Origin of the sequence: Microbacterium sp. WCS2018Hpa-23 (genome assembly GCF_031843845.1) — a bacterium.
Classification (GTDB): Bacteria; Actinomycetota; Actinomycetes; order Actinomycetales; family Microbacteriaceae; genus Microbacterium.
The window spans coordinates 1-113990 of sequence record NZ_JAVTIZ010000003.1 but is presented as its reverse complement, the minus strand read 5'-3'; the positions used below and the strand labels follow the sequence as shown (position 1 = coordinate 113990).

Sequence of the window (113990 nt, the reverse complement as noted above, 5' to 3'; positions counted from 1 at the left end):
CGCTCGAGCAGAACCGGGAACTCGAAGCACTCCGGCGTCTGGAGTCGCTGGCGAGGGACAGCGCCGAGGGCGAGTCGGCCAAGCTGACGAAGCTCGTCGCGTACCTCAAGCAGATCGGAATCGCGCGCGGTTCGGCCGAACGTGTAGTCATCTTCTCGGAGCGAGTCGCGACCCTCCACTGGCTGCGATCCCGCCTCCGTGAAGAGCTCAAGCTCAAGGACGACCAGGTCGAGATCCTGCACGGTGGCCTCTCCGACGTCGAGCAGCAGGCCGTGGTCGAATCGTTCAAGCAATCGTCGTCACCGATCCGTGTGCTGATCACCGGCGACATCGCGTCGGAGGGTGTGAACCTGCATTCGCAATGCCACGAGTTGATCCACTTCGACATCCCGTGGAGCCTCATCCGCATCGAGCAGCGCAACGGCCGCATCGACCGCTACGGCCAGCAGCACCCTCCCCAGATCACCACGATGCTGCTGAGCCCGTCGAACCAGCGATTCTCCGGCGACATGCGCGTGCTGCAGCGTCTCGTCGAGCGCGAGAACGAGGCACACGGCGCGCTCGGCGATGCGGCGGTACTCATGGGGGCGTATAGCGTCGCCGCCGAGGAGAAGGCGATCGAGCAGGCGCTGATGAAGGGCGACCCGATCGACGAAGTCGTCCCGGGAGTCACCGACCTCACGGGCGACTCCGACGACCCGTGGCGAGCGTTCCTGCAGGGATACTCCGAGTCGACCCCCACCGCGGTCTCCACCGCCGTCGACGACGGCGGCACCACCGACCTCTTCGAGTCGGATGCCGACTACCTGCAGTCCGCCTTGCATGAGGTGTTCGAGACACCGGCCGAGAACCTCGGTGCAGGCGGCGTGGACTGGAAGGTCCACTCCGGATACGGCATGGTCGAGCTCAGCCCCACCGACGACCTGAAACAACGACTGACCGTCCTGCCGCAGAGCTACCTGCAGGAGCGTAAAGTGCTCGGCGATATGAAGCTCGCGACCACCGAGACCCGGGCCAAGGCCTCCCTCAAGGACGCCCGTGACGACACTTCGGAGCGACAGAGCCTGTGGCCCGACACGCACTATCTCGGGCCACTGCATCCCGTACTCGACTGGGCGGGAGATCGCGTCCTCGCGAAGCTGGGCCGCAACGAGGTCTTCGTCGTGCGCGGTGACGTGTCGGTGCCGACCGTGCTGCTGCTCGGCACACTCAGCAATGCCCGAGGTCAGGTAATCGCGACGAGCTTCGTGACGGTCGCTGGCGGGATGATCCACCCCTATGCGAGTGCGGGAGAGGCGCTCGCCGACCTCGGCATCACCTCGGCGCACACGAACCCGGGTGCTGTCGAGAGCGTCGAGGCACTGCAGGATCTCATCCCGCGGGCTGTCGACCGGGCCGTGGCACATCTCGACGTGACGACCGAGGCCGCGGCGGCGGACGCTCGCCGACGCGTCGACGAATGGTCCCAGCGGGTGGAGTCGTGGATCGAGACGTCGGGTGACCTCGTCCAGCGTGCGGATCTCAAAGGTCGCCGCTCCGCCGTGAAGGACGAGGAACGCACAGCGCGTTCGATGCTTCCCTCGCGACACCTCGCCCGCCCGCTGCTCGTCGTCGTCCCTGAGGAGGCCTGAGATGCCATCGGATGCGTTCATCGTCGGTGAGGACTGGATCAGCGAGCACTACTTCAACAACGAGTCCGCGAAGCAGTCGTTCCAGGGCCGAGTCATCGCCCGCCGCAAGGACTGGGACGAGCGCGAGAGCGCTGGAGAGAAGACGCCGCGGTCGCGTTTAGCGGCGGCAGGAGCTGCACTCACGTCGCTGCTCTCCACCATCGACACGGGTGCTGACGGCGATGCAGTGATCGAGGTCGATGCGGACCGCCATCGAAGCGAGGTCCTGGCTCCCCTCGCCGCCGCCCTCGGTTACGAGGATGCTCGTTGGCGGCGCGAGACGAACGGGCCGATCACGCTGCTCGCTCCGAAGGACGCCACCGAGGTCTCAGCTGCCCTGGTCTTCGCTCGCCCTGTCGCCGACGTGGTCGATCTCCTGTCGAAGAACAGGCCGGCACTGCTCGAGCCGTTCCTGCCGGAGGACGAGACCGACGCGGCCGTGTCGGTGGCGCGAGCTCTCTCGTGGTTGTTCACGAGTGACGACGCCCCGGCGTTCGCGGTGGTGCTCAGCGGAGCGAAGGCACTCGTCGTCGAACGCGAGCGCTGGGCCGAAGGTCGCTACCTCGCCGTCGATCTGCAGCTCGTGCTCGACCGCAACGAGGTGAAGAAGCGGGGTGGCGAGTTCGATCGTGCCGTCGCTGCGCTCGCCGCGGAGTCGGTCTCACCCGACGTCGACGGCACCACGTGGTGGACCGAGACGCTTGACGACTCGGTCAAGCACACCGTCGGTGTATCGAAGGATCTCCGTGACGGCGTGCGGGAATCGATCGAGATCATCGCCAACGAGGTCGTGCGCCGCCGTGCCGCGCAGGGACTCGACCCGTTGCCCTCGAGCGAGGCGAACACACTGGCCCGGCAGTCGCTGAGATATCTCTACCGCGTGCTGTTCCTGCTGTTCGCCGAAGCATCGCCCGAGCTGCGTGTGCTTCCCGTCGGTGCACCGGAGTACGCCCTGGGGTACGGCCTCGACCGGCTGCGCGAGCTCGTGCTCGTCGAGCTCGGCGAGGAATCCCGCCACCGCACTCACCTGCACGAGTCGCTCGACACCCTGTTCCGCCTCGTCGACGCCGGCCATGAGAAGTCGACCGCTACCGACGCAGATCTCCCCGAAGGACTCGAGTTCCATCCGCTGAGCGCCGATCTGTTCCGACGAGAGTCCGTCGCGCTGATCGATGCGGCGAAACTCGGCGACGGAGCTTTGCAGCGCGTGCTCTCGCTGCTGCTGCTCACTCGCGAGGAGCGGACCAAGAAGGGCGGGGACCGAGGCTTCATCTCCTACGCTGACCTCGGCATCAATCAGCTCGGCGCCGTGTACGAGGGCCTGATGTCGTACAGCGGCTTCTTCGCCGAGACCGATCTGTTCGAGGTGGCGAAGGACGGCGACTCGTCGAAGGGCTCGTGGGTCGTGCCCGTCGAGCGCGCGCACGACATCGCGAAGCAGCACTTCGTGATGACCGAGGATCCGATCACCCACGAGCGGGTGCAGCGGCGGTATCGAGGAGGCGAGTTCGTCTTCCGGCTCTCCGGCCGTGAACGCCAGACTTCGGCCTCGTATTACTCTCCCGAAGTCCTGACGAAGTTCGTCGTCGGCCAGGCACTTGAGGAACTGCTCGATCAGGAGGGTCACACCACATCGGCCGAAGAGATCCTCAGCCTGAGCGTGTGTGAGCCCGCACTCGGCTCGGGTGCGTTCGCCATCGAGGCGGTACGCCAACTCGCCGATGAGTACCTCAGCCGACGCGAGCGGGAGGTCGGCGAACGCATCGACCCCGACGAGCGTCCGCGCGAGCTGCAGAGGGCCAAAGCCGCGATCGCCCTGCATCAGGTGTACGGGGTCGACCTGAACGCGACCGCCGTGGAACTCGCCGAGATCTCGCTGTGGCTCGACACCATGGTCGACGGTCTGCAGGCGCCCTGGTTCGGCCTGCGCCTGCGGCGGGGTAACTCGCTGATCGGTGCCCGGCGAGCGGTGTACTCGTCGCAGCAGGTCAGTGACAAAGCGTGGCTCAAGGACGTGCCTACGGATGTACCAATGGCCTCACTCGTCGACGACATGCGGGAGGGCCGGATCGGCTCGGCGACGAGCGGGCGGGTCCATCACTTCCTCTTGCCCGCCGAAGGCTGGGGTGCAGCCGTCGACGCGAAGGAGGGTAAGGAGCTCGCTCCCGAAACACACGCGAAGCTCCGCGTCTGGCGCAACGAGATGCGCAGGAAGCCGTCGAAGAAGCAGCTCGATCGTCTGCTCGGTCTGAGCCATCGCGTCGAGGTGCTGTGGCAGTTCACCCTGCGTCGTCTGGAGATCGCCGAGTCGCAGGTGCGACGTGAGGTGACGCTGTGGAACGACCCGCGTGATGCTCATGAGCCCGCAGCTGCAATCACGCGCGACGACATCGAACGTTTCCTGAAGGATCCGAACGGCGCATACCAGCGCCTTCGTCGCGTGATGGACGCCTGGTGCGCAATGTGGTTCTGGCCGCTCACCGACTCCCTGACGGATGGCGCAGCGCCGCCGACGTTCGATGAGTGGCTCGACGGCCTCGCTTCGCTCCTCGGTGTGCACGCCGAGGTGAAAGCTCCGAAGCGTGCGTCGGAAGGCGCACAGACTCTGGGCCTTCCGACGAACTGGCATGACCTCGATGCAGCGGAAGAGGTGGAGCTCGGCTTCGCGCAGGTGGAGAATGTCGACGCCGCCCTGGCGAGTCATGGGTGGCTGCGGGCCTCAGAGAACATAGCTCGCGCGAACGGCTTCTTCCACTGGGAGCTCGACTACGCTGGCGTTTTCGCGCACGGCGGCTTCGATCTTCAAGTTGGAAACCCGCCGTGGGTACGGCCCGATTTCGATGCAACTGCATCTCTCGCCGAGCACGACGTGTGGTTTGCGCTAGCGACTAAACCTACGACAACCGATTTCAAAGCTCATCGCGAGGGAGTTTTGTCCGGTGACGAAGCATCGAGGCTGCATGTCGATGATTCAACAAATGCCGTCGCCGTTCGCACCTACCTGAGCGCGATTACGAACTTTCCCACCCTTTCCGGACTACGGCCTGACCTGTACCGCTGCTTTATGGAGTTGACCTGGAACCACCTGAGCCCGCGCGGCGCGGTCGGACTGATCCATCCCGAGTCTCATTTCACAGACGAAAATGCCGGTCTACTTCGCGAGCTTACCTACGCACGACTTCGCCGACACTGGCAGTTCGTTAACGAATTGTCGCTGTTCGAGATTCATCACGACACAGCCTTCGGAGTTCATGTCTACGGGAAACCGAGTGCCACCGACTTTATGACGGCTGCCAGCCTCTACCATCCGGAAACGGTACTAGGCTCACTTCGGCACGACGGAGGTGGCCTTGAACCCGGTATCAAGGATGCCGAGGGGCGTTGGGACGTGCGGGCACATCGCGGGCGCATTACTCATGTGGATGATGACACCCTTCGAACATGGCACCGTCTCCTGGAGGAGCCGACGACCCGCGTACATCGCACACGCATGATTAGCGCCGTGAATTCGGCCACCGCATCGGTGCTTGCGAAGCTTGCAGGTGCCCCCCGATTGGGAGCTCTCGGACTAAGTTTTTCGCAGGGGTGGAACGAAACCACCGATTTTAACCACGGCTTCTTCACGAAGTCGTGGGGTGAAGTTGATTCCTGGAGTCAAGCCATCCTACAGGGGCCGCATTTGTTCGTCGCAAACCCTTACTATAAGTCGCCGAATCGCGAGATGCGGCACAATCTCGATTGGTCGCCTGTTGATTTGGAGTCACTCTCACCCAGCGCCATGCCCGTCACCTCGTACAAACCCTCGAAGCCACGCGCCGAGTACGATTCCTCGTATACGCACTGGGGTGCTGAACGCCAAGCCGCCCGTGATTACTATCGAATCGCTTGGCGTAACATGGCGAATAACAAAAACGAACGCACCCTGATTGCGGCTGTGATACCGCCTGGGGCAGCTCACATCCATGGAGTGTCTTCGGCCGGAGGCGTGAGATCGATGGCTGCCGTGATGGACGCCGCCACCATCATGACAACTCTCGTCGCCGACATGAGTGTTCGGACCTCTCCGAAGAGCGGTATCCGCGTAAGTACGGTGCAGCGGCTGCCCCACCACATTCACCCTGCACTGCTCACTGATGCTCGCACGAGAATGGTTCGACTCGTTTGCCTCACGTCCGCGTACAGCGAACTCTTCAGCGGCGTAGGTCTCGGCAAGCCACCGAGGGAGGTGGGATGGATCGGCGGCATTTCATATCCTGAGCGACCAGAGCTCGGAGACCTTCCAGCGGAATGGACGCCGGACGTCCCCCTCCGCCGAGCATCTGACCGACGCCAGGCGCAGGTCGAGATTGACGCCATCGTCGCACTCTCCCTCGGCATCACCGCCGATGAACTCTGCACGATCTACCGCACCCAGTTCGCCGTTCTCTACGGCTACGACCGCAACACCTACTTCTACGACGCCAACGGGCGACTCGTCCCGAACGAGGTGCTGAAGGTGTGGCGGCAGAGGGGCGAAGCGATCTCGCAGGAGGAGCGAACCGCGACGAACGCGTCAGGAAACACCTACGAGTACGACCTGCCGTTCGTCACGCTCGACCGTGAGGCCGACATGCGTCAGGCCTACGCCCACTTCGAGAAGATCCTGCAGGAGCGCTCATGAGCGAACTGCTGCCCTCGCGTGAGGCGGTGCAGGTCCGCGAGGCTTTGACCGACTACCTCACCACGACCTTCGCGCTGTCGGATGTCGACGCTCAGCGCTCGCTCACCGAGTTCCTCACCGATCCCGGGGCCGGCATCTTCCGCGGTCCATTCGTCCGGGCGCGCATCCCGTTCCGTGCGGCAGAAGAAGGATGGCGGGAGACACTCGACTGGTACGAGGGCCACACCCCATACGGCCACCAGGCCGATGCGTTCCGTCGTCTCAGCAGCTCGAACCTGGGAGAGCAGCCCGACGGATCGGTGAAGGAGCATCCCCTTCCGACCCTCGTCGTCACCGGTACCGGGTCGGGAAAGACCGAGGCGTTCCTATATCCGATCCTCGACCACGTGCTGCGCGCGAAAGCGGCGGGCGCAGATGGCGTGAAGGCCCTCATCCTCTATCCGATGAACGCACTGGCGAACGACCAGGCGCGACGCATCGCCGAGATGATCCGCGGACATGACGCGCTCAAGGGCGTGCGCGCGGCGCTCTACACCGGTGAACAGGCGGGTGCGAAGCGCACACGAGTCACCGACGACGGCCTCATCAATCACCGCGAGACGATTCGCGACGATCCGCCCGACATCCTGCTCACCAACTACAAGATGCTCGATCAGGTGCTGCTGCGCCCGGCCGACCGCGCCCTCGTCGAGGCGATGAGCCAGGGCCTGCAGTACCTGGTACTCGACGAGTTCCACACCTACGACGGCGCGCAGGGCACCGACGTCGCGATGTTGCTGCGGCGACTCGGGCTCGCGTTGCGTCGCTCACGCGGTGACGCGCGACCTCTCGACGCCGAGTTCGAGGCCTTCCCCCTCGGCGACGTGACACCGATCGCGACCAGCGCGACTCTCGGTGACGACGGCGACCCGTCGGGCATGCTCGCGTTCGCCGAGACCGTGTTCGGCCGACCATTCGACACCGAGAGCGTCCTCACCGAGACCCGGCAGTCGGCGCGCCTGTGGATCCAGAACGCCCGCGCCGCCGGCCGGATTCCGACGACCCCGGCGGCCGGCATCAACAATGCTCTCGCCACGGCTGTCGCCGAGGCCGATATCGCGGAGGATGCATCCTCGTCGGAGATCGCCGCAACAGTGCTCGACCGTCTGTACCCGGCATCCACCGATCCTGACGTGGCGTACACACCCGTCGAATGGGCGGATCTACCGGACGAGGACCTCCTGGCGAGCGTCGCTTCCCACCCCCTGATCCACTCCATCGCTCAGGCCGCTGACAAGTCGATCTCGATCGACGACCTCGCCGATCAACTGCTGCCACGCGGCCTCGGGACCGACGAGACGTTCGAGTCACGGCGCGATGTGCGACGCACCTTCCTCACCCGCGTCTTCGCGATGCTCAGCCATGTGCGCGCGCGAGTCGGCCGGGCTGCATTGTCGATCGACCTCAATCTCTGGGTTCGCGAACTGACCCGCATCGACCGGGCCGCCTCGCCCATCGTGCGTTTCTCGTGGTCGGATGACGGGCCGAGCGATGCCTTGCTCGACGACGGTGAGTTCGCCGTCTTCCCGGCGATCTACTGCCGTCATTGCGGCCGCAGCGGCTGGGGCGTCGAGCTCGCACCGACCGGCAACGAACTTTCGGCCGATGACGAGAGCATCCGTCGCAACCACGCCTCACGCGAGACGCGCAGTCGCTTCCGGGCACTGCTGCACGCTCCAGGCGAAGCCGAGTCCTTCGAGGCCGGTACCCCCGTCGCGGGCTTGGCCTGGTTCGATCCCGAGTTGCGTCGCGTCTCGGCGACGCTCCCCGAGGATGACGACGGCACAGCGGTCTACCTGCCGGTCCTGACTCTGACCGGTGATGACGCGAGCGACGACTCGCGCGACGACGTGTGTCCGGCCTGTCAGCGCCGTGACGGCATCCGCTTCCTCGGGTCGGCCATGGCGACGATGCTCAGCGTGATCGTGACCACGCTCTTCGGCGACGCGCAGCTCGACCGTGCGGAGAAGAAGGCCCTCATCTTCACCGACAACGTGCAGGATGCCGCGCATCGGGCCGGATTCGTGCAGAGCCGCGCGCACGTGTTCGCGCTGCGCAACGCCATTCGGCAGGCGGTGGGCGATCAGCCTGCTCCGCTCGACGAGATCGTCACCCGCATGGTGCAGCAGGCAGGCGACGACCCTGACGCCAGGTATCGCCTCGTGGCTCCCGAGCTCGTGGAGCGCGAGGACTTCGCGCCGTTCTGGTCAAGCGACACTCTTCGCCAGGTGCCGACCCAGGTGCGCACTCGGATCAACCGACGCCTGCTTTTCGACGTGGCGATGGAGTTCGGACTGCACTCCCGCGTCGGACGCACGCTCGAACTCACCGGCAGCCTGGCGGCAGGCGTCGACGCGTCCGACGCCAAGCTCGAGGCACTCGGCCGGAAGGTGTTGGTGGACGGAGGCTCGGAGACCCTCGAAGGACTGTCGGCTGCCGACGCGGAGCCGGCAATCGTGCTGCGCTGGGTGCGCGGCGTGCTGGAGCGCATGCGCGAACGCGGTGCCATCGAGCACGAGTGGTTCGCGAAGTACATCGCCGAAGACGGTCGTCGCTGGAACGTGTCGGGCGGACGCCCCCGCGGGACAGGCATGCCTGCGTTCCCACCCGGGCGAGAGGCGCCTGCCTTCCCGCGCGTCGGACCCCATGCGCCGACGGGCACGGACGGGCACCGCACGCATCTCGACGTGGTGTCGTCGTCGCAGAGCTGGTTCGCCACGTGGGCGCGCAAGACGCTCTCGGTCACCGCGTCCGAGGGGTCGACACTCACTGCCGCGCTGCTGGCCTCTCTGACGAAGGACGGGCTGCTACACGCAGTGAACATCGCGACCGGATCCGCCACCGTCTACGCCATCCCCCCGGCATCCGTGATCGTGGCGCCGGTGACCGACGCTGAGCTCTTCTATGGACGAACCCGACTCGTCTGCGACGTCTGCCAGAACCCGGTCACGGGCCTTCCCTCCGCTGTGGCGGCTCTGCGCGACGGGCCGTGCATGTCGGCGCGGTGCCCCGGCAGGCTGCGCACGGCGCAGACAGGTCAGAACTACTACCGCGGCCTGTACGACGAGGGGCAGATGCGACGTGTCGTCGCCCGCGAGCACACCGGTCTTCTCGACGACGATCTGCGGCTGCAGTACGAGAACGCCTTCAAGTCCTCGGACGAAGACCCGTCCGCACCGAACGTGCTGGTGGCCACCCCGACACTCGAGATGGGCATCGACATCGGCGACCTGTCGACCGTGATGCTCGCAGGTCTGCCGCGAACCGTGGCCTCATACCTGCAGCGGGTCGGCCGCGCCGGACGCCTCACGGGCAACGCTCTCTCGATCGCCACGGTCACCGGTCGCGGCGACCAGCTGCCCCGCATGGGTGATCCGCTGTCGGTCATCAACGGCGCAGTCCGCCCGCCGGCCACCTATCTCGACGCCCAAGAGATAGTCCAGCGGCAGTACATCGCGTCTCTGCTCGACCGACGCACCGGGGCCGGGCTCTTGACACAGACCGACACGCACGACGTGTTGGCGTCGAGCGAACGCGGCACCCTCCTCGGTGATCTGGTCGACGACGCGGACGGCCATCACGAGCAGTACCTCGAAGAGTTCCTCGCGACCCTGCCCGGGATCGCGCCCACGACAGCCGAGCGGCTGCGTGCGTTCGCGGCACCCGTCAGCGGTGGCGGAACATCGCCACTCGTCGACACGGTGCGCGATGCGGTACAGCGCTGGAACAAGCAGATCGACGTTCTGACCTTCCGCCGCAAGGAGATCGCCGACGCGATCCCTGATCTGGAAGCCGCCAAGGATCTCGGCCTCGAGCCGGACGCCGAGGAGAATCTTCGCACCGCGAGGATCACCCACCGTATGCTGGGCCGCCAGCTGAACGAGCTGCACACCGACCATTGGGTCGCTTCGCTCGAGCGATTCGGCCTTCTGCCGAACTACACCCTGCTCGACGACTCGGTGACGCTCGACGCCGCGATCTCGTGGGTCGACCCCGAGACCGGGAGCTGGCAGGAGGATCCGGTGAGCTATCAGCGCGGCGCCTCGGTCGCGATCCAGGAGCTCGCGCCCGGCGCCTACTTCTACGCTCAGGGCTTGGAGATCGAGATCGACGCCGTCGATCTCGGTCCCGGGGGCGAAGCCGTGCAGGAGTGGGCGTTCTGCGCACGATGCGGCCATGGGCGCAACCTCGTGGCAGGAGACGGGCTGAACATCTGTCCACGGTGCGGGGCGAAAGGACTGAACGACGTCGCCCAGCGACTTCGCGTGGTCGAACTCGACACGGTGTCGGCCATCGCGCGCCGCGACGAGGCGTCGATCAGCGACCGCAGCGACGAGCGCCGCCGCACGCGCTTCACCGTTCAGGTCGCTGCAGATCTCGACCCGGCCGGCGTGGCCAGGCGCTGGTTCGACGACGAGACGCATTTCGGTGTCACCTACGCGCGCGACCTGACGATCCGATGGCTCAACCTCGGACGACAGAGCGCTGGCGGCGAGGCACGGCTCATCGCCGGTCGGGAACATCACGCTCCGCTGTTCCGTGTGTGTGACACGTGCGGCAAGCAGGACTCGCAATCGGGTGGAAATCGCCCGAGCGATCACCGTTCGTGGTGCGTTCGGCGCCGGGAGACCCGGGAGCACACGATCGCGCTCGCGCTCAGCCGCACGCTCGTCACGCAGGGAACGTTCCTGCGTCTCCCCATCGGGATCACGCTCGGCGACTCGCTCGCCGTGCCGAGCCTGGCGGCCGCGCTGATGCGTGGGCTACGCGAGGTCATGGGTGGCGACCCCGATCATCTTCGCGTCATTTCGACGATCGAGCCCGTCGGTGACGACACGACCGCGGAATCCCTGCTCGTGCATGACGCGGTGCCGGGTGGCACGGGCTACCTCGCCGAACTCGCCGATCCGGATCGAATGTTCGAGTTGCTGTCGACGGCGTGGAGGATCGTCCGCGACTGCGAATGCCGTAGCGAGCAGCGCGCCGCCTGCCATCGGTGCCTGTTGCCGTATGCGAGCGGGAACACGAGCGTCGTCTCGCGGGCGAGCGCCGAACAGGCGCTCGCGAAACTGCTGCGCGTGGGTACCGATGGTGAGCCCCACGCATTCGTGCCCGTCGAGCAGGACCCGGGAGTCGTGCTCGACGAGTCCACGATCGAGCAACTGTTCAGGATGCGCTTCATCGAGCGAGCACAGAAGCTCGGCGGAACCGTGAAGGAGAAGCCCGGGGACTGGGGCAACAAGGTCCAGGTGAGCTTCCCGGGGGACGCGCGCCTCTGGAAGCTGAGCCCGCAGGTGTCGCTCGGATTCACGAAGCCTGACTTCGTCCTCGAACAGCACGGCGGCGGAGCCGAACCCATCGCGATCTACACCGACGGGAAGGCATTCCACGCCAGCATCCTGCACAATAAGCTCGCCGAAGATGCCGGGAAGCGGGCGCTCGCACGCAACGGCGGACACCGGGTGCTCGCGGTGACGTGGGCCGATCTGCAGGACGACGACGCGCTGCCCCACGACTGGATCGACCCCGGCTTCGCCGAGCGGATCGCTCCGATGTATCAGCTTCCGCTGGTGCAGCTCGACCGACTCCACGCCGATCCGTTGACGACGCTCATGGAGTGGATGCAGGACCCGGTCGGGGAGGCGAAGCGCCGCGACAAGATCGCTCGTGCTCTCCCCATGATGACGAGGAGCGCCGGTGGTCCGGCGCCCGCCGTCACGCCCGTGAATGCGGCATCCGCGGTGATGCGGGGGGCTGCCGATCCGGCTTCGGACGACTCGATGATCTGGGTCGTGGATCGCGGTGCTCTCGTCCACGCGACTCGGATGGGCGATCAGGGCGCATCGGAGTTCGCCCTGATCATCGACGACCGAGACGCTGCTGTCGGCGCCGAGGGTTTCACGGACGCATGGCGACTCTGGTTGCATCTGTCGAACGTGATCGGTTGGCGACACGATCTCAGCGCTGTCGAGATCCTCGCGCTGTCACAGGTCGTCGACGCGGGCGCTGACGCTGGCTCGACGGGCGTGCTCGGGCAAGTCGACTTCCCGCTCGCGAACGTCAGCATCGAATGGAAGACACTCGCCGAGGGCGCCACCTCCGCGGAGAAGATCCTGATCGCCGCGTTCGCCGCCGCCCCCGGCATCCCGATCCCGAAGATGGGACTCGAGTTGGGCGACGGCATCCCGTTCTCCTTCGTCTGGGAGGATGAGCGCGTCGCGACTGCCTGGGGGCTCGATGATGACGATCGAGAGTCCCTCGCGTCACTCGGATGGACCGCAGTGGAACCCGAGGCGGATGCGGTCATGAATGCCCTCGCATCTTCAGGAAGGAACTGACCATGCCCACGATCGTCTGGGGGGCCGCGAAGGACCCGAAGCATGACCAGGCTGTGAAGGCCAAGATCTACACCTTCCTGGGGAAGCTCAGCGACGACGACACCGTGCCGGGACTCCACATCGAGCCGATGCAGAAGCCGCGCGATGCGCGTGCGCGCACGGGCCGGGTCGACATCCACTGGCGCGCCGTGCTCTTCAAGCTCGAGCCCGCCGGAGACGAGCCCGTATACGTGTACGCCGGGACATGGCACCATGACGAGGCCATCAAGCGGGCCCGCACCACGACGCTGAGCATGAATCCGGTCAACGGTCTGGCCGTCCTACGGCAGGAGCTCGACACCGCCGATGAGATCGAGGCGCAGGCCCCTGCGGCGGCCGCGCCCATCGTCGAGGAGTCGCCCGCCCAGACGACGGAACTCCTCGCCGATCTCGGGTTCTTCGTCACCGACCTGACCGAGGAGTTCGGATTCGACCAGGAGACGGCGGAGGCGGCCTTCCGCGTTCTGGACGAGGAAGCCCTTCTCGACTTCGCGACCGGTCTCGACACCGCCTGGCAGGCGGACGTTCTCGTCGCGATGGGCGCAGGAACCGCGCTCCACCTCATCAAGGAAGAGCTCAAGCTCGACCAGCCTGTCATCATCGACCCGGGCGCGGACGATGACACGAAGCTCGTCGAAGCGCTGCGGCATCCCGCCGCTCAGATGCAGTTCACGTTCATCGACGACACCGAAGAGCTGCGGCGTGTCATCGAGGGCGGCGACTTCGGCGCATGGCGTGTGTTCCTGCACCCGGAACAGCGGGAATACGCCGAGCGACCCCGCAACGGCTCGTTCCGCCTCACCGGAGGGGCCGGCACCGGGAAGACCGTGGTGCTGTTGCACCGCGGTCGGCACCTGGCCCGGAAGGACCCTCACGCACGGATCGTGCTGACGACGTTCACGCGAGCCCTGGCCGAGAATCTGCGTCGCGACCTGGAGCGCCTCGATCCCGACCTCCCGTTCGCGGCGAAGCTGGGAGAACCGGGCATTCTCGTCCGCGGAGTCGATCAGATCGCGTCCGACGTGCGCGCAGCCGCCGGAGGTGCGGCCTTCGGCGATGCGTCACTGGCGGTCATCGGGTCGTCCCGCGACAGCATGGCGAGCGCCGCAGAGATCGACTGGAAGTCGGCGATCCATGAGGCCGGCGGCGACCTGCCGATCGCACTGAGGTCCGAAGCATTCCTCGACGGCGAATACACCCAGGTAGTGCTTCCGCACCGCATCCACGAGCTCGACGACTACCTGCTGGTGCGCCGGCCAGGGCGCGGCGTCGCGCTCGACCGCGGACGACGCGCAGCGGTCTGGGCAGTCATCGAACAGGCGCGCAAGAACCACCGGATCGCCGGTGCGCTCTCGTTCGCCGAGGTGGCTGCCATCTCGGCAGAGTGGCTGAAGTCGAACGGACAGACCCTCGCTGATCACGTGCTGATCGACGAAGCCCAGGACCTCGTTCCGTCGAAGTGGCAGTTGCTGCGTGCTCTCGTGGCCGAAGGCCCTGACGACCTCTTCATCGCAGACGACACGCATCAGCGGATCTACGGGCAGCCCACGGTGCTGAAGCGCTACGGCATCGCCGTGCAGGGCAGATCCCGCCGCCTCACACTGAACTACCGCACGACTCTCGAGAACCTGAGATACGCGATGGAGATCCTGTCCGGCGTGGAGTACTCCGATGCCGAAGCAGAAGACGTGACGACCGCGGGCTATCGCTCGTCACGCAGCGGACCGAAGCCGGTCACCCGCCCATCGAAGTCGGATTCCGCGCAATTCGACGCGATCGCGGACGACGTGAAGCGATGGATCGCCGAAGGCGTGAAGCCCGAGACCATCGCCATCCTGTCGACCTCGAACACCTCATCGAAGAAGGTGCAGCAGGGGCTCGGACAGCGTGACGTGCCGGTGGCACTTCTGAACTCACCTCGCATCACAGGCGGACAGCCGGTCGCGATGACGATGCACAACGCGAAGGGCATGGAGTTCTCACGCGTGGTGTTGTTCGACGTTTCGGACGGCGCCTTCCCCCCGGCGATCGCGTACAAGGGTGTGCCGGACGAGGAGAAGCCCGACCTCGACAAGCGCTTCCGCTCGCTGCTGTACGTGGCTGCCAGCCGCGCTCGTGATGAGCTGGTGGTCACTTGGAAGGGAGCGCCGAGCGCTTTGTTGCTCGGTGAGTGAGGGGACTGCGATCGCTCGACCGTGCGGCTGACTCGTTCAGCCGCACGGTCAGAATGTGATCTCAGTCTTGATCTCGATGTTGCGGATGGCTTTGGCCATCATGGAGAACTTCGCTCCGATCTCCAGCGCCTTGACGGGACCGGCATTCGCGATCTGCAGCGCACTCGTGAGATTGGAGGTGGATTCGCGAGTCCCGCTCAGTGTGAAGTCATAGCGGGTCAGGAGGTTGCCGCCCGTCCGCATGTTCACCAGCGCCCTGAGCTGAGGATCATGTGCGAGATGCGAGCGCTTGAGGAGGTCGTCGGCCGCGGCCGGATCAGGTGCCCCGCCGTCGAATGTCAGGTGCGCGCTCAGACGATCCTCTAGCTTCTTCGTGACCTCACGAGCAGCCTCGACGTCCCCACCACCTGCCGGAAGCATGGCAGCGATCTTCGCCTGCAGACTCGAGTTCTCAAGTTCGACCTTCGCCTCGAGAAAGCGAACCTCTGTAGCTCCGAGTACCCGAGCCACGTTCGCGAAGGCGTGATACTTCGTGATGGAGAAGGTTCCGATCGCCTCATCGGCTGATTCGTAACTCTCGGCCTGATACGGGTTCTTGATCAGAAGCGACTTCGGGGCGAGCTGCCCGCTGTCCTGAAGAAGCGTCCGCACAGACTCGATTGCGCGGGCGTTCAGAGCAGGCTCGACAGAGTAGGGGACGATCATGGCGTCGGAGTCTGCAAGCAGGCGGACGTCGTCCGAATCGTGTGCGATCCGGAGATAGAGATCGTCGTCGGCGACCAGGATCGATCTGGGACGGATCAGGTGAGCGTCGGAGGACAAAGTTCTTCTCCCATCAGAGGCGCAAGGCCGTAGCAAGATCGTCAGCATCGACGATGCTTCGTACGAGGAGGGCGACGCCGACAGCGGCCAGGACGGCGACGATGCCGGCGAGAACACGACGTCGCTTCGTCGCAGTGCGTTGCAGATTCATCCCGAAGATGAGGCCCGCCTCGAGGTCGGCAAGCACGACCTGCCTTCCTAGGGCTGCGATCGTCTCGCGCGCACCTTGCAACGCTGCGTCGCTCGAAGAGGCAAGGCCGTAACGATCGACGACGATCACGACGGGCGACCTGTCTGCGCCGTCAGGCTCGGATCCCCTGAGTTCGATGCGGAGCAATCCTGCCGCAAACTTGACGGTTGCATCCCCGACACGTTGACCCACACTGGCCGTGTTCAGAGACGCGGATTTCGCGCGTATACGGGAAAACCCTGTCTCCTCGGAGGACACGACCAGGCCATCCGCCGCGGCGTCCACCCCTTGGCGAGATTCGGATTGTGCGTAGCCGATGATCATCAGAGGCTTCTGGTCAATCTGTCGCGCAGTTTTTCGGCGTAGTCGTCGGCGGACAGGCTGCCGGTCACGAGCTTGGCTTTGAGCTGTGTGGTGGCGAGCTTGATCACGTCGACAGAAGCGACTCGCTCGGCGATCTCTTCGAACTCCTTCACCCCGGGAGGGTGGTCGACGTGGGTAGCGATCAGCACGACCTTCGGCACCTTGATGGTGAGGCTGCTGAGCCAGATGTGAAGCAGACCGAGGTGTGTCCGAAGAAGGTTCGTGGCCTCAACATCATCCCGCGCGACGAGGTCGGCCCGAAACAGATACCAGACGTAGTCGGCACCCTCGGCCGCCTCGCGCCAGTCCGGAAAGCCGAGACCTTGGTTTCCCGGGAGGTCACGTGGCACGTCGAACGTGACGGCGGCGCCGCCTATGTCCAGGTCGAATCTCCCACCGAGATCGGCGTCGACCGTCGGGACGCTGGGCAGCGTCGGGAGGTTGCCAGTCTCGAGATACCGGAGCAACGTGGTCTTGCCGACTCGCTGAGCACCGAGGATCGCGACGTTCTTACCGTGCAGCTTCTTCGGAAGGTTCGTGCTGATCGCCTTGACAGCGGCGATGACGGCCGTGGTGACCACGGGAACAGCCATAACAGCGATGGGAATCAACAACGGAATCGGCACAGCAACAGCCCCCTGGAATACGAACACGGCCGCGTGGCGGGTGTTTGTCCCGGCCCTGCCTTGCGTGCGGATCACGCTCAGCCTAATGGGATGCGGGAAGAACTTTCCCGTTACCTATTGAATGTGTTGTGATATCTATTACTTAGCTATAGCATTTCTTAAGGTCGCCCACAGTCAAGGAGAGTCACATGACCACCACCGACATCACCGTTCCCGTCCCGCAGGACCGCGTGCCCGAGTTCTATCGCTGGTTCGCCGACTGGGTCGATGGGCCGAACCTCCACGACGCTTCGTCGATCGTCCCCCAAAACGATGTCTCGAATGTCGAAGACGCTGCGATTCGATGGTGGGAATCACTCGGCGCGCGCGAGCGACAGATCTTCAGCCTCTGGATCGACGCATCGCCCAAGATGCTCACCGCCGAAGAGATCATCGAGGCGATGAATCTGAAAGGAGCACGAGACATCCCGGGCATCCTCTCTTGGCCCACCCGAAAGGGCGCGAAGGTCGGCTTCCGCGCCACCTGGCGCTTCCGCCGCGATCCACTCACCGACAGCCCCCTGTACGGCATCGAGGATGTCACCTACGCCGATCTGTTGCGGCGTGCTCGTTCAGCCGCGGAAGGAGCATGATCGTGGTCGACTTCGCACACCCGGAGGACCTGCGCCGGCCCTCGACTCCCGACCACCGCGACCTGCTCGGTTGGAGCTTTCGCGATGAATGGGACGGTGACGACACGACGACCGTCCTCCTTTGGGCGGACCCTCATGCCGGAATCTTCCACGAACGGCACTGCAGCCACATCTCCCCCGCAGTGCCGACCGCGAAGTGTCTCATGCAGGAAGTTCGCGAGGTTTGGGAGGTCGAGAGACTGAAGGGAACCGATCGCTACTTCGGCTTCTGCGGCCGCTGCCTCACGAGGCGGATCAAGGACTTCGGTTGGGCGCCTTCAGAACGCGACACCGCGCAGATCGACACCGTGAAGTTGCTCCTCAACGACCTTCGCATCCTGAACGGCCACCCCATCACGGAGCACGAGCTGCTCACGAAGATGGGACGGTACTCGAGCGGCGCGCCCACTCTCCGAGGGCTGCGGCGCCAGCTCGCCTACATCCGAGACAACCGAGGAGACGAGGAAGTCGATCTGGTCAGATTCGTCGTCGCCTCCCGCTGACCATCGGGCCTCTCGCTTCAAGAAGTGTTCCAATCACATCAGGCGTACACTGGCCCATAAGTAGACGCACCGTTGCGAAATTCCAGCCTCAAGGAGCTCAACCATGGCCCTCACCGCACACTCCACCATCGGCGACTGGCTGAACGACCCGACCGGCGGGCCACTCATCCGCGCACTCTTCGAGCAGACGGGCGCCGACCCCGAGCTCCTCACCCCCGTGCTCGGACTGCCGCTGCAGCAGCTCGTCGCGATGAGCCAGGGTCAGCTGCCGCAGTCCGTCGTCGACGACCTCGTGCGAGCGGCCAACGGCGGCGAGACCCCCGAGGCCGATGAGTCCGAGGGTTGGATCGAGAAGCCCACCACCGGACGTTTCGCAGGCAAGACCGTGATCGTCACGGGTGCGGCATCCGGAATCGGCAAGGCCACGGCATCCCGCATCGCCCGCGAAGGCGGACGCGTCATCGCCTCCGACATCGCCGCCGACAAGCTCGACGCCCTGAAGACCGAGCTGCCGGATGCCGACATCACCATCGTCGCCGGCGACCTCACCAAGCAGGACGCGATCGACGCGGTCATCGCCGCCGCAGGCGACCGCATCGACGCGCTTGCGAACGTCGCCGGCATCAACGACGACTTCTCCCCCGCGGGCGAGACGACGGATGCCGTCTGGGACCGCGTCATCGCCATCAACCTCACCGCCCCGTTCAAGCTCATGCGCGCGGTGCTGCCGATCATGGAGAAGGCCGGCCGCGGCTCGATCCTCAACGTCTCCAGCGAAGCGGGTCTGCGCGGCAACGCCTCGGGCAACGCCTACACGGCCAGCAAGCACGGCATCATCGGCGTCACGAAGTCCGCGGCGTTCATGTACGGGCCGAAGGGCATCCGCGTGAACTCCGTCGCTCCGGGCGGCGTCGCGACCGGCATCCCGATGCCCCCGAACATGTCGGAGTACGGCTCCGGCCGCCTGGCCCCGTTCCAGCAGGCGATCCCGACGGTCGCGACCGCCGAGCACCTTGCCGCATCGATCACGTTCCTGCTGTCGGACGACGCCGTGAACATCAACGGTGCCGTGCTCGCATCCGATGGGGGATGGTCGGTGCAGTAAGCACCCCGAAGACCACGCCCCTGCCGACCCGAACGGCAGGGGCGTTCTCCCCCGTTCTCAGCGTGTACGCTCTCATGCTTTGATGAGCGGATGAGGAGTTTCATCCATACAGAACTTGAGTTGCTCAGTAATCCCGTCGGCGACTGGGCAACCTGGCTCAGTGTGGGGTTTTCAGTCACCGCGGCGATAGTCGCAGGGCTTGCATTTCTTTCATTGAGGAAGCGAGAGCGACGGCAGGCCCTAACCGAGCTTCACGTCTCCCTGACATCGGGAGAGACCGCCGCAGCCCGGAACGCGGTTGGAACACTCCTGTATTCGCCCAACGCGGTTAACCAGCCGTCTCGCCTCGACGGCATAAGTGCTTACTTCGCACTCATCTGGTCTCTACAGCGGGCGAGAAATGTCTTTCGAACTCAGTTCTTACCGTCGCAGCAGTTAGATGCCCCAATGTCTCGCTGGCAGAAGGTCGTACCTCGTCGACGACTACGCGAATCCACCGAGGCCCTGACGTGGAATCTCACCGAGATCGCCGATAACATCGTCCGCTTCCACGACGAGTATGGAGCTGCCTGGGAAGTCGAGGATGAGGACGCGTGGGCTGAGATCAGCGAGTACGTGAACGCTGATCGGATTCGAGAGCGGCTTCGCTCGCGAAACAGTTCGATTCACCCTTCGCAATTAGAGGTTTCAGCTCACGGTCAAGACGCAGGAACCTGACCGCTTCAACGGACCCAGCTCCCGGCAACTCCTCCCTGGTCGCGATCTTAAAGAGCCCCCGAGCATCCTCGAGGCCACACTCGACCGGCCGAATCACCCCGCCAACGTGAGTCGCTCGGACTCTTCGGTGGACGGCGAGTCATATCGGGCATCGGTGATCGCCTGAGCGAGGCGCTGGACACCGGGCTAAGCACGGGTGGGCTCCAGCGACGTTCCGGGGGATCGATCGCCGAAGCGAATTGACGAGACGGTGGTCGCGCCCGTCCGGGATAGCCGCAGCACGAATGACCGGTTCAGTAAGCGTCAGTCTTGGAGGCCGGCACGGCGACCGTGCCGGCCTTCGAACTCGCCGATCGCTCGCCGCGCCTTGCGTAGTTCCAAGATCCCGATGATCACTCCGGCGCCGAAGACGGCAGGGCCGATCCATCGGTAAAGCGCGCTCGGATCGAGCACAAGCGTGACGACCCATCCTGCAACCATGATCGCGGAGAACACGATCGAGTAGACCGCGAAGTTCTTGCGGCGCTGCAATGCCATGCGCTGCTGGATCAGGGAAGGCTCGGCGTTGGGCTCGCTCATGTGGCGAGCCTAGACCGCGGCACCCTGCCGGACTCGAGCCACGATCTTTCGGCGGATGAAAGACTGACCCCATGCCCGAGCGTCCCGAGATCGTCTGCATCTGCGGTTCCATGCGGTTCGTCGATGACATGCGAGCCGTGAGCCAGTCCTTGACGCTCGCTGGCGCCATCGTCCTCATGCCTGCCGAGATCGACGGCCCGATCACCGAGGAACAAAAGGCAGCTCTCGGCGAGCTGCACCTACGCAGGATCGACCTGGCCGATCGCGTCGAAGTCGTGAACCGGGGCGAGCACTACGGCGAATCGACGCTTCGCGAGATCGCCTACGCAAAAGCCGCGGGCAAGCCCGTGACCTTCGTCGGCCCCGCCTGGGGCTCGTCGTAGTCCTCACATCTCGCCTCGGTACCCTGGCTCGCATGAAGAAGCTCCCCGCGCTCGCGACGCTGGCCGTCGGCATCCTGCTGCTTTCTGGATGCTCGCAGGCGTCGACCCTCGCAGCCTGCGGCCAGGTCGCAGCTCAAGCCGTGCAGGTGACCGGTGTGATCGAGAGCGTCAGCTCGCCGACCCCCGAGGCCGCGCAGGCGGCTCTCGATGAGGTCAAGAAGGTCGCCGAGAACATTCGCGGTGTCGACGGACCCGACGAGTTCGTCACGCTCCGCGACTCGTGGACGACCAGCATCGACGCATTCGTCGCCGAGGGCGAGAAGGCCATCACCGGCGACGTCACGGGCCTGGATGCAGCATCGACCCAGATGCGCGCGGCGACCGACGCCATGGTCGCCTACTGCACCCCGTGACCGGCGCCGGTCACTCGTCGCGCGGAACGCTCATCGCGATCTCGAAGCTGTCACCGATCACGCGACCTCCGTCGAATACCGGCTCTTCGTCGAGCGTCTCGAGGACGCGAGCGTCCTGCGTGGCAGCAGCAGTCCCACGGTCGCGAGCCTCGCGCGACGGCCACGTGATCATCGAGACCACGACGGACTCCGCTGCGCTCGCTCCCGCAAGGCCGGCAATGCTCTTGAGCTCGCCCGGTTCGTACGACGCCCCGTCTGCGTGAAAGTCGGCCTGGTCGGCTGGATCACTCGACTGCCAGTAGTCGACGACGCTGATCGCACCGTGGTCGCGGTACACGTCCGCCATCCGTTTCGAGAAGACCAGGTATGCGGCTTTGCGTTCGGTCGACACCGGAACGACGGTGATGTCAGCAATGACCATGCTCGGCTCCAGTCCTCGGCTTCACGTGTTGATCGCGCGGATATCCGCCGCCGATCCCCTCCACCGATCCCCTCCAGCTTTGCCGGGCGGGCCCTACCGCGCAATGCCTCGCAGCAGGCGCGTCACTGTCTCCTCGACGCGCTCCGCGCTCAACGGTTGACCGATGAGCGCCGCGTAAGACGCCATGGCGATGAGCTGGTCGGCGATGGCGGCAGCATCCACGTCTTCGCGGATCTCGCCCGCAGCCTGACCGCGCGCGATCCATTCGGCGACCCACGAGCGGATCGGCGCCGCGAGCCGCTCGTTGAGCGCCAGACCGAGCTCGTGGTCGGTCGCCGTCACCGCGATCAGAGCCCGGGCGAGCGCGACGCCCTCGGGCCTCTCCATGCCGGCGGACATCGCGGAGAACCACGCGTGCAGGTCAGCTCGGATGTCGTCGCTCATCGCAACGGTCGCATCCGCGAGGGGCACCTCTCCCTCGAGCAGCGCCTCGCCGAGGATCGCCGCCTTCGACGGCCACCAGCGGTAGATCGTCTGCTTGGAGACTGCCGCAGACTCCGCGAGTCCCTCGATCGTCACTGCCTCATACTCACCGGCCACGACGGCGGCGCGCATCGCCTCGAGCACGGACTGGCGCGCGGCTTCACTTCGGGGACGGGGCACTAGAACAGGCTACTCAGGTGTGGGTGGTGCGTTTCGTCTCGGGCCGCTTCGCGGGCCTCGCTCAACGACCGAGGGGGGGGAGCAACCGCGGGCCTCGCTCAAAGACCGGTGTGGCTGCGCGGTCTTGGATAGAGTCGCGAGATGAGGGAGACACGAGGGCCGTTGAGCATGGGCATGTTGACTCTCGCACTCACGGTGTTCGGACTCGTGTTCTTCGTCGTGACGATGCTGATCATCCACGGCGCGCCCTACCTCGCCGACTCGCTCGGTTCCGCGAACGACCGCCAATGGACCAATTGGTACTGGCTGGCCATGCTCATCGTGGCGCCGACTGTCATCACCGGCGCCGTATCCGGACTGACCTCAGCCTTCGGCGCGTACATCGCCAAGCGCGTCTCGGCGACCCCCGATGGCGCGCCAGCGGATCGGATGAAGATCAGCGTCGGCGCCGGTGTCGGTGGCGCCCTGGGCAGCGCCTTGTTCCTGATCTATATGAGCTGGCTCTATCAGAACGGGCTGGGCCTGTGGATCCTGGTGCTCGGGTCCGCGGTGGTATTCGGCGCCTACGCGGGCTTCACCGCGCTGTGGATCGGACGCAGATCGGGGAGGCCTCAGGCGCCCGCACCTCCGGTCACCGCCGCGGACGGTATGTGACGGCCACGGCTCCAGAACCGAACTCCCGACGATCCACGACGTCGAGCTCGAGCGGCTCGTTCAGGCCGTCGAGCAGCCGGGGACCGTGCCCGGCGACGAGCGGATGCACGACGAACGTGTACTCGTCGATCAATCCCAGATCGGCGAGCGCGAGCGGCAGCGTCACGCCGCCGACGGACAACCCCTCACCGGGCTGATCCTTCAGTCGACGGACTGCGTCGCTCAGGCTCCCCGTCACCAGCTCGGCGTTCCAGTCGACGGACTCGAGCGTGTTCGAGACGACGTGCTTCGGCATACGGTCGAGAGCCTCGGCGAACGGGATCTCCCACTCGTCCATCCAGTCTGGCCACTGTCCGGATGCTGGGCGGCGCCATGCGCCCTGCATCATCTCGTAGGTCGTTCGGCCGTAGAGCACGGCATCCGCTCGCTGCATCTCCGCCGTCCAGAAGCCCATCAGCTCCTCATCCGGAGCGACCCCCGCTTCATGATGGACGCAGCCGTCGAGCGTGACGTTGATCGCGTAGCGCAGTGGTCTCATCTCGCCGATCTCCTTCGATGCGGGCGGTGGGTGGTGCGGGGTGGAACTCAGGGTACGTCCGATCGGCAGCGGTCGTCACCCTGCAGACGAGTGACCGCAGCCACCGAATATGGTTGGCGGATGACCCCCAGCCGGCCTCGTGTCATCTCCATTCGAGGTGGTCGCGTGCGCCCGAGCGGATCCTGGCTGTACCTGTGGATCGACATCACCAGCGGTGAGATCGTCCATGTCGGTGGAACCGGATTCGATCCTGCGCTGCGATCTCACTTGCATATGACGAGCGATGACCCCGATCTCGGACGCATCCGGGCAACTGTCATTCGATACGACGAGCGGGACTTCGACGTGCTTGCCTTCGAGCTGGCTGAAGGGATCGACCGTCGACTCGCGAGAGCGGCGTTGATCGCGCGTCTGCAGGAGGACAGGGACGATGCCGGAGACATGCAGCCAGCTGACGCGCTGCGAGACATCGTCGATCAGATCGTCCGGGCAGTTTCGGAGTACCGCGCGATGCTGTCGGGTGCGACGGAGTAGTCAGCGCGAGGAGTGGCTGTGGAGCGACTTCGGTTGGATCGAGCATCCGGGGTCCGACCAGCCCCTGGCCGGGTGCCGCGCACAGACCTAGGCTGACCGGCATGTTGAAGATCGTGTCGATCGTGATCCGCGTGAACGACCTGCCGGCGCAGTCCCGGTTCTGGCAGGCGGCCCTCGACTACGTCGAGCGGGACCCGGCGGACGACGACTGGGTCGTGCTGAAACCGCGCGACGCGGATGCTCCCTGCATCGCCCTCGACGCGCATCACTCCGATCGGGTGCTGCCTCCACGCATCCACCTCGACATCTATGCCGAGGATCAGGCAGCCGAAGTCCGCCGCCTTGCCGAGCTCGGTGCGCGCGAGGTGCACTGGGACAACCTGCCGGACGACGCGGACTACGTGATCATGGAAGACCCCGAGGGCAATCGCTTCTGCGTTGTGGATCGTCCGGATTGGGTGGGGTGGGAAGGGCCTCGGGGCGCGTGAAGTATCCCGCCGCGTGATGGCGTCGAGCACGGCATCATCACGTTTCAGATTCGACGGTTGTCGGGCGCGCCGCCGTACCGATATACAGGCAGTGGCGCTCTGGGGGCGCCGGCGATTCGTCGCCTCACAGTCGAGGGGAACTCTTCATGTCTCAGCCGCCTGCCGCCTGGCATCCCGATCCTGAGAATCCGAATCAGCTGCGCTGGTGGGATGGCGTGCGGTGGACCGGCGCGACAGCTCCGTCACCGGCCGCGGCCGTGACGACGCAGTTCGCACAGCCCGCAGCGCCCCAAGCATCCGCACCGGCGAAGCGTCGCACCGGATGGCGCACGGCCGGAATCATCGTCGGCGCGCTCGTCGTCGGCGGGCTGCTCGCGCGGCTGTCGCCGATCGCGATCGTCCTCGTCGCGACCGCCGTGGTCGCAGTGGGACTGATCGTCCTGCTCGCACGCCCGCTGCCGGCGCTCGGACTCCGATCGCGGCCGTCCGGCCTAGTGGCCCTCGGCCTGGCCGCGCTGCTCGTCACAGGCGGCGGCATCGCGAGCGCGAGCACGGGTGGCGTCGAGGCCCCGACCGCCTCCAACCCACAGCCGTTCGCGAGCGTGCCGACCGCGACTCCGAAGCCGAGCCCGACTCCCACGCCGACCCCGACGACCTTCGACACCGTGTCGGAAGAGGTCGTCGTCCCATTCGTGCAGACGACGGCGGACGACCCGCTGAGCATGCAGGGCTCGAGCGCAGTGACCACAATAGGGGTGAACGGCGTCACGGTGATCACCTACCGCGTGACACTCATCGACGGCATCGAGGTCTCTCGTGAGGTCGTCAGCGAGGTCGTCAAAACCGCCCCGGTGAACGAGGTGACCTCGATCGGCAGCAAGGTTCCCGCTCCCGTGGCAGCGCCGGTTCCGCTCGTGCAGCAGGGTGGCGGTGGATGCGACCCGAACTACACCGGCGCATGCGTTCCGATCTCGAGCGACGTGGACTGTGCAGGCGGCAGCGGGAACGGACCTTCGTACACACAGGGCCCGGTCACGATCGTCGGCAGCGACATCTACGACCTCGACAACGACGGAGACGGGATCGCCTGCGACAAGTGAGCGGATGCGGGCACTGCTAGTCCGCTTCCAACGCCCGGTAGAAGTAGAACGCTCGCTCGCCCGAGTCCGGGTCGGTGCCGCTGAAACCGTGCCGCTCGTAGAAGCGCATCGCCTCGGCATCCGACTCGTCGACGTTGATCTCAATCGCTGCGGCTCCGAGGTCGCGGCAGATTTCGACCATCTGCAGAAGGATCGCACTGCCGATGCCGCTGCCCCGCTGCTCGGGCGCGACGTACATCTCGTCGAGCAGCGCAACCGGACCGTCTGACCACACGTTCGGGCGGAGCGTCACCAGCGCGAGACCGCCCGCCGGGTCTCCGCCGAGAACGGCGAACGTCGAGGGTTCTGCGAGCAGTGTGCGCAGACGTTTCGCGAGCACTTCGACACCGGGTGTCTCGGTGTCGAACTCGGTGTTGAAAGCGTGGAGCAGCTCGGCGATGGTGGCGGCATCCGATACCTCCGCCCGGCGGACGGGCGTTTCGTCTCGCTCCGCTCGCTCAACGAACGGACTGGGGTCAGGCACTGTCGGAATCCGCCTTCCGCGAGCCCGCTTCCAACACGTCTCCGGCAGGCAGCTCCTGATGCCCGCCGAACTGCAGGCGCATCGCCGACAGCACCTGGTTAGCGAAGTGGTCTTCATCGCGCGAGGCGAAGCGCTCGAACAGCGATGCGGCGAGCACCGGCACGGGCACTCCCACGTCGACGGCGGCCTTGACCGTCCAGCGTCCCTCACCCGAGTCGGACACGCGGCCGGCGAGACCGTCGAGCTTGGGGTTCTCAGCGAGCGCGGCGGCGGTCAGGTCGAGCAGCCACGATGAGATGACCGATCCGCGGCGCCACAGCTCAGCGACCTTCGAGGTGTCGATGGGGAACTGGTAGAACTCCGGCTCCTCCAGCGGGGCGATCTCGGCAGAGTGCTCGGCCTCGCGCACCCCGGCATCCGCGTTGTGCAGCAGGTTGAGCCCCTCGGCGATCGACGCCATGATGCCGTACTCGATGCCGTTGTGCACCATCTTCACGAAGTGCCCCGCACCCGTCGGACCGCAGTGCAGATACCCCTGCTCTTCGGCAGTTAGGTCTCCGGTACGGCCGGGCGTGCGCTCGATCTCGCCGACACCCGGAGCGATCGTCTTCAGCACCGGCTCGATGCGCTCCACGGCCTCATCCGGTCCGCCGACCATGAGGCAGTATCCGCGGTCGAGCCCGAAAACGCCACCACTCGTGCCGACGTCGACGTAGTGGATGCCGCGCTCGCGGAACGCCTTCGCACGCCTGACGTCGTCGCGATAGTTCGAGTTGCCGCCGTCGATCAGGATGTCGCCCTCGTCGAGCACCTCCGCGACCTGATCGGCCACAGCGCCCGTGAGCGAGGCCGGCACCATCATCCACACGGCCCGGGGCGCCTCGAGCTTCGACGCCAGGTCGACCATGCTGTCGGCACCTGTGGCTCCCTCGGCGACCAGCGCCTGCACGGCATCCGCGTTCACGTCGTAGACCACGCACTCGTGCCCCGCCCGCATGAGGCGGCGCACGATGTTTGCGCCCATTCGGCCGAGTCCGATCATCGCCAGCTGCATGAGAATCCCCTTCGTCCCCGCCCCCGGTGAGCCGAGTCGGGGCAATCCTGGCACGGTCGGGGAGGGCGCTCAATGGTGTGGCGGGGCTTGTGCTCTCGTGCGGGGTCAGTTGTGCACCCGCGACGTCGGTTTCCGATGCGGAAGTGGCCCCGCACGCGTGGGGCAAGCGGGCACGACTTCGGAGCCGACGCCCGACACGCCGGTGGACGCCATCGCACTCGCGGCGCGTCTCGCCCGACATCCGAAGCTGTGCACGGGCCAAGGGCATCTCACCGGTGGAAGGATTGAAGAATGACTTCCGGCACGTTCGACCAGATCACGCAAGACGACCTGCGCCACGCGGGCAGCATGAAATGGACGACGTTCCCCGACATGATCGGCGCTTTCGTCGCCGAGATGGACTTCGGACTCTCCCCCGCCGTCAACGCCGCGGTGAAGGATGCCCTCGACCTGGGCGTCACCGGTTACCTGCCCGCGAAGCTCGCGAAGGATCTCTCCGAAGCGACGGCGCGCTGGTACTCCGATTCGTACGGATGGGAGATCTCCGCCGACCGGGTGCACCACGTGCCCGATGTGATCGCCGCGTTCGAGCTGGCGATCGACAACTTCACCACTCCGGGCTCGGCCATCATCGTGCCGACTCCCGCGTACATGCCATTCCTGCTGGTGCCGCCGATGCGTGGCCGCCGGGTCATCGAGGTGCCGAGCATCGAGGGCGACGGACGCTGGGTCATGGACCTGGATGCCGTCGCGCAGGCGTTCCGCGACGGCGGCGAGATGCTGGTGCTCTGCAACCCGCACAACCCCCTCGGCACGGTCGCGACCCGGGATGAGCTGCTCGCCATCGAGTCGGTCGTGACGGCCGCGGGCGGGCGCGTGTTCGCCGACGAGATCCACGCGCCGATCATCTACGCCCCTGCCCGGCACATCCCCTACGCCTCGGTGTCGGATGCCGCCGCCGCCCACACGTTCACCGCGACCTCCGCCTCGAAGGCGTGGAACCTCGCGGGCCTCAAGTGCGCGCAGGTGATCCTCTCGAACGACGCGGATGCCGAGCTCTGGGAGCGCCTCGGATTCTGGCCCGGACACGGCACCTCCACGCTCGGAGTCATCGCGAACACCGCGGCCTACACGTCAGGCGGAGAGTGGCTGAGCGAGGTCGTCGACTATCTCGACGGCAACCGGCGGATGCTTGCGCAGCTCGTCGACGAGAAGCTCCCCGGTGTGCGGATGATCGTGCCCGAGGGCAGCTACATCGCTCTGCTCGACTTCCGCGAGACCGGGCTGACGGGGGACCTCGGCGAATGGTTCCGCGAGAACGCGGGCGTCGCGATGACGGATGGCGCCGCGTGTGGTGAGGCCGCCATCGGGTACACGCGGTTCGTATTCGCGCTGCCGCGTCCGGTGATGGTCGAGGCCGTCGAGCGGATCGCCGCTGCGCTCGCCGCGCGGGCTTCGGTCTCCGCCTGAGTCTCGCGGGTGAGCCCGGCGTCTCCGCGTAACCTCGCTCCGCGCCGGAGCGCCGGTTCTCGCGCTCCGCTTCCTGCGGGGTCAGTTTCGCACCTCAATCGGCCTCCCCGGATGCGAAATCGACCCCGCATCCAAAGGTGGCAACCGCGTACGTCGCGATGTCGGAGGCCGCGCGCATGATGGCAGCACGCTCGACGACCTCATCATCTACTACTTCTACTAGTTCGAGCGTAGAATCGGAGAATGGCCACGGTGACGAAGACCGAACTGAACCAGCAGACCGCGAAGGTCCTGGCTCGTGTCGCCGCGGGTGAGCGCCTCACCATCACTGATCGAGGCCGCCCGATCGCCGAGCTGACACCCCCGACGCAGAACCCCTGGGAGCGGCTGGTGTCGTCAGGTCGCGTCTCTCTGCCGACCAAGACCGGCGCACTCGAAATGCCCCTGACGACCAGCGACCGCACGACCCGCGAGATCCTCGACGATCTCCGGAGCGATCGCCTGTGATCTACCTCGACACCTCGGCAGCAGCCAAAGCACTCATCGAGGAGGACGGGAGCACTGCGGTGCGTCAGGCTTTCGCCGACGGAGTGCCGTTCGTCTCATCGCGCCTGCTGGCGGTGGAACTGCACGCCGTGGCCGACCGCCGCTCGGTCAGTTCCGAAGCCGCGCAGGAACTCCTCGACCGCGTCGCACTGGTGTCGCTCGCCGACGACACCCTCACGCGAGCCGTCGACCTGCACAGCGGGCTGCGCACACTCGATGCGCTGCACCTCGCGACGGCGGTCGAGATCGGGGACGCGCTCACCAGCATCCTCACTTTCGATGTCGAGTTCGCCGCGGCGGCGACTCGACTCGGCATCCCGGCATCTTCCCGGATCTGAGCTCGAGCGACACCGCGTCTCTCGGCGAGCCGGATGCAGATCAGCGGTCGCGAACCGCATCCCCCATCGCGGCGAACGCCTCGCGCAGGATCGGCCGCGGAGTCGCGAACACGACTCGGACGAAGTTCTCGTACCCGTGTCCGAGCAGCGCGCCTTCGGTCAGGACGACGCCCGCGTGCTCGCGGAAGAACGCGGCGGGCGGGCCGTCGATCGCGAGGCCGCGAGTGTCGATCCAGCCGATGTAGGTCGCCTCCGGCGCGCGATACACCGCACCGGGCAGATGTTCGGCGACCAGAGAGCCGATGAGCTCACGCGAATCGTCGAGGTAGTCGAGCACCCCGTCGAGCCACGGCTTGCCCTCGCGATAGGCGGCCGTCGAGGCCACCACGCCGAGGGTTGCGGCGCCGTGCTGCACCGAGAATCCGAAGCGGCGATAGAGCTCTTGGTCGGCGTCGTTCGAGGTGATCAGCTGTGCGGTCTTGAGCCCGGGGATGTTCCAGGCCTTCGACGCACTCGTGCCTGTGACGGTGTGCGCGGCGGTCGCCTCCGACAGCGATGCATAGGGGATGAAAGGGCGGCCGTCGAAACGCAGCGGCGCGTGGATCTCGTCTGCGAACACCCGACCGCCGTGCCGTTCGACGATCTCGGAGAGCGCTTCGAGTTCCGACCGCTCGACGACGGTTCCGGTCGGGTTGTGCGGGTTGCAGAGCACGAGGGTGCGGGCACCCGCGGCGAACGCCTCGTCGATGCGCTGCAGGTCGTGGTGCCACCGGCCATCGACCTCGACTCCGGGAACCTCGATCACTGGATGCCCGATCGCGGGCAGATATGTCAGGAACGACATATACGCGGGAGTCGGCACGATGACGGGCGAACCGGCGGGCGCATACTCCTCGACAGCGACGCGCAGAGCGGCCATGACATCCGACACGGGGTGCACGCGCTCCGGGTCGACGTCCCAGCCGTACTCGCCGCGCATCCAGTCCGCCGTCGCCTCACCCAACTGGGCAGCGAGCGGCGGCGACAGGTACCCGAGGTTCTCCTCGTCGATCGCGCGGTGCATGGCCTCGGCGATCACCGGCGCCACGCCGAAGTCCATCTCCGCGACCCAGGCACCGATGCGCCCGGGGTACAGGCTCCACTTGCGACTCTCCGGCCGATCGAGGTCGAACCTCGTGCGGGAGTCGAACGGATGCGGGTCGGTGCGCGCGCGGTCGTCGGTCATGGCGTGGACCCTCAGCCGGCGATCCGACATCGAACGGCTGCTCCGACGGTCGCCCCGTGGCGAGCGCCCGCGCGCAGTGACGCGAGTGTCGCCCACGAGGTGGTGGTCTGGGTTTCGGACACGGCTGCTCCTTCACGACATCTTTCACCGCGGCTTTCACCGCGGCTTTCACTGCAACTTTCACTGCAGCGACCACGGCGGCCTTCATTGCGGACGCCTCCAGCCTAAAGATGCCTGCCGTGGTCCCACGACTCTCGTGTCGGTGGGTGACGGGCGAGGCGTGGTCGCGCCTCCCGCTCTGTCGATCGTCGTCGCGCTGCCCGCTCTGTCGAGCGAAGTCGAGCGTAAGCCGAGCGTGAGCCGAGCGCGAACCGAGCGCGAACCGAGCGTGAACCGAGCGAAACCCGAGCGCGGATGGGGGGCGGCACGCGGTCTCCGCCCGCACCCGACGCCCCTCAATAGACGGTCGTGAACCCGGATGCTGCGCGCACCAGCGCCGCGTTGTCAGGCGCGCTTCGCCCGTCGGGCAGCGTGAGCGTGTCTTCGAGCCCGATGCGAGTGTCGAGCCGCAGCTCGGCTGCCAGAGTGAGAGCCGGCCAGGCCGATCGCTCTTCGCCATGAAGCAGGATCGGCATGCTCGGCTCATCGAGCCTGACGTGCGCGATCAATCCCTCGGCGTGACGCCTCACCACCTCGGCGGCCTCATCGGGCAGCTCGATCAACACCCGCGTGCACTCGGCGCGTGACGGCGAGCTGCTCCACGCCTCGAGACCTGTCGAGTCCCAGATGCCGGCCTCGACCCCGACGCCTCGGCTCAGCAGCAACGCGGCCACACGATCGGCGCCGGTTTCGTGCCAGTTCACCGATGCGTAGTCGGGGAGCTCGGTCCATTCGGCCATGGATGCCAGGCGCCTCTCGACGTCAGGCTCGATCCACGCTCCGGTGGTGACCCCGATCGGCACACCGGGGCAGGCCGATCGCAACGCCCGAAGCCAGGTCGCGACGTCATCGGCATCCAGGGTGTCTCGGCCCTCGGCATCCTTCGGGTGCACGTGGATCTCCTGCGCTCCGGCTGCCACCGCTCTCGCCGCATCGGCGGCAGCGAGTGTCGCGTCTGCGCTCAACCCGGGATGCTCGGTCACATCGCGCGCTCCGTTGAGGCACGCCTGCACCAGCATCCGTCGTTCTGGCTCTGCGGGCACCGCGCCCATCAGTTCATGAGATCGCGTGGATGCCAGTCGTAGAGGTTGCCCCTGTCGGATGGGCCCTCTTCGGTGCGCACAGCATGCTCGACCTGACGTGCGGCGGCTGCTCCGCGCCCGACCCGGACAGCTTCGTCTTCGGTCTCGAAGCTCGACCCCAATGTGCGAGATTCGCCCTCGATGCGGTTGAACCAGATCCCGTCACGTTGGAACGTCTCGATGTCACCTGCGGCCATGCCTGAAATCCTTTCGATCTTCTTCATTCATACCTGGGGGTTCGGACACCGGAAGAGGCCCTTGACAGTTCTCGACGTCATCACTCGGTTGCCTCAGCGAGGCGTGGCCGGCTGCATCCCGCGGCGCGCAGTGCCAGTGCGCGCCGGATCGCCGAGTTCGCGTACGCGGCACCGATCGCCAGCAGGATGACCGCACCGAGGTTGCCCGACACCACCAACGGCGGTGACCATGCGCTGAACAGCGAGAAGGCCGCCTGACCCAGGAAAACCACGGAGAGCAGCGCACTCGCGAGAGGCGCAGCCGTCATCTGCCACCAGGGCCGCGGAGCAGAGGTCTCCCCCGCACCGCGGAACGTCCGCGCCGCGAAGACCACGAGAACCGTCGTCGCGACGAGCATCCAGGTGGCACCCCACCAGGGGGTCACGACGGCCAGGACCACGCCGATCATCGGCATCAGGATGACCGCGACGACCACGATGCCGGCCTGCGCCGAGGGGGAGGAGATCCGCACGGGAGAGGCCTTTCTCTTCGGGTCATTGATAGGGAGCGTAGCCAGGTGAGGTCGCCGTCTCCACCCCCGCAGTGCCCGGTCTTCTCGGATACCGGAATGGGATGCGAGCCCTCCCATGGCGACCGCATCCACCGATACGCGCCGACGTCAACCCCGATGACGAGCACTTTCGACCGTGGGTAGGGTCGATGGATGCAGGACCCGAATGCCTGTGCGAGGAGCGACCGATGACGCTGGAAGTGATGTCGCCGACGGCGGCACTGCTCGATGGACGATATGTGCTGCACGAACGCGTCGGTCGCGGCGGCATGGCCACCGTGTACCGCGCGGAGGACACCCGACTCGGTCGGATCGTCGCGATCAAGATGATCCACGAGGGCGAAGGACCCGTCGCGTCGATCGAACGCGCACACACCGAGAAAGCACTGCTCGCGTCGCTGAGTCATCCGTCGCTCGTCACCCTGCACGATGCGCAGCTCGAGCCGAAGCGCCCCCAGTATCTCGTGATGGAGTTCGTCGACGGTCCGACCCTCGCCGCACGGATGGCGGAAGGCCCGCTCCCGCCGGCAGATGTCGCCCGAATCACCCGCGACCTCGCCGAGGGACTCGCCGCCGTGCACGCCGCGGGGATCGTGCACCGCGACGTCAAACCCTCGAACGTCCTGCTCGCGCGCGGCCGCTCGGGGCGTGCCGTCATCGCGAAGCTCGCCGACTTCGGCATCGCATGCTCGATCGAGAACACCCGGCTCACGACCCCGGGCATCGTGCTCGGCACACTCACCTATATGGCGCCGGAACAGCTGCGCGACGCCGACCCCGGCACACCGGTCGACATCTTCTCTCTCGGCCTCGTCGTGCTCGAGGCGCTGACGGGCGAGCCCGGTTATCCTTCGCTGGTGTCCGGCCGCGCAGCGGCGATCGCGCGGTTGACGGAACCACCCGCGATCAGCGAGACCGTCCCGGAGGAGTGGCGTGACCTGCTCGCCCGGATGACGCGCCTCGAGCCCGACGAGCGACCGACCGCTGCCGACGTGGCCCGCACCGCACGGGGCCTCCTGCGCGACTACGCATCCGACACGAACGGGACCGCCGTCGCCGCGGCCGCCGCATCGATCGTCGCGGCCGCCGGGGCAGCACCCGTCGAGGCCTCGGCTGCGACCAGAGCGCTGGATGCCACGCACCGGGTGCCGACCGGTGCCACCGCAGTGTTCCCCACGACAGAGGTTGCGGATTCGTCTCCGCGCGGACGCACCCGCACGCGCACGCGTAACCAGGTGATCGCCGGTGCCGCCGGCCTGGTGGCGACCGGTGCTGTCGTCGTCGGGCTCGCGGCGTTCACGGCTCCGGCATCCGACATCGGTCGAGTGGCCTCAGCCACCGTCGTCCGCACGGCCTCCACACCCGCCGAGACGGTGCCGGAGAACACACCCGTCGACGCGGTCACCGACTCTGACGCCCCGGGGAACAGCGGGAACTCGGGCAACTCTGGGAACTCCGGCAACTCCGGGAACTCGGGCAAGGGCGACAAACCCGACAAGGCGGACAAGTCGAGCAGCGACTCCGGCAAGAACTGATCCCGTGCGGGGCCAACAGTGCGTCCCCGCACCCCGATTCGGATGCTTTTTCGACCCCGCACCGGTCGGCGGATGCACTTCCGACCCCGCACGGCGGCGACGCCAGCCGCCAGGCTGCGGACAGCATCCGACCGGTGATCGCCCACACCATCCCCCGGTAGACTGGCCATGCCCCGCCGGCCCCTCATCTAGGAGTGCGCGTGACCACCGCCCCTGCACCTGCCCACAAGCACGTCCCCGACTCCGTCGAGAACGCAGCCGCGACTCCGGAGAAGGAACAGCCCTACGCAGCGCTGGGCCTCAAGGACGACGAGTACGCCCGCATCAAGGAGATCCTGGGCCGCCGCCCGACCTCCGGCGAGCTGGCCATGTACTCCGTCATGTGGTCGGAGCACTGCTCGTACAAATCGTCGAAGAACTACCTGCGCCGCTTCGGCCAGAAGGTCTCCGACGAGATGAAGGAACGCCTCATGGTGGGCATGGGCCAGAACGCGGGCGTCATCGACGTCGGCGAGGGCTGGGCCGTCACCTTCAAGGCCGAGAGTCACAACCACCCGAGCTTCATCGAGCCCTTCCAGGGTGCGGCGACCGGCGTCGGCGGCATCGTCCGCGACATCATCTCGATGGGCGCACGCCCGGTCGCGGTCATGGATGCCCTGCGCTTCGGCGCGATCGACCACCCCGACACGGCCCGCGTCGTGCACGGCGTGACCAGCGGCATCAGCTTCTACGGCAACTGCCTGGGCCTGCCGAACATCGGCGGCGAGACGGTCTTCGACTCCGTCTACCAGGCCAACCCCCTCGTCAACGCGCTCGCGGTCGGCGTGCTCCGCCACGAAGACCTCAAGCTCGCGAACGCCACCGGCGTCGGCAACAAGGTCGTGCTGTTCGGCGCCCGCACGGGTGGCGACGGCATCGGCGGCGCCAGCATCCTGGCATCCGACTCGTTCGATTCCACAGGCCCGACCAAGCGCCCCGCGGTGCAGGTGGGCGACCCGTTCGCCGAGAAGGTGCTCATCGAGTGCTGCCTCGAGCTGTACCGCGACGAGCTCGTCGAGGCGATCCAAGACCTCGGTGCTGCCGGCATCTCGTGCGCGACCAGCGAGCTCGCGGCCAACGGCAACAGCGGCATGAAGGTCTCGCTCGACAACGTCCTGCTGCGCGACCCCTCGCTCACGGCTGAGGAGATCCTCATGTCGGAGTCGCAGGAGCGCATGATGGCGATCGTCGCCCCCGAGAAGCTCGACGCGTTCCTCGCGGTCGTGAAGAAGTGGGACGTCGAGACGTCGGTGCTCGGTGAGGTCACCGGAGACGGCCGCCTCATCATCGACTGGCAGGGCGAGCGCATCGTCGACGTCGACCCGTCGACCGTCGCGGTCGATGGCCCGGTCTACGACCGCCCGGTCGCGTACCCGACGTGGATCGACGCGCTGCAGGCGGATGCCGCCGAGAACCTCCCGCGCTCGAACGACCCCGAGGTGCTGCGCGAGCAGTTCCTCGACCTGGTCGCCTCGCCGAACCTCGCCGACACCCGCTGGATCACCAACCAGTACGACTACTACGTGCTCGGCAACACAGCCCTCTCGTTCCCCGACGACGCCGGCATGATCCGCGTCGACGAGGAATCAGGGCTCGGCTTTGCAATCTCGACCGACGCCAACGGGCGCTACTGCCAGCTCGACCCGTACGCGGGCGCGCAGCTGGCCCTCGCCGAGGCGTACCGCAACGTCGCGGTCACCGGCGCCGTGCCGACCGCGATCACCGACTGCCTCAACTTCGGCTCTCCTGAGAACCCCGAGGTCATGTGGCAGTTCGGGCAGACCGTCGACGGCCTGGCCGACGGATGCTACGAGCTCGGCACCCCGGTCACCGGCGGCAACGTCTCGTTCTACAACCAGACCGGCGACGTGCCGATCCACCCGACTCCGCTCGTCGGCGTGCTCGGCATCATCGACGACGTCTCGCGCCGCATCCCCTCGGGGTGGCAGGACGAGGGTCAGAACATCTACCTGCTCGGCACGACCTCGACCGAGCTCTCGGGTTCGGCGTGGGCCGAGACCGTGCACCAGCACCTCGGCGGACTGCCCCCGAAGGTCGATCTCGCGGGCGAGAAGCGCCTCGCGGGTCTGCTCGGCGCCGCCCGTGACGAGTGGCTGATCTCGTCGGCGCACGACCTGTCGGAGGGTGGCCTCGCACAGGCACTCGCCGAGGGCGTCTCGCGCTTCGGCGTCGGCGCACGCGTCTGGCTGAACGAGATCATCGAGCGCGACGGTGTGGATGCGGCATCCGCCCTCTTCTCGGAGTCGACGGGCCGCGTCATCGTGACCGTTCCGCGGGAAGACGACGTCAAGTTCCGCGGACTCTGCGAAGGCCGCGACTACCCGGTGATGCGCATCGGCGTGACCGATTCCGAGGGCGACAAGCTCGAGGTGCAGGACGTCTTCACCGTGCCGATCGCCGAGATCCGCGAGCGCTCGCAGGCCACCCTGCCCGCAGCCTTCGGCCCGACGGTCTCGGAGCCGGTCAGCTGACCGGTCGTTGAGCGAGCGAAGCGAGACGAAACGATGAACGAGCTCAGCCGCCCGGACGACGACTACGGCGACCTCGGCGAGAAACGCAGCCGTCGCCTCCGCATCGTCGCCTGGACGGTGATCATCGCCCTGATCCTCGGTGGCGGTGGCGCGACGGTCATCACGCTCATCCTCGGCTGAGTTCCCGACTTTCTGGGCCGCGGCCCGGGCTCTTGAGCCTGTCGACGACCCCCTCCGCTTGTCGACGACCCCCTCCCGGGCACAGGTTCGGATCTGGACGACGACGCCCCGGCGTCATGACGGCGTGTCGGCGTCCGGATCCGAAGCTGTGCCCGGCCGAGCGCCGGCGTCCTCTCCTGCACCGGCATCCGTAATCTGGGCTTCTGCACAGGCATCGGGATCCGGCGTCCGAATGTAGGTGCTGCCGTGGAACATTCGGGGCATCACGAACTCCAGGGGGATGCCATGACCGAAGCCAAACTCGACCTGATCGCCAAGCTGCTGGCGAAGGCCGAGAGCACGACGCCCGAAGAGGCCGAGGCTCTGACCGAGCACGCCGAGCGCCTGATCGTGAAATACGGCATCGAACAGGCGCAGATCGATGAGCGACGAGGCCGACTGGGGCAGACTCGCGAGCAGATAGTGACAGAGCGGATGCTGTTCCGCGGCGTCTACGCGAAGGATCTCCGCGAGATCGGCATCGGCGTGGCCAGAGCGCTCGGGGTCGTGCGCCCGCTTCTCGCCGAGTATCCGCCGATCGCCGGACTGCTGCTGGTGGGCCACTCGTCCGATGTCGCTCAGGTGCAGACGCTGACCGCCAGTCTGCAGGTGCAGGCGATGGTCGCGATGCGCAGCTGGTGGCTCGAGCACCGCCAGTTCTACGTCGAGCAGCGCGAGGGGGTGAAGCGGCGTGCGCGCAGCGGGTTCCTCCGCGGCTTCGCCGTCGGCGCCATGAGCCGCATCGAGGAGAGCCGTCGCGTCACCGTCGAAGAGAGCAGCGCGGGCACGGAGCTCGTTCTCGCCTCTCGGCGGAGCCGCGTCGATGCAGCGGTCGACGAGATGCACACCTCGCACGCGAGACGTCGACGCACAGCGGATGCCGGCTCGTGGTCGTACGGGCACCGATCGGGGCGGCAGGCGCAGACCGGCGGCCCTTCGGTGGCAGCAGGATGACCTCGTGTCCGCGAGACGGTTTCGAAGAATGCCCGCGGTCGTGCGAGCGCGACGCCGCGCAGACGGACGAGTCCGGATTCTGGTTTCTCGGAGGAGCATCGGCCCTCGGGGCGTCGATACTCATGCTGCCGACCGTGCAGCCCGAGTGGTGGTCGATCCTGACCATCGTGGTGACATTCACCGGCGCTGCGGTGATGTTCATCCGAGGTGCAGTGGACTGGTGTGCCGAACGACGTCGGGCCGCCACCTGCTCGGGGTCGCCGTCGATGTGATGCCGGAGTTGCCTCGGTGGTCGGCTTCAGCGCCGGAAGAGGTAGCGCGTCAACCCCACGATCGACTCCGGCTCGTGGGCCTCTCGCCCGAGGGATTCGACGATGATCGCGCCGAGGATGGCTCGACCCAGCTGTTCGACGGGGGCGTCTTCGGCGAGCTGTCCGTCGCGGATGCCACCGCGGATGCGTTCGGTGAGGTACTTCTCGACGCCGAGGCTGTCGCCGAGGTGAGCGCCGACGCCGGCATCCTCGGTCGCCGCTGCGACGAGCGACCGGAGAAGGGCTCCGCCTTCGGGCGCTTCGAGGATCGAGAGCACGCTGCGCAGCCAGGTCTCGACGTCGGCGGCGAGGTCGCCGGTGTCGGGCACGACGAAATCGACGGGAATCAGACGACCCTCCGCGAGACATTCGCCGATGAGCGCTCCCCGAGACGGCCACCACCGGTAGATGGTCTGCTTGCCGACACCGGCCTCTTTCGCGATGCCCTCGATCGTGAGACGGTCGTAGCCCTGATTGTGGAACAGGCGAGAGGTCGCGTCGAGGATCGCCTCGCGCGCAGCCGTGCTGCGCACAGGCCCGCTTCGATGCTCGTTCACCACACGTTCAGGATAACCACAGAACCCTAGACGATACGCACCGTATGATCTATCCGTCTGAAGGAGATCGTTTTGGCATCACTGCTCTACCGTCTGGGTTCTTTCGCTGCGCGCAAGGCGTGGACGGTGATCGTCTCGTGGGTCATCATTCTCGCCCTGGGCGTAAGCGCGTTCCTCACCCTCGGCGGCACGCTGAGCAACAACTTCGACATCCCCGGCACCGCCTCGGGTGCCGTGACCGACCAGCTCGCCGAGAAACTTCCGGACACCGCCGGCGGCACGGGCACTGTGGTCTATCAGACGACCGACGGCTCGGCCTTCACCGAGCAGCAGAAGCAGGAGATCTCCGCGCTCGCGAAGAGCGCCGAGGACCTCGACGGAGTCGCGTCGGTGGTCGACCCGTTCGATGCCCAGCAGCAGCAGGCCGCGCAGGCTCAAGACCTCGCCGACGGCAAGGACCAGATCGAAGGCGGCCGCGCCCAGCTGGATGCCGGCCAGACGCAGCTCGACGACGGACGCACCCAGCTCGATGCGGGTCTCGCACAGCTCACCACCGCTCGGTCGCAGGCCGAGGCGGGCGGTGCTCCTTCTGCGCAGCTCGCCGCTCTCGACGCGCAGATCGCCGCGCTCAACGCACAGCTCGCCGAGCTCGATGCCCAGCAGAAGACGATCGACGAGTCGCGCGCCGAGCTCGACGCCAACGCCGAGAAGGTCGATCTCGGGTCCACGCTCCTCGATCTCACGAACGGCATCGGTGTCGTGTCCGACGACGGCTCGACAGCGATCGTCAACGTCTCGTTCGAAGACCCCCGCCTCGAGCTCTCCGAAGAGGTCAAGGAAGGCACGATCGAGCACTTCGAGTCCGCCCCGATCGATGGCGTCGAGGTCGACTTCGGCACTGACATCGCGCAGGGCGTGCCCGAGATCTTCGGTGTCGGTGAGGCGATCGGCCTCGCATTCGCCGCGATCGTCCTGATCGTCATGCTCGGGTCGCTCATAGGCGCCGCGCTTCCGATCGTCACGGCAGTGGTCGGCGTCGGTGTCGGTGTGACTGCATCCCTCGCCTTCTCTGGTGTTGTCGACATGGCATCCGTCACCCCGGTGCTCGGTGTCATGCTCGGCCTCGCCGTCGGCATCGACTACTCGCTCTTCATCGTCAACCGACACCGCAAGCAGTTGCTCAACGGTGTTCCGGTTCGCGAATCCATCGGGCTCGCGACCGGAACCTCGGGCACCGCCGTCGTGTTCGCGGGAACCACGGTCATCGTGGCGCTCCTCGCCCTCAATGTGACCGGCGTGCCGTTCCTCGGCCTCATGGGCACCGTCGGTGCGGTCTGCGTCGCTGTCGCCGTGCTCGTCGCGATCACGCTCGCTCCTGCGATCCTCGGACTCGTCGGAACCCGCCTGCTCAGCGGCAAGGCCCGCGCCACGATCGGTCAGCCGCACGCCGCGGGCAAGCCCGTGAAGCGCATGTCGACGCTGCGCGCGATCGTCACAGTACTCGTCAGCGTGATCGCCCTGCTGATCGTCGCGATCCCCTCGATGTCGCTGCGCCTCGGCCTGCCCGATGGAGCGAGCGAGCCCTCGGACTCGACCAGCTACCGCGCGTTCCACATCGTCGACGAGCAGTTCGGCGAAGGCGCGAACGGGCCGCTTCTCGTCACTGCCACTCTCGACGACGGGGTCAGCGACGACGACCTTCTCGCCACCCAGGTCGAGGTCGCCCAGAAGATCTCCGACCTCGATGACGTCGTCGCCGTCGCCCCGATCGCGACGTCCGACGACAACACGCTGCTCGCCTTCCAGGTGCTGCCGGCCGAAGGCCCGAACAGCGCCTCGACCGAGAAGCTCGTGCAGGACATCCGCGCGCTGCCGCAGCTCGACGGGGGCATCACGCTCGGCGTCGCCGGACAGGCTGCGACCAACATCGACATCTCCGAGGCACTCGCGGGCGTCCTGCCCCTCTACCTCGTGGTCGTGGTCGGCCTCTCGCTGCTCATCATGATCGTCGTGTTCCGCTCTCTGCTCGTGCCGATCATCGCGACCGGCGGATTCGTGCTCTCGCTGTTCGCGACCTACGGCCTGATCGTCGCCGTGTTCCAGTGGGGTTGGGGTGCCGACCTCATCGGGTTGGACAGCCCGGGGCCGATCCTGAGCTTCCTGCCGGTGATCCTGGTCGGCATCCTGTTCGGGTTGGCCATGGACTACCAGCTCTTCCTCGCCTCGGGGATGCGCGAAGCGTTTGTGCATGGAGCGTCTGCGAGGGACGCCGTCGCCCAGGGCTTCCGGGCAGGGCGATCGGTCGTCATCGCCGCGGCGCTCATCATGGTCTCGGTGTTCGGCGGGTTCATCTTCTCGGAGTCGACCATCATCCGCTCGATCGGCTTCGGCCTGGCCTTCGGTGTGCTGCTCGACGCCTTCGTCGTGCGGATGCTGCTCATGCCGGCACTCATGCACCTGCTCGGCCGGTCGGCTTGGTGGCTGCCGCGGTGGCTCGACCGCATCCTCCCGAACGTCGACATGGAAGGTGCAGCGCTCGAGCGCGACCACCCCGGTGTGCGGACGGATACGGTGCAGGTCATGCCGAGCTCGGAGGCAGCGACCGACGCGCGCTGACCGCGCTCTCGCTCGCGCTCCGAGAGAGATATCGCGCATCGAAGGAGTCGATCCGAGGATCACTCCTTCGATGCGCACGTCTCCCTCGCAGTGTGCGGCGTGCGCGAACACGTGCCGTCGACGTTCTCCCCGGGTCACCAGCGCCTCTTCCGTGCGGGGCATCGCGTGAGTAGCCTCGGCGAGCAAGGAGGCATCATGACGATCCATCCCGTAGACGCCGCCCGCGATGCCGATATCGAGGGCTACCTGATCGGCTCCCCCGTGAGCATCATGCGCGAGTACATCGTGAGACCAGGCTCAGGGCCACGGCGGCACCGGCATCCGTACGTCGAGACCTTCGTCATCCACGCCGGCCGCGCACTGTTCACCGTGGGTGACGAGCAGGTCGTCGGAGCCGGAGGTCAGGTGCTGGTCGTTCCGGCGCTCGTCGACCACCGCTTCGAAGTACTCGACGGCGGCACCTATGAGGCCACCCACATCCATGCCAGCGACCGGTTCATCACGGAGTGGCTCGAATAACCGAGCTCGCTGACCTTCCGGTTGGCTGGTCGAATCCCGGTCGGCGGCGTGGGCGACGGCGATTCGTCCGCCACCCGGGGATCCACCAGCCGAATGAGCCAGCGGGAGTCCGCACGGATGCGTGCCCAGATGACGAATACCGGCCGGATCTGGGGCTCTCGGCCTGCATCCGTCATCTGAACATGCAGGTGTGGCGGATAACGCGCACGTGAGTGTGTCAGGCCACCATCCCGCGCCAGATCACGTCGACCGCGGCGCGCAGCCGTGTCGCCACCGCGGGGTCATCCATCCGATCGCCGCGCACGACGATCTGGTAGTACGCGGTACCGGCGATCGCGTCGAAGCACGCCTCGACATCGAGATCCGCCCGCAGCTCTCCGCGCGCGATCCCGGCGCGCAGCGCGTTCAACAGCGGCACCCGACGACGCGACACATGTGATTGCCAGTACGCCTTCTGCAGAGCTCGGTCCGACATCACGAGACGGATGCGCTGCCGAAAACGCTCTTCCGAGTACCCGGATGCTGTCAGCACCGCGCCGACCTCACCCAGACCGAGACCGTCGATCAGCGCCTCGCGCAGATCGACGCCATCCGGGTACTCGGGCGGAATCGTGCGCCCCACGTCGAGAGCTGCCGCGATCAGCGTCGTGAGTGACGGCCACCGCCGATACAGCGCGGCGCGACTCACACCGCTCCGCGCGACGACGCGGCTGACGGTCACGTCTTGGCCCGCGTCGATGATCTCGAGCGTCGCGGCGACGATCTGGCCGTCCATGTCCTCGTCGCGCGGACGACCGGGACGACGGCGAACCGCAGCCCCGGCATCCACCTCCACGACTGTCACGCCCCGAGCGCCCGCTCGCGGAGCCGTGCGACCGTCGCATCCGACAGCCCCGCCGCACGGAGCGGGGCGAGCGCATCGCCGTGCTGCTCGCGGAGGGTGTCGAGCAGCGTGCGCATCGAGACCTCCATCGATCCCTCGAGCAGCGACGACGTCGACGCGACGGCCGAGGCGTCGAATCCGAGCGCCTTCCACATCGCCCCCATCACGGGAGCCGTGCGCTGCATGATCGCGACCATGTTGCCGCCGGTGAGGGCGTAGTCGGCGACGATGTCGTCATCCGCCGCACCGAGAGCGAGCAGCAGCATCGCCGCGACGACGCCGGTGCGATCACGTCCGGCCGCGCAGTGAAACGCCGCCGTTCCCGGGGTGTGTGCGATGACGTTCAGCGCCGTGACGAGCTGGGGAGCTGCGACCTCGACCATGCGCAGGTACATCTGCCCCATGGCATCATGGCTGAGTTCGGTCGCGCCCTCGCCCATCGAGCGTCCGACATCGGCGATCAGCGGCAGGTGGTGGTACGCGACGGGGTAGTCGGCGAGCGGGCCCCGGCCGGTCACCGACACCTCCAGCGGCGAGCGCAGATCGATGATCGCGGTGAGCCCTGCGGCGACGAGCTGAGACGCGATCTCGGTCGTGACGTACGCGAGGTCGTCGGTGCGGATCGCGAGACCCTCGCGCAGCACGCCGCCGTCGATCGGGATTCCGCCGAGGTCGCGCAGGTTGACGGGGGCGCTGAGCACCAGGTCGATGTCGGCGATGGTCATGTGATTCTCCTTCGGATGAGGGCACTGCCCTGGTCGATCGCCGTGACGAGCACGATGATGCAGATGATGATGGCGCTGAGGTGGCCGTAGTCGTACATGCGCATCGCGGTGGTCAGCTCGAGGCCGATGCCGCCGGCGCCGACCAGGCCGAGGATGGTCGCGCCGCGCACGTTGCCCTCGAACAGCAGCAGTGTGTACGACGTGAGCAGCGGTGCGCTCTGCGGCAGGATGCCGTACTGGATGACCTGCCTCTTCGAGGCACCGACCGCCTCCATGGCGACGACGGGCCCGCGGTCGACCTGTTCCATGGCCTCGGCGAAGATCTTGCCGATCGACCCGATGGATCCGAGGGTCATGGCCAGGATGCCGGCGAACGGCCCGAGTCCGACGGCCGAGACGAACATGAGCGCGAAGACGAGGTCGGGCACGGAGCGGATGATGTTCATCACCCAGCGGGTCGGGTAGTAGACCCACTTCGGCGCGATGTTCGACGACGCCCCGAAGGCGGCGAGCAGCGACAGCACCGCGCCGAGCACGGTGCCGACGACCGCCATCTGGAACGTCTCGAGCAGCAGGGCGAGGATGGTGCCGATCTTCGAGAAGTCCGGCGGGAACAGGCGCGACAGGAACTCGCCCATGTTGACCGCGCCGTCGCCCAGCTTGATGAAGTTGAACTCCGCGCCGTTGAACGACCAGATCAGCAGCAGAGCGGCGATCGGCAGTCCGATCAGGAACCGTGCACGCGGCACCCGGAAGGCGCGCTCGAGGCGGGACCGCTCGGCCGCGTCGAGCGCGGGGCGAGTCGTCGGGCGGGCGGTCTTCCCGTTCGACGAGCCGGTCGAGCCGGTCGAACCGCCGGTGGAGCCGCCCGTCGAGCCGTCTTTCGGCCGGGGATCAGTGGTGAGCGTCATCGTCGCGCTCCTCGTCGTCGTAGAGCGGCGCGAGGGCCGCGGCATCCAGCTGCGATGTGGCACCGGCGACCAGCATCCGTCCGTGTCGCAGGCCGATGATGCGGTCGCTGTGCGCGAGCGCCAATGGCAGCACATGCAGGCTGACGAGCACGGGGATGCCGTCTTCGGTAGCGATCTCGCGCAGCAGTTCGAGCACCGAGTCCGCGAGCTTCGGATCGAGCGACGCGACCGGCTCATCGGCCAGGATCACCTGGGGCTGCTGCATGAGCGCGCGGGCGATCGCGACGCGCTGCTGCTGCCCTCCCGAGAGCGACCGGGCCGGGGCGTTCGCCTTGTGGGCGATGCCGACCCGGTCGAGCAGCTCGAGCGCGCGGCGACGATGCGCGCTCGAGAAGCCGCCGACCATGTTGATGGGTCCGGCTCCGTGCAGTGCACCCGTGAGCACGTTGGTCAGCACGCTGAGCCGAGGGATCAGGTTGAACTGCTGGAACACCTGTCCGACATCAGACCGCAGGGTGCGCAGCTCGCCGCGCGCGAGGTTGGTGACATCGTGCCCCGCGACCCGCACGGAGCCCGCCGATATCGGGGCGAACCCGGTGAGGCTGCGCATCAGAGTCGACTTGCCCGAACCAGAGGCACCGAGCAGGGCGACCATCTCGCCCGGGAACAGGTCGAGATCGACGCCGTCGAGCACCGTGGTCGTGTCGTAGGCGACGCTGAGGTCGCGCACCGTCACGAGCGGCAGGGCCTGGCGCAGTTCGGCGGTGGGAGTGCGTGTGGCGGATGTTGCGGCATCCGGCCCTGCATCCGGCACTGCATCCGGCCCTGCCGTAGTCGGAGAACCCAGACCATCGGATGCCGATGCGGCGCGTCGGGATGCGACATGCCGACCGGCGGACGAACCGTCTGGGTTTTCCGACGAACCGAGCGTGGAGAGTATGGGACTCGTCACTTGAGGTCCTCGAGCTCAACGCCGGCGACCGCGGCGATCTCGGCGAAGGAGGAGAACGACGATCCGTCGGGGTCGACCGTCTGCTCGGCGGCGGCGAAGGCGCCGTAGGCTCCGAGAGCTTCGGCGTTCTCAGGCGAGAAGACCTCGGCGATGCCGTCCTGGATGAGCTTGCGGGTCTCGGCGTCGAGCGACTGACGGCCGAGCACTGCACCCTGAATATCCATGGCCGGGCTCTCGCCGACGGCACGCCACTCGCCGTCGGCGAACGGGAACATCGGCGCGCCGAGCTCGGTCAGCATGACGGCGGTGCAGGCGGCATCCACCTGTCCCTGCTGCAGTGCCGCGAAGCTGCCCTCGTGTCCGCCCGCGAAGATCGCCTCGTAGTCGGTGCCCTGCTCGAGGCCGGCCTCGTGCAGCATGTACACCGGCATGAAGTAGCCGGAGCTCGACGCCTGATCGGCGAAGGCGACGGTCTTGCCCTCGAGGTCCTCGACGGTCTCGATGGGCGAGTCGTTCAGCACGACACAGGTCGAGACGGGCTTGTCATCGCCCTGGAACGCGACGAGCGCGTCGACTTCGCCGGTGTTCACGGCGAGCGCCGAGGGGAAGCCGCTCATGATGCCGATGTCGACGTGGTCGGCACGGATCGCCTCGACGACGCTCAGGTAGTCGGGCACGTCGGTGATCTCGACGTCGCGACCGGTGGCGGCCTCGAGGAGCTCGGCGAAGACCTCGATCGGGTTCTCGGCGGTGGGGTCTTCGCCGACGGGGATCGTCGCGATCGTGATCGGAGCGTTCGGGTCGGCGGGGGCCGCTTCGGCGGACGGGCTCTGGCAGCCGGTCAGGGCGAGGGCGGCGACGCCGAGGAGGCCGACGGCGGGCAGGGTGAGGCGGCGCATGATGACCTTTCGGGAGGAGATGTTCCCGAATTCCGAGAACAGGAGTATTCCAACTCGCGAAGGTGACAGGCAATTACGAGACCGGCGTACTCGAAACGGAACGCTGAGTGAACGACTGGTGACGGGGGGCGTTCGGCCCGGATGTCGGAACCCCGGCCTAGAGTGTGCGGATGACCCTGGATGCCCGTGCTCGCCTCGAACAGCTGCGCGCCCAGGCAGCGGAGCGGGTCGAAGCGACCGGGGTCACACTCGCCGAGCTGATGCACGACCGCGAGGGCTCGAACGACGACGACGAGCACGACCCCGAGGGCGTGACGCTCTCATCGGAGTGGTCACGGCTGACGGGGCTCGCCGAGGCGGCGGCATCCGAACTCCAGCAGGTCGACGACGCGATCGCACGACTGGATGCCGGCACCTACGGTATTTGCGCGAACTGCGGCCGACCGATTCCCGAGGCGCGACTCGAGGTGCGCCCGTTCGCCACCCACTGCGTCGCCTGTGCCGAGAAGCTCGGCCTCTGAGCCGCGGCTTCTGGTGACCCGACGGCGTTGCGTCTCGGTCTTCGCCACCGTCCCCGCTCGACGACCGGGGCTGACCGGGACAACCGGCACCGGGTCACCAGAGGAACGTGACCCCGACGGCGAACATCGCTCCGATCACGGCGACCGCCCACCAGTACCACGCGCGGCGGCGAGGCCGGAAGGGCAGCGGCGTCCGCGAACCACGCAGTACCAGGACGCCGATGGCAGCGAGCGCCGGTGCGAGAGCGATGCCCCACACCCAGCCGCCGACGGAGAACCACGGCCCGCTGTGCCAGAGCAGCAGGAGGCCGAAGGTCGCCCAGATCAGGTCGCCGATCGACGGCAGAAGCGCCTTCACCCGGAACGCGCGGATCAGGGCGACCAGGCTCAACAGCAGAGCGAGCCCGAAGATGCCCCACGCGATGCCGACCGACGCGCTGTCGATCGCGGGAATCGGCGCGCCGGACGCATACGACATGGCGATGTAGTCGGCCGGGGCGGTCGTGTTCGACAGCGCAAGGAAGGCTGTGCCGGCCTCCCGGTCGAGTGTGAGCATGGTGCGGAAGCCCCCGGTTCCGCCGTTGTGCCAGGTCTGCAGGCCGTCGCCGTCGAACGCGGCCGACGTGATCCATCCCCATCCGATCTCGGCGCCTTCCCCCATGGGTGCGGTCGGGTCGAGAGCGGCTGCGCCCGGGGCAGTCCCGTCGAGATTGGCCTGCGCCCAGGTCGCCAGGTCGGCGGCGGTCGTGAAGGTCGACGAACCGGCCGGCAGGTATCCCTCGCCCCACCAGCGCAGCGCGGGTGTGCCGTTCGACAGGAATCCGGGCACCGCGTCAGCGGGCACCGCGTCGGCCGTCGCCGCGACGACCGTGTCGTCCATACCGAGCGGATCAGTGATGCGCTCCCTCAGCAGGGCCGCGTAGCCATCGGCATCCGCCGCTTCGACGAGTGCCGTCCCGAGCAGCGAGACGGCGAAGTTCGAATAGACCGAGCCCTGATCGGGGTCGACCGGCGCGACCGCCGCGTCGGCGATCAGCTGCTCGGTCGTGGTCGTCGCGTAGGGATTCTCGTTCAGGAGGACGCCGGCCAGCGACTCCGCTTCCGCCGTGGCACCGAGTCCGGGCAGTCCGGAGGAGTGCTGCGACAGCGACGCGAGCGTCACCTCGCCGGCATCCGTGCCTTCGAGCTCGGGAAGGTGCTCAGCGAGCTGATCCTCGGCCTCGACCTCGCCTCGCTCGATCGCATCGGCGAACAGCGCGCCGGTGAAGGTCTTGGTGATGGATCCGAGCTCGAACACCGTGTCGGCGGTCGGGGCTCCAGCGTTCGACGGGTCGGCGTCGCCGAGCCCGGCGAAGACGGCGCCGTCGGGGCCGATCTCAGCGACGGAGAGTGCGCGGAAGCTGTCGAGACTCCCGGGCAGGGAGCGGATGCGGTCGGCCAGTGCCTCATCGCCCGCAGTCGACGCGCTGACCGTCTGATGCTGAGGGCCGATCGCCGCACCGAGCGCGACGCCGACGATCGCTGCCGCGCCGATCACGGCGAGGATCGCTCGTGTGGGGCGCCGGCGTGGAGTATCCGGCGCGTTCTGCGGGTCTTGCAGGTCGGCGGAGGGGTTCGAGGGAGTGGTCACGGTGGGCTCCTCAGCTCGAAGCGATCATGGTCAGGACGAGAAGAGGAACCACGCGTGCGGCCGGCACCTCGTAGTGCCCGCGGCGCGGAGAGACGAGCCACCCCGCGCTGACGAGCTGGCGCAGATGGTGGTAGAGCTGGCCCGACGAGGCGAGGTGCTCGAGCTGCAGCAGCTCGGCCGTCGTGTGCGCGCCGCGCATCACCTGGCGCACGAGCTCGATGCGTGCCGGGTGCCCCAGAGCTTCGAGCGGACGGGCGAGGTCGCTCCAGTCATTCGCGAGCAGCCCTTCGGCGTGCAGCCCGTACTGCCAGCGGATGGGGCCCGCCTGCGTCTCGACCGCGCCGGCCATCATCACGGCCCCCGGCGCACGGCGGCCGAGCTCGTTCACGAACCAGAGCGGATCGTCGGAGCCGGCGGCTCCGGGCGCAGCATCCGTCGCTTCCGATTCCGCACCGTCGGCGGGTGCGGCAGGGTGAGCGGCGAATGCGGAGAGTCGCGCGACCTCGTGCTCGAGGTCGGCGAGCCGGCGCTCGATCGTGCTCTGCTCGTCGGATTCCATGATCCGAACCTATCAAAAGTTCGTAATTACGGAAAACGGGGGATTCTCCGACGGTCGGATCGGATGCGGGCGCGGCCCGAGCACGGATGCCGGTTCAGAGGCTCCCGAACGCGATCACCGCGCACATCGTGCCGACCGTCAGCAGAATCGGCGCCGCCACGATGCCGCACCAGAAGCTCCGGGCGGCCTCCTTGTCGGGCACCAGCGCGGCGGCCAGCGCGGCGACGGCTATGAGCGCCCCGGCGAACGCGAAGACCGGTTGCTGAAACACCCACGCGAGCGGAATGAAGTGGATGCCGACGACAGCCAGCACGAGGGGCGCGATGAGATCCTGTCGCTTGCGCCTGGTCGCCCAGATCGCCAGCACGATGATCACCACCACCTCGATCCAGAAGACGATCAGATACCAGGTCGACGCTGCGCCACCCCAGCTGATCGCCGTCGGCGCTGACCAGTTGCGGATCGCCGCGGGCAGACTGATCCCGGCCAGAGCCGCGCCGCCGAGACTGAGCATCCCGAGGATCACGTGCCAGCTCCAGTGCTTCGGCGGGCGCTCCTGCGCCCACCCCGCCCACACGAAGGCGGCGATCCCGAAGATCGCCCCGGTCATCAGCAGGTCACGCGGGAAATCGTCGATGATCATGCCCACAGGCTAACCGCGAGCCGGTGCCGGGAGCAGGCGACTCCGTGAAGCCCGAGAAGTAGGCTGAGGTCATCATGGACGAGTTCATCCGGGGCTTCTGGATCTTTGCGGGCAACTACTGGTGGCTCGCCTTCCCGATCCTCGGCATGGCCGGCGGCGCGGCGAAGGCGTGGGAGCGCAGCGCGAAGCGCCGGCACGAACGACGCATCGAGACTCTGCGACTCAAGGCCGAGATCAAGACCGCCCAGATCGAAGCGCGCAGCGGACGGGCGAAGCGCATCGGCCCGGCCATCGTCGACACACGGGCATCGGTCGCCCCGAACGCCCTGCTCGAGCGCCTGTTCGCCGAGCACGACGAGATCACCGCCCGCTGGCTCGACTACGAGCTCGACGTCGCGAAGCTCATCGCCTTCCCCGCCATGAGCGACGGGCGCCAGCCGCTGGTCGCCGCGTTCCTGCGGGCGAAGAAGACGGCGGATGCTCTGCGGCCGCTGTCGGCCGAGGCGAACGTGACCGAGCAGCAGGTGTCGGAGTACCTCGATGCGGTGGGCGCGTACGCCGTCGCGTTCGAGATCGCCGAGAAGGATGCCCGGCGTCTGCGCGACTCGACCTTCACCGAACCCGAGCGCAAGCGCCTCGACCGCGCGCAGCAGCTGCTCAAGGTCGCCGTCGACGAATCGGCCACGCAGGCCGAGCGCAACATCGCGTACAAGCGTGTGCGCGACGAGCTCGAAGGGCTGATCCTGCTCAGCGACGAGGCCGTCGAGGTGCTCGAGAAGCAGGTCGCGCGCGAGCTCCCGGCGCAGCCCACCTCTCCCGCAGAGCCTGCGGCCGCCGCGCCTGCCCTGCCGACGCCTGAGCCGGAACCCGAGAGGATCTTCCTTCCCTCCTCGACGAACTCTCCCGCGATCCAGCCCCGCACAGAGGCACCCGCCCCCTTGCCCGCGAGCACGAACGACGACGGGAAGAACCCGCGATGATCACGAGATTCGAAGAGCTCGATTGGCAGGAGACACCGATCGGCGAGCTGACGCTGCGCCGACGCACCGAGCCTGCGGTCGGCGAGGAGATCTACGAGGTCAAGCTCGGCGACGAATACCTGATGTCGAGCCTGTTCACGGTGGCCGAGGAGGAGCTCTCGAATCTCGGCCTGGCCGCCGCCTCGGGCGATGACCTCTCTGTCCTCGTCGGCGGTCTCGGGCTCGGATACACCGCGGTCGCGGCGCTCCGCGATGCACGTGTGGCGTCTCTCACCGTGGTCGATCGGCTCGGCGCGGTGATCGGCTGGCACCGAAAGAAACTGCTGCCCGTGTCGGCTGAGCTCGTCGACGACCCGCGCACGACCCTGGTCGAAGACGACTTCTTCGCCCTCGTCCGGGCAGCGCCCGCAGACGGCCACCGTGGATACTCCGCGATCCTGCTGGATGTCGACCACTCGCCGCGTCACCAGCTCGACCCCACGCACGCCGACCTGTACACCGCGGCTGGCCTGCGCGCACTCGACCGGCACCTCGCTGCCCGTGGCGTCTTCGCGCTGTGGTCGGATGATCCGCCCGACGACGAGTTCATGGTCGAGATGCACGCGGTGTTCGACGACGCGGTCGCCCACGTGGTCGACTTCGCGAACGCCGTCACCGGCGGGACGTCGTCCAACACCGTGTACGTCGCGCGCAGTCGCGGCGCCTGGGAATCGACGGCCGACCGTCGACCCGGTTCGACGCCGTGACCCCGAAGACGATCGTCCTCACCGGCGCATCCGACGGCATCGGCGCGGCATCCGCACGCCAGCTCGCGGCATCCGGCCACCGGCTGATCCTGGTCGGACGCTCTCTCGAGAAGACGCGGGCGGTCGCCGCCGACACGGGTGCCGAGTGGTTCACCGCGGACTTCACCCGACTCGGCGACGTGCGCGAGCTCGCCGTCAAGATCGCCGACGCCGTGGGCGGCGGGGGGATCGACGTGCTCGCCAACAACGCGGGCGGCATCTTCGGCGATCAGACGCCGACGGTCGACGGCTTCGAGAAGACCCTGCAGGTCAACCACCTGGCACCCTTCCTGCTGACGAATCTGCTGCTGCCGCAGCTGCGCACGGGCCATGCGGCGATCATCAACACGTCGAGCGTCGCGCACAGACTGTTCGCCAAGATCGACATCGATGACCTCGACAACCGCAAGGACTTCAGCGCCAACCGGGCCTATGGCGACGCGAAGCTCGCCAACGTGCTGTTCACGAAGAGCCTGCACACGAAGTTCCACGGCGAGGGACTGACGTCGGTCGCCTTCCACCCCGGCACCGTGCAGACCAACTTCGCCTCGGATTCGAACACGCTCATGCGATTCGTCTACCGCACTCCGCTCAAGCGCCTGCTGCTCATCAGCAGCGAGAAGGGCGGCAGCACGCTGAGCTGGTTCATCGAGGGCACGCCGGACGAGACCTGGATCTCGGGCGAGTACTACGACGAGCGAGTGCTGACGCGACGGGTGAACCCTCGGATCGAGGATGCCGCACTGGCCGAGGCCCTGTGGCAGAAGAGCGCCGAGCTCGTCGGGATCGACGCCTGACCGCATCACGGACCGCATGGATCTCGCGTCCAGACGGCAGGAGTATGCTGGCACACCGGGTCACGTGACCCCTTCAGAGCGCGAGAGGCGGTGATGGCGATGTCCGGTGATAGTTGCGACGCCGCCTTCGTTGCGTCGCGTCTGACTGCATCCGTGCGTTGAGCTCCGGCTCCGCACCTGCACGTCCTGCTCCGCAGCCGTCGGCGGCGTCTCCCGCCCCCTGACGAATTCTGCGCACGCCCTCTCTGACGAGGCAGTGCGCCTGCGAGAACGGAGCCAGCCATGGCCCTCATCGACAACGGCGTGTACGTCCACGGACGTCGCGTCGAGACCCCGAAGAACCTCGACGAGACCTACCGGTCGCTCGATGCCCACGGCGGCATCGCCTGGATCGGCCTCTACCGGCCGAGCCCGCAGGAGGTCGCCTCGGTCGCCCGCGAGTTCGACCTGCATCCGCTCGCCGTCGAAGACGCGCTCTCAGGACACCAGCGGTCGAAGGTCGAGCGCTACGGCGACACGCTCTTCGCCGTGCTGCGGCCCGCCCGCTACCGCGACGAGCAGGAGTCGATCGAGTTCGGCGAACTGCACCTGTTCGTGGGGCCCGATTTCGTGGTCACGATCCGGCACGCCGAGTCGCCCGACCTCGTGGGCGTGCGCCGCCGCATGGAGGCGCACCCCGAGCTGCTCGCGATGGGGCCCGAAGCCGTGTTCTACGCGATCCTCGATGAGGTCGTCGACGGGTACGAGCCGATCGTCACCGGGCTGCTCAACGACATCGACGAGATCGAGGACCAGCTCTTCGGCGACAGCGACGACGACGCCCTCTCCCGCCGCATCTACGAGCTCTCGCGCGAGGTCATCAACTTCCAGCGGGCGGTGCATCCCCTCGCCGGGATGCTGGAATGGCTGCGTCGCGGATCCGAGAAGTACCGCATCGACGAGGAGCTGCAGCGGTCGCTGCGCGACGTGCTCGACCACGTCATCCGGGTGAACGAGCGGGTCGACTCGTTCCGCGCGATCCTCGAGAACGCCCTCACCGTGCATTCCGCTCTGGTCGCCCGGCGCCAGACCGAGGCCGGGCTGGCGCAGAACGACGAGATCAAGCGGATCTCGTCGTGGGCGGCGATCATCTTCGCGCCCACGCTCGTCGGCACCGTCTACGGCATGAACTTCGACGTCATGCCCGAGCTGCACTGGGTGCACGGGTATCCGATGGCGATCGGCGCGATGGCCGCCTTCGCGGTCGCCCTCTACGGGGTGTTCAAGTACAAGAAGTGGTTGTGAGGCCGGTCGGGCTCAGGGTCGTCGCCGCTGAGCCTGTCGGTCTCGACCGTCTAGGCCTCGACGCCGCCGTCGCGATCGCGCACCTCGATGCTGGCAACCTCGAGATCGTCGTCGAGCTGCACGAGGATCCGGGAATCCGGGAACTGCTTCGGCGCGTCGAAGGCGATCAGCACGGCGTCGGCGAACACCACGACCGAGGTGGCTTCGAGGTCGTCGCGCAGGTCGGTCTGCTCGATCACGGGCTCGTCGTCGACAGACTCGTCGATGTCGTCGGCGACCTCGTCGATCACCGCACGCCACCGCGACTCTGACACCGACAGGATGCGGGTGATCGCCGCGAGCAGCGCGTCGGCGTCGAGGCTCTCTTCGTCATCCTCGAGCTCGGGGTCGACGTTGACGGTGACCACCGCGCCGGCAGCGTCGATCGTCGCCCGGCCGTAGATGAGACCGTTCTCCGCGACCGGATCATCGAGCAGGCCACTGTCGACGATGCGGGCGAGGAGGTCATCGAGCAGAGGGGAAGCCATGAGACCAGTCTTCCACTGAAGTCTCCCGCTGACACCGCGGCTAGTCTTTAGGGCGTGCCGAACGCCGAATCCCCCGCATCCGCATCCGCCGCATCCGATCTCCGCCGCCTCGCAGACGCGCTCGCCGGCGCCGAGCCGCTGAACTGGGTCATCACCGGCGACTCGATCACCCACGGACTCGTGCACACCCAGGGCGGGCGCAGCTACGCCGAGCATCTGCACGAGCTGATCCGCGGAGAACTGGGACGCACCCGCGATGCCGTCATCAACACGGCGATCAGCGGGCACCGCATCACCGACATCCTCGGCGACTGGGATCGGCGCATCGCGACCTGGAATCCCGACATCGTGACCCTGATGATCGGCACCAACGACATGGCGACCGGTCCAGGCCAGGTCACCGTCGAGCCCGCCGAGTTCGTCGCGTCGCTGCGCGAGTTCGTCACGCGCGCACGGGCGGCGGGCGCGATCGTCGTGCTGCAGACACCGCCGTCGATCGACATCCCGAATGCGCCGGGCCGCGAGCGGATCGTCGAGTTCGCGGATGCCGCGCGCGCGGTCGCCGCATCGGAAGACGTGATCCTCGTCGACCAGCACGCGCGCTTCACCGACCTCGGCAACGGCGGCGTGCCGTGGGGGATGATGAACGACCCGTTCCACCCGAACGCCGCAGGTCACGCCGCTCTCGCGCTCGAACTCGCGAACGCCCTCGACATCTGCCCGCAGCCCGACCGTGACCGCACGCTCCCGCTGCTCGAGGCGTTGGTGATGGCGGCGCGCCTGAACGGCTAGCCTGGCGCCCTAGAGCGACGCCAGCAGCTCCGTCATCTCGGCGACCTCGGACGTCTGCGCATCGACGATGTCCTGCGCGAGGCTGACGGCATCCGCGTTCTCACCGTCGGCGATCTGCGCCTCAGCCATCTCGATCGCGCCCTCGTGGTGCTCGATCATCTGCTCGAGGAACAGCCTCGACGCGTCATCCCCGCTTGCCGCCTCGAGAGCCTCCATGTCATCGTCGCTCATCATCCCGTCGCCGTGGTCCATCCCGCCCCCGGAGCCGGCATCGACGCCCCAGTCGTCGAGCCACCCCTGAAGCTGCTCGATCTCCGGGCCCTGGGCGTCTTTGATCCTCGTGGCGAGGTCCTCGACGCGAGGATCGATCCCCTCGTCGGCCAGCACGATGTCAGCCATCTCGATCGCCTGCTGGTGATGCGGGATCATCATGGTCGCGAACATCACATCGGCAGAGCTCACGCCCGCGATCTGAGCGTCGGACGATGAGTGATCCATGCCCGGCATCGACGAATCGTCGCCGGGAGTGGTGGTCGCGCACCCCGCGAGCACGATCGCTCCGGAGAGCAGCAGTGCGGCCACAGCCGCAGTTCGTCTGGTCATCCCAGCCTCTTCCTTCGGGTCATCGGTGCTCCGATATACCCCGTGGGGGTATTAATCGCCAGGTGGTCGCCTCCCGAACAGCGGCGCGACGAGACCTTGGAGAAAATTCACTATTCGGTGTTGCTAAGTACCGGTACTCAGTGTTACTTTGTACCGGTACCCAGCAACACTGAGTACCGCAACCGAACGATAGGAGGTTCTCATGGGCAAGCAGATGACCGAGATGCTCAAGGGCACCCTGGAGGGCATCGTCCTGGCCCTCCTCGCCGAGCAGCCGGCCTACGGGTACGAGATCACGAGCAGAGTGCGCGATCACGGATTCACCGACATCGCCGAGGGCACGATCTACGCACTCCTCGTGCGCGTCGAGCAGAAGAAGCTCGTCGACGTCGAGAAGGTCCCGAGCGAGAAGGGGCCGCCCCGCAAGGTGTACTCCCTGAACGCGGCAGGCACGCAGGAGCTCGCGGAGTTCTGGAAGACCTGGAGCTTCCTCTCCCAGCACATCGAACGACTCAACACGAACACGAACACCAAGGAGAACTGACATGGCCGCGAAGTGGATCGAAGCGCTCACCGGATCGCTCGAGCAGAAGAAGCAGTACCGAGATGCGAAGAAGCGCATCGAGGCTCTCCCCGAGCCGTACCGCACGACCGCCCTCGCCCAGCACCGCTACACGATGTACTACGGAGGCATCACCGACGGCGACACCCTCGTGCAGATCTTCGTCGACCTCGCCGATCTGTGGGAGCGTGCCTCGATCGACGGCACTCCGATCGCCGACATCACGGGAGACGACCCGGTCGAGTTCACCGAGACCTACGCCCAGGCGTACGGCGGAACCCAGTGGATCGACAAGGAGCGCGCACGCCTCATCAAGGCGGTCGACGACGCTAAGAAGAAGGAGTCCCGATCATGAACGCCCCCGCGATCGCCGTCCGCGGCATCGAGAAGTCCTACAAGGACCTTCACGTGCTGCGGGGCGTCGACTTCGAGGTCGAGAAGGGGTCGATCTTCGCCCTCCTCGGCTCGAACGGTGCCGGCAAGACCACGATGGTCCGCATCCTCTCCACGCTACTGACCTCGGATGCCGGATCCGCCAGCGTCCAGGGCATCGATGTCGCCGCCGATCCCCTCGCTGTGCGGCAGCGGATCAGCCTCACCGGTCAGTTCGCCGCAGTCGACGAGATCCTCACCGGACGCGAGAACCTCGTGCTGGTCGCGAAGCTGCGGCATCTGCCGGATGCCGGCACCGTCGCCGACGACCTGCTCGCGGCCTTCCGACTGACGGATGCCGGTGCCCGCAAGGTCGGCACGTACTCCGGAGGCATGCGACGCCGACTCGACATCGCCATGAGCCTCGTCGGACACCCCGAGGTCATCTACCTCGACGAACCGACCACGGGACTGGACCCCGAGGCCCGCATCGAGGTGTGGAACGTCATCAAGGAGCTCGCGAACACCGGAACCACCGTGCTGCTGACCACGCAGTACCTCGACGAGGCCGAGCAGCTGGCCGACCGCATCGCGATCCTTCACGAAGGTCGAATCATCGCCAACGGCACGCTCGCAGAACTCAAGCGCCTGCTGCCGGCCGCCAAGGTCGAGTACGTCGAGAAGCAGCCCACCCTCGAGGAGATCTTCCTCACCCTCGTCGGCACCCCGTCGGCGGCAGAATCCGGAAAGGAGAACGCAGCATGAGCACGCACTTCGCCGCCGACACGGCGACACTCACCGGCCGGTCGATGCGGCACATCTTCCGCAGTCCCGACACGATCATCACCACCGCGGTCACACCGATCGCGCTGATGCTGCTGTTCGTGTACGTCTTCGGCGGCGCGCTGCAGCAGAGCACCGGCGTCGACAACTACGTCAACTACCTGCTCCCCGGCATCCTGCTGATCGCGATCGCATCCGGGATCGCGTACACCGCCTTCCGCCTGTTCACCGACATGCAGAGCGGCATCTTCGAGCGCTTCCACTCCATGCCGATCGCCCGATCGAGCGTGCTGTGGGCGCACGTGCTCACCTCCCTCACGGCGAACGCCATCACCCTGGTGATCATCTTCGCGGTCGGGTTCGTGATGGGATTCCGCACCGGGGCGAGCGTCTGGGCGTGGCTCGCCGTCATCGGCATCCTGATGCTGTTCACCCTGGCACTCACGTGGCTCGCGATCATCGCGGGACTCAACGCCAAGACGGTCGACGGGGCCAGTGCGTTCTCGTATCCGCTGATCTTCCTGCCGTTCATCAGCTCGGCCTTCGTGCCGACCGACACGATGCCGGCTCCCGTGCAATGGTTCGCAGACAACCAGCCGGTCACCTCGATCGTCAACACCATCCAGGCGCTGTTCGCCGAGCAGCCGGTCGGCACCGACATCTGGGTCGCCCTCGCCTGGTGCGTCGGAATCCTGATCGTCGGCTACGTTTTCGCGATCGTCTCGTACCGCAAGAAGGTCAGTTGAACGTCTGCAGTGAGACGGAACGCTCCGTCCGGGCCCCGCGCCCGGCCGGGGCGTTTCGCCGCGCTCGGCGTCGGGTCTGTGGCACGGTTCCTCACTTCAGGCCTGTTGCTCGGGAGGAGGACTGCGCCTCGGGAGGAGGATCCAGCCCTGAGGCTCCTCCCGAAGGGTGGTTCTCCTCCCTAACGCGCGGGCGACCTCAGAGTCCGGGGCGATCATCGACCTTGACCAGAGTCCGCCCGCGGAGGGTGAACACCGCCCCATCCTCGTCGACATTGAGATGAGGCCCGCTGTACCAGCCGCCGTTGATGCCCGGCACGACCGTCGTCACCTCGAAGGTGCGAGGGTGGATGCGGAACAGGTTCGTGTCGGACACCCCGTAGATCACGCCGCGGGCCGCCTTCATCGCCGCGAAGCCGGGCACGAGTGCGGCGAGGTCACCGGTGTGCACGACCTCGCGGCGGGGCCGGTCGATCACCACCAGGGCACCCTTGATCGTGAGCGCGAACAGGTATCGTCCGTGCGCGGCGAGGGCGGCGATTCCGTTCGGCTTCGCCGTCTCGACCCGCCACAGCTCTCGATGCGCCACAGGATCCCAGGCGACGACCGTCCCACGGGGCCCGGTCTTCTGGGCATTGTCGCCGCCGAGGTACGCGACGCCGTCGACCGCGACCACCGCACGCACCAGCTGCACATCGTCGATCGGGTTGATCGCATGGCTGCTCGCTCCCGTCCGAGGATCGAAGGTCCACAGGGAGCCGCCACCCTCGGTGTCGGCCTGAGCCGCCACCAGCAGCATCCGATTGCAGTCGTCCCAGTGGGTGTCGAGCGGACGGTTCTGCGCCGAAGGGAAGGATGCCACGCGGCGGATCGGGTCTCCTGAGCGCGGGTCGTATGCCCAGATTCCCTGCGAGTTGTACTGACCGGTGTACAGCACGCCGCCGATCACCTCGGCATCCTTCGCCTCCCCGGGCGCGCGGAGATTGATCGCACCGCCGCGTCGCAGATCGTGGCGGGCGATGCCCCCGTTGCCGCCGACATAGGCGAAGCCCGCACCGACCGCGATGCCCATGCAGGTCTGTGCGCTCACGGGTGCCCCGGCCCTACCGAGGTCGTACTCGCCTCGTACCGCACCGGCGGCGTCCAACGCAGCGACGAACCCGTAGCCCGAGACCACGACCAGTCCGTCATCCTGGGCGTCGAGCCCCCAGATCTCACCGAGGTCGATCGGCACCGGCAGCTGCTGCACGGCATCCTCGCCCGGCGTCCACCGGACCACGCCGGCGTCGTTCGCGCAGAAGACGTCGCCACCCAGGACGGTGAAGTTCTTCGCCGTGGTGCCGATCGATGTCACGGCGCGGTACGACGCGTGATCGGCGAGCGCGATCTCGGCGAGCTTCGACGGCTCGGTCGACCCCGCGGACGACACGAGAAGCCGGTCCCCGGCGACAGTGAGCTCGCGGATGCTGGGGTCGTTCACCATCTCGACGGGAGTGATGTCGGAGAAGGACGCCGAGGCACGATCGAAGGCGTAGAGCGCCGCCCTGCTCGTGCCCGCTCCACCCCCGAGCGTGCTCCCGGCACCGAAGAACACCGCCTGATCGGTGGCCGCCACGGCGCGCGCGAGGGTCGCCTTCGCGTCAGGCACGCCGAGACTCGTGATCGCCCCGGATGCAGGGTCGTACTGCCACAGCGCGGGTGCGCTCGACCCACCTCCACCGACGGCGAACACCGTGCCGTCTGGCGAGACGGCGAGGTCGCGCACGTCCCGGTCTCCGATACGCCCGATCGCCACCGCGGGCGAGGCGAGGTCGGTCAGGTCCCAGCGATACAGGTTGTTCGCACTCGCAGCCTTCTGCAGGATGCCGGCGTAGAGCACCTTGCGCACGGGATCCACCGCGAGCGCCTGGATGCTGTGGCCGGTCCCGAGCGTCGTCGAATGCGTGACCGTGGCCGATGCGACATCGAAGGCGAGGATGCCGGTCGGCTCGAGGTTGCGGGATCCGATGTAGCAGACGCCGTCGAGCAGCACCCCGCTCATGAGCGAGTACTGCATGATGCCGGGCCCGATCTCGGTGATCGTGGCGCCGGTGCGGCCGGCCGGGAGGAGCGACGGTGCGGCGCTCGCCGACTGCCCGGACGCGACTCCCGCCGCAGCCGCAAGCAGGCCACCGGCACCTGCGAGGAGGACGGTTCGTCTGGTCATCTTCATCGGTTCGGACATGGTGTCTCCGTACTTCGTCGTCGAATGATGGGGAGGTCTTCAGGTTTCGAATCGCTCATCTGACCGCATCCGTCGTGCATATCGGGTCAGATGAGCGATTCGAACGCGGCGGGGCGTCGGGTCAGGCAGTGATGGCGAGCAGCTCGGGCTCGACCTCGTGCGCGAGCGGCTCGCCCCGCGAGATCCGGTGCAGCTCGTCGAGCATCACTCCCGACAACCGCTCGAGTTCGACCCCGTATGACCCCGCGATGTGCGGGGTGAGCAGCGCATGCTCGGACGTGTAGAGCGGGTGGTCCGGCTCTAGGATCCACGGCACGGTCACGTCGAGGATCGCGAACAGCTCACCCGCGAGCACCCTGCGCGTCAGAGCATCCTGATCGACGATCTCACCGCGTGCGGTGTTCACGAGGGTCGCGCCACGCGGCATGGAGGCGATGCCCGCGGCATCCACCAGATCGATCGTCGAGGGCAGCGACGGCGCATGCACCGAGACGACGCGGCTGGTGCGCAGCAGTTCGTCGAGAGCGATCGAGGCGACACCCATCGCCGCCGCATCGGCATCGGACAGATACGGGTCGTAGACCACGACCTCGAACGCATAGGCCCTGAGCATCCCGATGACGATGCGGCCGATCTTCGACGCACCGATGATCCCGACGCGCTGACCGTAGTTGCCGAGCCCGGGGAACGATGCCTCGATGTCGAACTCGTCCTGCACCTGGCGATAGTGGCGGGCGATCGGGAGCACCTGCTTGCCCGCCAGCACGATCATCGCGACGGCGAACTCGGCGACGGGCACGGCGTTGGCACCGGCTGCCGAGCTCACCCGCACCCCGCGCTCGAGAACTGCGGGGTCGAGGTAGGGCTTCACGGTGCCCGCCGCATGCAGCACCGCCTCGAGGCTGGGTGCCGCATCGAGCACCGCAGTGTCGATGCGCGGCGCTCCCCAGCCGGTCACGAGGACCTCGACCCGCGCAAGCACGGCGCGGGCATGGGTGGAGTCGTACTCGGTGAGGATGCCGGCCACCTCGGCGACGTCGGCGTACTCGCGCATCACCCGGTCGGGGAACACCCGACCTCGCACGGAATCGGTCATCGCGAACGCGATCACCGGACGCCGCCCGCTCACTTGACGCTCCCCGCCGACAGGCCCGATCGCCAGAACCGCTGCAGCATCACGAACGCGAGGATGAGGGGGAGCACCGAGACGAACGACCCGGCGATCACGAGCGTCGAGAACTCGGGGTTCTGCTGCACCTGGCTCTGCCACAGAGCGATGCCGACGCTGGAGGGGAAAAGATCGCGGTTCTGCAGCATGATCAGAGGGAGCATGAAGTTGTTCCAGATGCCCACGAACTGGAAGAGGGCGATCGTGACGAATCCGGGAACCAGCATCGGCAGCCCGACCTGCAGGAAGCTGCGGATGGGACCGGCGCCGTCGACTCGGGCCGCTTCGAGGGTCTCGGCCGGCAGATAGCCCGACGAGAACACCCGCGCCAGGTAGACACTGAAGGGGTTGCAGAGCGTCGGGATGAGCACCGCCCAGATCGTGTTGGTGAGTCCGATGGATGCCGCGAGCAGGTAGAGCGGGATCACGGTGGCGGTGTTCGGGATCAGGACTCCCACGAGCACCGAGGCGTACAGCCCCCGCTTGCCGCGGAACTCGAACTTGTCGAACGCGTACCCGGCCATGAGCGAGACGAATCCGCCGACGACGGCTCCGATTCCGGCATACAGAATGCTGTTCCCGAGCCACCGGAGGAAGATCCCGTCGTCCTGCGCGAGCAGGCGCTGCAGGTTGACGAACAGGTCGGTGCCGAAGGCGAAGGCGTTGCCCGAGTAGAGCTCACCTGCATCCTTCGTCGCCGCGAACACGAGCCAGAGCAGCGGCAGCACCATGTAGGCGGAGCCGAGCACCAGCAGTCCGTTGACGCCGACCTTTGCGGCCGTGCGGCGTGAAGCGCGCGGCGGGCGCGAGCGCACCGGCTTCACGGGGGCGGACGTCTGGGGCGTCGGACGATCGATCACAGCGGTCATCGCGTCGGCTCCTTCGAGGTGAATCGGGTGACAACCCACGAGAGCAGGCCGGCGAGCAGGGCGAGGATGATCGAGGCGGCGGCCGCCTGCGGCAGGTTGTTGCGGTTGAACGCCGCGTCGTAGGCCCACATGTTCGGCACCCAGGTGCTGGTCACGGCCGTCGTCGCGGAAGACAGGATCTTCGGCTCGGTGAACAGCTGCAGCGAGCCGATCACGGTGAAGAGCAGCGCGACGCCGAGGGCCGGCCAGACGAGCGGGGTCTTGATCGACAGTGCGGTGCGGATCTCGCCCGCGCCGTCGACCTTCGCTGCTTCGAGGATCTCGCGCGGCACCGCCTGCAGCGCCGTGAAGAGGATGATGACGTTGTACCCCGCCCACTCCCACACCGCGATGTTGACCATCGAGGGGAGAACGAGCTGCACCGAGAGGAAGTCGATCCCGATGCCGCCTGATTCGAGAGCCTTGACGATCGGGCTGACGCCGGGGGTGTAGAGATAGGCCCAGATCAGCGCGGCGATCACACCCGGCACGGCGTGCGGCAGGAAAAGCAGCAGCTGGAACGCGCGCTTGGCGTAGGCGACCGCCGAGTCGAGCAGCAGCGCGAGCACGAGGGCGAACGCCAGCAGAGTAGGCACATAGAGCAGGCAGTAGATCGCCAGCCGCCCGAAGCCGTCGGTGAAGGTGGTGTCGCTCAGCACCTCGAGGTAGTTGCCGAGTCCGACGAACTCGACCGTCGCCCCGCCGAATCCGAGTCCGCTGCGTCGCTCGGCGAAGAGGCTCATTCCGATCGCGTAGATCACCGGGGCGATCATCGTGAGAGCGAACAGCACGAAGAAGGGGATCAGGAACACGGATGCGGTGCGTCCGCCCGTTCCCGGAATCGTCTTCCTGCGGGTGCGCCTCGTGGCGGGTGCCTGAGTCGTCATGGTCTGTGTCCTTCGATCCGGACCGTCGGGCGGTGCGTCTTCGCGCCCGCCCGACGATGCATCGGCTATTCCTGGATGTCGAGGCCGAGCTTCTCGAGCCCGTCGACCGTGGCCCTCTGGGTCGAGCTCAGCGCATCGCTCAGCGTCGGCGAGGCCGTGACGGAGTCTTTGAGCGCCGTCGCGGTGAGGTCGTACTTCGGTCCCCAGGCCCACGGGCCGAGGTCAGCGGATGCCTCGTCGAAGACCTCGTAGATGTCGTTCGCGTAGTAGTCGGTCGGCGCGACGGACGCGGCGACGTCATTGAGTCCGGGATAGGCCAGGTACGCGGTGCCCACGGCACCTCGCGCCTCGATCGCCTCGGGAGACGTGACGAGCCACTCGAGGAAGACCGCTGCCGCTGCCGCGTTGTCGGAGTTCTCGGGGATCGCGAAGCTCGTGCCGCCGCTCAGCGCTCCGCTGGGCTCGCCATCCCACGACGGCGGGGCGGCGGCGATCCACTTGCCTGCCTGGCCCGACGCCTCGGTGCGGGTCTTCAGCGCAGATGCGCTCCATGATCCGCCGACCCACGCGTTGACCACTCCGCTGTTCAGATCGGCCGTCCATTCGTCGCTGAACCCGAGCTGCTTCTTGACCAGGTCCTCGTCGATCAGACGCTGCCAGTAGTCGGCGACCTCCTGCGACTCCTCGTCATCGACAGCGACCTTCCAGCTGTCGTCCTCGACGCTGAACCACTCGGCTCCTGCCTGCCACGACATCGGTGCGAGCTGCGGCTCGTTCGTGAAGAAGCTCGTGAGGTAGGCGTCGGGGTTGACGGCCTTGACGGCGCGGGCCGCCTCTTCGAATTCGTCCCACGTCGTGGGCACGTCGACGCCTGCAGCCTCGAGCACGTCCTGTCGGTACCAGATGACCATCGGCGGGGCGTCGTACGGGAGGGCGTAGGCCGCGTCGCCGAACGACACGAGGTTGCGCACCTGCTCGTCGTACTCGCCCAGCACGTCACCCGACACCAGTTCGTCGACGGGCGCGAGCTGCTCCGCCGCCACGAATCCGGGAAGCCGGTCGTACTCGATGCCGACCACATCCGGGCCGCTCCCCGACTCGATGGCCGCGGAGAGCTTCGTGTATCCGCCGTTCGCCCCGTTCGGGATCTCCTCGAAGGTGACCGTGATGTCGTCCTGGCTCGCGTTGAAGGCGGCGGCGACATCGGACATGCCGCTCAGGAACGACCAGAAGGTGACCTCACCCTTCGGGGTCTCTGTCGTCACCGGCTCGACTGCCGGACCGCCGGCAGCGCATCCCGCGACGAGGACGGAAGTGGCGGCCAGAGCCACCACCGAGAGGGAAGTTCGATGCAGGGACATCGCGGGTTCTCCTTTGAATCGTTGACCGTGCGAGTTCGATCATTCGTCACGCGGCACGATTCACCAACCGAAGAAGCCGATTTACAACAAAACCTAACAATCAGGAGATGCGGACCGTCGACTCGCGCACCACCAGCGCAGGCAGCAGCGCCATGCGCACGGACGTGTGGGCAGCGCTCGACGGCTGCTTCAGCCGGTCCACACAGAGGCGGAGCGCCGCGTGGCCGAGCTCGTGCTTCGGTGGCGCCACCGCGGTGAGGGGAACCGTCGCGAAGCCGGCGACCTCGTCGTCATACGCCACGACCGCGAAGTCCTGCGGCACATGCAGTCCCCTCTCGAGCACGAGGTCGAGGAAGGCCATCGCGTCGGCATCGCCGAGCAGGATCGCGGCTGTGATCCCCTGCGCGAGGCAGTCGTCGAGGAGGGCGCCCAGTTCGACGATGTTCGCGTTGTCGCCGAGCTGCGGGTGCGAGAGATCTCGCCGCAGAGCACGTGCTTCGGCCGGATCGAGGGCGCCCATCGCACGTCGGTATCCGGCATCGAGTCCTGCCACCGTCGCGGCGGGGCGCGCGGCGAGCGCGATCCTGAGATGCCCCTGCTCGGCGAGATGACGCACGGCGACCTCGGCGCCATGAGCATGGTCGGTGCGGACCCACTCGAGCTTTCCGGCGAGCGGGTCGTCGACCGACCTCTCGACCATCACCACTGGAAGGGCCACCTCCGACAGCATCCGCTGCAGAGGGGAGTCCCTGGCGAGGGTGGCCTGGGGCGTGATCATCAGAGCATCCACCCCGCTCGCGATCAGTCGCTCCGCTTGACGCAGCTCCTCCTGCTCGGAGTAGTTCGATGCGCCGACCACGAGGCGGCAGTTCGACTCGTGAGCCGCCTGGCTCGCGCCGCGGATCACTTCGGGGAAGTAGTACCGAGTGGTCGGGACGATCATTCCGATCGTCGCCACCGGCCTCGGTCGGATCGCACCCTGCTCGGCGTCCCGGGACTGCTGCTGCGCCACCGCGGGAGAGATCGCCCCGCCATGCACCTTGACGAGCAGCCCGCGCTCCTCGAGGGTGACGAGGTCACGCCACAGAGTCATGGTCGTCACGCCGAGGCGTGCGGCGAGCGCCGTGCTCGACAGCGAGCCTCGCATCTCGAGTTCGCGCAGGATCGCATCGTGACGCGCTGCGGCGGGCATCGTTCCTCCGTCGGGGATCCTCGAATCCAACAGAACCCAACATACGTGCACGCGATCCTGCCCGGCGCGCGCGACTTACCGCAGCCCGAGCGGACCGAGCACGACGGCCTGCCGTGTGCGCACCCAGACCACGCCGTCCGCTCGCCGCTCGGCACGGGTGGCGAAGCGATAGCGATACGACACCGCGCGCACCCACCGCGGCGGCTCTCCGTCGAACGGGTCTGTCCGAAGCAGCGCCAATGTCGGAGCATCCGCCTCGAGCAATCGCAGCTGGAACACCGTGAACCAGTCGTCGAGGGAGCGCCCGAGCGGCAGGAACCACATCAGCCAGTCGAGGCGCAGGTGGTACGGCGCGAACTGGGGAGGGATGCGGCGCACATCGCCCGGTTTGCCCTTGAACTCGTACTCCTGCCAGAGCAGCCCGTCGTCATCCACCGACCCCTCGACGACGATCTCGACGCGTTCCTTCGTCACCGTCCCGAAGGCACCGTAGGCGTTGGCGAGCTGCCAACGGTTGAAGCTCGCATTCATTGCCTGGCGCCGCGCGAAGAGGTTGCGTAGCGCCGGCCAGCTCACCACGAGATAGAGCAGCCCCACCGCTGCAGTGATCACGAACCAGTACAGCGGGATGCCGGGCCACGGCGCCGCGGATGCTGTCGCGCTCCCGATGCCCGGCAACCCGATCGCCGAGAACGCGATCACGATCGTCACCCAGTTCAGCCAGGCGAAGTTGCCCGTGGCGACGAGCCACACCTGCGTCGCGATCATGATCGTCGCAGCCACGGCCCCGACCACTTGCGGGATCGGTCCTGGGATCCACACCGACAGGATCGGCGCGAAGACGAAGAACGGCACCACGAGCTGCGCGAAGTGATTGCCGACGACCTCTCCCCGATGGAACCACCGAGGCAGCAGGTGGGCCTGACGACTGAACGGCCCCGGCATCGGCTGCGTCTCGTGGTGATAGGTGAGGGCCGTGAGGTCGCGCCACTCCTGTCCGCCGCGGATCTTGATCATCCCGGCACCGAACTCGACGCGGAACAGCAGCCACCAGAACAGCACGATCACGACGGTCGGCGGCGGTTGGTCGTTCGATCCGAGGAACGCCGCGAGGAACCCCGCCTCGAGCAGCAGCATCTCCCACCCGAACGAATAGAACGTCTGCCCGATGCTGACGATCGACATGTAGCCGAGCCACAAGGCCAGGAAGCACAGCATCGGCACCCACGGCGGCCCCCACTGCGGGATGCCGAGGACGAGCACGGCCGAGAGCGCGATCCCCACCCCACACAACAGCACGAGTCGTCTGTCCGAATACCGGATGCGGAGGAACAGGGTCGGGTGCAGCATCCGCCGTCGTTCCTTCTTCTCGGCGATCCAGTCGAGAAGCACCGGCGCCGGCAGCAGTCCGTGCTCGCCGAGAAGCGGACGGAACTGATTCAGCGTCGAGAGGAACGCGACGAGGTACAGCGCCGCGACGCCCCGCTGCAGGACCTCGCGGGCGAACCCGAAGTCGACCGCCGCGAACCCGTCCACGGCGACAGGCTACGCCCGGGTCGGATCGCCCACGGAGGGGGTTGCGGTCGGCGACTCTGCGCCCCGGGAGGAGAACCACCGCAAGGGAGGAGGAATCCCGACAGATCCTCCTCCCCAGGCGCAGTTCTCCTCCCGGGGCGACAGGTCAGCGCTATCCGCCCTGCACAGCGACGCGTTCCTCGGCGAGACGACCGCGCCGCACACGACGCGCCTCGAGCAGGGCCGCACCCGCGAGGGCGAGGCCGATCAGCACCCCTCCGGCGAGCGTGAAGCCCTGCGAGCCCGTGCCCCCCGCGGCCGGCAACACGAAGGCGGGCACGTCGCGGACAGAGATCGTGTTCGCTGCCGCCGTGACCTGCGGACTCGACTGCCCCGCCGCGATCGACAGCACGCCGGTCGCCGACACGACGACCTTGACGGGCTCCGCGAGGAGCGCGAAACCCTCCGGCGCCTTCGTCTCTTCGAGCCAGTATGTGCCCGGGCGCACGTCCGCCGCGGTGAAGGTGCCGACCTCGGCCCCTGCGACCAGGCCCGGCGTGACCGCGACTCCCGGAGCCCCCGCGACATCGGTGAGCAGTCGGAAGCCCGACCCGTCCATGCGCACCCAGTCGCCGTTCGTGTCCTCGCCGATCTTTTCGACCAGGATCGAGACCAGGATCTCGCGGGTGGTCGCGTTCGCCGGGTCGGTGTCGGTGATCCGCACTCCGCCCGATGCCGGCTGCCCGGACGCGGTCGCGGTGTTCGTGTGCAGCGTGCTGCCCGTCGTCGGCGCGGCGCGGGTTGCGGTGAACACGGCCACCTCGCCCGGGTCGAGCGTGCCATCCCAGACCCCGACCGGGACGATCCCTGCTGCCGCGATGACGTTGTCGGTGAGCTGCACCGCGGTCAGCGGCACATTGCCGGTGTTCCTCACCCGGAACTCGAACGAGAGCGTCGATCCCGCGTCGACGAAGATTCCGGGGGCGGCGTTCGCGTCATCTCCGTTCACGAGCTTGATGACCTCGATCCCCGGCGTCGCCGCGGCGACGGTCAGGATGTAGTCCTCGACCTCTCCGGACTGCGCGATCCCGCGAGGATCCACCACTTCGGATGCCGTGAACGAGGTACGCAGACGCAGGTATGTGTCGCCGACCACCGCGGCCCCCGGCACCGCCCAGGTCAGAGTGACCGAGGTCGCACCCGCGATGAACACCGCCTGCACCCGCTCGGTGGCATCGAAGATCCCGTTCTTGTTGAAGTCGATCCATCCGGCGACCGTCCCGGGCAGCGTCGTCCCCGTCAACGGCACGACGAGCGAGTAGGGGGTCGACCTGATCGCGCTCGGCGCGCGCACTCCGTCGCCGATCGCGTCGTCCGTGTCGAGCGATGCGGTGATGCTGGACTTCGGTGACAGTGTCGGCTTCGCCGTGGCGTCGGCATCCGATGTGATGCCCGCGCCGAGATGCAGCGGACCCTGCACGTGCACCGCGGCCTGAGCCGCGTCGTAGCTGATGGGAGCATCGCCCATGTCCTCGTGCAGGCGGATGGAGAGGCGGATCAGATCACCGAGACTCGTGCCGAGGTCTGCGGTGTTGTACCCGTTCGCCCAGCCGTCGGCCGCCGGCGCCCGCTGGATGTGCGTGCCGACGCTCAGGGTCACCGTCTGGAAGGTGCCCTTCAGCGCCACGGACCCGCACGCTGCGAGCGACGTGCTCGTCATCGTGCGTCCGTCGAGCTCAGCTGCGTCGGGGAGCATGACGTTGCATCGCGAGCTGCTCGTCTTCGACGCCGCGGTGAGAGTCGTGGCGGTCGTGCCGATGTTCTGCGCGCCGGCGATCGGAGAGAACGTCACCCCGGGGGTCACGATCTCGAGCTGCATGGCGATCCACGCGGCGGCCGTCCGGTCACCGTCCGCGTTCGTCTTCATGGTGAATCCGTTGCCGGTGATGATGTTGCAGTACGTCTCTGAGGTGTTCCGCTCCTCGGCGCACTGCGCGTAACCGCCGAGCCCCGAGATGTCGAGGATCGGGTCGGTGACCGCGCGGCTGAAGGTCACCGTGAGGGAGCCGTTCCTGTTCGCGCAGTACCCGGAGAAGTCGAGTCCGTCGCACATCCCGGCAAACGCCTCGAGACCGACCGTCGGCGTGGTCGCGGGGTCGAGCCCGGGTGCGAACATGCCCGAGGTCGCACCGTAAGCGGAGTGCGGGGTGGTCGTCAGGAGCCGCACACCGGGGATTCCCGCCTTCGTGGTCGCGGGTGCGACTGTCAGCGTCGCGGTGACCCCGCCCCGATAGTTCATGGTCGCTGACGTGGCAGTGGCGGTGGTGCTGATCGCCTCCTCGATCGCCTGCGCGGGCTCCTGCGTGGTCGGCAGCCCTCCGGCGAGGAGGATCACGCCGATCAGCGCGGCCCCCAGGATGGCGCGGACACGCCGTCGTCGTCTCGGTGCTGCTGCAGTCATCAGATCCTCAATCGATGAGACGCATCCGCGCGGAGATCCACGGTCCGGTGACGGATCCGAGGGAGTTTCAGTCAGCCCGGCGACGCATGTGGGAAGAGCGGTCGATGATTCGACCCACACACAGGACAGGGGGCGCGACTGTTCGTGACGCGGCCGCAGGGGCGCTGTTTCAGTACATCAATACTCCGGAGGGTGGATGCCGGAATCTCCGCCCACGGCGGCGCAGCAGACACAGCGATGGGCGGAGGATCCGCATCGGATCCTCCGCCCATCGGAGTGACGTCCGCCCCAGGCTGTGGAGCGAGCAGGGTCAGGTCAGTTGACGACCCAGTCGAACGCGTCGCCGTGCTCCTCGAGCCAGGCGTCGACGGCATCCGCTTCCTTGCCCTCGCCGTACTCGTTCACGACCAGGTCTTCGAGCGAGCCGTACTGCTCGTCGTCGAGCTTGATCTGCTCGATCAGCTCAGCAGCCTCGGGGAACTCCTCGGCGAAGCCCTTCGTGCCGAGGAAGTGCAGAGCCTCGGACTCGCCCATGGCGCCCTTGGGGTCGTCGAGGTCCTTCAGCGGGAAGGCGTCGTTGGCCCAGAACGGACGCCACAGCGTCACGACGATGTCTTCTTCCTTGTCGGTCGCGGACTTCAGCTCGGTGAGCATCGCCGCGGTCGACGAGGTGACGAGCTCGTACTCGCTGTCGAGACCGTACTCGGGCATCATCTTCTGGGTCTGCGCGGTGAGACCGGCGCCCGGCTCGATGCCGAAGATCTTGCCGTCGAACTCGGCGCCCTTGCCCGCGAGGTCCTCGATCGAGTTCAGCTCGGAGTACTCCGGAACCGCGATGGTCAGCTTCGCGTTGTCGTAGTACGCACCGAGGTCTTCGATGTCGTCGCCGTAGGTGTTCATGTACTCGGCGTGGGTCAGCTCGGGCCAGGCCGACGGGTAGATGTCGACGTCGCCCTGCGCGAGGCCGGTGTACAGCGGGCCCGCCTCGGTCAGCGTCTTCATCTCGACGGTGTAGCCGATCTTCTCGAGCTGATCCTGCAGCAGGTACGCGGTGCTCAGGCCGTCGGTCCACGAGGGCAGGAAGCCGAGGGTGATCGTGCCCTTGTCTCCGGATCCGGTGTCTTCACTGCCGGTGCCGCTGCCGGTGCCGCCCATGCCGTCGCCACTGCAGCCGGCGAGGGTCAGGGTCGCTGCGGCTCCGATGGCCGCGATCGTCAGGAACTTCTTCTTCATGTGTCTGTCTCTCTCGTTCCGTATATATGGGTGCTGTGTTGCTGTGTACTGCGGTGTTGCTGTTCTCTTGTGGGAGGGATGAGTCAGTGCACGCCGCCGCCGACGGCGGTGCGACGCGGGGAGGCCTTCTCGCGCTCGGCCGCGTCCGCGGCAGCCTTCGAAGCCTCTGCCTCAGCCGATGCGGGAGCGGATGCGCTCGAATCAGCCACCTCCGACACTGCGGATGCGGCGGCGAGGCGCTTCTGCGTGCGGCGACGCGCCAGTATCCCGAGAAGCGACGAGCGGTTGCTGCCGAGATCGCCGAGTGCCGCCGTGACGCGGTCGAGGAAGACGGCGATGAGCACGACGCCCAGACCGGCCTCGACGCCCTTGGCGATGTTGATGGTCGAGATCGCTTCGACGACGATCTTTCCGAGGCCGTCGGCACCCGCCATTCCGGCGATGACCGCCATCGACAGGGCGAGCATGATGACCTGGTTGACGCCGGCGAGGATCGTCGGCATCGCGAGCGGAAGCTGGATGCCGCGCAGGATCTGCCCCGGCTTGGCACCGAACGCCTGGCCCGCTTCGACCGTCTCGGAGTCGACTCCGCGGATGCCGAGTTCGGTCAGTCGCACGCCCGGGGGCAGTGCGAAGATCACGGTCGCGACGAGGCCTGGCACGACGCCGATGCTGAAGAACACGATCGCCGGGATCAGGTAGACGAACGCCGGCATGGTCTGCATGAAGTCGAGCACGGGCTTGAGCACCGCACGCACCGTGGCGTTGCGGGCCGACCAGATGCCCAGCGGCACCGCGATCAGCACGGCGATCACGGCGGCGACGAGCACGAGGGCGAGGGTCTGCATCGCTGGCACCCAGAGGCCCATGGCGACGATCAGGCCGAACGAGATGACCGTGCCGATCGCGAGCTGCCACGAGCGCACGAGCCAGGCGATGAACGCGGCGATCAGGATGATGACGACGAAGTGCGGGGTGAGCAGCGCGCGGGTGAGGCCGTCGACGAGAAAGCTGACCACGAACGAGATGACGTCGAGCAGACCGTCGAGGTTCGTCTTGATCCAGTCGACGCCTGTTGCGACCCAGCTGCCGAGGGGAATGCGGAAACCATCCATCAGCGCACCTCCTCTGTCTTCACGGCGTCCGCCGGGTCGGCGGTCCACCCGTCATCGAGTACTGCATCGATCTCGGCCTGCGGCATCGGCAGAAGCGGCAGGGTGAGCTCGCCGGTGGCGCCGGGGCCGGGGCCCAGGGCTGCGAGCAGGGTGATGCGCGGGATCACACCGACGAGGCGCCCCTCGGCATCGACCACGGCCAGCGGCAGCGGCGACTCGACCGACGGGATGAAGAGGTTCATCAGGACCTCGTCCTTGCTGACGCTCTGCGGCACGGGCTTGATGATCGACTCGAGGGTCGACACCCCCTGGCGCACCAGCTTGACGGCATCCCGGTCGGTGACGATGCCGCGCAGCTTGCGGTCGCGACCGGTCACGTAGGTGGCCGACATGAACGCGTCGCGCATCTGACGCAGCGCGGTACGCGGGCCCGCGGTGTCGGCGACGACGGGGCGCGGACGCTCCATGACGTTCGCGGCGGTGAGCACACGAGCACGGTCGACGTCCTGCACGAACTGCTCGACGTAGTCGTTGGCAGGATCCATGAGGATGTCTTCGGGCGTGCCGATCTGCACGATGCGGCCATCGCGCATCACGGCGATGCGGTCGCCGAGGAACATGGCCTCGTTGAGGTCGTGGGTGATGAAGACGATGGTCTTCTGCAGCTTCTCCTGCAGCTCGAGCAGCTGCTCCTGCATCTCGCGACGGATCAGCGGATCGAGCGCGCTGAACGCCTCGTCCATGAGCAGGATGTCGGAGTCGGCAGCGAGCGCACGGGCGATGCCCACACGCTGCTGCATTCCACCCGAGAGCTCGGACGGCAGCTTGTCGGCCTGGCCCTCGAGACCCACCAGGGCGAGGATCTCCTCGGCCTTCTTCAGGCGCTCGTCTTTGCCTGTGCCCTTGAGTTCGAGCGGGTAGGCGACGTTCGCGGCGACCGTGCGGTGCGGCAGCAGCGCGAAGTGCTGGAACACCATCGAGATGCGGTCGCGGCGGATCTCCCGCAGACGCGACGACGGGATGCCCGTGATGGGGTCGCCGTTCACGACGACGGATCCGTCGCTCGCCTCGTGCAGCCCGTTGAGCATGCGGATGATGGTGGACTTGCCGGAGCCGGAGAGCCCCATGATCACGAAGATCTCACCCCGGTTGACCGTGAAACTGGCGTCGATGACGGCGGCGGTTCCTGCGTCGCTGACCGCGGATCTGCTCTCACCGGCCTTCAGTCGACGGACGGCACTGCTCGGATTCTTCCCGAACACCTTGTACAGATTGCGCGCTTCAAGAGCGATTTCGGACACGTTTCCCCTGCGGCTCGCCTTCGGGTGGCTGAGCCTGCTTCGGTTACGCCCGGGTGATCCTCCCGGCCGTTTCGACATGGTGCTGTGGCGGCGCGGACGGCGGATTTCGGATCCGCCGCGATAGAGCATCGACCGTACGTCCACGCCTCTTCGCAGCACAGCACATTCGAAAGAAGGACGTGGTCGCGGACTGGTCTTCGGGCCGTCAGGCCCACCAACCAACGTAACGAAATGGCCGGTCAGGGGCAAATCCGCAATCCCGAGCGACGTTCAGTTCCGTCGGCTGACCGGGGGATTGTGCGGGTTTCGGCCATGGTCGCGGGCCGGGCGTGCGCGGGCGTTTCGGGCGCTTCCGGTCCGCGTGCGATCAGCGACGGACGCTGCGCGTCACCGTGAACTTCGGAGTGCGCTCGAGCTGCTCGGTGACGCCCACGAGACGGGTGAGTTCGGCGCGATATCCGAGCGACGAGTTGAAGACCGTGAAGAGCTCACCGCCGGGGCGGAGGATGCGAGCGGCGGCCTCGAACAGACGCGTCGCCGCACCGGTGTGCACGCTGCTGCCGAGGTGGAACGGCGGGTTGAGCAGCACGACGTCGGCGCCGGCGTCGGCGAGTGCGGATCCGGCGTCGTCGTGCATGACCGTGACCCGGTCGGCGACGCCGTTCGCGGCCACGGTGGCGCGAGCCGAGGCGACAGCTGCGGCCGATCGGTCGGTGGCGATGAGGCGGGCTTCGGGGTGCACGAGAGCGTATGAGGCGGCGAGCGCGCCGGTTCCGCAGCCGAGATCGACGACGATCGGGGTCGGGCTCGGCTCGCCGTCGTTCACAGCGCAGCATGGATCGGTCGGAGCGCCCGTTTCCGGGGCGATTCTGGCCCGGTCAGATGCATCCATGCTGAGTTGTGAACCGTCGAGGCCGAGCACCTCGAGCAGAACCCGTGTGCCGATGTCGAGCTTCGCCCCCGCGAATGCGCCGCCGTGGGCGACCAGAGTCAGTCCGTCATGCTGCGCCGCCACCGGGAAGGGCGGCCCAGCGGGCACCGGCCGCGGCTCGCTCGCGATAATCAGGCGGGACTTCCGTTCCGCACGCTGCGCCTGCACCTGGGCGAAACTCCGCCCGAGCACCTCGTTCTGGGCGATGGTCATGTGCTTGACACGACCACCGGCGACGAGCACGACATCCGGGGCCGCCCAGCGCGCCACGGCATCCGCGATCTCCTCGAGCTCGGCGAGCGCCTTGGGCAGTTGCAGCAGCACGAGTCGTGCCCCGTCGAGCAGGGTCGCATCGAGCTCATGAGACGAGAACCCCGAGAGGTTCAGGTCGTCGGCGTTGCGAGCCAGCGCACGACGCCCCGTCGCGAGGTCCTGGTGCACGTGGATGCCGTCGACTCCGGCATCTGTCAGCGCGAGCGTGATCGCGCCGTACTCGTCGCCGATGACCGCGATCTCGCGCCCATCGACCCCAAGCGACAGCGCGCGTTCGACGAGCAGCAGGTCGGTGGCGTCGTGGGCCTGGAGGTTGTCGGCCTCGACGTCGGGCCAGCGGCGCAGGCGGCTGTAGGGGAAGTGCACCTCTCCAGACTAGGAGCGCCCTCTCTTGACAACGACTGAACACGTGTTTAGTCTGCTGTACATGCGTTCAGCCTCTGACGACATCACGGCTCGCGCCCGCATCCGCGACACCGCCATCGCCGCCTTCGCCCGCGACGGATACGACGGAGCGAGCATGCGCGCGATCGCCAGGGAGGCCGGCGTCAGCCCAGCGCTGATCGTGCACCACTTCGGCGACAAGAACGCCCTGCGCACGGCGTGCGACGACTATGTCGTCGGCGTCTTCATCGACGAGGACCATGACCTCATCGTCGCGCCGACCCGCGATCGCATCCGCACCGCATTGAATGACCTCGAGCGCTACGGCCCGTATATCGACTACCTCGCCCGCATGCTCGCCGACGGATCAGCCGCCGCCGATCGACTGTTCGACAGCTTCCTGGCCAACACCCGCGACGTGCTCGCCGAGCAGCGCGAGGCGGGGATGCTCGAGCCGATGAGCGACCCCGAGATGACGACGATGCTGCTGACCCTCATCGGACTCGCCCCCGTCGCGATGCGCGCGCAGATCGCGCGCGCACTGGGCACCGATCAGCTGAGCCCGGCCGGACTCCTGCGCACCACTCTGCCGACGCTCGAACTGCTCACTCACGGCATCTATTCGACGACCGCACTGCTCGACGGCGCGCGAGACGCACTCGCCGCCGAGGGGAACACCCCGAGAGGCGACGCATCATGACCGACACCATCGAGATCGACCGTCTGCAGAAGCGCTTCGGCGGTCGCATCGCGCTGCACGAGCTCGACCTGCACGTGCGTCCCGGCACCGTCTTCGGGCTGATCGGACCCAACGGCGCCGGCAAGACGACGACGCTCCGCACGCTCGTCGACATCATCCGTCCGTCATCCGGCTCGGTGCGCGTCCTCGGCGAGAATCCCCGGCACGGCGGCGCTGCGCTGCGCCGCCGCATCGGGTATGTGCCGGGCGAGCTGCACCTCGAAGGGCGATCGAGCGGACACCGGATGCTGGCGTTCTACGCCCAGGTCTCGGGTGGCCTTGACTCGGCGGCGACCCTGCGCACCGCTCGCGATCTCGCCGACCGCCTCGGAGTCGACCTCTCGCGTCCCGTCCGCACGCTGTCGAAGGGCAACAAGCAGAAGGTCGGATTGATCCAGGCGTTCATGCATCGGCCCGAGCTGCTGATCCTCGACGAACCCACGAGCGGCCTCGACCCCCTGGTGCAGCGCGAGTTCCTGCAGATGGTGCGCGAGGCGAAGGATGCAGGGCAGACCGTGCTGTTGAGCTCGCACGTGCTCAGCGAGATCCAGCAGACCGCCGACGAGGTCGCCGTGCTGGCGAACGGACGGGTGGTCGCGGACGGCGACGTCGCCTCCCTGCGACTGGGGTCGATCCGACGAGTGCGCGTCGAGATCGCGACGACGGACGCCGCGTCCGCCCGCGCCGACTTCGATCGACTGCCCGGTCTCACCGGAGTCGAGATGCACGATGCCGACGGCATCCTGAGCCTGTCGGGCACGGTCGACGGAGCGATCGACCCGTTCATCAAGGCACTCGCGCCCTTCGAGGTGCGCGATCTGACTGTGGAGGAACCGGACCTCGAGGAGTCCGTGCTGCGTCTGTACGGCGCCACTGCCGCGAGCGCAGGCGCACGCACAAGCGAGCCACCGACGAGACGCACCAGGCGCGACGGGAAGGCGCAGCGATGAACGGCATCCTGCCGGTGTTCCGGCGCAACCTTCGCGAGTCGTGGCGGAGCCTTCTCGGATGGACGGTCGGTGTCGCCGCCGTGCTGTTCCTGTATCTGCCGCTCTTCCCGAGTCTCGGTGGCGACGGTCAGCTCGAGGCCATGATCTCGTCGCTGCCGAAGGAGCTCGTCGACACGCTCGGCTACGACCAGATCGCGACGGGAGCCGGATACACCCAGAGCACGTTCTTCGGTCTGATCGGCTTTCTGCTGCTGACGATCGCGGCGGTCATCTGGGGTTCGGCGGCGATCGCCGGTGCCGAGGAGAGCGGGCGAGCCGAACTCGACCTCGCGCACGGAATCGGTCGCGCTCAGTACGCCCTCGAGTCCGCCGCCGCGGTGCTGGTCAGGCTGCTCTGGCTGGGCGCGTTCTCGGGGCTCGTCGTCGGAGTGCTGAACGGACCCTCCGAACTCGACCTCGAGGGATGGCGCATCGTCGGGGCGAGCACCGCGCTCACCGGACTCGCGTTCCTCACGGCATCCGCGGCCCTGTTCGCCGGGGCCGCGACCGGCCGCCGCCTCTGGGCGACCGGGCTGGGTGCGGGCATCGCCGTGCTCGGATACATCCTGCAGGCGCTCGCCAGGCAGTCCGAAGGCCTCGACCGGCTGAACGCGCTGTCGCCCTACGCGTGGGTGTATCGCCAGCCGCCGCTCGCCGAAGGGGTCGACCCGGGCGGACTCGCCCTGACCTGGGGCCTGGCTGCGGCCTTCGTCGCCGCCTCGGTCTTCGCGCTGCGCGCCAGGGATCTGCGCGGCTGACCTCGATTCGGCCGGGATCTCGATGCGGAGGGGCGGATGCTGCGGCATCCGCCCCTCTTCGTCTGCCCGCCGCCGCCCCGGACAGCCACCGCCACCACCGCACCCGCCCAGGTGGGGCCAGTTCCGCACCGCACCGCCCAGCCGGGGCCAGTCCCGCACAGCAATGCGGCCTTTCGGATGCAGAACTGACCCCGCACCGGCCAGGCTGCGTGAGTTCCGCCCCGCACCCGCCCAGGCGGGGCCAGTTCCGCACGACTGCCTGCCCGAAACAACTGTTGACACGACCGAGGTTCAGTGGTTACCTAGTCGAGTAACTAACCCACCAACCACTCGGAGGACTCGTGATCGACGAAGGCAAGCCGCTCTTCCTCCAGATCGCCGAGCAGATCGAGGACTCGATCATCGACGGCTCGCTCGCGGAGGAGACGCAGGCTCCGTCGACGAACGAACTCGCCGGCTTCTACCGGATCAACCCCGCGACCGCAGCGAAGGGAGTCGCCATGCTCACCGACAAGGGAGTGCTGTACAAGCGCCGCGGCATCGGCATGTTCGTCGCCGCCGGAGCGCGCGACATCGTCGTCGGCGAGCGGCGCGCCGCATTCGCCGACCGCTACATCGACCCGCTCCTCGCCGAGGCCCGCACTCTGGGCCTCGGCGCCGAAGACCTCGCCACGCTGTTGCGTGAACGCGCAGCGCTGGCACCGCAGACCACACAGACCGAAGGGAAGACCCCCGCATGACCGCCGTCATCGAGGTGCAGAACCTCACCAAGCACTACAAGGAGAAGAACGCGCTCGACAACGTGTCGCTCACCCTCGAGGGTGGCGCGATCTACGGACTGCTCGGCCGCAACGGGGCGGGCAAGACGACGCTCATGTCAATCCTGACCGCGCAGAACTTCGAGTCGTCGGGCACCGTGCGCGTGTTCGGCGAGCACCCCTACGAGAACACGCACGTCCTCAACCGGATCTGCTTCGTGCGCGAGAGCCAGAAGTACCCGGACGACGCGTACCCGCGTCACGCGTTCAAGGCAGCGAGCCTGTTCTTCCGCAACTGGAGTCAGGATCTCGCCGACGAGCTCATCGAGCAGTTCCAGCTGCCGATGAAGCAGACGATCAAGAAGCTCTCGCGCGGACAGCTCTCGGCCGTCGGCGTGATCATCGGTCTCGCCTCACGCGCCGAGCTCACCTTCTTCGACGAGCCCTACCTGGGACTCGACGCGGTCGCCAGGCAGATCTTCTACGACCGGCTGCTCGAGGACTACGCCGAGCACCCGCGCACGATCATCCTCTCGTCGCACCTGATCGACGAGGTGTCGAACCTCATCGAGAAGGTCATCGTGATCGACAACGGGCAGATCCTGCTCAACGAAGACACGGATGCCGTGCGCGACCGCGCCGTCACCGTGATCGGCGATGCGACCAAGGTCGACGCGTGGGCCTCCGACCGCGAAGTGCTGCACCGGGAGGCCCTCGGCCGAGTCGCCTCCGTCACCGTGCTCGGCACCCTGTCTGCCGCCGAGCGCGCCGAGGTCACCGCATCCGGTCTCGATCTCGCTCCGGTGTCGCTGCAGCAGCTGATCGTGCGTCTCACCCAGAAGGCCGAGGCGGGCTCTGCCACCAGAGTCTCCGCCGCGAAAGAGGAGGTCCGCTGATGCGACGCACACTCAACGTCATCCGCCTGCAGCTGATCAACCGGCAGACGTTCATCTGGGTGCCGCTGATCATCCTCGGCTCCGCGGTCATCATCTCGGTGCTGATCTACGCGATGATCCCGACCGAGGGTCCGAAGTACGGGGGCGGCGGCCAGGCTCCGCTCTGGTACTTCTTCGCCATCGGCCTCTCGGCCATGACGCTCACCTTCCCGTTCTCGCAGGCGATGAGCATCACCCGGCGCGACTTCTTCTTCGGCACGCTGCTCACGGCGATCCTCGGAAGCGCGCTCATGGGCGTCGTCTTCCTGATCGGGGGCGGAATCGAGACGCTGACCAACGGCTACGGCGTGAACGGCTACGTGTTCTACCTGCCGTGGCTGTGGGAGGCGGGTCCGCTCGGAGCGTTCACCGTGTACTTCACCCTCGCCCTCTTCCTGTTCGTCGTCGGCTTCACCGGAGCGACGATCTACAAGAGCTGGGGACCCACCGTGCTCACCATCGCGAGCGTCGGTCTGGGCCTCATCCTCGTGGGGCTCGCGTTCCTCGCCACGAGACTCGAGCTGTGGGATGAGGTGTGGCGGGCGATCCTCGACGCGGGCGCTCTCGGTCTCGCGCTGTGGGGCCTCGTCGCCACGGTGGTGCTCGCGGGCATCTCCTTCCTCGCCTTCCGCAGGGCCATCCCCTGACCAGTCGGTGATCACTCGGCGCCGGTCGCTCCTTACGGGGCGGCCGGCGTCGTCGTGTCGTGACCGCTACCCGGCCTCACCGCCGGATGCAACCCGGTGCGAGCACGGACGCCGAGCGGCTAGCGTCACCCTTCGGGGAGGATGACGAGAGGATGCCGTGACGAACATCAGAACACGAGTGCGCGCGCGCCGCCCCGGCATCGTGCGCTCGCTGCGCGAGGCGGTCGACCCCGCTCGACTTCTGCTCGTCGCCAAGACCGCACTGGCGGTCGGGCTTGCGTGGCTGATCGCTCCTCATACGCCCGGAGTCACCGACGAGTACCCGTACTACGCGCCGCTCGGCGCGCTGGTCAGCATGTATCCGACGTTGATGGGCTCGGTGCGATCGGGGCTGCAGACCCTGCTCGGACTCGCGACCGGCATCGGACTGGCCGCAGTCGTCGTGCTCACCGTCGGCCCGACGTGGTGGAGCATCCCCGCCGTCGTCGGCGTCGGCGTGCTCGTCTCGGGCACCGGGTGGTTCGGCGTCGGACGGGAGTACGTGCCCATGGCTGCGCTGTTCGTGCTGATCGTCGGCGGCCAGGATGCCGAAGACTATTCGCTCGGCTACCTGGTGCAGATGGGGGTCGGAGTGGTCGTCGGGTTCATCGTGAACCTGGTGATCGCCCCCGCTCCGCTCACCCTCGCCGCCGCGGCGAAGGTCGACGCCTTCCGCACGCAGCTGAGCGAGCACCTGCACGACATCGGCTCGGCCGTTTCGGATTCCTGGCCGCCTGAGCACGAGCAGTGGGCCGACGATGCGGCATCCCTGGCCGACACCACGTCGGAGCTTCGCACCGCACTGTCCGACGCCGACGACAGTCGACGAGGCAACCCGCGCGCGTTCGGGCACAGAGGAGAGACGCGGCACATCCACGAGGAACTCGCGCGCCTCGATCGCGTAGCGCACCTGATCCGCGACATCTCCGACGAGGTCGCCGACACCATCTGGGACCGCCCGGGCGGACTCGAACTCGATGCGGCGCTGCCCGACCCGCTCTCGGCCGCATGCCACGCCGTCGCCGAGGTCATCGTGCAGCAGGATCCGCTCACGCCCGCAGATCACCGTGCTCGGGGGGAGGCCGCGCGCGCGATCCGCCTGCTGCTCGCGACCGTCGACGACCGCACGATCGACGTGCGGCGGTCGATGGGGCCCGGAGTGCTCGCGGCGATGCAACTGCGCCGCATCCTCATTCTCAGCGGCCACCGGGAGCCGGAAGAGCCGTTCGAATCGCCTGAATGACCCGATATTCACTCCGGATCGGGTCATTCGCGCGATTCGAACGCCCAGGAATGGCAGTTAGCCGCCGTCAGATCGTGTCGTCGGCCGCGAGGACGTCGACCTGCCATGAGCGCCCGGCCGGGTCATCCTTGTCGTGGGCATCGACGGCCTCGGTGATGACCTCCTGCACGCGCTCCATCACGGCTTCGAACTCGGACTCGGTGAGGCGCACCATGCGCTGCGAGAAGTGGGCCCGCGCCTCGGTCGCTCGGCCCGAGAGGTATTCGGGAGTCCAGGCGATCACGCGGCTCAGCATGTCCTGATGGTCGTCGGCGACCGAGCGGACCATGGCGGTGCCCAGGGCCTCATCCGGCACCGGATGCTCGGGGTCGCCGACGTTGAACGATCCTCTGCGTGACTTCCAGACGCGGTCGCGGCGATCGCGGGCATGCTCGGGGGCCTCTTCGATGAGACCCGCATCGGCCAGGACCCGCAGGTGGAAGCTCGCAGAGTTGGCCGGCACGTCGAGATCGGCGGCGACGTCGGCCGCACGCAGGTGCTCGCGACGCGAGAACAGACGGATCATCTGACGACGCAGCGGGTGCGCGTAGGCCTTCAGCATCGCCGACGTCATCCAGACCTGGTCCGCGTCCTTCTTCGCCTCCGCCATACCGAGAGTGTATCCGCACAAGAAGTTGCGCAATAAGTATTGCGCAACTGTTCTTGCGCAATTACGGTGAGTACCATGACGACCGTGACCGAGCCCCACCGTCTGTGGCGCAACGCCCGATACCTGACCTGGCTCGTGAGCGACACGAGCAAGGGGCTCGCGGCCGCCCTGTTCGCGTTCGCTATCCCCCTGCTCGCCCTGATCGTCACGAACGACCCCGCGCAGGCCGGCATCATCGGCGGCGCAGGCATGGTCGCCCGGCTGCTGCTCACGCTCGCCGGCGGCATCCTCGCCGATCGCCATCGGCGCATCCTCCTGATGCTGATCGGCTCTCTCATCGGCATCCTGCTGGCGGGCGCCTTCACTCTGCTCGCGCTCGGGGGCGCGCTGACCTTCGCCACGCTCCTCATCGCCGACGTGCTGCTGGCCGCGCGCAGCGGCCTGTTCGACGTCGCGGGCGAGAGTGCGATCAAGGAGATCGTGCCCGACGACGCCATGGGGCGCGCGCAGGCCGCGAACCAGGGGCGTGATGCCGCGATCCAGCTCGCCGGCGGCCCCCTCGGCGGTCTGCTGCTGGGCGTCGGCGGCTGGCTCGTCGGAGCGGTCATGACGCTCTGCCACGCGGTCGCGGCGGTCATGGCCTGGATGCTGCAGCGCGAGATGCGCCGCGCCGGGATCGTCGACACGGGAGCGGGTGCGGATGCTGCGGGTGCCCGCCCGGAGAACGGAGAGCGCCCGGTCGGCGACGAGCGTGTCGCCGTGGGACCCGCCGTGGATCCGGCGGACGGTCTGGGTTTTCCCGTGGAGCCCGCGACGGATGTGGGTGTGCAAGGCAAGACCAGCGCCTGGGCCGAGCTGCGCGAGGGATTCGCCTGGCTGCTCGCCCGACCCGATCTCGGCGGCGTGCTGCTCATCATCACGGTCATCAACCTGGGCTTCAACGCCGCGATCACCACCACGATCTACGCGCTGCAGCAGGACGGATACTCCGAACTGCTGATCGGTTCGCTCAGCGCGGCTGTCGGTGCCGTCATGCTCGTCGGGGCGGTCGTCGCGCCGACGCTCGTGCCCCGCATCCGCGCCGGCGTGATCGCGATCAGCGGACTCTCGGTGGTCGCCGTGGGCACGATCGTGCTGTCGATGGTCACCGAACCGTGGGCGATCGTGGTCGTGCTGGGCGCGTCGGTGCTGCTGCTTCCGGCCCTCAATGCGGGGATGATGGGCTACTTCATGGTCGCGACACCGACGCAGTTGCTCGGCAGGGCGAACAGCGCGGCCGGCGTTCTGGGCATGGGCGCGCTGCCGCTCGCTCCGCTGATCGCCGGCTTCGGACTCACCTGGATCGGCCGCGAATGGACGATCCTCGTCTGCGCGGCGCTCTGCGTCATCGCGGTCGCGCTCGCCCTGGGCAACCGCGCATTGCGCGCGCTGCCGATCGAGTCGCGCTGGGCCGAGCACGCCACGCAGTACGAGAACACCTGAGCCCCATTCCCCTCGATGTCCTGGTCTGTGCTCAGGGGCCGGCCGCAGACGTCGGATCCTCCGACGTCGTCACAGCATCCCGGTGAGCACGCCCCCGTCCGCGCGCAGTGCGGCGCCGTTCGTCGCCGACGACAGCGGGCTCGACAGATACGCGACCAGGCTCGCGATCTCCGTCGGGTCGATGAACCGCTGCAGCAGGGTCGTGTGATTCTGGCCGATGATCGCGCTCTTCATCGCCTCGGCGGGAAGGCCTTGCGCTTCGGCCACGGCCGCCACGGATGCAGCCACTCCATCGGAGAAGGTGGGACCGCCGAGCACGGTGTTGACCGTGACTGCGGTGCCTCGAGTGAGCTTCGCCAGGCCGTTCCCCAGCGCGATCATCGCCGCTTTCGTCGTGCCGTAGTGCACCATGTCGGCTGGCACGTTGACCCCGGATTCACTGCTGATGAAGATGATGCGCCCCGAACCCCGCGCGAGCATTCCGCCGAGCACCGCCCGCGACAGTCGCACGCCGCTCATGACGTTGACGTCGAAGTACCGCGCCCAGTCCTCGTCGCTGATCGATGCGAAGTCGGCGAGACCGAAGAGCCCGACATTGTTCACGAGGATGTCCACATCACCCAGTGCGTCCGAGAGCCGCGCCACCTCCCCGGCATCCGCGAAGTCGGCCGCGAGTCCCGATACCCGAGCCCGCGGCTGCTCGCCGCGCAGACGCTCGACCGCCGCGTCGACGCGTTCTGCGGTGCGCCCGTTGAGCGTCACCTTCGCACCCTCTGCAGCGAGCTGGGCGGCGATGGCGTATCCGATGCCCTGGGTAGAGCCGCTGACGAACGCCTTCTCGTCGTGCAGTCGCAGATCCATGACTACTCCTCCTGGCGCCGCCGAGCGACGCATTGACTTGCCTGAGCAAGTAACTCTATGTGGATTGACTTGCCTGAGCAAGTAACGACCGAGCAGATGAAGTAGTGTCATGACATGCCTGAGCAATCGATCGACGATCCATTGAGCGCGGACGAACTGGAGATCTGGGCGTCCGTGGCCACGTTGGTCGAGCGCCTCCCGACCGCTCTCGACGCCCAGCTGCAGCGAGACAGCGGGCTGACCCATTTCGAGCACGGCGTCCTGTTCGCCCTCGACTCCGCGCCCGATCGATCACTCCGTCTCAGCGTCCTCGCGAGCTACGCCAGCTGCACCCTCTCGCGGCTCTCCCGCGCTGTCTCTCGCCTGGAGGCGAAAGGATGGGTCCGCCGCGAGACCGACTCCGCCGACGGCCGGTTCACGCTCGGCATCCTCACGGCGAGCGGGCACGACAAGGTCGTCGAGTCCACTCCCGCGCATCACGCGCTGGTGAGGCGGGTGATCTTCGACAGCCTGACGGTCGCGCAGACGCGCCAGCTCGGCGTGATCAGTCAGAGGATCTCCACTGCGATCGGGCCGGACGAGGCGTGGAAGCCGCCGGTCCCCGAGCACCCCTGAGGCATGTCGGTGTCGGGATCGGACATCGGTGTCGATGCGAATGTCGGTGAGGATGCGTAGGATCGGCGGCACCGACACCCCTACTTTGAGGAGACGACGATGTCAGCCCTGGAGATCAGCGAGAAGCCTCTTCCCTATGTCCGCCTCGCGACCCTGACCGAGAAGGTCGACACGCAGCCAGAGGTCGCCGCGGTCGTCGGGCCGCTGTTCGACCGGGTCGCCGATGCGCTTCTGGCATCAGGGGCGACCCCCGGCCTGCCGATCGCCGAGTACGACATGGACCGCCACGGGGTGCGCATCACCGTGGGCTTCACGTACGACGGGCCCGCGATCGACGGTCTCGTGATCGTCGAGCTGCCGGCCGTGGAGTCGGCTTTCACGGCCACCCACCACGGATCCATGGCGACGATCGACGACAGCTGGGGGGCGGTGAACGCCGCGATCACAGAGCGGGGCGCCGCGGCTGTCGGACCCTGCCGCGAGGTCTACCTGCAGTCGGAATCCGAAGATCAGGCCGACTGGATCACCGAGCTGCAGCAGCCGGTCTCAGCAGGCTGACGGTCTCGAGCGGCCGGTTTCGGCGGTCCGGGCGAATGGTCGAGCGGGCGATCGGCTGGTCAAGCGGGCGATCGGCTGGTCAAGCGGGCGATCGGCTGGTCGGGCGGGCGGTCTGCCGGGCGGGCGTGCCGGGCGGTCGGGCGGGCGTGCCGGGCGGTCGGGCGTCAGAGTGCGCCGGTGAGTGCCGCGACGCCGACCAGTACCGAGACCAGTGCGAGCACCAGGGCGATCGCGATCAGCACGGCGTGCACCTTGAGGAAGGTCGTGGCCTTGCCGTCGGCATCCCGAGCCCGCGGGTCGGTCGCGACGCGCTTGTAGAAGCGGGGCCACACCAGCACGTTGAAGGCGGCGTTGAGGAACAGGACGACAGCGAGGGCGATCACCCCTCCACGCTAACGCCCGCGGCACGAATCCCCGGCCACCCCGTCACCCGGCATCCGTCTCCCGGCATCCGTCTCCCGGTATCCGTCTCCCGCCGTCTCTCATCCACCGTTTGCAGGACCACCGCACGCCTGCAGGACCAGACCGCAGCCCTGTTCCCGCAGACGCTCATCGGTCCTGCAGACGGCACTTGAGATGACCCTCGGACTCAATCCCACCGATATTCCGGGAAACCGACCGAGTCCATGTATCACCGAACCCTTGCCGTGCTCCTTACTGGTGTGATCACAATGGGACTCATGATCGACGGCGCACCCGACGGCGCCGCCCTCGATCCTGCACCGGACGACGGCGCGGCACGCTGGAGGCGAGCCGCCGACTTCTTCGACGCATGGCGGGACGGCGACAGCCGCGCGATGGACGACCTCGTGCGGCTGATGACGCCTGTGCTCTGGCATGTCGTGCGCGCCTACGGTCTCGAGCGGACGCTCGCCGAAGATGTGATCCAGACGACCTGGTTGCAGCTCGTGCGCGGACACCGATCGATCACCGATCCGAAGGCCGTCTCGGCCTGGCTGACGACCACCGCTCGCCGCGAGGCCTGGCGCGCGGGCAAGGCCCACAACCGACTCGACACGACTGAGGCGGATGCTCTCGACGCACTGCTGCCCGAGCAGGCCTCCGCCGAAGACCATGCCGCGACCGGCGACGAGAACCGCCGACTCTGGTCTGCAGTACAGCGTCTCGCCGAGAGGTGTCAGCGTCTGCTGCGCGTGATCGCGTTCGAGGAACGACCGGACTACGCCCGGCTCGCCGCCGACCTCGGAATGGCCGTGGGCAGCATCGGCCCGACGCGACAACGCTGCCTGGCGAAGCTGCGCGACCTGCTCGATGCCCCGACACCACAGCCGGGAGGCGCCTCATGAGCGAGAACGACGGCAACAACGGCGGCGACAACCACGAGGATGCCGAGCTCTTCGCGCACCTGCGGTCGCTGTGGCGCGACGTCGATCCGATGCCCGCGGCGCTGATCGATCGCATGATCGCGGCGGTCGCGACCGAGGGCCTGTCGGCCGAGTACGCGCTGCTGACCCTCGTCGAGCAGCCGCTCGGGGCGGTGCGCGGAGACGCGGACGCGCTGACGCTGCAGTTCAGCGACGGCACCACGAGCATCCTCCTACACGTCACGGGCACGGCGAGCGGCGCGCATCGCATCGACGGCTGGGTCGACACGGCCGCCGGACTGATCGAGCTCGCTCAGGGCGAGCGGACCCGCACCACGACCGCGAGCGACACGGGTCGTTTCGTGTTCGACGATGTGCCCGACGGGCTGACGCTCGTGCGCCTCACCACGACGGTCGGCGACGAGCAGCGAACCCTGTCGACCCCGCAGTTCGAGTTGTGATCCACCGCGGGGCGACCCGCTCACACCGCGGGCTCGCCCGCACACATCGCAGGGCCAGTCCCGCACCTCGCAGGATTCCCCGCATAGATCGCGGGCCCGCCCGCACAGGACGCGGGTCCGCCCGCGAGGAGAGGACCGACGATGGAGCAGCCCAAGGGGTGGAGCTGGCAGGACCGAGCGGAAGGGTCGATCCGTCGAGGGACGGCCCTGGATCCGTCCGTCGAGCCTGTCGACGGCGTCCGCGCGTTCCCGACCGCATATCTGCAGGAGCGTCTGCTGATCACGCAGGATCAGGACACCGGTCAGGAGGCGTACGACCGGGAGATTCGCGAGCTGCGCGAAGCCGCCGGATCGTTCGGCTGGAACCTCGACATCGAATCTCCGGATGCGCTCCGCGCCGCAGACCCGCTGCTGCCGGGAGTGCCCGGTTTCCTCCGGGCCCACCTGACGACCCCCGACGAACCCACCCGCGGCGAATCGCCGGTGCCACCCGATGCCTGGCGCGTGCTGCAGCGCGCGCGACGCAGTTCGGGAACGCCGATGCCCCGGACCAGCCTCGAGCACGTGCTGTCGATCGATCCCGTCGGGCTCAATCCGTTCAGCCGCACCAATCCCTTCAGCCGCACCAACCCGTTCAGCCGCACCAACCCGGTGCGTGGAGCAGGAGGAGGCGCCGGAGGCAGCGACGACTACCTCGAGCCAGGCCGCGGCGCACGACAGCCGGTCGCCTGGCTCGGCCCCGCACCCCAGCGCACCGCCGCTCCGAAACGCGGCCGTCGCCCGGTGGTGGCGGTGCTCGACACCGGATGCGGCGTACACGACTGGCTGCCCGACGACATCGTCACCCGGCACATCGAGCTCGACGGCGTGCCGGTGGGGCGGACAGACGACGCGGATCCCGAGCGCTACCCCGATCTCTATGGACAGCTCGACGGCGAGATCGACGCGGTCGCGGGTCACGGCACCTTCATCGCCGGCATCATCCGGCAGACGGCTCCGGAGGCCGACATCCTGTCGATCCGCATGGCCGGCGCTCTCGGTGTGATCGATGAGAGCACGTTCCTGACGACGGTCGCGCAGGTGGTCGAGCTGCTGCGTCGCCACAGGGAGGATCCGAAGACCGGGCATCCGATCGACGTCCTGAATCTGTCGCTCGGGTACTACCACGAGACTCCGGTGGACGGTCAGTTCAGCAAGACTCTCAACGCGCTGCTCACCACGGCACGGGAGCTCGGATGCGTGGTCGTGTGCTCGGCGGGCAACGACGCGATCGATCGACCGTCGTTCCCGGCATCCCTCTGGCCGTGGCCCGGTGCCGACAACGGCATCCCTCGGGACACGGACGCCCCGCACGTCTCGGTCGGCGCCCTCAACCCCTCGGCCCGCTCGGTCGCGCTGTTCTCCAACGTCGGCCCCTGGGTGCAGGTGTATGCGCCGGGTGCTGCGGTGGTGAGCACCTCACCGGCGTTCGTCGGCGGCGAGCAGGCGACCACGAGGGCCGACGTCGACGGACTGCGTCGCGAGACGATCGACCCCGACGACTACCGCGGTGGTTTCGCGATCTGGAGCGGCACGTCGTTCGCCGCCCCGTACGTCGCGGGTCGCATCGCGGCGCAGCTCGGCACCGTGCCTCCGCAGGGGGTGAAGGCGGATGCTGCGGCCAAGGCCGTCGCCGCCGTGCTCAAGACGCTGCCGACCCCGGTCGAGCGAGGGTAGGTGAAAGGGGGTCTGGCTCTATGCAGCCCGGCGTCCCGTGGAATGTCGCAGGAAGCGATAGCGCTTCGCGCTGGACTGGCTGCGGATCAAGGGGCCAGCGCCTGACTGCACAGGGCGTGCGCGACAAACGCTCCGATCACTATCAGGGCAATCCCGATCATGGGGACGAATGACATCGATCGTTGCCGCCCGAAGAGCAACGAGATCGCTCCGGATGCGGCGACGACCACGACACACACCCCAGCGAACGCGTCGATAGTGGCGTAGAGAAGAGTGCCATCACAAGTCTGCCCACACCCTGGTGCTCCAAGTTGGCGCATCCAGACGGTGCCCCACGCCGCCGTTGCGACGACGAGCTCCAGGACCCAGAGGAGGGCAGTTCGGAGCGGGCGTGGGGCGCTGTCTGACATGAGGCCGATCCTAAGTGAAGCCCGTCGTCAGGCACTCGAAGAACTGGCGCTTGCTCCCGCCGCCCAGCCCCGACCGGCGGAAAGAACCTCGGATGCGGTCGCAGACCTTCCCTGAGACCGAATCGACCGGCATTCTGGTTGGATGCCCCTGTCTGCGCGCGAGCTGCACCGGCGCGGCGTCGACGCGGCCAACTCCCGACGGTTCGCTCAGGCGCGGCGCGCTCTGGCCGCGGCATCCGCCCGCACTGACGACGACGACCTGCGCGCTCGCATCGACGGAACGCTGGCGTATGTGCTCGCGCAGACCGGCGAGCCCGCCGAAGCCGAACGGCTGTCGCGCGAGGCACTGTCGCGACCGGGGCTCAGCGCCGAGACCGTCGCCCTCGCGAACGGACAGCTCGGCACCCTGCTCATGCACGGTGGGCGCCTCGATGAGGCGGACGAGTTCCTGACGCGGGCGATCGACGGTCTCGACGACGGGTCGATCGAGAGCGCGAACCTGCTGATGAGCCGAGCGATCGTCAGCATGCAGCGGCACCGCCTCGACGACTGCACCGCCGATCTTCAGCGCGCTGTCGCCGCCTACGACGCGCACGACCAGCAGGAGCCGCTCGCCGAGGCGCGCCACAACCTCGGCTACGCCGCGCTACTGGGCGGCGATCTCGTCACCGCGCTGGGACTGATGACGAGCTCGCGCCCGATCCTCGCGGCCACCAGCGACCTCGCCGCAGCGATCAGCGACCTCGACCGCGCCGAGGTGCTGCGCGATGCGGGCCTCACGACGGAAGCTGAGGAACTGCTCGGCGCCGTCGCCTCGCAGTTCGGTGCGCAGCGCATGCGGCAGGCTCGTGGGGAGGCCGAGTTCCACCTCGCCCGATCGCTCCTGCGGCATGACGCGTCCGCCGCCGAGCGCGCCGCCGCGACGGCATCCCGCCGATTCACAGCTCTGGGAAGCGAAGGCTGGGCCGCTCGCGCCGAGGCCGTGCGCCTCGAAGCCCGGCTGCGCGCCCGCCCGACCACGCCGCCCGTGGCCGAGGACTTCACGCGCACCGCCGCAGCGCTCACTCGGGGAGGTTTCCGCACCGAGGCCGCAGCCCTGTCGCTGACGGCACGGCTGGCCGACGGCGGACGGATGCCGCGGCTCACCGCCGACGCCCCGACTCCGCTGCGACTGCGGGCCCATGAAGTGCGCGCCGCGAGAGCCTCCGCCGCGGGCAGGGATGCCGACGCCCGCCGATTCGCCGCGGAGGGTCTCGACCTGCTCACCGCCTGGCAGCTGTCGTTCGGCGCTCTCGACCTGCAGGCGTCGCTGGCGATGCACGGCACCGAGCTGATGTTCACCGGGCTCGCCGCCGCAGCACGATCGCGCGACCCCGAGGTGCTGTTCGAGTGGTCGGAGCGCGCCAGGCATCTGAGCCAGCAGGTCGCGCCCGTGCGTCCCCCGCACGACGCAGAGCTGTCGTCCGATCTCGCCGAGCTGCGGATGCTCCGCGCCGACCTCGCAGGGTCAGACTGGACGACCGACGCTCGAGTGCGCGAGCTGCGCGACCGGGTGCGCGACCGGCAGTGGTCCTCGACCGGGGCCGGTGAGAGCCGCGAGCGTCTGAATCTTCTCGAAACACGTGCGCGGCTCGGCGACGACACGGCGATCCTCGCCTACGTGTTCACCCGCGAAGAGCTGCTGTGCGTCGTGGTGACGGCATCCGGTTCGTCGATCGTCGAGCTGTCGCTGCCGCGCATCGAGGCCGCACTCGACGGTCTGCGCGCCGATCTCGATGTCGCAGCCCTCACGCACGCGGGCCCGATGGCTTCGGTCGTACAACGATCGCTCGACGAGAGGCTGCGTCTGCTCGACGACGCGCTCCTCGCGCCGGCACGCGCGGCGACGGGCGGGGCGGTTCGTCTTGCGCTCACCGTGCCCGGCATCCTCGGCGGCATCCCCTGGGCGATGCTCCCCGGAATGGCCGGCACGCCGTTCACCCTCGCGACCTCCGTCTCGCGCTGGCTGGGCGACGACTCCGATCTGCGCCTCACCTCCGTGCCGAGGAGACAGGCGGGCTTCGCGACCGGTCCCCGGGTCGCGCGCGCCGAGGAGGAGGTGCGCCGAGCGGCGGCGGCCTGGAGCGGCGCGACGATCCTGACGGGTGACGATGCCCGCGTCTCGGCGGTCACCGAACTCGCGACGCGTGTCGACGTGCTGCATATCGCCGCGCACGGACGCCATGCGGTCGACAACCCCCTCTTCTCGGGCTTCGAGCTCGTCGACGGCACCCTGTTCGGCTACGACGTCGACCTGATCCCGCGGGCTCCCGACACGGTCGTGCTGTCGGCCTGCGAGCTCGGGCGGTCTTCGGTGCGCTGGGGCGAGGAGGCGCTGGGCATGACCCGGGTCTGGCTGCACGCAGGCACCCGGTGCGTGATCGCGGCCCCGGTGATCGTGCCGGACGACGTCGCCTGCGAGCTTCTCGGAGCCGTGCACACCGAGCTCGCGAACGGTGTCGCGCCCGCCGTCGCGCTGGCCGCGGCATCCGAGTCCACCGGGGTGACGGCCCCGTTCCAGTGCCACGGAAGCGGCTTCTGAAAGTTTTCTCCACTCGATGTATCAGAACCTCGACGCCTCGCTCCTTATCTGCAGAAGGTGCCACGCGAAGGGCTTCGGGAACGAAGCGCGAGGGAGGCGCAGTCGAACTGGGGAAACCCTCGTGCACTGGGGAGTGTGAGGGAACGACAGGACACCATCTGCTCCGGGGATGTCGCGAGAGGGGTCGCGGCATCCCCGCAAGGAGTTCAGCAGGAGAACGAGACGGCGTGATCAGGCCGTCAGCACCTCGTAACCGGCCGCGCGCAGGGCGGCGAGAGATGCGGCGTCCGCACCGTCGTCGGTGAGGAGAACGGGGAACAGCTCCGCACCGCCGACGGCCGCGAACGCCACCGTGCCGAGCTTGCTGCTGTCGGTGACGACCACCGCACGACGCGCACGCTCGGCCATCATCCGGTTCACGGCGGCCTCGCGTTCATCCTGCGTGGTGGCGCCGGCGTCGGCATCCATCCCGTTGACACCGATGAACGCGATGTCGAGGCGCACACCTCGAAGCAACTGCTCGACGAACGGGCCGACGAGTTCATAGCTGCGCGAGTGGATCACTCCGCCCGTCACGACGACCTTGATGTCGGGGCGCGTCGCGAGCTGCGCGGCGATGTTCACCGCGTTGGTGACGACCGTGATGCCGGGGCCGGCCGCCAGGTCGTCCCTCGCGGCGAGCGCCGCCGCGATCGCCGTGGTGGTGGTTCCTCCGGAGAGCCCGACCACCATGCCGGGAGCGACGAGTGCAGCGGCTGCCTGCGCGATGCTCTCCTTCTGCTGCGTGCGCTGGTGGCTCTTGTAGCGGATCGGCAGCTCGTAGGCGACGGAGTGCGCGACCGCACCGCCGTGCGTGCGAGTGAGCAGGCGCTGCTCCGCGAGCGAGTCGAGGTCGCGGCGGGTGGTGGCGGCCGACGCTCCGAAACGCTCGACGAGCTCGTCGACGTTGACCTCGCCGTCGGCGGCCAGGAGGTCGAGGATCGCATTCAGGCGAGCGGCGCGCTTCATGTCACCATCCTGCCCGGTGCGCGCAGTTCACCCCGCCACCTCGGCGGTCTCGAGGGCGAACAGGCGCAGCATCCGTGCGGCCTCTCCGGCGAGCGCGTCACGGGCCGGGCTCAGGTACTTACGCGAATCGACGAGCTTCTGGTCGGCGTCGAGCGTCGAGCGGACAGCCCGTGTGAAGAAACCGTTCAGGTGCGTCGAGACGTTGATCTTGGTCATGCCCGCCCGCACCGCGTCCGCGATCACGGCGTCGGCGACGCCCGATGAGCCGTGCAGCACGAGGGGCACGGGCAGCGCCTCACGCAGGCGGGCGATGAGCTCAAGGTCGAGGGATGCCGTGCGGGCGGTCATCGCGTGCGACGACCCCACTGCCACGGCGAGCGCGTCGACGCCGGTCGCGGCGACGAACGCGCGTGCCTCGTCGGGGTCGGTGCGCACTCCCGGCGCGTGGGCTCCGTCCTTGCCGCCGACCTCTCCGAGCTCGCCCTCGATGTAGACGCCGGCGGCGTGCGCGCGCTCGGCGACGGCCGCGGTGATCGCGACGTTCTCGTCGTAGGGCAGTGCTCCGCCGTCGAACATGACCGAGCCGAAGCCCAGGGCGATGGCCTCGTCGACGAGGTCTGGTCGCTCGGCATGATCGAGGTGCACCGCGACGGGCGTGTCGGCCCGTCGGGCGATCGCGAGAGTCGCCAGTGCGATCGGCTCGAGACCACCGTGATAGTCGGCGCAGTTCTGCGAGATCTGCAGGATCACCGGCAGCCCCGATTCGGCGGATGCACGCACCAGCCCCTCGGCGGTCTCGAGGTGGATCACGTTGAACGCGCCGATGCCGGTGCCGCGTGTCGCGGCATCCGTCACCAGTTCGCGGGCGGAGACCAGGGTCACAGACGTTCCTCTCGAACGGTGGGGGTGAAGGGGGCGACGACGAGACGGCGCTCGAGCGCCTCCCACTCGTCGGAGATCTCGCCGGCGAGCGGCATGAGCACTGCGGCGGCAGACCAGGCGGTCGCGCGGCGAAGGATCTTCTCGGGGTCGCGGATCCCGTCGGCACAGAGCACCGCGCAGGCGGCCACTGCGGCATCCCCCGCCCCGGTCGGATTGCCGGCGAGCGGGGCGTCGAGGCGCGCGTGCAGCACGTCGGATGCCGTGACCGCGAGCATCCCGTCGGCTCCGAGCGACAGCAGCACGAGATCGACGCCGCGCTCGATGAGCGAGCGAGCACCCTCGACGGGGTCGGTGAGACCGGTCGCCTCGACGAGCTCGGCGGCGTTGGGCTTCAGGACGGATGCTCCGGCATCCGCCGCGAGCAGCAGAGCGGGGCCCGAGGTGTCGACGATCACGGGCACGCCCGCATCCCGAGCGGTGCCGATGAGGAGGGGCAGCAGCGTCTCGGGCGCCCCGGGCGGAAGGCTGCCCGAGATCACCAGCACCTGTGCGCCGGGGAGGGCGTCGACGACCTCGCCGAGCAGGGCCGCCCACTCGGGGTCGGACGGGTTCACGCCGCGCTCGTTGACGATCGTGGTGTCGCCGAGCTCCTGGTCGACGATCGCGATGCTCTGCCTCGTGGCGCCGACCACCGGAACGAGCCTGTGCGGCACACCGCTCGATCCGAGTTCGGCGGCGAGTCCGAGACCGCTGCGTCCGCCGGCCGTCGAGACGGCGAGCACCGACGCGCCCTGGGCATGGGCGACCCTCGCGACGTTGAGGCCTTTGCCGCCGGCACGGCTGGCACCGGCATCCGCTCTGTGCGTCTCGCCGAGAGTGAGTCGATCGACGTGCCAGGTGAGGTCGAGCGCTGGGTTGGGGGTGACGGTGAGGATCATGCGAGCTCCCTCGCCCGCAGCGCGGCGCCGAGGATGCCGGCGTTGCCCGAAAGCTCGGCGGGAACGAGTTCGGGGATGCGGTGGAAGCTGAGCCGCTCAGCCAGCCGGGCACGCAGTTCGTCGAAGAGCGCTCCGCCCGCGCGGGAGAGGCCGCCGCCGATCACGATGGCCTCTGGTGCGACGACCGCAGTGAGCTGAGCGAGCGAGAGCGTCAGCGCATCGAGTGCCGAATTCCAGACCTCTGAGGCGATCCGGTCGCCGGCCGCTGCTCGCGCGATCACGTCCTTCGCGCCGTCGGGGGTGATGCCCGTCGCCTCGCGATAACGGCGCGCGATGGCACCGGCCGATGCCACCATCTCGAGGCATCCACGCGCACCGCAGGCGCACACGGGTCCGTCGGCGATCGGCGAGTGGCCGATCTCGCCCGCATAACCGCCCGCCGTGTAGGGCTCTCCGCCCACGAGCAGAGCGCCCGCGATGCCGGTGCCGATGACGAGCACGACCGAGTTCGAGTAGGCACGAGCGCCGCCGAGCCGATGCTCCGCCCAGCTCGCCGCACGCACGTCGTGGTCGAATGCCACGGGGAGCCCGAGCTTCACCGAGGCGAGATCACGCAGCGGGGAGTCGTGCCAGCCGAGGTTGCTGGCGAAGACGCCGAGTCCGGCATCCGCATCGACGATCCCCGGCACCACCAGCCCGACCGCCTGCGGCACGACGCCCGGGTGATCGGCCTGCAGTTCGGCGGCGAGCAGGCCGAGGCGCTCGATGAGCACCCCGGTGCGGTCGCCGTCGGCCACAGGGGTCGGCGTGCGGCGCAGACCGAGGGCAGTGCCGTCAGCGTCGAACAGCGCCGATTTGATATCGGTGCCCCCGACGTCGAACGCGAGCACGGGTACGCCCGCGCCGATCGTCCGCGCTGCGGCGAGCTTCTCGCCCGACGCGTCGCTCACGACATCGGAGACGCGCTCCGCATCCTCAGGCCTGGTCATCGACTGCTCCGCGGGTGGGTCGGGTCATGCATCCAGGATGACGGATCGCGTGAGGTTGCGCGGCTGGTCGGGGTCGAGTCCGCGGGCCACGGCGCGGTCGAGGGCCACGCGGTGCACACGCACGAGGTCGGCCAGGGGGTCGACCGGATGCTGCACGAAACGCGCACCCGTGGCCTCGACCTGCACGGCCAGACCCTCGGGCGCTTCGCCGAACTGCCAGGTCACTCGGCCGGGCGCGGCGATCGCGATCGGGCCGTGGCGGTACTCCATCGACGAGTACGACTCTGTCCACGACTGCGACGATTCGCGCATCTTCAGTGCGGCCTCGTGGGCGAGGCCCACGGTCCAGCCACGGCCGAGGAACGAGTACTGCTCGGCGTCGCGGAGCTCGTCGTCGTAATCCGCTGCGAGCACCGCGGCGGCATCCTCGATCGCGCCGGTGAGGTCTTCTCCGAGCGAGGCGCGGAACAGCGCGAGGGCGGTGGTGGCGAAGCGGGTCTGCACGACCGACTGCTCGTCGGCGAAGGGCAGCAGCACGGCCTCGTCGACGAGAGAGACGAGCGGCGAGGTCTCGTCACCGATCACGCCGATCGTGGGGACGCGACCCTTGATGCGGTCGACCAGCTCGAGCACCTCTGTCGTCGTGCCGGAACGCGTCAGCGCGACGACGGCGTCGTAGCCGCGGTCGACGAAGGCCTCGGATGCCGCGAACGCGTCGGTCTCACCCTGACCCGAGGTCTCACGCAGGAACGCGTACGACTGGGCCATGAACCACGACGTGCCGCAGCCGACGACGGCGATGCGGGCTCCGGATGCGGGCAGCAGTGCCTGTGCATCGCGAAGATCGGCGGCGCGAGCCCAGGTCTCGGGCTGCGAATTCAGTTCTTCGCGCATGTGTGCGCCGGGCAGAAGTTCGGTCATGTCGGCCTCCGGACCAGATGTTGCAAGTTTGTGATTGTTTGGATGCTAATTCGATCATAGTATTTCGACACGAGGAAATCTCGCAAGGTTCCTCTTGATTTGTTTATTCTCCTGACAAATAATCGAACAAGTTCCACCGCCCCTCCGGCGACCCGGTCCATGGAGGGTTACCCGAGCCGACCCGGCTTGACCGATCGCCCAGCCGCCAAGGGAAGGCGATCACACGCACCGTCGCGTGAGTTGTGCTTGCGACTGTGCACCACCCACACAGTGAGGAATGCAATACACATGAAGAAGTCACTGCGATTCGGCGCCGTTGCCCTGGCGGCAACCGCCACTCTCACGCTCGCTTCGTGCGGGTTCGGCGGATCGACCGGAGGTGGCGGAGACGCCGAGGGCGAGACCACACTCAACCTCCTCGTCCCCAGCTACTCCGACGCCACCAAGGGCCTGTGGGAAGACGTGATCGAGGGATTCGAGAAGGAGAACCCCGACATCACGGTCGACCTCGAGGTGCAGTCGTGGGACAACCTCGAGAAGGTCGTCTCCACCAAGATCCAGGCCGGCGAGGCCCCTGACATCTACAACGGCGGCCCGTTCGCCGGATTCGTCGGCGACGAACTGCTCTACCCGGTCGAGGACGTGGTCTCGGAGGAGACCTACTCCGACTTCCAGGACGCGTTCCTCGCGAACGCCGAGGTCGACGGCACCGCCTACGCCCTGCCGCTGATCGCGTCGGCCCGCGCACTGTTCGTCAACAACGCACTCCTCGAGCAGGCCGGCGTCGAGGCGCCGACCACCTGGGACGAGCTGCTGGATGCTGCGACCAAGGTGTCGGCACTCGGTGGCGGCGTAGCCGGCTACGGCATGCCGCTCGGCTCCGAAGAGGCGCAGGCCGAGGCGGCCGTGTGGCTGTGGGGCGGCGGCGGATCGTTCGGCGACGCGTCGGAGATCACGATCGACACTCCCGAGAACCTCGAAGGTGCCGAGCAGATCAAGAAGATGATCGACGCGGGCGCCACGCAGGCCGACCCCGGCTCGACGCAGCGCTCGCCCCTGATGGACATCTTCATCCAGGGCAAGATCGGCATGCAGGTGGGTCTGCCCCCGACAGTGGGCCAGATCGAGGAGGGCAACCCCGAGCTCGACTACTCCATCGTCCCGATCCCGACCAAGGACGGCTCGCCGTTCACCCTCGGCGTCATGGACCAGCTGATGGCGTTCCAGAACGACGGTGACAAGCAGGAGGCGATCACCGCCTTCTTCGACTACTACTACTCGGCAGACGTGTACGTGCCGTGGGTGCAGGCCGAGGGCTTCCTGCCCGTCACCAAGTCGGGTGCCGAGCAGCTCGCCGGCGAGGAGGCCCTCAAGCCGTTCCTCGACGTGCTGCCCGACGCGCAGTTCTACCCGTCGACGAACGAGAAGTGGTCGGCCACCGACGGTGCCTTCAAGGCGCTGTTCGGCCAGCTGCAGACGAAGTCCGCGCAGGATGTCCTGACCGAGATCCAGGCACAGGTCGACGCGGGCTGATCCCCGCCGACCCTGCCCACACCCAGCGACGGAGAGGTTCGGGAATTCCCATGAGCCAGACGAAAGAATCCTCGAACCTCGCGGGGGGGGGGGCCCCCCCCCCCCCCCCCCCCCCCCACCCCGGGCCGCCGATCGGGCGCATCCCGCGGCAAGCCCGGCGGAAAGGACCTGCTCCAGGCATTGCCCTGGATCGCTCCTGCCCTGCTGCTCATCATCGGCGTGGTGCTGTTCCCCGCCGGGGTGATGTTCTTCAACTCCACCCGCGACATCTCGCTGTCGGGCCTCGACAAGGGCTCGGTCGGCTTCGACAACTTCGTGACGGTGTTCACGTTCGCGGAGTTCTGGCCGATCATCTTCCGCACGATCATCTGGGTCGTCGCGGTCGTGACATTCACGGTGCTCATCTCGCTCGGACTCGCGCAGATCCTGAACAAGGCCTTCCCCGGCCGCCAGATCGTCCGCATGGCCGTGATCGTCCCGTGGGCGGCATCCGTCGTGATGACGACGATGGTCTTCTACTACAGCCTCGAGCCGTACTTCGGGGTGTTCAACAAGTTCCTGTACGACATCGGGCTGTCGGATGACGCGGTCGGGTACGGCTGGACGAAGAACCCGGCCACCGCGTTCGCGTGGTCGATCGTGATCGCGATCTTCGTGTCACTGCCGTTCACGACCTACACGATCCTCGCCGGGCTCCAGACGGTTCCGGCCGACACCCTCGAGGCCGCGAAGATGGACGGCGCAGGGCCCACCCGCACCTACTGGACCGTCGTCGTGCCGCAGCTGCGCAGCGCCCTTGCGGTCGCGATCCTCATCAACATCATCAACGTGTTCAACTCGTTGCCGATCCTGAAGGTGATGACCGGGTCGATCCCGGGCTACGGGGCCGACACGATCATGACGATGATCTTCAAGTACATCGAGCTGCAGAAGAAGGTCGACGTCGCGAGTGCGCTGTCGGTCGTGGCCTTCCTCATCGTGATCGTGATCGTCGCGATCTACGTCAAGGCCGTCAAGCCCATGAAGGAGGTCTGATCATGACCCTGACCGAGACCGCCCTCGTCACGACCGCCGGAGACGACGCCGCGCCCCGCATCCCCGGGCGCAAGCGCCGGTACACGGAAGACCAGGTGACGCTGCCCCGCGTCATCCTGCGCATGACCGCCGGCATCCTTGTGCTCGCGATCTTCGTGCTGCCGTATCTGATCATGTTCTTCGGCTCCGTGAAGACGAAGTCGCAGATCCGCTCGGTCGACCCGACGTACCTGCCGATCGAGTGGCACTGGGAGAACTACATCTCGATGTGGTCGACCCCCGAGACACCGCTGCCGTACAACCTGATCTCGACGATCATCATCGCCGTGTTCGCGACGCTGCTCGTGCTGCTCGTCTCGCTGCCCGCGGCGTACTACACCGCCCGGTTCAAGTTCCCCGGGCGCATGGTGTTCCTGTTCCTGGTGATCGTGACGCAGATGCTGCAGCCGGCCGTGCTCACCTCGGGTCTGTTCCGCCAGTTCACGGTGCTCGGGCTCAGCGACACGTGGGCCGCGATGATCTTCATCAACGCCGCGTTCAACCTGTCATTCGCGGTGTGGATCATGCACTCGTTCTTCGCCGGCATCCCCAAGGAGATCGACGAAGCGGCGCAGATCGACGGTGCCGGTCGCTTCACCGTGCTGTTCAAGATCAACCTGCCGCTCGTCTGGCCGGGCATCGTGACGGCGATCGTGTTCACGTTCGTCGCCTGCTGGAACGAGTTCGCCGCATCGCTCGTCATTCTCTCGACCGACAAGAACCAGCCGCTGTCGGTCGCGCTGACCAAGTTCGTGGGTCAGTACGAGACCAGCTGGCAGTACGTGTTCGGCGTCTCGATCGTCGCGATCCTGCCCGTCGTCATCCTGTTCATGCTCATCGAGAAGCGCCTCGTCGGCGGGCTCACCGCCGGCAGCGTCAAGTAGAACCTTCGGACCAGATGCGGAGTGCCACCCCGGGCGGTGCTCCGCATCGTCGTCTCACGAGAAGTCCGGCGGGAGCGGTCGGTACTGACACCCGCTCGAGGCGATGCCCGATCGAACGACAGGACCGACGCCACTGTCCTAGCTCCGTGCTACATTCGTGTTACTACACCTCCCACGCCTCTCCTGGATGCGCACTTGGGAGGTTTTTCTTTCCCGGCCAGAGGAGCATCGATGCCCCGACCACCGCGGCCTCGCGGCTCTTTGATCTACGACAAGCAGGCACTTAGCCTGGACGACCTCGTCCTTCGAATGGCTGAACGCGGGCTCGAGATCCCGGATCGCGAACGAGCCGCGCGGTACCTGCGGCACATCGGCTACTTCCGGCTGTCGCCGTACACGATCCCGTTCCAACAGGGGCAGCCCGACCATGCGTTCCGCATCGGGGCCGCGTTTGATGACGTGCTGGACCTCTATGTCTTTGACCGGGCGCTCAGACTGCTGGTGATGGATGCACTGGAGCGGGTCGAAGTCGCCGTGCGCGCGGCGCTGACGGATCATATGTCGACCGCATACGAGGAGCCTCACTGGTACGTCGAAGCAGCCCACTTTCAGAACCACGGGAAGCACACGGGCCTCCTCAGGATCGTGCGCGACACCTCAGCTACCCGCCTCACCGGCGCCCCGGAGCCAGTGAGCCACCCCTCCAGCGTTGTCTACCGCTCAGCGCTCGAGCACTATCTGCTCACCTACGGTGAGCCCGAGCTGCCACCTTCCTGGCTGATGGTGGAGACCCTCACTCTTGGCCAGTTGAACAACGTAATCGACAACCTGCGCCTGCGCGCCGACCGGACTGCCATAGCGAGGCGTCTCGGCCTGACCGATCCGGTGCTGACGTCGTGGCTTCGCACCTTCGTGCGCATTCGGAACATCTGCGCCCACCACGGTCGCCTCTGGAACGTCGGTATCGGTGTCTACCCTGCGATTCCAGCCTCACCTGCGATCTCCTGGTTGAAGGGCGACGCTGCACTACCGGCACGCTCAGAGAAACGCCTCTACCCGGTGCTGGTGTCGCTCCAGTCCGTGCTCGACGTGGTGTCGCCCCGGAGCACCTGGGCGCGACGACTGCATCGGCTGCTCAGCACGCGGCCGCCGATGAACCTTGCCGGCATGGGCGTTCCTGCGGGCTGGGCAGAGGACGAGTTCTGGGCGAGACACCTGGACTAGTCGGTGGATTTGTGTGCAGGAGGCGCCACGGTCAGTCCTTCGCCAGCGCCGGTGCCGACGGCATCCGCCTCCGCAGCACGCAGCGCGGTCAGTCGCGAAGAGCGGATGCTGCGCGCAGCTGCGCCGGGCTCCAGCGCACGCCCAGCGCGCTCGACAGTGCGACCTGTGCGACGCCGGTGGAGATCGATGCGTCCGCGTCGGCGAAACGCACGGGCACGTTCGCGGTGCCCGTGGCCGTGTAGTCGATCTCCGCCTGCACGAGCCGGAGGAACGAGTCGCCGAGCGCGCGAGCAGGGCCGCCGATCACGACCTCAGCGGCGTCGAGCACCGCCGCGATGAGCTTGATCGTGCGGGCGAGAGCCCGCGCCCCTTCGGCCAGCCGCTCCGCATCGGCCGCAACCGCGAGACCTTCGATCGCCTGGTCGTCGAGCGCATCGTCGAAGTCGTCGCCGATCATGGCGGTCATCGATGCCACGGATTCCAGGCACCCGCGTCGTCCGCACCGGCACGCCCGTGCATCGCCCCCGAACTGCACCTGCACGTGACCGATCTCCCCCGCACGGTCACGAGGGCCCGGGGCGAGTTCGCCATCGAGGGTCACCGCCGCCCCGATTCCGGTGCCGATGTGGATGAACAGCCGATATCCCGCCGACTCATCCTCGATGGCGGACTCGGCGATCGCCTCGGCATCCACGTCGTTCACGAGCAGCACCGGAACGCCGAGCAGCGCCTCGAAGCGATCCGCGAGAGCGACGTCGGTCCAGTCGAGCTGCACGCTCTCGAAGACGCGGCGCCCGTCGGTCGTGCCGGGCAACTGCACCCCCGCGACGAGCAGACGGCCGCGGTGCGCGTTCGCGATCTCGGCGAGTGCGTCATCGAGGACCCGATCCCGCGACTCCGATGAGTACCCGACCCTACGCGTCTCGACCTCTGCGCCGTCGAGACCGACCAGCGCGATGCGGGCGTCTGTCGGTCGGACGACGAGCACGAGGATGAGGTGATGAGCGGCGTCGATGCTGAGGGTCGTGGCCCGCTTTCCGCCCGTGCTGGCAGCCTGGGCCCCCTCCGCGATGAGTCGGAGATCGATGAGCTCGGCCACCAGCGACGAGGCCGTGGCAGCCGTCAGGCCGGTGGCCCGAGCGATGCCTGCCCTCGTCTGAGCGCCCGGGCTGCTGAACACCAGCTGCAGCGCCCGACGCAGGTTGGCGCGGCGGACCGACGCCTGCGTGTCGAGTGCGTCGTCGCCGTTCAGCATGGAGCCGGTCCTGTTGTCGGAATCGATTGACAGACCAGGGGTTTCTGCGTACCCTCGGTCATAGTTTATTCAATAAACTTAGTTCGGTCCCCGGGCGGGTGAGTGCTGCACACACCGTCGCTCGCCCGGAAGGCCGGATCATCGCCCTTCGGCGGCTTCCGTGTGATGGCGGATCACCTCGGCCACCACGAAGTTGAACCACTTCTCGGCGAACTCTGGGTCGAGGTGCGCATCCTCGGCGAGTGCCTTGAGGCGCGCGACCTGCTGCTCTTCACGACCCGGATCGGATGCCGGCATCTCGTGCTCGGCTTTGAGCTGCCCGACCTGCTGAGTGGCGCGGAAGCGCTCCGCGAGCATGAAGATGAGTGCAGCGTCGATGTTGTCGATGCTCGAGCGCAGTCGCAGGAGTTCAGCCCGGGGGTCTTCAGCGGCGGTCATGCCCCCTACTCTACGGAAACACGCGGCAGAACGACCCCACCCGGCACGGGGGATGACTCCTGGGTCGCACCTCGGTCGAACGCTATCGTGAGCACATGAGCCGAGAAGAGCAGGAACCGTCGTCGAGCGCATCCGCTGCCGCATCCGACCCGTCCCCGCAGCCCGAGCATCCCGCCTCGACTCCCGATGCATCCGCCGGAACCGAGGGATCTTCCGGCTCCGTCGTGTCGACCGGAATCCCCGCATCCGAGTCGCCCGCCGCCGTGACGCCGGCTCGCCTCGATCACAGCCCATCGCATGGCGTGCGCACCGGCGTCGTCGAGCCGATGACGCCGAGCCGATCATTCTGGACGCGCATCGACCGCCCGTTCGTGTTCGGCTTCCTGGTGACGCTCGGCGGCCTCGCGGCCATCGTGCTCGGCCTCGCCATGGCCAACCTGTCGACCGTGCTCATCTACATCGCCCTCGCCCTGTTCGCCGCTCTCGGGCTCGACCCCACGGTGCGTTTCCTCGAGCGGCGCGGGCTGTCCCGAGCCATCTCGGTGGTCGTCGCGATCCTCGGGCTCATCGTCGTCGCGGGCCTCGTGATCTGGATGGTCGTGCCGGTCGTGATCGAGCAGATCGCAAGCTTCATCCGCTCGGTGCCCGGCATGATCCAGGAGTTCATGCGGAGCGACATCTACGCGACCCTCGAGGATCAGTTCGGCGATCAGTTCGAGTCCCTCGTCGTCGACGTGCAGAAGTTTCTCACCGACCCCGGCAACATCGCGGCGATCGGCGGCGGCGCGCTGCAGGTCGGCGCCTCGATCGCCAACGCCATCTCGGGCATCATCGTGGTGCTCGTGCTCACGCTCTACTTCGTCGCGACTCTGCCCTCGATCAAGTCGGGGATGCTCCGCCTCGCTCCTGCCCGTGACCGCGCTCGGGCAAGCGACATCACCGACCAGATCACCGACTCGGTCGGGGCCTACGTCATGGGAATGGTGGTGCTCGCGTTCTGCAACGCCGTACTCACATTCGTGTTGTACCTCCTCCTCGGTCTGCCGTTCCCTCCGCTCATGGCGACCGTCGCGTTCTGCATCACCCTGATCCCACTCGTCGGATCGGTGATCTTCTGGATCATCGGCAGCGGACTCGCACTCTTCAGCGACCCCGTCGCGGCTCTCGTGTTCGCCCTCATCTATGTCGTCTACATGCAGATCGAGGCGTACGTCATCACTCCGCGCGTCATGAACAAGGCTGTGGCCGTTCCGGGTGCCCTCGTCGTGATCGGCGCCCTCGCCGGTGGCACGCTGCTCGGCCTGCTCGGTGCGCTCGTCGCGGTGCCGGTCGCGGCATCCATCCTCATCATCATCAAACAGGTGCTGATACCCCGGCAGGATGCCCGGGTCTAGCCGACACTCGACGAGGCGAACGACCGCGCATCACACGCAGAAGTGCCCGGCCCCCTGAGGGACCGGGCACTTCTGGTAGAACGACTCGCGATCAGACGAGGTCGTTGTCCTCGAGCCACTTCTTGGCGATGTCTTCCGACGACTGCTGGTCGACCGTGCTCAGCACGTTCAGCGAGACGAGCTCCTCTGCGGTCAGCTTGGCGCTGATGGCGTTGAGCACGTCCGCCACGTCGTCAGCGATGTCGCTCGAGACGATCGGCACGACGTTCGACGAGATGATCAGGTTCTCGGGGTCTTCGAGAGCGACGATCTCCTCGGTCTCGAAAGCGGGGTCCGCGGTGTAGATGTCCGCGACCTGGATCTCGCCGGCGAGCAGCGACTCGAGGGTCGTGGGGCCGGTGGCCGAGAACGCCAGGTCGACGCCGTAGACCTCCTTGGCCGCGGCCGGGCTGTAGGGGCGCTGCTCGAACTCGGGAGCCGCACCGATCGTGACCTGCGAGGTGACCTTCGAGAGGTCTCCGATCGTGGTCAGGCCGTTCTCCTCGGCGAAGCTCTTGAGCACCGTGTAGGAGTCCTGGTCGGATGCCTCCGCGAAGTCGAGCGCCGTGAGACTCTCGGGCAGTGCATCCTGCAGGGCCGCGTAGACGTCGTCGGGGCTCGTCACCTCGATCTCGTCGTCCGAGACGTACTCGAGCAGGCTGCCCGTGTACTCGGGGAAGACATCGATGTCGCCGGACTCGACGTCGGGCATGTACGCGTCGCGCTGGCCGATGCTGAACTGGCGATCGACCGTGAAGTCGGCCGCTTCGAGCGCCTGAGCGTAGATCTCGGCGATGATCTCGTTGGAGTAGTACGCCTGCGAGCCGACGACGATCGCGTCGCCGCCCGAGCTCTCGCCGGAGTCGGCCGGCTCGCCGAGCGATTCGCTCGAACCGCAGGCGGTGAGGGCGAGTGCCGCTGCGGCGACAAGGCCGACGGCGAAGACAGAGCGCTTGCCTCGTGCTGTGAACATGGACTTCCTCTTCTCTGGGGGACTGCTGGGGACTGCTGTGCTGTGGATTCAGGCTGTGGCGGGCTCGGCCGCGACCGATGTCGGCCCGTCGCCGGCGGTGGACGATCCGGAGGTCGAGGGCTCGGCCGCGGGAGCCAGCGCGCGCGAGCGTCGACGCGAGGGGCGTCCGCCGGTGCGGAGGCCTCTCGGCACCGCGAGATGCTGGGCGCCGGCGAGCAGGAGGTCGACCAGCAACGCGAGCGCGGCGACGAGGATCGCGCCCGCGACCACCTGATCGAAGCGCTGCAGCGGGATGCCCTGGATGATCGGGTAGCCGAGGCCACCCAGCCCCACGTACGCGGCGATCGTCACGGTCGCGATGACCTGCAGGAGGGCCGAGCGGATGCCGCCGACCAGGAGCGGAAGACCGAGCGGCACCTCGACCTTCCAGAAGATCTGCCATCCCGTCATGCCCATCGCCTTCGCCGCGTCGATGACGCGCCGGTCGATGGCTTCGAGGCCGGTGTAGGCGCCTGCGAGCAGAGACGGGATCGCGAGCAGCACGAAGGTCGTGATCGCGGCCTCGGGGATGCGGAGCACGCCCAAGAGGAGCACCAGCAGGATCATGAGGCCGAAGGCCGGGATCGCACGCGCCGCTCCCGACACTGCCACGGCGATCTCGCGCCCCTTGCCCGTGTGCCCGATGAGCCATCCGAGCGGAACCGCGATGGCGGCCGCGATGACCACGGAGATCGCGGTCAGAGTCAAATGCTCGCCGAGCAGCTTCGGCAGGGCGTAGTTGCCGGTCCACTGGGCCGGAGCGAGCATCCAGGCGAAGGCTTCGAGAAAGAGGTTCATGCGGGAGCCCCCACGGCCACAGGGCGCGCAGCGCTGGTCTTCGTCGCGGCGCGCGTCCACGGCATGAGTGCCCGACCGGCGAGCAGGAGGAGCAGATCGATCACGAGGGCGATGACGACGACAGCGATGATGCCGGCGAACACCTCTGCGATGATCCGCCGGTCGAGCCCGTTCGTGAAGAGGTATCCGAGGTTCCGGATGCCGATCAGGATGCCGACGGTCGCCAACGAGATGGTGCTCACCGCTGTGACACGCAGACTCGCCAGGATGACCGGGCCGGCGAGCGGGAATTCGACCGCCCAGAAGCGCCGCAGCGGACCGAACCCTGTGGCCGTGGCGGACTGACGGATGTCATCGTCGACAGAATCGAGACCGTCGGACACTCCGCGCACGAGGATCGCGATCGCGTAGATGGTGAGCGCGATGACCAGGTTGGCCTCGCTGCGCGGTGAGTATCCGACGACGGACGGCAGCAGGATCAGCAGGGCGAGCGAGGGGATCGTGTAGAGCAGACCGGTGAGCAGGATGATCGGTCCGCGCACGAGCTTGAACCTCCATGCGACCCAGCCGAGGGGCAACGACAGCACGAAGCCGAGCACGATCGGGATGATGCTCTGACGCAGATGCACCAGAGTCAGGTCGACGATCAGGTCGAGGTTGTCGACGACCCAGTTCATGTGAGCCCGCTCTGCACCGCTCCGAGAGCGGCGGCATCCGGTCCTGCCAGCGGCCCGTCGGTCTTCTCGACGTCGGCCACGATCGCGCCCTGTGTGCGGCCCTCCGAGTCGACCACGACGGTGCCGTGCGGTGTCTCTTTGAGGTGCAGAGCGCGGCGACCGCGGTCGGCGCCGATGAAGGACGCGACGAAGTCGTCTGCCGGGTTCTCGATGATCTCGCTCGGGCTGCCCACCTGCACGATGCGTGCGCCCTTGTCGAGGATCACGACCTGGTCTCCGAGCAGGAAGGCCTCGTCGATGTCGTGCGTGACGAAGACGACCGTCTTGTCGAGCTCGTGCTGCAGCCGCAGGGTCTCCTGCTGCAGGTCGGCACGGACGATCGGGTCGACCGCGCCGAAGGGCTCGTCCATCAAAAGGATGTTCGGGTCGGCTGCGAGTCCGCGGGCCACACCCACGCGCTGCTGCTGACCGCCCGAGAGCTGACTCGGATACCGCTCGGCCAGCGACTGGTCGAGGCCGACGGTCTTCAGAAGCTCGCGCGCGCGCTCGTGCGCCGGACCCTTCTTCACGCCCGTCAGCCGTAGGACGGTGGCGACGTTGTCGATCACCGTGAAGTGCGGCATGAGTCCCGAGTTCTGCATGACGTAGCCGATGCTCCGGCGCAACGCGACGGGGTCACCCCCGAGCACGCTCTCTCCGTCGATCTCGACCTCGCCGGAGGTCGGCTCGACCATGCGATTGATCATGCGCAGCAGAGTGGTCTTGCCGCATCCCGAGGATCCGACGAACACCGTCGTCTTTCGCGACGGCAGCACCAGGCTGAAGTCCTTGACGGCGGTCGTGCCGTCGGGGAACTGCTTGGTGACGTTGCGGAACTCGATCATGATTACTCTCCGGTCGATCGATCGACGAGACGAGCATCAGCGCCCCGACTGCGGCATACAGAGGTCATGCGGAGACGTCGACCCGCGGGTCGAACGCGACGAACCCCGAGAAGTCCTTGCCGACGCGGTCGAACGCGCTCGGGAACGGGGTCGGATACGACCAGGCGTAGTCGGCGTGCAGCTCGCCGCCGGCCTGGACGGAGAAGTACTGGGCCGCGCCCTTCCAGGGGCACGTGTACTGGGTCGGGCTCTCGACGAGCGCGCCCTCGGTGATCGATGCGGGCGGGAAGTACCAGTTGCCCTCGATGCGGGCGAGATCGCTCTCGTCGGCTTCGGCGATGACGGTTCCTGCGAGTACAGCCTTCATGGTCCTGCCTCCTCGGATGTGGTTTCGAGCGTATAAGAGGTGTGCGACATTCGCCCGAGGCTTGCGCTCCGGGGCGTCAATATGAGAAACAATCCTGCGCCGGGCACGCCGAACGCGCCAGGTCCTTCCCCTGATGTTCGGAGCGGATGCCGCAACGGATGGTTCGGAGAATCACGCCGATTCCCGCCCGTAGCCCTCCAGCAGCCGTAGCCACACCTCGCTGATCGTCGGGTAGGCCGGAACCGCGTGCCAGAGCCGGGCGATCGGCACCTCGCCGACGATCGCGACGGTCGCCGTCTGCACCAACTCCGCGACCTCGGGGCCGACGAACGTCGCGCCGATGATGACGTCGCGCTCCTTGTCGATCACGATGCGCGCCTGGCCGTCGAAGCCGTCCTCGTAGAGGCTCGCTCCGGCGACCCATCCCAGGTCGTAGTCGACCACGGCGACGTCATGCCCGGCCTCGCGGGCCTCGGCCTCGGTCTGCCCGACCGAGGCGACCTCGGGGAACGAGAAGGTGACCTGGGGGGCTGCGGTCTTGTCGGCGGTCGCCACGTGCTTGCCCCAAGGAGCATCATCGACGTCTCCGCCCTGCGCACGCGCTGCGATCACATCGCCGGCCGCACGCGCCTGGTACTTGCCCTGGTGCGTCAACAGCACGCGTCCGTTGACGTCGCCGACGGCGTAGAGCCAGTCGGAGCCCGGCACGCGCAGCGTGTCGTCGACCGTGATCCAGCGCCCGGGCTCGAGGCCCACGACGTCGAGGCCGATGTCGCCGCTTCGGGGAGAACGCCCGGTGGCGACGAGGACCTCTGCGGCCGTGATCGTCGAGTCGTCGTCGAGCACGATCTCGACTCCGTCGTGGCCGCGCGTGACGCGCGTGGTGCCTGTGTCGGTGCGCACATCCACTCCGAGCTCCTTCAGGCCGGCGGCGACGCGCTCGCCCGCGAAGGGCTCCATCGCGCCGAGCAGACCGCTGCGGGCGATGATCGTCACCGTCGAGCCGAGAGCCGCGTACGCCGTCGCCATCTCGACCGCGACGACGCCGCCGCCGATCACGGCGAGGGACTCGGGCAGCTCCTCGGCGCTGGTCGCCTCGCGGCTGGTCCAGGGAGACGACTCGCGAAGGCCTTCGATCGGCGGGATCACTGCATCCGACCCCGTGCTGATCGCGACCGCATGGCGAGCGCGCAGCACGCGGGTGCCGCCGTCGGCATCCGTCACCGTCACTTCGCGCTCGCCCGTCAGGCGCCCGTGGCCGCGCGCCAGGTCGATGCCGGCCGAGTCGAGCCACTTCACCTGTCCGTCATCCGACCAATTGCTCGTGAACGAGTCGCGGCGGTCGAACACCGCTCGCACGTCGAGCTTTCCGGTGACCGCCTCGGCCGCGCCCTTGACCTTCTGCGCCGCGCGCAGTGCCTGGGCTGAACGCAGCAGCGCCTTCGACGGCATGCAGGCCCAGTACGAGCACTCGCCGCCCACCAGCTCGCTCTCCACGATGATCGCGGTCAGTCCGTCCTGCACGGCGCGGTCGGCGACGTTCTCTCCCACCGGCCCACCGCCCAGCACGATCAGGTCGTATTCGTCGGTCTTCTCAGCAGTCATGAGGTCACCTCTCCGTCGCCCAGTCTTCCTCAAGACCAACGTCGAGTCACGGGGTGGTGTTCCGCCAGGGGCTGTGCACGAGCCTTCCGGGCGCGTCGCCGGGCCGCGCCCCTTCCCGCATCGGTTCACAACTCAGCACGAGAATGCCATCCCCGCCCGGAGCGGCCCGGTCTCGGCGCAAACGCCCTGATCCATGCTGAGTCGTGAACGACGGCGGTCACGCACCACGCGGCGCGACCCGAGAAGCGAGCACCGCCGCCGCCAGCGCGATGACGCCCGCCAGCGCGAACACCGCGACGAACGGGTCGGTGATCGCGGCGAGACCGGTGAACAGCACTCCGGTGATCGCCAGCGCGAGTGCGCTTCCGAAGGAGTCGGCGACCGTCATGGCCGCACTGTTGAACCCCTGATTCTCGGGCTCCGACATCTCGAGGGTCAGGGCACTGGTCCGCGGGCTCATCAGTCCCATTCCCACCCCGGCGACGACCCACGCGACGATGATGACGACGACCGGCGCCGTGAGCACCGCTGCGGCGAGCGCGAGCAGGACCCCCGCGACGACGAGGATCGTGCCGATGCGCACGGCAGTGACGCTCGAGAGCCGCACGCCCATTCGCCCCTGCACGGTCGCGGCGGCCGACCACGCGAGGGCCCCACCGGTGAGAGTGAGCCCCGCGATGGTCGGCGACACCTCGTAGCGCTCGGTCAGCAGATAGGGGATGTACACCTGGGCACCGAAGAACCCCGCGGCGGCGAGTCCGCGCACGAGCAGCACCGAGGGCAGCCCTCGTCGCGCGCGCAGGGTTCCGGCGGGCAGCAGCGCCCTCACCGCGACGAGCGCCACGACGACGGCTGCAGCGGCGAGCACGGGGCCGGCACCGGGGATGTCACCGACGAGGTTGAGGCCGAGCACGGCGACCGCAGCGAGCACCGACCATCCGAGCCTGCCGAACGCCCACGGGATCGTGACGTCGCCGTCGCCTGACAGCCCGCGGAGAGCGGGAACGACCATCAGCAGGGCGGGGACCACCAGGAAGACGACGCCGAGGAACACCCAGTGCCAGCTCCACAGTTCGGTGACGGCCCCGGCGACGGTCGGCCCGACGAGCGAGGGCACGACCCAGGCGGCGGCGAATCCGGCGAAGATCGCGGGGTGGAGGGCACGCGGGTAGACGCGCGCGACGACCACGTACAGCGCGACCATGAGCCCGCCGTTGCCGAGGCCCTGAGCGAAGCGCCCGGCGACGAGCACCTCCATGGTCGGCGCGAATCCGGCCACGAGAAGCCCGACGACGAACAGTGCGACCGAGGCGTACAGCGGCGCGACCGGTCCGCGGCGATCCGCCCAGTTGCCCGCGACGACCATGCCGATGACTCCCGTGGCCAGCGGGCCTGCGAACGCCAGCGCATACAGACGCTCCCCGTCGAGGTCAGTGCTCACCGCCGGCATCACCGTCGTGACCGCGAGGGATTCGAACGCCCCGAGGAACACGAGCGCGCAGGCGCCGATCGTGATCCAGAGGTACGCGCCGCTCATGATGCCGGCGCTCTTCGCGGTCTGCGTGGCGCCCGTGTCGATGGTCATAGGCACGACCGTAGAACCTCAATAAAGGTTGAGGTCAAGCGGAGTTCAGCGAGTGAGCGTCAGCGGACCGGCAGGAAGAGCGTCAGCGGACCGGCAGGAAGTGCGTCGGCGTCGGCGCCTGGGCGGTGTGACGGATGCCGAGCGGCGCCCCTGTGCGCTCATCGAGGTCGAGCAGCGCGACGGTGTCGGAGCGCTGCCCGGCGACGAGCAGCTTGCCCTGGTGCACGAGGTGATGCCGCGGCCAGTCGACGCCCGAGTCGGCGAGCGCGATCGGCTCGAGACTCTCGCCTCCGCCGCGCACGCGCAGGGCCGCGATCGTGTTGCTGCCGCGGAGCGCCGTGTAGAGGAACTGCGCATCGCGTGTGCGGGCGAGCTCGGCGGGGAAGTCCACGCCGATCTCGGCGATCGGGCTCGCCAGCACCGACGACGCCACCCCCCACGTTCCGTCTCGGCTCGCGGCGAGCGTGAACACCTCGCACGAGTACTCGGTGACGACGTGCAGATGACCGCTGGGGTGCACGACCATGTGCCGAGGGCCGGTGCCGAGCGGCAGCACTACCTCGTGATCGAGCGCGAGCCCGCCGGCGGTCTGGCGCCAGATCCGCACGAGGTCGAAGCCCAGGTCGGTCGTGGCGATGCGGCCGTCGGGCAGGAACGCCGAGGCGTGCGCGTGCGAGACGCGCGCCTCACCGCTTGCCGTGAGCTCGCCGGAGTACGGGTCGGATGCCGCGGCGGCGACCCCCGCGGGCGCCGCCGTCTCGATCGGCTCGCCGAGGAGCGCCGCACGCAGCTCGGCGGCCTTGTTCACGGCATCCGGCACCAGGCGTCCGTGTGAATCGATGCCGATGCGCACGACCCGCCCGTCGCCGTAGCAGCTCGCGATCAGTGACGATCCGTCCGGCGCGACCGCGACGTGGCAGACCGAGTCGCCCGCTTCGACGGGTTCCCCGAGCGGCCGCAGCGTCGATTCGCCGCTCCGCGAGAACGCCTGCACCGCGGCATCCCCCTCGAGCGCCGCATAGACGACATCGAGGGTCGGATGCTGCGCCAGCCATGACGGCGACGGGGTCTGGGTGACCGCGCCGCGGTACTCGAGGGCGGTCTGCCTGTCGGCGTCGCCCGCCAGCAGGCCGATGCCGTCGGCGGAGCCCTCCATCGCGGAGCCGTATCCGCCGAGCCAGAACCGGGTCACGTCGCGCTCAGTCGAGCAGGTCGTGACGCACGATGACCTGATCGCGCTCGGGACCGACACCGATGACCGAGATGCGGGTGTTGCTCATGCTCTCGAGCGCCAGCACGTAGTCCTGAGCGTTCTTCGGCAGGTCGTCGAACGTGCGCGAGGTCGAGATGTCCTCGCTCCAGCCGGGGAAGTACTCGAGGAGCGGCGTCGCGTGGTGGAAGTCGGTCTGGTTGACCGGCACCTCGTCGAAGCGCGTGCCGTCGACGTCGTAGGCCACGCACACCGGGATCTGCTCGAGGCCCGTCAGGATGTCGAGCTTGGTGAGCACCAGGTCGGTGATGCCGTTGACCCGGGTCGCGTAGCGGGTGATCGGCGCGTCGTACCAGCCCACGCGGCGCGGACGGCCGGTGGTCGTGCCGAACTCGAAGCCGCGCGAGCGCAGCCAATCGCCCTGCTCGTCGAACAGCTCGGTCGGGAACGGGCCCGAGCCGACACGCGTCGTGTACGCCTTGACGATGCCGACGATGCGGTCGAGCGCACCGGGTCCGACTCCCGAACCGGTCGACGCGCCACCGGCGGTCGCCGACGACGACGTGACGAACGGGTAGGTGCCGTGGTCCACGTCGAGCATGGTGGCCTGGCCACCCTCGAACACCACGACCTCGCCGCGGTGCAGCGCTTCATCAAGCAGATAGCCGGTGTCGGCGACCATGGGCCGCAGGCGCTCGGCGTAGGAGAGCAGGTCTTCGACGATCTCGTCGGCCGTGATCGCGCGACGGTTGAAGATCTTCACCAGCAGGTGGTTCTTCTGATCGAGCGCGCCCTCGACCTTCTGGCGCAGGATGTTCTCGTCGAAGAGGTCCTGCACGCGGATGCCGACGCGGTTGATCTTGTCGGCGTAGGCCGGACCGATGCCGCGGCCGGTCGTGCCGATCATGCGCTTGCCGAGGAAGCGCTCGGTGACCTTGTCGAGCGTGCGGTGGTACTGGGTGATGAGGTGCGCGTTGGCGCTCACCTTGAGGCGGGAGACGTCGATGCCGCGGCCGCCGAGGGCCTCGAGCTCGCTGAAGAGCACCTCGAGGTCGATCACGACGCCGTTGCCGATCACGGGGGTGACCCCGGGCGACAGGATGCCCGAGGGCAGCAGGTGCAGCGCGTACTTCTCGTTGCCGACCACGACCGTGTGGCCCGCGTTGTTGCCGCCGTTGAACTTGACGACCCAGTCGGTGCGCTCGCCGAGCAGGTCGGTGGCCTTGCCCTTGCCCTCATCGCCCCACTGGACGCCGACGATAACGATTCCTGGCATGGGTATCCCCCTTGCTTTCGCCGGGTTTGCACCGGCTGATGAGCTGGCCCTTGTCGGGCGACTCCATCCTACCGAAGGGCTGTTTCGCGGCCGTTTCGGGTGTGGATGGGTGAACTCCCGTCGCAGTTCGTGCCGCCACGCCTGCGCATCCGGAGTTCCGGTCGCACTTCGTGCCGTCGCGGCGTCGCATCCGGGGTTCCGGTCGCACTTCGTGCCGTCGCGGCGTCGCATCCGGGGTTCCGGTCGCACT

At 67.7% G+C, this 113990-nt stretch carries 107 protein-coding genes (1 of these 107 running past the window's edge); 52 read left to right on the top strand and 55 right to left on the bottom strand.

Features of this window, described 5'->3' with window-relative positions; all coding sequences use genetic code 11:
- The 4 genes from RQG77_RS06015 to RQG77_RS06000 form a co-directional block, all read left to right on the top strand.
- Positions 1 to 1631 carry the 3' portion of a helicase-related protein gene (locus tag RQG77_RS06015; protein WP_311243921.1) on the top strand. The gene continues 1192 nt to the left of window position 1, outside the view, so only the last 1631 of its 2823 coding nucleotides appear in the window; its start codon lies off the left edge, out of view; its stop codon occupies positions 1629 to 1631.
- Positions 1632 to 2034: 403 nt separating this feature from the next.
- The gene (locus RQG77_RS06010) at positions 2035 to 6330 is read left to right on the top strand and encodes an Eco57I restriction-modification methylase domain-containing protein (protein ID WP_311243920.1); all 4296 of its coding nucleotides are present in this window, start codon (positions 2035 to 2037) and stop codon (positions 6328 to 6330) included.
- The gene (locus RQG77_RS06005) at positions 6327 to 12707 is read left to right on the top strand and encodes a DEAD/DEAH box helicase (RefSeq protein ID WP_311243919.1); all 6381 of its coding nucleotides are present in this window, start codon (positions 6327 to 6329) and stop codon (positions 12705 to 12707) included. The genes RQG77_RS06010 and RQG77_RS06005 overlap by 4 nt, the downstream gene beginning before the upstream one ends.
- 2 nt (positions 12708 to 12709) lie before the next feature.
- Entirely contained in the window at positions 12710 to 14920 is a 2211-nt protein-coding gene (locus RQG77_RS06000; RefSeq protein ID WP_311243918.1) for a 3'-5' exonuclease, read from the top strand.
- Between the two features lie 48 nt (positions 14921 to 14968).
- Here RQG77_RS06000 and RQG77_RS05995 read toward each other — a convergent pair whose 3' ends face one another.
- Genes RQG77_RS05995 through RQG77_RS05985 form a run of 3 tightly spaced genes read right to left on the bottom strand, consistent with a single transcriptional unit; the run spans position 14969 to position 16996 of the window.
- Positions 14969 to 15742, bottom strand: coding sequence for a hypothetical protein (locus RQG77_RS05995; protein WP_311243917.1), 774 nt, complete (start codon positions 15740 to 15742; stop codon positions 14969 to 14971).
- A 13-nt stretch (positions 15743 to 15755) separates the two neighbouring features.
- Positions 15756 to 16256: a hypothetical protein gene (locus tag RQG77_RS05990; RefSeq protein ID WP_311243916.1), complete on the bottom strand. Its 501-nt coding sequence runs from the start codon at positions 16254 to 16256 to the stop codon at positions 15756 to 15758.
- Entirely contained in the window at positions 16256 to 16996 is a 741-nt protein-coding gene (locus RQG77_RS05985) for a GTPase domain-containing protein (protein WP_311243915.1), read from the bottom strand. Before RQG77_RS05985 ends, RQG77_RS05990 begins: the two co-directional genes overlap by 1 nt.
- Positions 16997 to 17109: 113 nt before the next feature.
- Here RQG77_RS05985 and RQG77_RS05980 point away from each other — a divergent pair, with 113 nt between their 5' ends.
- From RQG77_RS05980 to RQG77_RS05970, 3 genes are all read left to right on the top strand, one after another.
- Positions 17110 to 17553, top strand: coding sequence for a DUF6416 domain-containing protein (locus RQG77_RS05980; protein ID WP_311243914.1), 444 nt, complete (start codon positions 17110 to 17112; stop codon positions 17551 to 17553).
- A 2-nt stretch (positions 17554 to 17555) separates the two neighbouring features.
- Positions 17556 to 18095, top strand: coding sequence for a hypothetical protein (locus tag RQG77_RS05975; protein ID WP_311243913.1), 540 nt, complete (start codon positions 17556 to 17558; stop codon positions 18093 to 18095).
- A 103-nt stretch (positions 18096 to 18198) separates the two neighbouring features.
- The gene (locus RQG77_RS05970) at positions 18199 to 19200 is read left to right on the top strand and encodes an SDR family NAD(P)-dependent oxidoreductase (RefSeq protein ID WP_311243912.1); all 1002 of its coding nucleotides are present in this window, start codon (positions 18199 to 18201) and stop codon (positions 19198 to 19200) included.
- A gap of 1020 nt (positions 19201 to 20220) precedes the next feature.
- Here the strand turns inward: RQG77_RS05970 and RQG77_RS05965 are convergent.
- On the bottom strand, positions 20221 to 20496 hold the full coding sequence (locus tag RQG77_RS05965) for a hypothetical protein (RefSeq protein WP_311243911.1): 276 nt from the start codon (positions 20494 to 20496) through the stop codon (positions 20221 to 20223).
- Between the two features lie 71 nt (positions 20497 to 20567).
- On the opposite strand from RQG77_RS05965, the gene RQG77_RS05960 reads away from it, so the two are divergent.
- Positions 20568 to 20879 carry a hypothetical protein gene (locus RQG77_RS05960; protein ID WP_311243910.1) on the top strand — a complete coding sequence of 104 codons (312 nt, stop codon included), beginning with the start codon at positions 20568 to 20570 and terminating at the stop codon, positions 20877 to 20879.
- A gap of 32 nt (positions 20880 to 20911) precedes the next feature.
- Positions 20912 to 21292, top strand: coding sequence for a hypothetical protein (locus tag RQG77_RS05955; RefSeq protein WP_311243909.1), 381 nt, complete (start codon positions 20912 to 20914; stop codon positions 21290 to 21292).
- A gap of 10 nt (positions 21293 to 21302) precedes the next feature.
- On the opposite strand, the gene RQG77_RS05950 is transcribed toward RQG77_RS05955, so the two are convergent.
- A complete protein-coding gene (locus RQG77_RS05950) occupies positions 21303 to 21713 on the bottom strand; it encodes a DUF1428 family protein (RefSeq protein WP_311243908.1) in 411 nt (136 codons plus the stop codon).
- Positions 21714 to 21806: 93 nt separating this feature from the next.
- Positions 21807 to 22376 carry a TetR/AcrR family transcriptional regulator gene (locus RQG77_RS05945; RefSeq protein WP_311243907.1) on the bottom strand — a complete coding sequence of 190 codons (570 nt, stop codon included), beginning with the start codon at positions 22374 to 22376 and terminating at the stop codon, positions 21807 to 21809.
- A gap of 141 nt (positions 22377 to 22517) precedes the next feature.
- Between RQG77_RS05945 and RQG77_RS05940 the strand changes: the two genes are divergently transcribed.
- Positions 22518 to 23030, top strand: a complete 513-nt coding sequence (locus RQG77_RS05940; RefSeq protein ID WP_311243906.1) for a hypothetical protein — start codon at positions 22518 to 22520, stop codon at positions 23028 to 23030.
- On the opposite strand, the gene RQG77_RS05935 is transcribed toward RQG77_RS05940, so the two are convergent.
- Entirely contained in the window at positions 23008 to 23568 is a 561-nt protein-coding gene (locus RQG77_RS05935) for a dihydrofolate reductase family protein (protein ID WP_311243905.1), read from the bottom strand. The genes RQG77_RS05940 and RQG77_RS05935 overlap by 23 nt on opposite strands.
- 120 nt (positions 23569 to 23688) lie before the next feature.
- On the opposite strand from RQG77_RS05935, the gene RQG77_RS05930 reads away from it, so the two are divergent.
- The 3 genes from RQG77_RS05930 to RQG77_RS05920 all read left to right on the top strand — a co-directional run bounded on the left by RQG77_RS05930 (position 23689) and on the right by RQG77_RS05920 (position 25690).
- Entirely contained in the window at positions 23689 to 24102 is a 414-nt protein-coding gene (locus RQG77_RS05930) for a hypothetical protein (protein WP_311243904.1), read from the top strand.
- Positions 24103 to 24203: 101 nt separating this feature from the next.
- Positions 24204 to 24590, top strand: a complete 387-nt coding sequence (locus RQG77_RS05925; RefSeq protein ID WP_311243903.1) for a VOC family protein — start codon at positions 24204 to 24206, stop codon at positions 24588 to 24590.
- A gap of 146 nt (positions 24591 to 24736) precedes the next feature.
- Positions 24737 to 25690, top strand: coding sequence for a G5 domain-containing protein (locus RQG77_RS05920; RefSeq protein ID WP_311243902.1), 954 nt, complete (start codon positions 24737 to 24739; stop codon positions 25688 to 25690).
- A 16-nt stretch (positions 25691 to 25706) separates the two neighbouring features.
- Here RQG77_RS05920 and RQG77_RS05915 read toward each other — a convergent pair whose 3' ends face one another.
- Positions 25707 to 26213: a GNAT family N-acetyltransferase gene (locus RQG77_RS05915; protein WP_311243901.1), complete on the bottom strand. Its 507-nt coding sequence runs from the start codon at positions 26211 to 26213 to the stop codon at positions 25707 to 25709.
- Positions 26206 to 27267: a phosphogluconate dehydrogenase (NAD(+)-dependent, decarboxylating) gene (gene gnd / locus RQG77_RS05910; RefSeq protein ID WP_311243900.1), complete on the bottom strand. Its 1062-nt coding sequence runs from the start codon at positions 27265 to 27267 to the stop codon at positions 26206 to 26208. The genes RQG77_RS05915 and gnd overlap by 8 nt, the downstream gene beginning before the upstream one ends.
- 291 nt (positions 27268 to 27558) lie before the next feature.
- Between gnd and RQG77_RS05905 the strand changes: the two genes are divergently transcribed.
- The 3 genes from RQG77_RS05905 to RQG77_RS05895 all read left to right on the top strand — a co-directional run bounded on the left by RQG77_RS05905 (position 27559) and on the right by RQG77_RS05895 (position 29621).
- A complete protein-coding gene (locus RQG77_RS05905) occupies positions 27559 to 28737 on the top strand; it encodes an aminotransferase class I/II-fold pyridoxal phosphate-dependent enzyme (RefSeq protein WP_311243899.1) in 1179 nt (392 codons plus the stop codon).
- A gap of 243 nt (positions 28738 to 28980) precedes the next feature.
- Positions 28981 to 29244 (top strand): type II toxin-antitoxin system Phd/YefM family antitoxin, encoded by a 264-nt coding sequence (locus RQG77_RS05900; protein WP_056310560.1) that lies wholly within the window; start codon positions 28981 to 28983, stop codon positions 29242 to 29244.
- Positions 29241 to 29621, top strand: a complete 381-nt coding sequence (locus RQG77_RS05895) for a type II toxin-antitoxin system VapC family toxin (protein ID WP_311243898.1) — start codon at positions 29241 to 29243, stop codon at positions 29619 to 29621. Before RQG77_RS05900 ends, RQG77_RS05895 begins: the two co-directional genes overlap by 4 nt.
- Before the next feature lie 40 nt (positions 29622 to 29661).
- Here the strand turns inward: RQG77_RS05895 and RQG77_RS05890 are convergent, their stop codons facing one another.
- The 4 genes from RQG77_RS05890 to RQG77_RS05875 form a co-directional block, all read right to left on the bottom strand.
- Positions 29662 to 30846 carry an aminotransferase class I/II-fold pyridoxal phosphate-dependent enzyme gene (locus tag RQG77_RS05890; protein ID WP_311243897.1) on the bottom strand — a complete coding sequence of 395 codons (1185 nt, stop codon included), beginning with the start codon at positions 30844 to 30846 and terminating at the stop codon, positions 29662 to 29664.
- Between the two features lie 455 nt (positions 30847 to 31301).
- Positions 31302 to 32057: a 3-keto-5-aminohexanoate cleavage protein gene (locus RQG77_RS05885; protein WP_311243896.1), complete on the bottom strand. Its 756-nt coding sequence runs from the start codon at positions 32055 to 32057 to the stop codon at positions 31302 to 31304.
- Entirely contained in the window at positions 32057 to 32284 is a 228-nt protein-coding gene (locus RQG77_RS05880) for a DUF2188 domain-containing protein (RefSeq protein ID WP_056310565.1), read from the bottom strand. The genes RQG77_RS05885 and RQG77_RS05880 overlap by 1 nt, the downstream gene beginning before the upstream one ends.
- An 80-nt stretch (positions 32285 to 32364) precedes the next feature.
- On the bottom strand, positions 32365 to 32796 hold the full coding sequence (locus RQG77_RS05875) for a hypothetical protein (protein WP_311243895.1): 432 nt from the start codon (positions 32794 to 32796) through the stop codon (positions 32365 to 32367).
- A gap of 227 nt (positions 32797 to 33023) precedes the next feature.
- Here RQG77_RS05875 and RQG77_RS05870 point away from each other — a divergent pair, with 227 nt between their 5' ends.
- The 5 genes from RQG77_RS05870 (at position 33024) to RQG77_RS05850 (ending at position 38346) form a co-directional block, all read left to right on the top strand.
- On the top strand, positions 33024 to 34370 hold the full coding sequence (locus RQG77_RS05870) for a serine/threonine-protein kinase (RefSeq protein WP_311243894.1): 1347 nt from the start codon (positions 33024 to 33026) through the stop codon (positions 34368 to 34370).
- 200 nt (positions 34371 to 34570) lie between these two features.
- Positions 34571 to 36901 carry a phosphoribosylformylglycinamidine synthase subunit PurL gene (gene purL / locus RQG77_RS05865; RefSeq protein ID WP_311243893.1) on the top strand — a complete coding sequence of 777 codons (2331 nt, stop codon included), beginning with the start codon at positions 34571 to 34573 and terminating at the stop codon, positions 36899 to 36901.
- Positions 36902 to 36934: 33 nt separating this feature from the next.
- On the top strand, positions 36935 to 37081 hold the full coding sequence (locus tag RQG77_RS05860; protein WP_311243892.1) for a hypothetical protein: 147 nt from the start codon (positions 36935 to 36937) through the stop codon (positions 37079 to 37081).
- Between the two features lie 285 nt (positions 37082 to 37366).
- Positions 37367 to 38074, top strand: coding sequence for a DUF2786 domain-containing protein (locus RQG77_RS05855; RefSeq protein ID WP_311243891.1), 708 nt, complete (start codon positions 37367 to 37369; stop codon positions 38072 to 38074).
- Positions 38071 to 38346 carry a hypothetical protein gene (locus tag RQG77_RS05850; protein WP_311243890.1) on the top strand — a complete coding sequence of 92 codons (276 nt, stop codon included), beginning with the start codon at positions 38071 to 38073 and terminating at the stop codon, positions 38344 to 38346. The genes RQG77_RS05855 and RQG77_RS05850 overlap by 4 nt, the downstream gene beginning before the upstream one ends.
- Positions 38347 to 38372: 26 nt before the next feature.
- Here RQG77_RS05850 and RQG77_RS05845 read toward each other — a convergent pair whose 3' ends face one another.
- Positions 38373 to 38942 carry a TetR/AcrR family transcriptional regulator gene (locus RQG77_RS05845; protein WP_311243889.1) on the bottom strand — a complete coding sequence of 190 codons (570 nt, stop codon included), beginning with the start codon at positions 38940 to 38942 and terminating at the stop codon, positions 38373 to 38375.
- Between the two features lie 72 nt (positions 38943 to 39014).
- On the opposite strand from RQG77_RS05845, the gene RQG77_RS05840 reads away from it, so the two are divergent.
- Together RQG77_RS05840 and RQG77_RS05835 are read left to right on the top strand one after the other, a co-directional pair.
- Positions 39015 to 41558 carry an MMPL family transporter gene (locus RQG77_RS05840; RefSeq protein ID WP_311243888.1) on the top strand — a complete coding sequence of 848 codons (2544 nt, stop codon included), beginning with the start codon at positions 39015 to 39017 and terminating at the stop codon, positions 41556 to 41558.
- 195 nt (positions 41559 to 41753) lie between these two features.
- Positions 41754 to 42077 (top strand): cupin domain-containing protein, encoded by a 324-nt coding sequence (locus RQG77_RS05835; protein ID WP_311243887.1) that lies wholly within the window; start codon positions 41754 to 41756, stop codon positions 42075 to 42077.
- Between the two features lie 217 nt (positions 42078 to 42294).
- On the opposite strand, the gene RQG77_RS05830 is transcribed toward RQG77_RS05835, so the two are convergent.
- From RQG77_RS05830 to phnD, 5 genes are read right to left on the bottom strand one after another with little or no spacing between them, the layout of a single operon-like run.
- A complete protein-coding gene (locus RQG77_RS05830) occupies positions 42295 to 42921 on the bottom strand; it encodes a TetR/AcrR family transcriptional regulator C-terminal ligand-binding domain-containing protein (RefSeq protein ID WP_311243886.1) in 627 nt (208 codons plus the stop codon).
- On the bottom strand, positions 42918 to 43685 hold the full coding sequence (locus tag RQG77_RS05825; protein ID WP_311243885.1) for a tyrosine-protein phosphatase: 768 nt from the start codon (positions 43683 to 43685) through the stop codon (positions 42918 to 42920). The genes RQG77_RS05830 and RQG77_RS05825 overlap by 4 nt, the downstream gene beginning before the upstream one ends.
- Entirely contained in the window at positions 43682 to 44596 is a 915-nt protein-coding gene (gene phnE, locus RQG77_RS05820; RefSeq protein WP_311243884.1) for a phosphonate ABC transporter, permease protein PhnE, read from the bottom strand. The genes RQG77_RS05825 and phnE overlap by 4 nt, the downstream gene beginning before the upstream one ends.
- On the bottom strand, positions 44580 to 45548 hold the full coding sequence (phnC, locus tag RQG77_RS05815; RefSeq protein WP_311243883.1) for a phosphonate ABC transporter ATP-binding protein: 969 nt from the start codon (positions 45546 to 45548) through the stop codon (positions 44580 to 44582). The genes phnE and phnC overlap by 17 nt, the downstream gene beginning before the upstream one ends.
- Complete coding sequence (gene phnD, locus RQG77_RS05810) at positions 45545 to 46447, bottom strand: phosphate/phosphite/phosphonate ABC transporter substrate-binding protein (protein WP_311243882.1); 903 nt, start codon at positions 46445 to 46447, stop codon at positions 45545 to 45547. Before phnD ends, phnC begins: the two co-directional genes overlap by 4 nt.
- 170 nt (positions 46448 to 46617) lie before the next feature.
- On the opposite strand from phnD, the gene RQG77_RS05805 reads away from it, so the two are divergent.
- Positions 46618 to 46968 carry a TraR/DksA C4-type zinc finger protein gene (locus RQG77_RS05805; RefSeq protein WP_311243881.1) on the top strand — a complete coding sequence of 117 codons (351 nt, stop codon included), beginning with the start codon at positions 46618 to 46620 and terminating at the stop codon, positions 46966 to 46968.
- A 94-nt stretch (positions 46969 to 47062) separates the two neighbouring features.
- Here the strand turns inward: RQG77_RS05805 and RQG77_RS05800 are convergent, their stop codons facing one another.
- The 3 genes from RQG77_RS05800 to RQG77_RS05790 all read right to left on the bottom strand — a co-directional run bounded on the left by RQG77_RS05800 (position 47063) and on the right by RQG77_RS05790 (position 49800).
- Complete coding sequence (locus RQG77_RS05800; protein WP_311243880.1) at positions 47063 to 48598, bottom strand: serine hydrolase domain-containing protein; 1536 nt, start codon at positions 48596 to 48598, stop codon at positions 47063 to 47065.
- Between the two features lie 10 nt (positions 48599 to 48608).
- Positions 48609 to 49157, bottom strand: coding sequence for a winged helix-turn-helix domain-containing protein (locus tag RQG77_RS05795; protein ID WP_311243879.1), 549 nt, complete (start codon positions 49155 to 49157; stop codon positions 48609 to 48611).
- Positions 49158 to 49251: 94 nt separating this feature from the next.
- On the bottom strand, positions 49252 to 49800 hold the full coding sequence (locus RQG77_RS05790) for a hypothetical protein (protein WP_311243878.1): 549 nt from the start codon (positions 49798 to 49800) through the stop codon (positions 49252 to 49254).
- A gap of 74 nt (positions 49801 to 49874) precedes the next feature.
- On the opposite strand from RQG77_RS05790, the gene RQG77_RS05785 reads away from it, so the two are divergent.
- The 4 genes from RQG77_RS05785 to RQG77_RS05770 all read left to right on the top strand — a co-directional run bounded on the left by RQG77_RS05785 (position 49875) and on the right by RQG77_RS05770 (position 53646).
- Entirely contained in the window at positions 49875 to 50780 is a 906-nt protein-coding gene (locus RQG77_RS05785; protein WP_311243877.1) for a hypothetical protein, read from the top strand.
- The gene (locus RQG77_RS05780) at positions 50777 to 51526 is read left to right on the top strand and encodes a spermidine synthase (protein WP_311243876.1); all 750 of its coding nucleotides are present in this window, start codon (positions 50777 to 50779) and stop codon (positions 51524 to 51526) included. The genes RQG77_RS05785 and RQG77_RS05780 overlap by 4 nt, the downstream gene beginning before the upstream one ends.
- Complete coding sequence (locus RQG77_RS05775) at positions 51523 to 52362, top strand: SDR family NAD(P)-dependent oxidoreductase (protein ID WP_311243875.1); 840 nt, start codon at positions 51523 to 51525, stop codon at positions 52360 to 52362. The genes RQG77_RS05780 and RQG77_RS05775 overlap by 4 nt, the downstream gene beginning before the upstream one ends.
- Positions 52363 to 52644: 282 nt before the next feature.
- Positions 52645 to 53646 (top strand): magnesium and cobalt transport protein CorA, encoded by a 1002-nt coding sequence (locus RQG77_RS05770; protein WP_056511040.1) that lies wholly within the window; start codon positions 52645 to 52647, stop codon positions 53644 to 53646.
- A 50-nt stretch (positions 53647 to 53696) separates the two neighbouring features.
- Here the strand turns inward: RQG77_RS05770 and RQG77_RS05765 are convergent, their stop codons facing one another.
- Positions 53697 to 54173 (bottom strand): cytochrome C5, encoded by a 477-nt coding sequence (locus RQG77_RS05765; protein ID WP_311243874.1) that lies wholly within the window; start codon positions 54171 to 54173, stop codon positions 53697 to 53699.
- Positions 54174 to 54227: 54 nt separating this feature from the next.
- On the opposite strand from RQG77_RS05765, the gene RQG77_RS05760 reads away from it, so the two are divergent.
- The gene (locus tag RQG77_RS05760; RefSeq protein ID WP_311243873.1) at positions 54228 to 54965 is read left to right on the top strand and encodes an SGNH/GDSL hydrolase family protein; all 738 of its coding nucleotides are present in this window, start codon (positions 54228 to 54230) and stop codon (positions 54963 to 54965) included.
- Positions 54966 to 54974: 9 nt separating this feature from the next.
- On the opposite strand, the gene RQG77_RS05755 is transcribed toward RQG77_RS05760, so the two are convergent.
- Positions 54975 to 55568 carry a DUF305 domain-containing protein gene (locus RQG77_RS05755; protein ID WP_311243872.1) on the bottom strand — a complete coding sequence of 198 codons (594 nt, stop codon included), beginning with the start codon at positions 55566 to 55568 and terminating at the stop codon, positions 54975 to 54977.
- A gap of 202 nt (positions 55569 to 55770) precedes the next feature.
- Between RQG77_RS05755 and RQG77_RS05750 the strand changes: the two genes are divergently transcribed.
- From RQG77_RS05750 to RQG77_RS05735, 4 genes are read left to right on the top strand one after another with little or no spacing between them, the layout of a single operon-like run.
- Positions 55771 to 56112, top strand: coding sequence for a PadR family transcriptional regulator (locus RQG77_RS05750; protein ID WP_311243871.1), 342 nt, complete (start codon positions 55771 to 55773; stop codon positions 56110 to 56112).
- A 1-nt stretch (position 56113) separates the two neighbouring features.
- Positions 56114 to 56485, top strand: coding sequence for a DUF1048 domain-containing protein (locus RQG77_RS05745; RefSeq protein ID WP_311243870.1), 372 nt, complete (start codon positions 56114 to 56116; stop codon positions 56483 to 56485).
- Positions 56482 to 57267: an ATP-binding cassette domain-containing protein gene (locus RQG77_RS05740; protein ID WP_311243869.1), complete on the top strand. Its 786-nt coding sequence runs from the start codon at positions 56482 to 56484 to the stop codon at positions 57265 to 57267. Before RQG77_RS05745 ends, RQG77_RS05740 begins: the two co-directional genes overlap by 4 nt.
- Positions 57264 to 58031: an ABC transporter permease gene (locus tag RQG77_RS05735; RefSeq protein ID WP_311243868.1), complete on the top strand. Its 768-nt coding sequence runs from the start codon at positions 57264 to 57266 to the stop codon at positions 58029 to 58031. The genes RQG77_RS05740 and RQG77_RS05735 overlap by 4 nt, the downstream gene beginning before the upstream one ends.
- A gap of 196 nt (positions 58032 to 58227) precedes the next feature.
- Here RQG77_RS05735 and RQG77_RS05730 read toward each other — a convergent pair whose 3' ends face one another.
- The 12 genes from RQG77_RS05730 to RQG77_RS05675 form a co-directional block, all read right to left on the bottom strand.
- Positions 58228 to 60252: a hypothetical protein gene (locus tag RQG77_RS05730; protein WP_311243867.1), complete on the bottom strand. Its 2025-nt coding sequence runs from the start codon at positions 60250 to 60252 to the stop codon at positions 58228 to 58230.
- 121 nt (positions 60253 to 60373) lie between these two features.
- The gene (locus tag RQG77_RS05725; RefSeq protein WP_311243866.1) at positions 60374 to 61381 is read right to left on the bottom strand and encodes a hydroxyacid dehydrogenase; all 1008 of its coding nucleotides are present in this window, start codon (positions 61379 to 61381) and stop codon (positions 60374 to 60376) included.
- Complete coding sequence (locus RQG77_RS05720; protein WP_311243865.1) at positions 61378 to 62289, bottom strand: carbohydrate ABC transporter permease; 912 nt, start codon at positions 62287 to 62289, stop codon at positions 61378 to 61380. Before RQG77_RS05720 ends, RQG77_RS05725 begins: the two co-directional genes overlap by 4 nt.
- Positions 62286 to 63215 carry a carbohydrate ABC transporter permease gene (locus RQG77_RS05715; protein ID WP_259161003.1) on the bottom strand — a complete coding sequence of 310 codons (930 nt, stop codon included), beginning with the start codon at positions 63213 to 63215 and terminating at the stop codon, positions 62286 to 62288. The genes RQG77_RS05720 and RQG77_RS05715 overlap by 4 nt, the downstream gene beginning before the upstream one ends.
- A gap of 65 nt (positions 63216 to 63280) precedes the next feature.
- Positions 63281 to 64576 carry a sugar ABC transporter substrate-binding protein gene (locus RQG77_RS05710; protein WP_311243864.1) on the bottom strand — a complete coding sequence of 432 codons (1296 nt, stop codon included), beginning with the start codon at positions 64574 to 64576 and terminating at the stop codon, positions 63281 to 63283.
- A 100-nt stretch (positions 64577 to 64676) separates the two neighbouring features.
- Positions 64677 to 65768, bottom strand: a complete 1092-nt coding sequence (locus tag RQG77_RS05705) for a substrate-binding domain-containing protein (RefSeq protein ID WP_311243863.1) — start codon at positions 65766 to 65768, stop codon at positions 64677 to 64679.
- Between the two features lie 75 nt (positions 65769 to 65843).
- Positions 65844 to 67304 carry a lipase maturation factor family protein gene (locus tag RQG77_RS05700; RefSeq protein ID WP_311243862.1) on the bottom strand — a complete coding sequence of 487 codons (1461 nt, stop codon included), beginning with the start codon at positions 67302 to 67304 and terminating at the stop codon, positions 65844 to 65846.
- A gap of 151 nt (positions 67305 to 67455) precedes the next feature.
- Entirely contained in the window at positions 67456 to 69744 is a 2289-nt protein-coding gene (locus RQG77_RS05695) for a GEVED domain-containing protein (RefSeq protein WP_311243861.1), read from the bottom strand.
- A 315-nt stretch (positions 69745 to 70059) separates the two neighbouring features.
- Complete coding sequence (locus tag RQG77_RS05690; protein ID WP_311243860.1) at positions 70060 to 70977, bottom strand: glycine betaine ABC transporter substrate-binding protein; 918 nt, start codon at positions 70975 to 70977, stop codon at positions 70060 to 70062.
- An 83-nt stretch (positions 70978 to 71060) separates the two neighbouring features.
- On the bottom strand, positions 71061 to 72092 hold the full coding sequence (locus tag RQG77_RS05685) for a proline/glycine betaine ABC transporter permease (RefSeq protein WP_311243859.1): 1032 nt from the start codon (positions 72090 to 72092) through the stop codon (positions 71061 to 71063).
- The gene (locus RQG77_RS05680) at positions 72092 to 73393 is read right to left on the bottom strand and encodes a glycine betaine/L-proline ABC transporter ATP-binding protein (protein ID WP_311243858.1); all 1302 of its coding nucleotides are present in this window, start codon (positions 73391 to 73393) and stop codon (positions 72092 to 72094) included. The genes RQG77_RS05685 and RQG77_RS05680 overlap by 1 nt, the downstream gene beginning before the upstream one ends.
- Before the next feature lie 367 nt (positions 73394 to 73760).
- Positions 73761 to 74963, bottom strand: coding sequence for a methyltransferase (locus tag RQG77_RS05675; protein ID WP_311243857.1), 1203 nt, complete (start codon positions 74961 to 74963; stop codon positions 73761 to 73763).
- 61 nt (positions 74964 to 75024) lie between these two features.
- Here RQG77_RS05675 and RQG77_RS05670 point away from each other — a divergent pair, with 61 nt between their 5' ends.
- The 7 genes from RQG77_RS05670 to RQG77_RS05640 all read left to right on the top strand — a co-directional run bounded on the left by RQG77_RS05670 (position 75025) and on the right by RQG77_RS05640 (position 81089).
- A complete protein-coding gene (locus RQG77_RS05670; RefSeq protein WP_311243856.1) occupies positions 75025 to 75681 on the top strand; it encodes a TetR family transcriptional regulator in 657 nt (218 codons plus the stop codon).
- Entirely contained in the window at positions 75678 to 76670 is a 993-nt protein-coding gene (locus RQG77_RS05665) for an ABC transporter ATP-binding protein (RefSeq protein ID WP_311243855.1), read from the top strand. The genes RQG77_RS05670 and RQG77_RS05665 overlap by 4 nt, the downstream gene beginning before the upstream one ends.
- A complete protein-coding gene (locus RQG77_RS05660) occupies positions 76667 to 77467 on the top strand; it encodes an ABC transporter permease subunit (protein WP_311243854.1) in 801 nt (266 codons plus the stop codon). Before RQG77_RS05665 ends, RQG77_RS05660 begins: the two co-directional genes overlap by 4 nt.
- A 341-nt stretch (positions 77468 to 77808) precedes the next feature.
- On the top strand, positions 77809 to 78207 hold the full coding sequence (locus tag RQG77_RS05655; protein ID WP_311243853.1) for a GntR family transcriptional regulator: 399 nt from the start codon (positions 77809 to 77811) through the stop codon (positions 78205 to 78207).
- Positions 78204 to 79121, top strand: a complete 918-nt coding sequence (locus RQG77_RS05650; protein WP_311243852.1) for an ABC transporter ATP-binding protein — start codon at positions 78204 to 78206, stop codon at positions 79119 to 79121. The genes RQG77_RS05655 and RQG77_RS05650 overlap by 4 nt, the downstream gene beginning before the upstream one ends.
- Positions 79121 to 79807 (top strand): hypothetical protein, encoded by a 687-nt coding sequence (locus tag RQG77_RS05645; RefSeq protein ID WP_311243851.1) that lies wholly within the window; start codon positions 79121 to 79123, stop codon positions 79805 to 79807. The genes RQG77_RS05650 and RQG77_RS05645 overlap by 1 nt, the downstream gene beginning before the upstream one ends.
- 157 nt (positions 79808 to 79964) lie before the next feature.
- A complete protein-coding gene (locus RQG77_RS05640) occupies positions 79965 to 81089 on the top strand; it encodes an aromatic acid exporter family protein (protein ID WP_311243850.1) in 1125 nt (374 codons plus the stop codon).
- Positions 81090 to 81156: 67 nt separating this feature from the next.
- Here the strand turns inward: RQG77_RS05640 and RQG77_RS05635 are convergent, their stop codons facing one another.
- Positions 81157 to 81738 (bottom strand): helix-turn-helix domain-containing protein, encoded by a 582-nt coding sequence (locus RQG77_RS05635; protein ID WP_311243849.1) that lies wholly within the window; start codon positions 81736 to 81738, stop codon positions 81157 to 81159.
- Between the two features lie 75 nt (positions 81739 to 81813).
- Between RQG77_RS05635 and RQG77_RS05630 the strand changes: the two genes are divergently transcribed.
- Positions 81814 to 83220: an MFS transporter gene (locus RQG77_RS05630; protein WP_311243848.1), complete on the top strand. Its 1407-nt coding sequence runs from the start codon at positions 81814 to 81816 to the stop codon at positions 83218 to 83220.
- Between the two features lie 69 nt (positions 83221 to 83289).
- Here the strand turns inward: RQG77_RS05630 and RQG77_RS05625 are convergent, their stop codons facing one another.
- Entirely contained in the window at positions 83290 to 84081 is a 792-nt protein-coding gene (locus RQG77_RS05625; RefSeq protein ID WP_311243847.1) for an SDR family NAD(P)-dependent oxidoreductase, read from the bottom strand.
- A gap of 114 nt (positions 84082 to 84195) precedes the next feature.
- Here RQG77_RS05625 and RQG77_RS05620 point away from each other — a divergent pair, with 114 nt between their 5' ends.
- Together RQG77_RS05620 and RQG77_RS05615 are read left to right on the top strand one after the other, a co-directional pair.
- Entirely contained in the window at positions 84196 to 84696 is a 501-nt protein-coding gene (locus RQG77_RS05620; RefSeq protein ID WP_311243846.1) for a MarR family winged helix-turn-helix transcriptional regulator, read from the top strand.
- A 99-nt stretch (positions 84697 to 84795) separates the two neighbouring features.
- Positions 84796 to 85254 carry a GyrI-like domain-containing protein gene (locus RQG77_RS05615; RefSeq protein WP_311243845.1) on the top strand — a complete coding sequence of 153 codons (459 nt, stop codon included), beginning with the start codon at positions 84796 to 84798 and terminating at the stop codon, positions 85252 to 85254.
- Between the two features lie 164 nt (positions 85255 to 85418).
- On the opposite strand, the gene RQG77_RS05610 is transcribed toward RQG77_RS05615, so the two are convergent.
- A complete protein-coding gene (locus RQG77_RS05610) occupies positions 85419 to 85637 on the bottom strand; it encodes an SCO4848 family membrane protein (RefSeq protein WP_056511117.1) in 219 nt (72 codons plus the stop codon).
- Positions 85638 to 85934: 297 nt separating this feature from the next.
- On the opposite strand from RQG77_RS05610, the gene RQG77_RS05605 reads away from it, so the two are divergent.
- The 4 genes from RQG77_RS05605 to RQG77_RS05590 all read left to right on the top strand — a co-directional run bounded on the left by RQG77_RS05605 (position 85935) and on the right by RQG77_RS05590 (position 91747).
- On the top strand, positions 85935 to 86561 hold the full coding sequence (locus tag RQG77_RS05605; protein ID WP_311243844.1) for a sigma-70 family RNA polymerase sigma factor: 627 nt from the start codon (positions 85935 to 85937) through the stop codon (positions 86559 to 86561).
- Entirely contained in the window at positions 86558 to 87040 is a 483-nt protein-coding gene (locus RQG77_RS05600) for a hypothetical protein (protein WP_311243843.1), read from the top strand. Before RQG77_RS05605 ends, RQG77_RS05600 begins: the two co-directional genes overlap by 4 nt.
- Positions 87041 to 87181: 141 nt before the next feature.
- Entirely contained in the window at positions 87182 to 88756 is a 1575-nt protein-coding gene (locus RQG77_RS05595) for a S8/S53 family peptidase (RefSeq protein WP_311243842.1), read from the top strand.
- Positions 88757 to 89308: 552 nt separating this feature from the next.
- Entirely contained in the window at positions 89309 to 91747 is a 2439-nt protein-coding gene (locus RQG77_RS05590) for a CHAT domain-containing protein (protein ID WP_311243841.1), read from the top strand.
- A gap of 231 nt (positions 91748 to 91978) precedes the next feature.
- On the opposite strand, the gene RQG77_RS05585 is transcribed toward RQG77_RS05590, so the two are convergent.
- Genes RQG77_RS05585 through RQG77_RS05565 form a run of 5 tightly spaced genes read right to left on the bottom strand, consistent with a single transcriptional unit; the run spans position 91979 to position 96485 of the window.
- On the bottom strand, positions 91979 to 92755 hold the full coding sequence (locus tag RQG77_RS05585) for a DeoR/GlpR family DNA-binding transcription regulator (RefSeq protein WP_311243840.1): 777 nt from the start codon (positions 92753 to 92755) through the stop codon (positions 91979 to 91981).
- A 27-nt stretch (positions 92756 to 92782) separates the two neighbouring features.
- A complete protein-coding gene (locus RQG77_RS05580) occupies positions 92783 to 93637 on the bottom strand; it encodes a class II fructose-bisphosphate aldolase (protein WP_311243839.1) in 855 nt (284 codons plus the stop codon).
- Positions 93634 to 94575, bottom strand: coding sequence for a 1-phosphofructokinase family hexose kinase (locus tag RQG77_RS05575; protein ID WP_311243838.1), 942 nt, complete (start codon positions 94573 to 94575; stop codon positions 93634 to 93636). Before RQG77_RS05575 ends, RQG77_RS05580 begins: the two co-directional genes overlap by 4 nt.
- Positions 94572 to 95564: an ROK family protein gene (locus tag RQG77_RS05570; protein ID WP_311243837.1), complete on the bottom strand. Its 993-nt coding sequence runs from the start codon at positions 95562 to 95564 to the stop codon at positions 94572 to 94574. Before RQG77_RS05570 ends, RQG77_RS05575 begins: the two co-directional genes overlap by 4 nt.
- A 24-nt stretch (positions 95565 to 95588) precedes the next feature.
- Positions 95589 to 96485, bottom strand: a complete 897-nt coding sequence (locus RQG77_RS05565) for a sugar isomerase (RefSeq protein ID WP_311243836.1) — start codon at positions 96483 to 96485, stop codon at positions 95589 to 95591.
- Positions 96486 to 96773: 288 nt separating this feature from the next.
- Between RQG77_RS05565 and RQG77_RS05560 the strand changes: the two genes are divergently transcribed.
- From RQG77_RS05560 to RQG77_RS05545, 4 genes are all read left to right on the top strand, one after another.
- On the top strand, positions 96774 to 98018 hold the full coding sequence (locus RQG77_RS05560; RefSeq protein ID WP_311243835.1) for an extracellular solute-binding protein: 1245 nt from the start codon (positions 96774 to 96776) through the stop codon (positions 98016 to 98018).
- 180 nt (positions 98019 to 98198) lie between these two features.
- Positions 98199 to 99053, top strand: a complete 855-nt coding sequence (locus RQG77_RS05555; protein WP_311243834.1) for a sugar ABC transporter permease — start codon at positions 98199 to 98201, stop codon at positions 99051 to 99053.
- 2 nt (positions 99054 to 99055) lie between these two features.
- Complete coding sequence (locus RQG77_RS05550; RefSeq protein WP_311243833.1) at positions 99056 to 99976, top strand: carbohydrate ABC transporter permease; 921 nt, start codon at positions 99056 to 99058, stop codon at positions 99974 to 99976.
- Between the two features lie 231 nt (positions 99977 to 100207).
- Entirely contained in the window at positions 100208 to 101200 is a 993-nt protein-coding gene (locus tag RQG77_RS05545; protein ID WP_311243832.1) for an Abi family protein, read from the top strand.
- Positions 101201 to 101288: 88 nt separating this feature from the next.
- Here RQG77_RS05545 and RQG77_RS05540 read toward each other — a convergent pair whose 3' ends face one another.
- Both RQG77_RS05540 and RQG77_RS05535 read right to left on the bottom strand, forming a co-directional pair.
- Complete coding sequence (locus RQG77_RS05540; RefSeq protein ID WP_311243831.1) at positions 101289 to 102455, bottom strand: ROK family protein; 1167 nt, start codon at positions 102453 to 102455, stop codon at positions 101289 to 101291.
- A gap of 138 nt (positions 102456 to 102593) precedes the next feature.
- The gene (locus RQG77_RS05535) at positions 102594 to 102893 is read right to left on the bottom strand and encodes a chorismate mutase (protein ID WP_042541193.1); all 300 of its coding nucleotides are present in this window, start codon (positions 102891 to 102893) and stop codon (positions 102594 to 102596) included.
- A gap of 95 nt (positions 102894 to 102988) precedes the next feature.
- On the opposite strand from RQG77_RS05535, the gene RQG77_RS05530 reads away from it, so the two are divergent.
- Entirely contained in the window at positions 102989 to 104287 is a 1299-nt protein-coding gene (locus tag RQG77_RS05530; RefSeq protein WP_311243830.1) for an AI-2E family transporter, read from the top strand.
- Between the two features lie 91 nt (positions 104288 to 104378).
- On the opposite strand, the gene RQG77_RS05525 is transcribed toward RQG77_RS05530, so the two are convergent.
- The 9 genes from RQG77_RS05525 to RQG77_RS05485 form a co-directional block, all read right to left on the bottom strand.
- A complete protein-coding gene (locus tag RQG77_RS05525; RefSeq protein ID WP_311243829.1) occupies positions 104379 to 105299 on the bottom strand; it encodes an ABC transporter substrate-binding protein in 921 nt (306 codons plus the stop codon).
- Between the two features lie 48 nt (positions 105300 to 105347).
- Positions 105348 to 106136, bottom strand: coding sequence for an ABC transporter permease (locus RQG77_RS05520; protein ID WP_311243828.1), 789 nt, complete (start codon positions 106134 to 106136; stop codon positions 105348 to 105350).
- Positions 106133 to 106813 carry an ABC transporter permease gene (locus RQG77_RS05515; RefSeq protein ID WP_311243827.1) on the bottom strand — a complete coding sequence of 227 codons (681 nt, stop codon included), beginning with the start codon at positions 106811 to 106813 and terminating at the stop codon, positions 106133 to 106135. The genes RQG77_RS05520 and RQG77_RS05515 overlap by 4 nt, the downstream gene beginning before the upstream one ends.
- A complete protein-coding gene (locus RQG77_RS05510; RefSeq protein ID WP_311243826.1) occupies positions 106810 to 107697 on the bottom strand; it encodes an ATP-binding cassette domain-containing protein in 888 nt (295 codons plus the stop codon). The genes RQG77_RS05515 and RQG77_RS05510 overlap by 4 nt, the downstream gene beginning before the upstream one ends.
- Positions 107698 to 107761: 64 nt before the next feature.
- Positions 107762 to 108064: a DUF427 domain-containing protein gene (locus tag RQG77_RS05505; protein WP_311243825.1), complete on the bottom strand. Its 303-nt coding sequence runs from the start codon at positions 108062 to 108064 to the stop codon at positions 107762 to 107764.
- A 171-nt stretch (positions 108065 to 108235) separates the two neighbouring features.
- Positions 108236 to 109669 (bottom strand): NAD(P)/FAD-dependent oxidoreductase, encoded by a 1434-nt coding sequence (locus RQG77_RS05500; RefSeq protein WP_311243824.1) that lies wholly within the window; start codon positions 109667 to 109669, stop codon positions 108236 to 108238.
- A 217-nt stretch (positions 109670 to 109886) separates the two neighbouring features.
- Positions 109887 to 111254 carry an MFS transporter gene (locus RQG77_RS05495; protein ID WP_311243823.1) on the bottom strand — a complete coding sequence of 456 codons (1368 nt, stop codon included), beginning with the start codon at positions 111252 to 111254 and terminating at the stop codon, positions 109887 to 109889.
- A gap of 82 nt (positions 111255 to 111336) precedes the next feature.
- Entirely contained in the window at positions 111337 to 112446 is a 1110-nt protein-coding gene (locus RQG77_RS05490; RefSeq protein ID WP_311243822.1) for a beta-propeller fold lactonase family protein, read from the bottom strand.
- Between the two features lie 7 nt (positions 112447 to 112453).
- The gene (locus RQG77_RS05485; RefSeq protein ID WP_311243821.1) at positions 112454 to 113740 is read right to left on the bottom strand and encodes an adenylosuccinate synthase; all 1287 of its coding nucleotides are present in this window, start codon (positions 113738 to 113740) and stop codon (positions 112454 to 112456) included.
- Between the last annotated feature and the right edge of the window lie 250 nt (positions 113741 to 113990).

What these genes read in the sequence shown, in the direction of transcription:
- RQG77_RS05630 (WP_311243848.1), top strand. Translation starts at nt 81,814, where the DNA reads ATGACGACCGTGACCGAGCCCCACCGTCTGTGGCGCAACGCCCGATAC.
- RQG77_RS05795 (WP_311243879.1), bottom strand. Translation starts at nt 49,157, where the DNA reads ATGGAATCCGACGAGCAGAGCACGATCGAGCGCCGGCTCGCCGACCTC.
- RQG77_RS05615 (WP_311243845.1), top strand. Translation starts at nt 84,796, where the DNA reads ATGTCAGCCCTGGAGATCAGCGAGAAGCCTCTTCCCTATGTCCGCCTC.
- RQG77_RS05855 (WP_311243891.1), top strand. Translation starts at nt 37,367, where the DNA reads ATGACCGAAGCCAAACTCGACCTGATCGCCAAGCTGCTGGCGAAGGCC.
- RQG77_RS05660 (WP_311243854.1), top strand. Translation starts at nt 76,667, where the DNA reads ATGAACGGCATCCTGCCGGTGTTCCGGCGCAACCTTCGCGAGTCGTGG.
- RQG77_RS05695 (WP_311243861.1), bottom strand. Translation starts at nt 69,744, where the DNA reads ATGACTGCAGCAGCACCGAGACGACGACGGCGTGTCCGCGCCATCCTG.
- RQG77_RS05525 (WP_311243829.1), bottom strand. Translation starts at nt 105,299, where the DNA reads ATGTTCACAGCACGAGGCAAGCGCTCTGTCTTCGCCGTCGGCCTTGTC.
- RQG77_RS05965 (WP_311243911.1), bottom strand. Translation starts at nt 20,496, where the DNA reads ATGAGCGAGCCCAACGCCGAGCCTTCCCTGATCCAGCAGCGCATGGCA.
- RQG77_RS05670 (WP_311243856.1), top strand. Translation starts at nt 75,025, where the DNA reads ATGCGTTCAGCCTCTGACGACATCACGGCTCGCGCCCGCATCCGCGAC.
- RQG77_RS05805 (WP_311243881.1), top strand. Translation starts at nt 46,618, where the DNA reads ATGACCCTGGATGCCCGTGCTCGCCTCGAACAGCTGCGCGCCCAGGCA.
- RQG77_RS05955 (WP_311243909.1), top strand. Translation starts at nt 20,912, where the DNA reads ATGAAGAAGCTCCCCGCGCTCGCGACGCTGGCCGTCGGCATCCTGCTG.
- RQG77_RS05745 (WP_311243870.1), top strand. Translation starts at nt 56,114, where the DNA reads ATGGCCGCGAAGTGGATCGAAGCGCTCACCGGATCGCTCGAGCAGAAG.
- RQG77_RS05605 (WP_311243844.1), top strand. Translation starts at nt 85,935, where the DNA reads ATGATCGACGGCGCACCCGACGGCGCCGCCCTCGATCCTGCACCGGAC.
- RQG77_RS05620 (WP_311243846.1), top strand. Translation starts at nt 84,196, where the DNA reads ATGCCTGAGCAATCGATCGACGATCCATTGAGCGCGGACGAACTGGAG.
- RQG77_RS05940 (WP_311243906.1), top strand. Translation starts at nt 22,518, where the DNA reads ATGAGGGAGACACGAGGGCCGTTGAGCATGGGCATGTTGACTCTCGCA.
- RQG77_RS05500 (WP_311243824.1), bottom strand. Translation starts at nt 109,669, where the DNA reads ATGACTGCTGAGAAGACCGACGAATACGACCTGATCGTGCTGGGCGGT.
- RQG77_RS05885 (WP_311243896.1), bottom strand. Translation starts at nt 32,057, where the DNA reads ATGGGCGCGGTGCCCGCAGAGCCAGAACGACGGATGCTGGTGCAGGCG.
- RQG77_RS05710 (WP_311243864.1), bottom strand. Translation starts at nt 64,576, where the DNA reads ATGTCCCTGCATCGAACTTCCCTCTCGGTGGTGGCTCTGGCCGCCACT.
- RQG77_RS05780 (WP_311243876.1), top strand. Translation starts at nt 50,777, where the DNA reads ATGATCACGAGATTCGAAGAGCTCGATTGGCAGGAGACACCGATCGGC.
- RQG77_RS05575 (WP_311243838.1), bottom strand. Translation starts at nt 94,575, where the DNA reads ATGATCCTCACCGTCACCCCCAACCCAGCGCTCGACCTCACCTGGCAC.
- phnE (WP_311243884.1), bottom strand. Translation starts at nt 44,596, where the DNA reads ATGACGCTCACCACTGATCCCCGGCCGAAAGACGGCTCGACGGGCGGC.
- RQG77_RS05690 (WP_311243860.1), bottom strand. Translation starts at nt 70,977, where the DNA reads ATGAAGAAGAAGTTCCTGACGATCGCGGCCATCGGAGCCGCAGCGACC.
- RQG77_RS05635 (WP_311243849.1), bottom strand. Translation starts at nt 81,738, where the DNA reads ATGGCGGAGGCGAAGAAGGACGCGGACCAGGTCTGGATGACGTCGGCG.
- RQG77_RS05880 (WP_056310565.1), bottom strand. Translation starts at nt 32,284, where the DNA reads ATGGCCGCAGGTGACATCGAGACGTTCCAACGTGACGGGATCTGGTTC.
- RQG77_RS05530 (WP_311243830.1), top strand. Translation starts at nt 102,989, where the DNA reads ATGAGCCGAGAAGAGCAGGAACCGTCGTCGAGCGCATCCGCTGCCGCA.
- RQG77_RS05925 (WP_311243903.1), top strand. Translation starts at nt 24,204, where the DNA reads ATGTTGAAGATCGTGTCGATCGTGATCCGCGTGAACGACCTGCCGGCG.
- RQG77_RS05550 (WP_311243833.1), top strand. Translation starts at nt 99,056, where the DNA reads ATGACCCTGACCGAGACCGCCCTCGTCACGACCGCCGGAGACGACGCC.
- RQG77_RS05520 (WP_311243828.1), bottom strand. Translation starts at nt 106,136, where the DNA reads ATGAACCTCTTTCTCGAAGCCTTCGCCTGGATGCTCGCTCCGGCCCAG.
- RQG77_RS05600 (WP_311243843.1), top strand. Translation starts at nt 86,558, where the DNA reads ATGAGCGAGAACGACGGCAACAACGGCGGCGACAACCACGAGGATGCC.
- RQG77_RS06005 (WP_311243919.1), top strand. Translation starts at nt 6,327, where the DNA reads ATGAGCGAACTGCTGCCCTCGCGTGAGGCGGTGCAGGTCCGCGAGGCT.
- RQG77_RS05590 (WP_311243841.1), top strand. Translation starts at nt 89,309, where the DNA reads ATGCCCCTGTCTGCGCGCGAGCTGCACCGGCGCGGCGTCGACGCGGCC.
- RQG77_RS05740 (WP_311243869.1), top strand. Translation starts at nt 56,482, where the DNA reads ATGAACGCCCCCGCGATCGCCGTCCGCGGCATCGAGAAGTCCTACAAG.
- RQG77_RS05990 (WP_311243916.1), bottom strand. Translation starts at nt 16,256, where the DNA reads ATGATCATCGGCTACGCACAATCCGAATCTCGCCAAGGGGTGGACGCC.
- RQG77_RS05770 (WP_056511040.1), top strand. Translation starts at nt 52,645, where the DNA reads ATGGCCCTCATCGACAACGGCGTGTACGTCCACGGACGTCGCGTCGAG.
- RQG77_RS06000 (WP_311243918.1), top strand. Translation starts at nt 12,710, where the DNA reads ATGCCCACGATCGTCTGGGGGGCCGCGAAGGACCCGAAGCATGACCAG.
- RQG77_RS05860 (WP_311243892.1), top strand. Translation starts at nt 36,935, where the DNA reads ATGAACGAGCTCAGCCGCCCGGACGACGACTACGGCGACCTCGGCGAG.
- RQG77_RS05785 (WP_311243877.1), top strand. Translation starts at nt 49,875, where the DNA reads ATGGACGAGTTCATCCGGGGCTTCTGGATCTTTGCGGGCAACTACTGG.
- RQG77_RS05570 (WP_311243837.1), bottom strand. Translation starts at nt 95,564, where the DNA reads ATGACCAGGCCTGAGGATGCGGAGCGCGTCTCCGATGTCGTGAGCGAC.
- RQG77_RS05595 (WP_311243842.1), top strand. Translation starts at nt 87,182, where the DNA reads ATGGAGCAGCCCAAGGGGTGGAGCTGGCAGGACCGAGCGGAAGGGTCG.
- RQG77_RS05980 (WP_311243914.1), top strand. Translation starts at nt 17,110, where the DNA reads ATGACCACCACCGACATCACCGTTCCCGTCCCGCAGGACCGCGTGCCC.
- RQG77_RS05585 (WP_311243840.1), bottom strand. Translation starts at nt 92,755, where the DNA reads ATGAAGCGCGCCGCTCGCCTGAATGCGATCCTCGACCTCCTGGCCGCC.
- RQG77_RS05560 (WP_311243835.1), top strand. Translation starts at nt 96,774, where the DNA reads ATGAAGAAGTCACTGCGATTCGGCGCCGTTGCCCTGGCGGCAACCGCC.
- phnD (WP_311243882.1), bottom strand. Translation starts at nt 46,447, where the DNA reads ATGCGCCGCCTCACCCTGCCCGCCGTCGGCCTCCTCGGCGTCGCCGCC.
- RQG77_RS05545 (WP_311243832.1), top strand. Translation starts at nt 100,208, where the DNA reads ATGCCCCGACCACCGCGGCCTCGCGGCTCTTTGATCTACGACAAGCAG.
- RQG77_RS05750 (WP_311243871.1), top strand. Translation starts at nt 55,771, where the DNA reads ATGGGCAAGCAGATGACCGAGATGCTCAAGGGCACCCTGGAGGGCATC.
- RQG77_RS05870 (WP_311243894.1), top strand. Translation starts at nt 33,024, where the DNA reads ATGACGCTGGAAGTGATGTCGCCGACGGCGGCACTGCTCGATGGACGA.
- RQG77_RS05510 (WP_311243826.1), bottom strand. Translation starts at nt 107,697, where the DNA reads ATGATCGAGTTCCGCAACGTCACCAAGCAGTTCCCCGACGGCACGACC.
- RQG77_RS05930 (WP_311243904.1), top strand. Translation starts at nt 23,689, where the DNA reads ATGACCCCCAGCCGGCCTCGTGTCATCTCCATTCGAGGTGGTCGCGTG.
- RQG77_RS05625 (WP_311243847.1), bottom strand. Translation starts at nt 84,081, where the DNA reads ATGGATCTGCGACTGCACGACGAGAAGGCGTTCGTCAGCGGCTCTACC.
- RQG77_RS05535 (WP_042541193.1), bottom strand. Translation starts at nt 102,893, where the DNA reads ATGACCGCCGCTGAAGACCCCCGGGCTGAACTCCTGCGACTGCGCTCG.
- RQG77_RS05565 (WP_311243836.1), bottom strand. Translation starts at nt 96,485, where the DNA reads ATGACCGAACTTCTGCCCGGCGCACACATGCGCGAAGAACTGAATTCG.
- RQG77_RS05960 (WP_311243910.1), top strand. Translation starts at nt 20,568, where the DNA reads ATGCCCGAGCGTCCCGAGATCGTCTGCATCTGCGGTTCCATGCGGTTC.
- RQG77_RS05935 (WP_311243905.1), bottom strand. Translation starts at nt 23,568, where the DNA reads ATGAGACCACTGCGCTACGCGATCAACGTCACGCTCGACGGCTGCGTC.
- RQG77_RS05685 (WP_311243859.1), bottom strand. Translation starts at nt 72,092, where the DNA reads ATGGATGGTTTCCGCATTCCCCTCGGCAGCTGGGTCGCAACAGGCGTC.
- RQG77_RS05515 (WP_311243827.1), bottom strand. Translation starts at nt 106,813, where the DNA reads ATGAACTGGGTCGTCGACAACCTCGACCTGATCGTCGACCTGACTCTG.
- RQG77_RS05540 (WP_311243831.1), bottom strand. Translation starts at nt 102,455, where the DNA reads ATGCTGAACGGCGACGACGCACTCGACACGCAGGCGTCGGTCCGCCGC.
- RQG77_RS05920 (WP_311243902.1), top strand. Translation starts at nt 24,737, where the DNA reads ATGTCTCAGCCGCCTGCCGCCTGGCATCCCGATCCTGAGAATCCGAAT.
- RQG77_RS05645 (WP_311243851.1), top strand. Translation starts at nt 79,121, where the DNA reads ATGCGACGCACACTCAACGTCATCCGCCTGCAGCTGATCAACCGGCAG.
- RQG77_RS05835 (WP_311243887.1), top strand. Translation starts at nt 41,754, where the DNA reads ATGACGATCCATCCCGTAGACGCCGCCCGCGATGCCGATATCGAGGGC.
- RQG77_RS05735 (WP_311243868.1), top strand. Translation starts at nt 57,264, where the DNA reads ATGAGCACGCACTTCGCCGCCGACACGGCGACACTCACCGGCCGGTCG.
- RQG77_RS05790 (WP_311243878.1), bottom strand. Translation starts at nt 49,800, where the DNA reads ATGATCATCGACGATTTCCCGCGTGACCTGCTGATGACCGGGGCGATC.
- RQG77_RS05950 (WP_311243908.1), bottom strand. Translation starts at nt 21,713, where the DNA reads ATGGTCATTGCTGACATCACCGTCGTTCCGGTGTCGACCGAACGCAAA.
- RQG77_RS05905 (WP_311243899.1), top strand. Translation starts at nt 27,559, where the DNA reads ATGACTTCCGGCACGTTCGACCAGATCACGCAAGACGACCTGCGCCAC.
- RQG77_RS05720 (WP_311243865.1), bottom strand. Translation starts at nt 62,289, where the DNA reads ATGACCGCTGTGATCGATCGTCCGACGCCCCAGACGTCCGCCCCCGTG.
- RQG77_RS05900 (WP_056310560.1), top strand. Translation starts at nt 28,981, where the DNA reads ATGGCCACGGTGACGAAGACCGAACTGAACCAGCAGACCGCGAAGGTC.
- RQG77_RS05495 (WP_311243823.1), bottom strand. Translation starts at nt 111,254, where the DNA reads ATGACCATCGACACGGGCGCCACGCAGACCGCGAAGAGCGCCGGCATC.
- RQG77_RS05730 (WP_311243867.1), bottom strand. Translation starts at nt 60,252, where the DNA reads ATGTCCGAACCGATGAAGATGACCAGACGAACCGTCCTCCTCGCAGGT.
- RQG77_RS05970 (WP_311243912.1), top strand. Translation starts at nt 18,199, where the DNA reads ATGGCCCTCACCGCACACTCCACCATCGGCGACTGGCTGAACGACCCG.
- RQG77_RS05665 (WP_311243855.1), top strand. Translation starts at nt 75,678, where the DNA reads ATGACCGACACCATCGAGATCGACCGTCTGCAGAAGCGCTTCGGCGGT.
- RQG77_RS05715 (WP_259161003.1), bottom strand. Translation starts at nt 63,215, where the DNA reads ATGACGACTCAGGCACCCGCCACGAGGCGCACCCGCAGGAAGACGATT.
- gnd (WP_311243900.1), bottom strand. Translation starts at nt 27,267, where the DNA reads ATGCAGCTGGCGATGATCGGACTCGGCCGAATGGGCGCAAACATCGTG.
- RQG77_RS05850 (WP_311243890.1), top strand. Translation starts at nt 38,071, where the DNA reads ATGACCTCGTGTCCGCGAGACGGTTTCGAAGAATGCCCGCGGTCGTGC.
- RQG77_RS05705 (WP_311243863.1), bottom strand. Translation starts at nt 65,768, where the DNA reads ATGCCCGCCGCAGCGCGTCACGATGCGATCCTGCGCGAACTCGAGATG.
- RQG77_RS05765 (WP_311243874.1), bottom strand. Translation starts at nt 54,173, where the DNA reads ATGGCTTCCCCTCTGCTCGATGACCTCCTCGCCCGCATCGTCGACAGT.
- RQG77_RS05755 (WP_311243872.1), bottom strand. Translation starts at nt 55,568, where the DNA reads ATGACCAGACGAACTGCGGCTGTGGCCGCACTGCTGCTCTCCGGAGCG.
- RQG77_RS05505 (WP_311243825.1), bottom strand. Translation starts at nt 108,064, where the DNA reads ATGAAGGCTGTACTCGCAGGAACCGTCATCGCCGAAGCCGACGAGAGC.
- RQG77_RS05890 (WP_311243897.1), bottom strand. Translation starts at nt 30,846, where the DNA reads ATGACCGACGACCGCGCGCGCACCGACCCGCATCCGTTCGACTCCCGC.
- RQG77_RS05650 (WP_311243852.1), top strand. Translation starts at nt 78,204, where the DNA reads ATGACCGCCGTCATCGAGGTGCAGAACCTCACCAAGCACTACAAGGAG.
- RQG77_RS05825 (WP_311243885.1), bottom strand. Translation starts at nt 43,685, where the DNA reads ATGACCATCGCCGACATCGACCTGGTGCTCAGCGCCCCCGTCAACCTG.
- RQG77_RS05485 (WP_311243821.1), bottom strand. Translation starts at nt 113,740, where the DNA reads ATGCCAGGAATCGTTATCGTCGGCGTCCAGTGGGGCGATGAGGGCAAG.